The organism is Rathayibacter sp. AY1C5, assembly GCF_002931705.1.
In the GTDB taxonomy this organism is placed as follows: domain Bacteria; phylum Actinomycetota; class Actinomycetes; order Actinomycetales; family Microbacteriaceae; genus Rathayibacter.
This window is the reverse complement of sequence record NZ_PSWD01000009.1, coordinates 1-97957: the sequence shown is the minus strand read 5'-3', so window position 1 is coordinate 97957 and position 97957 is coordinate 1. Positions and strand designations below refer to the sequence as shown.

Genomic DNA, 97957 nt, shown 5'->3' with positions numbered 1-97957 from the left:
GTCTGGCCCGGTGCGGATGGCGGATCCGCCGGGGGGACGGGGTGGGGAAACACGGGCGTCACACGGGTGGGGTTCACTGGGGGGAGACGCCCGACGGGCGCGGGACGGAGGCGCGGCATGGACCTGAACACGATCCAGCGCGTCCGGGTGGTGCGCGAGCGCTCCGAGCTGGCGGGCCGCGGGCCGCGCTCAGCGGTCATCGGAGGCGGCTCCTGGGTGTTCTCCCTCCCCCACGACCACCTCGACGAGCTCCTCGACCTGCAGGGATTCGCGTGGGAGCCGATCGTGCGCACGGACGCCGGGCTCTCGATCGCGGCGACCTGCACGCTCAGCGAGCTCGCCGCGATGCCCGACGCGGGCGACACCGCCCATGCGCTCTTCTTCCAGTGCTGCACGGCACTGCTGGGCTCCTTCAAGATCTGGAACGTCGCCACTGTCGGCGGCAACATCGCCAACGCCCTGCCCGCAGGACCGATGATCAGCCTCGCCGCCGCGCTCGACGCCACCGCCCTCGTCTGGCGGGCCGACGGCTCGGACGTCGCCGTGCCGGTCGCCGAGCTCGTGACCGGCAACATGACCACTTCCCTGGCCCAGGACGACGTCATCCGCTCGATCGAGATCCCGCTCTCCTCCCTCCGGGCGCGCACCGCGTTCCGCAAGACGGCGCTCTCCCCTCTCGGACGCTCCGGCGCCGTCGTCATCGGCCGCCTCGACACCGACGGCGCGTTCGTGCTCACGATCACCGCGGCGACCGTCCGGCCGGAGCTGCTCCGCTTCGCCGCCGTTCCCTCCTCGGCCGAGCTCGCCGCGGCCGTCGACGGCGTCGCGACCTGGTTCACCGACCCGCACGGAGCCGCCGACTGGCGCCACGCCGTCGTCCGCGTGCTCGCCGAGGAGATCCGCACCGAGCTGGCCGGAGGCGCCCGATGAGGTTCACCGTCAACGGGGAGCCGGTCGACGCCTCCCCCCGCCCCGGCCAGGTGCTGCGCACCCTCCTCCGCGACCACGAGCACTTCGAGGTGAAGAAGGGGTGCGACGCCGGCGACTGCGGCGCCTGCTCCGTCCTCGTCGACGGGACGCCGTTCCACTCCTGCCTCTACCCCGCCCACCGCGTCGAGGGCCGCGAGGTGACGACCGCGGCCGGCCTCGGCACGCCCGAGGAGCCGAGCGCGGTGCAGGAGGCGTTCGTCGAGGCCGGCGCGTTCCAGTGCGGCTTCTGCACGGCCGGCATGGTGGTCACGGCCACGGCGCTCGACGGAGTCCGCGCCGAGGACGTGCCGCGGCTGATGAAGGGCAACCTCTGCCGGTGCACGGGCTACCGCCCCATCCGCGAGGCCGTGACGGGCGCCTGCGCGTCCGGGCACGGCGCGCACGCGGCCGAGCCGTCCGGAGCGGATCGCACGGAGGCCCCGGTCCGCGGACGGCACGCGGCCCCGCCGTCGGGTCTCACCCCCGTCCGCCGCACCGGTCGCCCGTCGGCCGAGGAGTCCCGGGTCGGCCGCTCGCTCGGCGCGCCCGCCGGCCGGCGGATCGTCCAGGGCCGCGAGCCGTTCACCCTCGACGTCGCCGTGCCCGGCCTGCTGCACGTGAAGGTCGTCCAGAGCCCGCACGCCCACGCGCGCATCCGCTCGATCGACACGACCGCCGCCCGCGCGATGCGGGGCGTCGTCGCGGTCCTCACCGCCGAGGACGTCCCGGACGTCCTCTACTCCACCGCCCGCCACGAGTCCCGGCTCGACGACCCGGACGACACCCGCATGCTCGACACGGTCGTCCGGTTCCGCGGGCAGCGCGTGGCCGTGGTGGTCGCGGAGTCGGTGGCCGAGGCGGAGGCGGCCTGCCGCGCCGTCGAGGTCGACTACGAGGTGCTGCCCGCCGTCTTCGACCCGGAGGAGGCGCGCTCGGCCGGCGCGCCGCTCCTGCACGCCGACAAGGATCCGATCGCCTCGCGCATCGCCCGGCCGGAGGCGAACGTCGTCGCGGAGCTCCACGGAGAGTACGGGGACGTGGCCGCCGGACTCGCGGAGGCCGACGTGGTCGTCGAGGGCCGGTACTCGACCTCCCGGGTCGCGCACACGGCGCTCGAGACCCACGGCACCATCGGCTGGCTCGAGGGCGGAGAGCTGGTGCTGCGGACCTCGACGCAGGTGCCCTTCCTCGTGCGCGACGAGATCGCGCGCCTGTTCGACCGCGATCCGTCGACCGTCCGCGTCTTCACGGCACGGGTGGGCGGCGGCTTCGGCGGCAAGCAGGAGATCCTGACGGAGGACGTCGTCGCCCTCGCCGTGCTCGCCACCGGCCGGCCCGTGCAGTTCGAGTTCACCCGGAGCGACGAGTTCACGATGGCCCCCTGCCGACACCCGATGCGGGTCGGCGTCACGCTCGGCGCCCGGCGCGACGGACGGCTGACCGCCCTCGCCGTGGACGTGCTCTCGGACACCGGCGCCTACGGCAACCACGGACCCGGCGTGATGTTCCACGGCACCTCGGAGTCGGTCGCCGTCTACAGCGCGCCCAGCAAGCGCGTCGACGCGCAGGCCGTCTACACGAACAACCTCCCCTCGGGGGCGTTCCGCGGCTACGGCCTCGGGCAGGTGATCTTCGGCATCGAGTCGGCGATGGACGATCTCGCCCGCGAGCTCGGGATCGACCCGTTCGAGCTGCGGCGGATCAACGCGGTGCGCCCGGGCGAGCCGCTGGTGGTCACGCACGTCGAGGGCGACGACATCGGCTTCGCCTCCTACGGGCTCGACCAGTGCCTCGACCTCACCGAGGCGGCACTGGCCGGCGGCGGCGGCTCCCCCGCCCCCGACGGACCGGGGTGGCGGACAGGGCAGGGCACGGCACTGGCGATGATCGCCACCATCCCACCGCGGGGCCACTTCTCGGAGGCGACCGTCACCGTCGACGCCGAGGGAGTGCTGACCATCGGCGTCGGCACGGCCGAGTTCGGCAACGGGACGACCACCGTGCACACGCAGCTGGTCGCGAGCGCCTTCCGCGCCTCGGCCGACCGGGTGCGGATCCGCCAGTCCGACACGGACGCGGCCCGCTACGACACCGGAGCGTTCGGCAGCGCCGGCACGGTGGTCGCGGGCAAGGCCGTCCACTCGGCCGCGACGCGCCTCCTCGCCGAGCTGCAGGCGCTCGCCAAGCGGCTGACCGGGCACGACGAGACCTTCGAGCCCGACGACGAGGGCCTGCTCGCTCCGGACGGCACCCGGGTCGCGTTCGCCGATCTGGTCCGTGCGGCCGGCGGACCGGTCACCGCGACCGGGAGCGAAGACGGCGCTCAGCGCTCGCTCGCGTTCAACGTCCAGGGCTTCCGCGTCGCGGTGCACGAGCCGACGGGCGAGGTGCGGATCCTGCTGTCGGTCCAGGCGGCCGACGCCGGCTTCGTGATCAACCCGGCGCAGTGCCGCGGGCAGGTCGAGGGCGGAGTGGCGCAGGCGATCGGCTCGGCGCTGTACGAGGAGGTGATCCTCGACGGCGAGGGCACCGTGACCACGGCGATCCTCCGGAACTACCACATCCCGCAGATGGCGGACGTGCCCGAGACCGAGGTGCTCTTCGCGGACACCGCCGACGAGCTCGGGCCGTTCGGCGCGAAGTCGATGAGCGAGGCGCCCTACAACCCGGTCGCCCCCGCACTCGCCAACGCCGTCCGCGACGCGATCGGCGTGCGGCCGACCGAGCTGCCGCTCTCCCGCGACCGGATCTGGCGGCTCCTGCACCCGGACGCCGCCCCGGTCGCGTCCGTCGAGGCGGAGGCGCCGCCCGGTTGAACGACGACGGGCTGAGCGCCGATCGGCTGCCGCAGCTCAGACGCGCGACGCCAGCTCCGTGCTCGCCCGGGCGACCTCGCGGGCGATCGCGTCCTCGTCCGCGTTCACCAGCCGTCCCTCCCGCACCGTCGGGCGACCCTGCACCAGGAGCAGGCTCAGCGGGGGCTGCGCTCCGAGCGCGAGGGCCGCGACCGGGTCCGCGATGCCCGCGTGCTCGATCCCGTCGATCCGCCAGAGCGCGAGGTCGGCGAGCTTGCCGACCTCGATCGAGCCGATCTCGTCCTGCCGGCCGAGCACCCGGGCCCCGCCGATGGTGGCGACCGAGAGCGCCTGCCGGGCGCTCATCCGGTCGGCGCCGGCGCGCAGGCGGTTCATCAGCACCGCGGCGCGGATCTCGGAGCCGAGCTGACCGGACTCGTTCGACGCCGCGCCGTCCACGCCGAGGCCGACCGGGGCTCCCGCAGCCAGCAGCTGCGGGATCGGCGCGATGCCCGCCGCGAGCCGGCCGTTCGAGGACGGGCAGTGCGCGACTCCGGTGCCCGTGGCCGCGAACTTCGCGATCGCGTCGGCGTCGAGGTGGACGCAGTGCGCCATCCAGACGTCGTCGCCGAGCCAGCCGAGCGACTCCAGGTGGTCGGTGGGCGAGAGGCCGAACGCCTCCCGCGTGTAGGCGTCCTCCTCCACGGTCTCGGAGCCGTGGGTGTGCAGCCGGACCCCGAGCTGACGGGCGAGGACGGCCGACTCGCGCAGCAGGTCGGTGGTCACCGAGAAGGGCGAGCACGGGGCGATCGCGACCCGCACCATCGCGTCGGCGGAGGCGTCGTGGTACCGCTGGACCGCCTCTCCGCTGGCCTGGAGCGCGGCCGCCGTGGTCTCGACGGCGAAGTCCGGCGGGAGGCCGCCCCGGGACTCGCCGAGGTCCATCGACCCGCGGGTCGCGTGCAGCCGGAGGCCGAGGGTGCCGGCCGCGTCGACGATGCCGCCGACGATGTCGCCGGAGCCCCGCGGGAAGACGTAGTGGTGGTCGGCGACCGTGCTGCAGCCGGACCGGGCGAGGACGCCCATCGCGCCGAGGGCGGCGGAGCGGGTCAGGTCGGCGTCGATGCGGGACCAGGCGGGGTAGAGCGCGACGAGCCAGTCGAAGAGGATCGAGTCCTGCGCCCAGCCGCGGGTGAGCCACTGGTAGAGATGGTGGTGCGTGTTGACGAGCCCGGGAGTGAGCAGGTGGCCGCGGCCGTCGACCCGCGTGAGCGCGATCGCCTCCTGCGCCGGCAGGCCCGTCGGGGACCGTCCGTCGAGGGCCCACGCCGGAGGGTCGCCGGCTCCGACGGCGACGATGCGGGAGTCGTCGACGACGACGTGGCCGACGGGGTGCTCGGTCCCGTGCGCGTCGACGGTGGCGACGTGGGCTCCGGTGAGGACGTGGCGCTGCATGCCCCGAGCATGGCAGCGCGGTGTTTCGCGGCCGTTTCCCGCCGGAGTGCGAGCAGGCCGGCGCGATCACGACGGCGCGCCGTCAAGGGAGGACGTGCGGCTCAGCGCGCCGCGTGGATCGGGCCCGAGCGCCCCGCGAGCGGCTCCCCGGACGTCCCCGTGCGCGCGGCGAGGACCTCCGCGAGGATCGACACGGCCGTCTCCTCCGGCGTCGACGCGCCGATGTCCAGGCCGATCGGCGAGTGCAGGCGGGCGAGCGTCTCCTCCGTCACTCCCGCCTCGCGCAGCAGCCGCAGCCGCCGCTCATGGGTGCGCCGCGACCCCATCGCGCCGACGTAGGCGACCGGGAGCGCGAGCGCGGTCTCGAGCAGCGGGATGTCGAACTTCTCGTCGTGCGTGAGCACCGCGATCACGGTGCGCGAGTCGACCTCGGCGCGGGCGAGGTGGTCGGACGGCCACTCGACGAGGACCTCGTCGGCGCCGGGGAAGCGCTCGGCGGTCGCGAACACCGGACGTGCGTCGCAGACGGTCACGCGGTAGCCGAGCAGGGCGCCGGCGGAGCAGAGCGCGGCGGAGAAGTCGACGGCGCCGTAGATCAGCAGGCGCGGCCGCTCGGCGTGCACGACGTAGGCGATCTCGAGCTCGGCACCTCGGCAGGCGGTCTCGACCGTGGCCGAGCGGCCGGAGGCCAGGCGCGCCTCGCGCTCGGCGAGGATGCGGCGGGCGGTGTCCTCGTCCAGGTGCGGGCCGACGACGTCCTGGAGGCGCGTCGCTCCGGTGAGCACGAGGCCGATCAGCTCCTCCGGGCCGCCGACGACGATCGCCAGCGCGGCCGAGCGGCCGGCGCGGGCGGCGCGCAGCTCGGCGAGGACCGCGGTGGAGCCGGAGTCGACGACCTGGCCGAACACGCGCAGCTGCCCCCCGCAGGACAGGCCGGCGGCGAAGGCCGCCTCGTCGTCGAAGCCGAAGTGCTCGGACGCGCTGCCCGAGGTGCCGAGCACCTCCTGGGCCAGCGCGTACGCCTGCGCCTCGACGCAGCCGCCGGAGATCGAGCCGATCGCCCGCCCCTCCGCGTCCACCGCCATCGAGGAGCCGAGAGCGCGGGGAGCCGAGCCGATGACGTGCGTGACCGTGACGACCGCGACGCTCCCGCCCCCCTCGACGCGCTCGAGCAGGGGGGCGGCGATGTCGAGCACGACGGCCTCCTCTTCTCGGACGGGAGGCGACGGCGCCGGGGCTGCGGGGAGGCCGGGCGGAGCCGCCGACGGGCGCTCACACGCAGGAAACATGCCGAGTATAGGGTCGATCCATGCCTGACGACGCTCCCTTCCTCGACCTCGTGATCCGCGCCTCCGACGTGCTGACCGAGAACGGCCGGCGTCCGGCCAGCATCGCGATCGCCGAGGGCCTGATCGTCGCGGTCGGCGAGCGGGACGCCCCCTGGCGGACCACGGAGGAGATCGTCCTCCCCGAGGGCCAGGTCCTGATCCCGGGGATCGTCGACACCCACGTGCACGTCAACGAGCCGGGCCGCACGGAGTGGGAGGGCTTCGCCTCCGCCACCCGCGCCGCCGCCGCCGGGGGCGTCACCACGATCATCGACATGCCGCTGAACTCGATCCCGCCGACCACCACGGTGGCGGGGCTCGAGGCCAAGCGCGCGGCCGCCGGGCCGCAGGCGCAGGTGGACGTCGGCTTCTGGGGCGGGGCGATCCCCTCGAACCTCGGCACGCTGCGCGAGCTCCACGACGCGGGCGTCTTCGGCTTCAAGTGCTTCCTCTCGCCGAGCGGCGTGGACGAGTTCCCGCACCTGAGCCGGGAGCAGCTCGTCGAGGCGATGCGCGAGATCGCCGCCTTCGACGGACTGCTGATCGTGCACGCCGAGGACCCGGCCGAGCTGGAGGCGAGCGCGCTGGAGCCCGGCGCCTCCTACGGCGCGTTCGTCGACTCCCGCCCGCCCGCCTCCGAGCGCAGCGCGATCCTGCACGTGATCGAGGCCGTCCGCGAGACCGGCTGCCGCGCGCACATCCTGCACCTCTCCTCCGCCGACGCGCTGCCGCTCCTGCGCGAGGCCAAGGCCGAGGGGCTGCCGATCACAGCCGAGACCTGCCCGCACTACCTCACCTTCGACGCCGGCTCGATCCCCGACGGCGGCACACAGTTCAAGTGCTGCCCGCCGATCCGCGACGAGCGCAACCGCGAGCTGCTCTGGAAGGGGCTGCTCGACGGGACGATCGACATCATCGCCTCGGACCACTCCCCCGCCACCGCCGAGCTGAAGCTCCCCGCCGGCGGCGACTTCGGCGTCGCCTGGGGCGGGATCTCGGGACTCGAGCTGAGCTTCCGCGCGGTCTGGACCGGGGCCCGCGAGCGGGGCATCCCGCTCGAGCAGGTCGTCGCCTGGATGTCCACGGCGACCGCCGCGTTCGCCGGGCTCGGCCAGAAGGGCCTGCTGCACGCGGGGTCCGACGCCGACCTGGTCGCGTTCGACCCGGAGGCGCAGTGGCGCGTGGACGTCGACGCCCTCTCGCACCGGAACCCCGTCTCGGCCTACGAGGGCCGCGTCCTCCGCGGCGCCGTCGCCGCCACCTGGGTGGGCGGCCGCCGCGTCACCGCCGCGACGGTCCCGCCCGCCGGGCGCCTCCTCACCCGCCCCTGACCTCGACCCGCCGATCCCCCGCCTCCCTGACGACACCTCGGGGAGCTCGACCGCTCACGCCGAGCGCCGCCGTGTCATCGGCAGGTTTCGAGCGTGTGAACGGAGGCGGGTCGGAGCCGCGGAGCGGGCGGATCGCACAAGACTCGGAGTCCCGGCGGCGGCTCCTCGGGATGCTCCGCCAGTGCGCGGAGCCACCGGCAGGCGCGAGGCTGGCAGACGGGCTCGCAGGAGCCGCGAGCAGGACGGTCACCACCGCGTGACCGGGCCCGGCCGCACGGAACGGACAGGAGCGGACATGTCGATCATCCTCGGGGACCACCAGTACGGGAAGGCCGAGAACCGCGTCGTGCGGATCTACCGCGAGACCCCGCGTCACGAGATCCACGACGTCAACGTCTCCACGGCCCTCCGCGGCGACTTCGAGGCCGCGCACCGAGAGGGCGACCAGTCGGCCGTCCTGCCCACGGACACGCAGAAGCAGACGGCGTACGCCTTCGCCAAGGAGAAGGGCCTGCGCTCGATCGAGCCCTACGGCCTCGAGCTGGCCCGCCACTTCGTCGACGGCTACGAGCCCGTCCACGGCGCCCGCATCGAGATCGAGGAGTTCGCCTGGGAGCGCGTGCTGGTGGACGGGCGCGAGCACGACCACACCTGGGTCCGGAAGGGCCAGGAGACGCGGATCGCGTCGGTCACGGTCGAGGGCTCGGGTGACGAGCGGCGGATCTGGATCACCGGCGGCTTCAAGGACCTCACGATCCTGAAGTCCACGGGGAGCGAGTTCCACAGCTTCCTCACCGACCCGTACACGGTCCTCCAGCCGACGCACGACCGGGTGATGGCGACCTCGCTGGTCGCGAAGTGGCGCTTCGCCCTGAGCGAGGACGAGATCGCGGCAATGGACTGGGAGGCGGTGTACGCGGGCGTCAAGGCGCTCATGACGAGCCGCTTCGCGACCGTGCACTCCCTCGCCCTCCAGCAGACGCTCTTCGAGATGGGGAAGGCGGTCCTGGAGGAGTACCCGCAGATCGTCGAGATCCGTCTCTCCGCGCCGAACAAGCACCACTTCGTCTACGACCTGTCGCCCTTCGGCGTCGAGAACGACAACGAGGTCTTCCACGCCGCCGACCGCCCCTACGGCCTGATCCAGGCGAGCGTCGCCCGCGACGATGCGCCGCCCGCGGGATCCGCCTGGACCGCCTACACGGGCCTGGTGTGACCGGCGCCGGGGGCGTCCACCGGGGGCACGTGCTGCACGTCGCCGGGGGTGCGACGCTCACGACCGCGCGGGAGTCGCTGGTGTCGATCCCGGACGGCGCTCTCGCCGTGGACGAGGACGGCACGATCGCCTGGGTCGGTCCGTACCGCGAGCTGCCGGACCGCTTCGCGCTCCTGCCGGTCTCCGGCGACGCCGCGTCGATCCTGCTGCCCGGCTTCGTCGACGCGCACGTGCACTTCCCCCAGACGTTCTCGACCGACGGCTTCGGCGGCGGCCAGCTGCTCGAGTGGCTCGACCGGACGGTGTTCCCGGCGGAGGCGCGTCTCGCCGACCCGGAGTTCGCCGACGTCGTCGCGCGCGCCTTCACCCGGCGACGGGTGGCCGCGGGCACGACCGCCGCGATGGTCTTCGGCTCCGCGTTCCCGGCCGCGCAGGACGCCCTCTTCGAGCGCAGCCGCGAGGCGGGGCTGCGGATCGTGTCGGGGCGCGGCATCCAGACCACGGGCCCGGCCTCGGCGGCTCCCCTGATCACCTCCGAGGAGGAGGCGCTGACGCTCGCGTCGGAGGAGATCGACCGCTGGCACGGGAGGGACCCGCTCCTGCAGGTCGCGCTCGTCCCGCGGTTCTCGCTGTCCGTCACTCCCCGGACCCTCGGAGCGCTCGGCGACCTCTACGACGACGTCCGCGGACGCGGCGTCTACGTGCACAGCCACCTCAACGAGAACGACCGGCCCGGCGACGGCGAGATCGCCGCCGTGCTCGGCTCGTACGGCACCCGCAGCTACCTCGACACCTACGACGGGCTCTTCCTGCCCGGCTCCGCGCGCGGCGGCTCCTCCCTCCTCGGGCCGCGCACGATCCTCGCCCACGCCGTGCACTGCCAGGACGCGGAGCTGCACCGGATGGAGGAGACCGGCACCTCGATCGCCCACTGCCCGACCTCGCAGCAGTTCCTCGGCTCCGGCACCATGCCCTGGCGCCGGACCGTCGCCTCGGGGGTCACCGTCGCCCTCGGCACGGACGTGGGCGCGGGCGACGAGTGGCTGCTGGCGCGAGTGGCGAACGACGCCTTCAAGGTGCACCTCTCGGAGCCCGGCGACGCGGCCGTCGCCCTGCATCCGGCCGAGCTCCTGTTCACGGCGACGCTCGCCGGCGCGCGGGCGCTCGACCAGGAGGACCGGTACGGCAGCCTCGACCCCGGGAAGGACGCGGACTTCCTCCGCATCGAGCCCGACCGGTGGGAGCCGCTCGCCGACGTCCTCGCCCACGGGATCCGCGCGGACGACGAGGAGGAGGCGACGGCCCAGCTGCTCTTCGCCCTGCTGATGACCCTGCGCGAGCCGGCGATCGCCGCGGTGCACGTCCGGGGCAGGCGGATCGCGCCTCCGGAGTGACGGGGCCGGCCGGGGCGGCGCGGTGCGGACCGCGCGCACCCGGCCGTCAGCGCAGGCGCAGCGCCAGGAACAGGTCGGCGCGGTCCGCGGTGTCCGACAGGTCGCGCTGAGTCAGCTCCTCCACCCTCGCGATGCGGTACCGCACCGTGTTCAGGTGCAGGTGCGTCTGCTCCGCCGTGCGCACCCACGAGCCGCCGCAGTCGAGGAACGCCGCGAGCGTGGCGACCAGCTGCGAGCCGTAGCGCGCGTCGTGCTCGACGAGCCGCCCGAGCACCAGCTCGACGAACACCGAGCGCAGGTGGTCGGGGACCGCGCTCAGCAGCTGCACGGCGGAGGTGACCTCCCCGGAGTCGCTGACCCGCACCGGAGCGTCGTCGCCCGGAGAGCCCGGCAGCAGCATCCCGTAGCGTGCCGAGCGGAGGGCGCCGCCGAGCGCGGGCAGCGGAGTCGCGGCGCTCGTCCCGACGCGCAGCACGGCGCCCGGCCACGCGGCTCCCGCTCGTCGCAGCGCCGAGGTGACGACGGCGAGCGGATCCGCGCCGGTGGGGATCGCATCGGTCGCCTCGGTGGGCAGCACCGCCACCGCGCAGCCCTGGGCGTCGCGTCCGACCACGGCGCGGCCCAGGTGCGCGGCGGCGTCGACCAGGACACGGCGCGCCAGGTCCGGGGGCGCGTCGCCCTCGAACTCGGCGGCGACCACGGCGCATCGCCCGGCGCCGCCGAGTCCGAGCTGCCGCAGGTACACCGCGGCCTCGGGCTGCTCGCTGTCCTCCTCCACGAGCTCGAGCAGGCGGTCGGCGAGAGCGGAGTCGGCCGAGAGCGCCGCCTCCCGCTGCAGCCGGTAGACCCCCACGACTCCGGCGAGCTCCGTCACGGCGTCGAGTACTGCGGCGGGCCAGTCGTTCCAGTCGCCCCCGACGACGACCAGCCAGGAGGTGGCGCGGTGCTCGCCCGCGCCGGTGACGGTGAGGACCGACAGGGCGCCGCCGCGGGCGTCCGCGACCACGACCGGGCTGCGCCGGGCCGTGAGCGCCGCGTGCACGACCCGCTCGATCTCCCCCAGCCCCAGGGGCGAGGCGGAGGCCGCGGTCCGACCGGTGGCGGTCAGCACCGACACGGGGAGTGCGAGCTCGCGCGAGGTGCGCGTGACGAGCTCGTCGAGCTGCTGCCCCCGGTAGACCTCCGTCAGCAGCTCCCGCTGGCGTGCGAGGGCGGCCGTCAGCCGGGCCACGCGGTCGCCGGCGAGGGCGTTCGACAGGTGCGCCGTGATCGCGCCGAACGACACATCGGCCGGCACGGCGATCAGCGGGACGTCGTGCTCGCGGCAGGCGACGACGAGGTCGTCCGGCACGAAGCCCAGCAGCCCCTCGCCGGCGAGCAGAGCGCTGGCACCCGAGTCCGCGACCGCGGCGACGAAGGCCGCGCTGTCCTGGGCGTCCCGACGCCAGACCAGACCGGTCAGCACCAGCTGGTCGCGCGAGATGTAGCGGCGCGGGTCGAGGAGATCGGTCGTGAAGATGCCGTCGACCGGCCGGGCGAGCGCTCCGTCGCCGGCGACCAGCACGCGCAGCCGCAGCTGCGGCGCGTCGAGGACGTCCTGCAGCTGCATCAGCTGCCCCGGTAGGTCGAGTAGGCGAAGGGGCTGAGCAGGAGCGGGATGTGGAAGTGCGCCTCCTCGTCGTCGAGGCGGAAGGCGACGACGACCTCGGGGTAGAACGACTCGGCGCCCGAGGCGGCGAACCAGGCGCCGGTGTCGAAGACGACCCGGTGCACCCCGGCGGCCAGGCGCTCCGGCCCGAAGGCCGCCACGCGGCCGTCGTCGTCGGTGCGGGCCTCGGCGAGGCGCTCCCAGCCGGAGCCGACACGGGCGTCGAGAGCCACCGGGACCCCGCGCGCGGGGCGGCCGCGGACGGCGTCGAGCACGTGGGTGGTGACGCGGCTGGCGTGCCCGCTCATCGTGCGGCCTCCGCCCGGACGAGGCGCCCGTCGTCGAGGCCGCGGACCCGCAGCACCGTGATCTCCCGCAGCTGCTCCGCGACGATGCGGGCCTCCGTCTCGTCGTCGAGCCCGAGTCTCCGCTCCAGCTCCGCGACGACCTCGGCCCGGTCGCGGCCGGCCGCGCGGAGGAGGAACACGCGCCCGAACCGCTCCTCGTAGGCGCGGTTGCCGGCCAGCAGCCGCCGGGTCAGCTCCTCGTCGCCCGTGCGGCTCGCCGCCTGCTCCGCGGCCGAGAACGCGGAGGAGCGCCCCGCGCCCGCGTGCCGCTCGCCGATCCGGGGGTGGTCGGCCAGCGCCGCCTCCACCTCCTCCTCGGTGAGCGTGCGCGCGGCCCGCTCGGCCGCGTCGGCGAGCGCGTCGGCCGACGGGTAGGGCGCGCCGGAGGCGACCTCGTCGGCCCAGCGGGGGACGGCGAGGCACGCGAGCAGCACGTCGCGGGCGGTCTCGGATCGGGTGTCGGTCATGCGGTCTCCTTCGTCCGGCGGAGCAGGGGCTCGGCCTGCGGCACGATGGTCGGATGGATCTGGTCGGGAGTCGGGACCTCGTCGGGCTGGTGCTCGCGGCGGGTGCGGGGCGCCGGGCGGGCGGCCCGAAGGCGCTGCGGTGCGACGCGGCGGGAGTTCCCTGGGTGGAGCGAGCCGTCGAGAGGCTCCGCGCGGTGGGCTGCGAGCGGGTGCTCGTGGTCCTGGGCGCGGAGGCCGGACGGGCGCGCCTCCTGGTGCCGCCGTCCGCGGACGTGGTCGTCGCGGCGGAGTGGGAGAGCGGCCTCTCGGCGTCGCTCCGCGCGGGTCTCGCCGCGGCCGAGGGCGTCGCCGCGCTGGTCGCCCTGGTCGACCTGCCCGAGGAGCCGCCGAGCGTGGGGGCCCGGCTGCTCGCGGAGGCGCCGGTCGCGCCGGACGTGCTCGCCCGCGCGGTCTTCCGCGGTCGGCCCGGTCATCCGGTGCTGCTGGGACGGGACCACTGGCCGGAGCTCCTCGAGGGTGTGCACGGCGACTCCGGCGCGCGCGACCTGCTCCGCGCGAGGGGCGCGCGCGGGGTGGAGTGCGGCGATCTGTGGTCGGGAGCCGACCGCGACGGGCCGGACTGAGCGGTTCACGCCAGGCCTGCGTCGTCGAGGGCGGCGGCCAGCGCCCGCCAGGCCAGCGTCGCGCAGACGGAGCGGACGGGGTTGCCCGCCACCGCGAGCAGCGCCTGCTCCTCGCCGGCGAGTGCACCCTCCCGGTGCGCCATCGCCGCGAGGAACGCGTCGATCCGCTCCCGCATGTCCGACGCCGGCAGCCCGTCGAGACCGTCCACGAGCAGCGACGCGGATCCCCGCGAGACCTCGCACCCCCGCCCGCTCCAGGCGAGGCGCACCTGCTCGACGCCGCCGTCGACGCGCAGCTCGATCCGGTCGCCGCAGGTGGGGGTGATCAGCTCGGCCCGGCCGAGGGCCGGGGCCGGGTCGGCCTGCCCGACGGGGTCCTTGGCGTGCGCGCGGATCAGCTCCGCCGCCTCGCTCACGGCCGGTCCTCCAGCTCGGCGAGCTCCGCGTAGGCCGTGCTGATCCCGGCGATCCGCTCGCGCGACTTTCTCGGCGACGCCCCGAGCACTCCGGAGGCCACGAGCGCGACCGCGCTCATCGCCGCCGCGTAGCTGTCCAGCGCTGTGCCGCTGTCGACCGGGCACTCCAGCCAGACCGCCGCGTGCTCCGCGTAGCGCCGGGCGGGCGGATCCGCGAGGAGCACCACGGGCACCTCGCGCGCGGCGAGCGTCCCGATCAGGGCCGCGAAGGAGGCGGGGCGGCGGCGGAAGCCGACCAGCACCACGACGTCCTCGGCTCCGAGCCCCTCGAGCTCCTCACCGAGCGACTGGCCGGGCTGCGGGGCGATCCGGACGCGTCCGCGCGCCTGCGCGAGCTGCTGGCGCAGGTGCAGCGCCACCGGGTAGCTGTTGCGCAGTCCGATCACGACGACCTCGCGCGCTCCCGCGATCAGCCGCACCGCCTCCTCCAGCCGCCCGTCGCCGAGCGCGGCGGCCAGCCGGGCCAGGTTCGCCCGCTCGCTCTCGAGGTGCGCGGCGAGCGGATCCCCCTGTCCCTGCGCGGGACCGACCGGCACACCGGAGGACCGCAGCGCCCGGGCGTGCTCGCGCACCTCCTGCGAGTTCGAGAACCCCAGGCGGCGGAACAGCCGCGAGACCGTGGCCTTGGACACTCCGCTGTGCTGGGCGAGCTCGGTCGCCGTGTAGACGGCCAGGTCGCCGAGGTGGTCGAGGATGAAGTCGGCCGCCCGCTGCTCCTGCCGCGACAGCGCGGCGTAGCCGGCATCGATGCGGTGACCGATGCTCGTCGAGGGGGCCGGGGCGGGGGTCACGCGGTCTGCGTCCCGTCGGCGAGCGCCAGCACGGCCGCCTCGAACGCGTCGAGCGCGGTCGCGACGTCGGCCTCGGTCACGTTCTCGTCCGGGTGGTGGCTGACGCCGCCCTCGCAGCGGAGGAAGAGCATCGCGTACTCGGCGAGGTCGGCGACCGCCATCGCGTCGTGGCCGGCCTTGGAGAACAGCACCATCGGCTCCGCGTCCCCGGTCGCGCGGATGCCCGCCCGCACGACGTCCTGCAGCCGAGAGGAGGCGACGACCGCGGGGGCCGAATGGGTCTCCTCCACCGTCAGTGCGAGCCGGCGGCGCGACGCCGACTCCGACATCGCGTGCTCGATGGCGTCCCACGCCGCGTCGCGCTGGGCGTCGGTCTCGGCGCGGAGGTCGAGGCTGAACTCGACCCGGCCGGGGATGACGTTGACCGCGCCCGGGAAGGTCTCGAGCCGGCCGACCGTGGCGATCACGCCCTGCTCCCGCGCGATGCGCTCCACCGCGAGCACGGCCTCGGCCGCTCCGGTGAGCGCGTCGCGGCGGCGGTCGAGCGGAACTCCGCCCGCGTGCCCGGCCTTGCCGGTGAGGGTGAGTGCGAAGCGGCGGGCGCCCGCGATCGAGGAGACCACGGCGAGGGCGCGGTCCGCCTCCTCCAGGTAGGGGCCCTGCTCGATGTGCGCCTCGAGGTAGGCGAGGACGTCCTGCGCGTCGCGCGCGGCGGTGCGGATGCGCGAGGGGTCCAGCCCGAACTCGTGGAACGCCTCGACGAGCGTCGTCCCGTCGGCGTCCTCGAGCTCCCACCAGTGCTCGTCCCAGGTGCCGGCGAGGGCGCGGGAGCCGAGGAGCGCTGTGCCGAAGCGGGTGCCCTCCTCGTCGCCGAACGCGACGACCTCGACGGCGAACGGCAGGCGCCGGCCCGCCCCGTGCAGGCGCGACACCACGGCGATCGCGAGCATCACGCCGAGGATCCCGTCGTAGCGGCCCGCGTCGGGCACCGTGTCGAGGTGCGAGCCGAGCAGGAGCGCCGGGAGTCCCGGAGTCGCGCCCTCGTAGCGGCCGCACTGGTTGCCGGCCGCGTCCTGCCAGGTGCGCATGCCGGCCTCGGTCATCCAGCGCGCGGCCATCGCGTTCACCCGGGCGTGCTCGGGCGAGAGGTAGACCCGCTCGATGCCGTCGCGGCTGGAGGAGACCGCGGCGAGCTCGTCGCAGCGGGCCATGATCGCGGCGGCGTCGAGGGCGGGGGCGGCGGTGGCGGCGGGGGGCGCGGTCGTGGTGGCGGGGTCCGTGGTGGCGGGGTCCGTGGTGGTGCCGGTCATGCGCGTGCCGCCCCGTAGACCTCGTAGGCCCCCGCGACTCCGCCGCCCACCGGCACGGAGGCGCCCGCGCGGCGCAGCACCGCCTCCAGCGCCGCCAGGGTGGTCAGCACCGCGTCCGTCCGGGCGTTGTAGCCCATCGTGCCGATGCGCCAGACCTTCCCGTGCAGCGGCCCGAAGGACGTGCCGATCTCGATGCCGAAGTCGGCGAGCATCTCCCCGCGCACCGCATCACCGTTCACGCCCTGCGGGATGCGCACCGCGACGACGTTCGTCATCTTGTGCCCGACGTCGCCGAACACCTCGAGATCGAGGCCGCGGACTCCGGCGAGCATCGCCGACCCGTGCAGCGCGTGGCGGGCGACCGTCTCGTCCAGGCCCTCCTCGACGACGATGCGGGCGCACTCGCGCGCGCCGTAGAGCATCGTGGTCGCCTCGGTGTGGTGGTTGAGTCGGCGCGGCCCCCAGTAGTCGAAGATCATGCCGAGGTCGAAGTAGTTGGAGCGGACGCGGCGGGCGCTGACAGTGTCGCCCTCGTCGCGGATCCCCGCCTCGATGCTCCTGCGCGACTCGATCACCGCGACGGCCTTCTCCGAGAAGGTGACGGGAGCCGATCCGGACGGGCCGCCCAGGCACTTCTGGAGCCCCGCGGTGACCGCGTCGAGCCCGAGCTCGTCGGTCGCGAAGGCGTTGCCCGCGAGGGAGGCGGTGACGTCGGTGTAGAAGAGGGCGCCGTGCTTCTCGCAGAGGGCGCCGAGCTCCTCCAGCGGCTGCGCCATGGTGGTCGACGTGTCGCCGTGGACCACGGCCAGCATCTTCGGCTTCACCCGGGCCAGGGCCTCGGCGATCGCCGAGACGGGGAAGACCTGCCCCCACTCGGCCTCGATCACGTGCACCTCCGCGCCGCAGCGCTCCGCGATCTCCCGGAGGAGGTGCCCGAACCGCCCGAAGACCGGCACGAGCACGCGGTCGCCCGGCTCCAGCATCGAGACCAGCGCCGCCTCGATGCCCGCACGGCTCGTGCCGTCGACGAGCATCGTCTTCTCGTTGCGGGTGCGGAACACCTGCCGGTACAGCTCCTGTGTCTCCGTCATCGTCGCCGTCATGAACGGGTCGTACTGCCCGACCAGCTGCGCCGACATCGCACGCAGGACGCGCGGATCCGCGTTGATCGGGCCCGGCCCCATCAGCAGGCGCGGCGGCGGATCGACGGGGAGGAACGGTGCGGGCGCGGTCATGGGCCACCTCTTCACGAGCGGGAGAGAAACAGTCGTTTCACCCGCAGAGCCTATGCGACGGACGTTTCGCCGGTGTTTCGCGGTGTGGCGGGGGTCGTCGGGGAGGGTCGCGAGACGCTGGTCGGCAGGAGGGCCGTGATGGAGGGAAGGGCCTCCGGACGGTGATCGAGGACCGGATCGTCGCCCTCACCTAGGCGTCGATCGCGATCATCTTCGGTGTGGTGTTCATCACTCAGAGCGAGCGGATCTCTGCGCGGGCCCGAGATCAGCTGCGGAAGCACGGGCAACGGGCCCGGCCTTCGGGGCAGTCGCCGTTCCTGACGGCCGCGGGCGGAGCTCTCCTCGTCGTCATCGGCGTCCTCGTGGTCCTGCTGACGGCGACGTCGGTCCTGTGCGGATCGTCCTGATCCGGTTGATCGGAGCCGGCTCGACGTCCGCTGGTGCGGCGAGCCTCCTCCACAGGGCCGTCCGGCGAGCGGGTTCTCCCGATCGGACGCACCTGCGGCCCGCGTGTCGGTGGTCACTGGTTCAATACGGGTATGGCGGATGGGATGCGGCAGGGACTCGAGGAGGTCCGCGCCCTCGGCGACCGCGCGGCGCTGCTCGCCCGCTCGGCGGCTCCGCTCCACCTCGCCTCCGCCGAGGCGCTGCACGAGGCGTACACGGCTGCTCTGCGTCGCCCGGAGGCGTTCGCGCGCGGCGGGTCTCCCGCCGAGTCGCGCAACCTCGTGGAGCGCTCCGTCCGTGCCGAGCTCGCCGTCGCGCTCGCCGTGTCCGAGCGTGTGGCCGCGCGCGAGCTCGAGCACGCCCGCCTGCTGGTCGACCACCTGCCCTGCACGCGCGCCGCGCTGGCCGAGGCGCGGTCGCGCTGGGAGGCGGGGCAGATCATCTGCATAGTCGCGGCCACCCTGCCGCCGGCCTCCCTCCCGGAGTTCGACGAGCGGGCCGCGGGACTGGCCGCCTCGATGACGCCGACCCAGCTGCGGCGACGCCTCGCCCGGCTGCGGGACGAGCTCCTCGAGAGTCCTCTGGCCGACCGGCACGCCCGCGCTCGGGAGGACCGGTCGGTCCGGGTCTCGCCCGAGCAGGACGGCATGGCCACGCTCTGCGCGACCCTCCCCGCTCCGGCAGCGTTCGGTGCGCTCGCGCGGCTCGACCGGATCGCCCGCGCCCTCCGCGACGGGAGCGGTGCAGCGGAGGAGCGCACGCTCGCGCAGCTGCGGGCCGACGCCCTGGTCGACCTGCTCTGCGACGGCGACGTGTCCGGCACGGCGCCGGGCGACGAGCGTCCGCGCACGTCCGCTCGCGGCATCCGGGCCGAGGTGCGTCTGACCCTCGCCGCGAGCACCGCGGCCGGGCAGGACGAGACCCCCGCGGAACTGGACGGCTACGGCCTCATCCCGGCCGGCGTCGCGCGCGAGCTCCTCGGAGCCGACTCGGCCGTCACCCCGGTGCTCACCCATCCGAGCACGGGCGCCGTGGTCTCCGTCGGACGCACGCACCGCCTCCCTCCCCCGCGGATGCGCCTCGCCCTCCAGCTGCGCGACCGGACATGCCGCTTCCCCGGCTGCACCCGGCCCGCGGCGACCGCCGAGGCCGACCACACGCTCGAGTGGCGTCACGGAGGCGCCACCGCCCTCGACAACCTGGCGTCGCTCTGCGTCGCCCACCACCACGTCCGCCACGGCGACCGCTGGACCTACACGCTCCACCCCGACGGATCGGCCGACTGGACCACCCCCACGGGCCGCCGCGTGGTCACCCGTCCACCCGATCCGCCCGCGCCGCCAGCCCCGCCGCAGCGCAGGCCGAGCTTCAGCGATGCGCCGCCCCCGTTCTGACGGCGGAAGGAGCCGCGCTCCTGCGGGCATGCTCCAGCGCGTGCTCCAGCGGGCGTGCTCGTGCACGCCCGCTCGCGCCGCGCGGGTCCGATCCACCGGCCTGTCTCAGCCGAGGGCCGAGCCGTGGAAGACGGTCGTCCGACGCGCCCGCCGACGAACCGGTCCACCGAGCCCGCACTCGCTGCACCCGGGCTCGTTCCACCCTCCGGGCTCGGCGCCCCTGCTCACCGCTGAGATCGCACTCGAGGACAGCGGTCAGCGCAGCGACTCGGCCACGACGGCGCAGCTTCCGCCTCGGATCCACGACGAGGGACGGAGCGACGGAGCGACGGAGGGACGGAGGGACGGAGGGACGGAGGGACGGAGGGACGGAGGGACGGAGGGAGAGAGAAAGAGAGAGGGAGAGGGAGAGGGAGAGGGAGAGGGAGAGGCGGCGAGCGGGAGAGCGGGTCACGGCTTCCGCCTCGATTCACGACGAGGGAGAGAACGAGCTCCGGGCGTGGCCCCCCTCAGAGCGTGCCGGCCAGCTCCAGCAGCGCGAGATCCGACCCCCGCGGTCCCACCAGGCAGAGCCCCACCGGAGCGCCGCCGACACTCAATCGCGGCACCGACAGCGCCGGATACCCGCCGATCCCGGCGACACAGGTCAGGCCGAGCGTCGCCGTCCGCGCCGCGTCGATCGCCTCGGCCGACGCATCGAGGGCCGGCGCCACCGACGACGTCGACGGCAGGAGGAGCACCCGCCCCTCGAGCGCACGGTCGAGCGCCTCCCGGAACCCCGCGACCCGCGCCCGTGCGGCCGCCTCCGTCTGCTCGTCGACGAGCGAGGCCGCGTCGAAGCGCGCCTGCACGTCCGCCGCCAGCACTCCCGGATGCGCCGCGACCCACGAGCCGCTCGACCGCCACGCCTCCGCCGCCTGCACGAGCCGGAACGCCTCGAGCATCTCCGCCACGGGGGGCAGCTCGACCTCCTCGGTGCTCATCCTCCCGACGGCCGATCCGAACGCCGCCCGGACGGCCGCGTCCACTCCGCCCAGCAGTGCCGGCGCCACCGCGAGACTCCGCACCGGCGGGCCGGACGGCAGGCAGACCTCGGCCACCCGCCTCAGCGTGCCGAGGTCCCGCGTCAGCCACCCGACGGTGTCGAAGCTCGGCGCCAGCGGCAGCAGCCCCTCGACGGGCACTGCACCGTGGGTCGTCCTCAGCCCCCACAGGCCCTGGTAGGAGGCGGGTACCCGGATCGATCCCGCGGTGTCGGTCGCCAGCCCGACGGCTGCCTGCCCGAGCGACACGGCGGTCGCCGGTCCGCTCGACGATCCGCCCGGGATCGCTCCGGGCACGGCCGGATTGGGCGGCGTCCCGTAGCCGGAGTTCCGGCCGGCGATGCTGTAGGCGAACTCATCGGTCTGAGCGATCCCGCGCACCGACGCTCCCGCTGCGAGCAGCTGCGCGACGGCCGGAGCGGTCGCCGCCTCGATCGGCGCGGAAGCGAGGCGGGCCGGCACTCCCGCGCCGATCCGCTGGCCCTCGATCGCGAAGAGGTCCTTGACCGCGACGTCCAGTCCGTCGAGGGTCCCGGAGCCGGCGGCCGGCACGAGCGGCGCGCCGACGGCCCGCCAGACACGGGGGTCCAGCGCGGGCGAGGGCGCCTGCACCTGCGCGGCGCGCACCCTCCAGGTCCCGCCCTCGCGCGACCACAGCTGCGTGACGAGCCCGCGCCCGCCACGGGCCGGAGCGTTCACGCTGACCACGAGCGCCGTGTCCGCATCGACCGCCCGCACGTGCAGCTCGACCAGCTCCCGCACCGGCGCCCCGCCGCGACGACCCCGGAAGCCGGTGATGACCGCGTGGCCGACGAGCAGTCCGGAGGCGTCGCCCCGGAGCGTCGTCGGCGCGTCCACGAACGCGTCGGCGAGCGCCGCGACGTCGTCAGCCCCGAGCGCCGCCTCGTACGCCAGAACCGCGTCCACCAGCCCGTCCGGCAGGTCACCCTCGAGCGTCGTCACCCGCGGGTCAGTCATCGAAGTCGGCCGTCCGGACGCGGGCGTGCACGCCCTTCACCAGGTCGACGACCTGCGAGATGTCGAAGTCGGTCGCCGCGCTGAGGTAGGCGTAGGCGTGAGCCGGGTCCATCCCGTAGCGGGCCGCCAGCAGCGCGATGGCCGCGCGGACGCACTTCTGCACGGCGACGTCCAGGTCCTCGTCCATCCCGGTGGGCACGAGGAACTCGCCGGTCTCCCCCATCGGCCCGAGCAGCTCCCCGAACGCCGCGATCGCCTCGGCACGCGGGACGACCTCCAGGCGCACCCGGACGCGCAGGCTCGCCTCCATCGCCGTCAGCGCCACCTCGCCGTCGCCCTGCGCGAAGTGGGGATCGCCGACGTACGCGAGCGCGCCCGGGACCTGCACGGGAAGGTAGAGGCTGGTTCCGGCGGTCAGCAGTGCGATGTCGATGTTGCCCCCGTGCGCACCGGGCGGCACGGAGTGCGGGCGCTCCTCCCCTGCGACGGCGACGCCCATGATCCCGAGGAACGGCCGGAGCGGGAACCGGGCGGCCCGCTCTCCTCCCGGCACCAGCGGGATCACGCCGCGGAGACCGCCCTGCGCGTCCTCGTCGACGCGCGCGAAGACGCTGAACGGCCCCTCCTGCAGCGGGTACTCGCCCGGCAGCGCCCCGCGGCCGTGCCGGTTCGAGACGACTCCGTACGGCACGCGCGGCTCGGCCTCGAGGAGGGTCATCCGGAGCAGGTCCCCCGGCAGCGCTCCCCGGACGGCGATCGGCCCCGTGACCACGTGCGGCCCGTCCGTCTCGCCGTCGCGGAACGGCCCGTCCGCGGCGAGCGCGACCGCGTCGCGCAGCACCCCCTCCGGAGCGACTCCGTGGCGGCCGAAGAAGGCGACCGGATCGCGGCCCTGATCCTCCAGCACGCCCTCGTGGCTGAGCGTGTCGATGACGACCTCGGCCCCCGAGTCGACGGTGAGCACGGGGGCGTCCGCCGCGCACGGCAGGCGCCCCCACAGCACCGAACCCGGCTCGGCCGGCAGGTAGTCCACCCCCGGCGGCACTCCCTCACCGGGCTGCACCGCCCACTCCGTCCACCGCATGCGCGTCCGCCTCCCGCGCGGCCCGTCCGCGCCGTCCGACCCTAACCGCGCCGTGTTTCGAGCATGTGCACGCGTGTGCCACGATTCTCCAGACCCGCCCCCGACGACAGGACTCCTGTGCTCCGACGCCTGCGCACCCGCTCCGAGGGCGCGACCCTCGGCCTGATGCTCGCCCTCACCTTCTCGACCGGCATCATCGACGCCGTCGGGTACCTCGGGCTCGACCGCGTCTTCGCCGGCAACATGACCGGCAACGTCGTCATCCTCGGCATGGCCCTCTCCGGCGCGGCCGACCTGCCCGTGGTCGGGCCCCTGATCGCGCTGGGCGCCTTCATGATCGGCGCCGTGATCGGCGGCCGGGTGCTCCGCCCGGTGAAGAAGGGCTGGACCTCGCGCTCGACCTGGCTCTTCGCGGTGGTCGGCATCCTGCTCGGCGTCCTGGCGATCGTGCTCGCGGTCGTGCCCGAGCACCCCGAGCCGCTCGCCTTCACCGTCACCGGCGTGCTGGGCGGGGCGATGGGCCTCCAGGCCGCGACCGCCCGCCACCTCGCCGTCAAGGACGTCACGACGGTCGTCGTCACCTCGACGATCACGGGCCTCGCTGCGGACTCCCGCCTGGCGGGTGGTTCCGGTCAGCCGTGGTTCCGCCGCGCGGCGGCGATCGTCCTGATCGCCGCGGGTGCCGGAGTCGGCGCGCTCGCCCTGCTGGTCGGGCTCTGGCTCGGCCTCGCGATCGCCGCCGTCATCACGCTCGTCGCGACGCTGCTGGGCGAGCTCGTCGTCCACTCCCGGTACGCTCCGGCGCCCGCCGACGCCGCCGCCTGAGGCGGCGCCTCCCGGCGCGTCAGCGCGGCAGCTGCTGGCAGTGCGGGCAGAGGTGCGAGGAGCGGTTCATGAACGGCACCCGCACGATCGCCGCGCCGCACCGGGCGCAGGGCTTCCCCGTCTGCCCGTAGGCGTGCAGGCTGTGCGAGAAGTAGCCGGAGGCGCCGTTCACGTTCACGTACTGCGCATCGAAGCTGGTGCCGCCCTCAGCCAGCGCCCGTTCGAGCACCGAGCGCACCTCGGCGAAGAGGCGGCGGATGCGCGCCTCGCCGAGCGACGAGCTCGGCCGCTCCGGGTGCAGCTCCGCCGCCCACAGCGACTCGTCCGCGTAGATGTTCCCGATGCCGCTCACGAGCGTCTGGTCGAGCAGCGCCCGCTTGATCCCGCTGCTCCTCCTCGCCAGCGATGCGACGACCGAGCCCAGGTCGAAGGAGGGGTCGAGCGGATCGCGGGCGATGTGCGCGACCTGCGAGGGCACGGCGCGCAGCCAGCCGCCTCCGCGGGCCTCCTCGCCCGCGTAGCCGCCCGGCGCTCCGTCCGGGGTCAGCACCAGAGCGTCGACCGCCATCGAGCCGAAGATCCGCTGGTCGACGAAGTGCAGGGCGAGCTCGCCGTGCTCGGGGTGCTCGATCCCGATCCGGATGCGCGCCAGCCGCGGCAGCGCCGCATCCGCCGTGCGCAGCAGCACCTGACCGCTCATGCCGAGGTGCACCAGCAGCGCTTCGTCGCGGCCCGCGGGCAGCCAGAGGAACTTCCCGCGCCGCACCGCCGCTTCGAGCCGGCGCCCGACGAGCAGGCGCTCGAAGGTCCCGTGCGGATGCACGTGCCGCTTCAGCGAGCGCTCGTCGACGATCTCGACGCCGGTCACCAGGGAGCCGGTGACCGCGGGAGCGAGACCCGCCCGCACCACCTCGACCTCGGGCAGCTCGGGCACGGTCAGTCCGAGACCGCTGGAGCGACGGGTGCGCCGGGGGCCGCCAGACGCGTCCACGCGTCGAGCGCGGCGGCCATCTCGGCCGCCTTCTTGCTCGTCCCCTCGCCGCGGGCGGTGACGAGTCCGCCGACGATCACGGTGGCGACGAACACCTTGTTGTGGTCGGGGCCGGTGGCGGCGATCTCGTAGCGCGGGGCCGGCGCACCGCGCTCGGCGGCCGCCTCCTGGAGGCTCGTCTTCGGGTCCATCGAGACGCCGAAGCGGAGCGGATCGGCCCGCAGAGGGGCGATCAGGCGCAGCACCAGGTCGCGGGCCGCGTCGGGCCCGGTACCCAGGTAGACGGCGCCGATGATGGCCTCGACGGTGTCGGCGAGGATCGACGCCTTGTCGCGGCCGCCGGTCAGCTCCTCGCCGCGTCCGAGGCGGAGGAACTCGCCCAGGCCGATGCCGCGGGCGATCTCGGCGAGCGCGACGGTCGAGACGAGGCTCGCCCGGCGTTTGGCCAGGTCGCCCTCGCTGAGGGCGGGGTACTGGGTGTAGAGCATGACGGTCACGGCCTGCCCGAGGATCGAGTCGCCGAGGAACTCGAGGCGCTCGTTGTGCGGGATGCCGCCGTGCTCGAAAGCGAACGACCGGTGCGTCAGGGCGAGCTCGAAGAGCTCACCGTCGAGGCTCACGCCGAGCGTGGCCTCCAGACGCGACCGGTCGTCGCTGGAGGGTCGTGCGGAGGTCTGGTTCACCATGGACCGCGGTCCGTTCGTCGAGGGGCGGTGCGCCCCGCGCCGTGCGGACCAGGAGCGGGATCAGACGTCGGCGACCTTGCGGCCCTTGTACTCGAGGAACAGCGCGGTGCCCGCGGAGTCCTCGACGACCTTGGCGCGGTGGGGAAGGCTGTAGACGACCTTGCCGTTCTCGATGGTCTTGACGAGGGTGGGGACCTCGGCCTTCCACTGCGAACGACGGGCGTGGGTGTTCGCGCGGGACTTCTTCCTCTTGGGAACAGCCATGATTCTCTCTTCTCTACCTCTAGTCGGATTCGGTGCGGGCGGTCGCGCCCTCACCGCTGTCTGCGGAAGCTCTGTCGGTGGAAGCTCCGGGCGCTGCGGCCCCGCCGTCCTCCTCGCTCAACCCTGCGAGCGCGGCCCACCGGGAGTCGCGCGGCGCCTCGGGTTCGGGCGTGGAGGAATCGGCCAGCCGCTCCCCCGTGACGGGGTCGAGGCCCGGACAGTCCGGCCGGCAGACCGGCTGGAACGGCAGCGACAGAACCACCGCATCCCTGACCAGAGGTTCAAGATCCACGTGGTCGTCGTGAACCTCATAGTCGAAAGCTTCGTCAGAAGAGTACGCGAAAAGTTCCTGGAACTCGACATCGACAGGCAGGGAGATGTCGGTCAGGCACCGGCTGCACTCGCCGTCGGCCCTCGCCGACACCTCGACACTGGCCAGAATCCCCTCGTGCACGGACTCGAGCCGGACGTCGAGATCGACGGCCGATCCCTTGCGGACCGCGACGATCCCCTCGCCGAACTGCTCCGGCGCCTCGAGCTCGAGGCGGTGCTCGCGCATCTCGCCCGGCCGCCTCACGAGGTCGCGCACGTTCACGGTGAACGGCGTCTTCTTGAAAGTAGTCACGAGGATCCAGCCTACCCCTCCCGGGCCCCTCCGGGGCGGGAGGGGCCGGGAGGAGCCGGGAGGGGCGGAGTCCGGGCTCAGGCGCCGCCGGCCTCCAGCGTCACGTCGATCGGCGCGTAGTCGGCACCGCTCGTGTCCACTCCCTCGTCGGCGAGCTCCGCGAGCGCCTCCTCGACGTACTCGTTCGAGTAGGCGGTGGCGGGCGGGTCCGCGCTGATGATCGTCGCCCCCGTCTCGTTCTCCGTCTCCTTCGCGATGTCGACCGTCTGCTGCCACGCGGCCTCGTCGATCATCCCGACGCCGCTCGTCGAGGGCCAGATCAGCTTGTTGACCTCGTTGGTCATCCAGAGCTGGTGGCTGGTGCCGAGGGTGGATCCGGCCGCGGTGACGATGTCGGCCGCCGCCTGCGGATCGTCCTTCGCGAAGATCCAGCCCTTGATCGAGGCCTTGATGAAGGCGACCGTCTGCTCGGCGTACGCGTCGTCGTCGGCGAGCCTGCCCGCGTCCGCCCAGATCGCGTCCTGGAGCATCGCGGTGCCCACGTCGTTCCAGCTGATGACGTTCAGATCGTCCGGCTGGTACAGCTCGCCTGTGGCGGGATTCACGGTCTCCAGGACCTGGGCGTACTCGTTGTAGGTCATCGCCTGGGCCGCGTCGATGTCGCCCGCGAGGAAGCCGTTCATGTCGAACTGCTGCTGCACCAGCGAGATGTCGTCGAGGGAGACGCCGTCCTTCTGCATGCCGGCGAACAGCTCCCACTCGTTGCCGTAGCCCCAGCTGCCCACGCTCTTCCCGGCGAGGTCGGCGGGCAAGGTGATCCCCTTGTCCTTGAAGGAGATCTGCGTGGTGGCGCTGCGCTCGAAGATCTGCGCGACGTCGGTGATCCCGGCCCCCTGCTCGATCGAGCCGAGGACCTTGGGCACCCAGGAGATGGCGTAGTCCGCGTCGCCCGAGGCGAGCACGTCCTGAGGGACGATGTCGCCGCCTCCCTCGGCGATCGTCACGTCGAGGCCTTCGTCCTCGTAGTAGCCCTGGTCGAGCGCGGCGTAGTACCCGGCGAACTGCGCCTGGGCCACCCACTGCAGCTGCAGGGTGACCGGCGTGAGGCCGCCGGAGCCGGAGTCCGACCCCGGGTCGGAGCCGCCGGAGGCGCTGCAGCCGGTGAGCGCGAGGCCCACGGCCGCGAAGGCGGCGGTCGTCGTCAGGGTGATGCGGGTGCGTCTGGTCACGGGTCCTCCTGGTGCGGTCTGCGGGGTCGCCGGTGCGGCGCGCCCCGTGGTGCGGCGGTGCAGGTGGTGCTGTGGTGCAGGTGGCGCTGATGATGCGGGCGGTGCGGATGGTGCGTCGGGTGGAGTCGGGAATCGGGAGTCGGGAATCGGGAATCGGGAGGATCGAGGAGGGTGCGGGGACGCGCGGCGCCGCGCTCAGCGCAGCCGGCTGCGGCGCAGCGCGAACGCCTCGAGCGCGGCCGTCACGCAGTAGAACGCGAGGCCGACGAGCACGGCGCCCAGGACGTAGGCGTAGGCGAGCGCGTAGTCGCTGCCCGAGGCCGCCGTGGTGATCGACTTGCCGAGCCCGCCCACGGGTCCGCCGAAGTACTCGGCGACCAGCGCCGAGATCACCGCGAGCGAAGAGGCGATGCGGAGCCCCGTGAAGACGTAGGGCACTGCTCCGGGCAGCGTGATCGTGCGGGCGGTCTGCCAGGGGGTCGCCGCGTAGGCCTTCAGCAGGTCGCGGTGCACCGGAGCGGCCTGCCGCAGCCCGCGCAGCGTCGTCACGTACACCGGCACGAACACGGCGAGCGCCGCGACGAGCTGCCTCGCGGTCTCGGCGTTCGCTCCGAACATCGTGTAGAGCACCGGAGCGAGGGCGACGATCGGCACGACGGCGGCCGCGGCCACGATCGGCGCGACCAGTCCGTCGAAGACCCGCGCGAGCGCCGAGAGCCCGGCGACCACGACCGCCAGCACCGCGCCGACCAGCAGGCCGACCAGCGCGTTGCGGCCGGTCACCGCGCTGCCCTCGGCGACGGAGCCGAGGTTCGCGGCGAACTCCTGTCCGATCGCCAGCGGCGACGGGAGCACGAACGGCTGGATCGCCAGAGCGGTGACCCCGGCCTGCCAGAGCAGGACCGCGGCGATCCCGAGCACGAGCGGCGCGAGCACGCTGCGCGCCAGCGCGGTCGTGCTCACCGGTTCTCCACTCCGCGCGGCACGGCGGCGGGATCGCCGTGCAGCAGCTCGCGCACGGCGCTCACGTCGCGGAAGAACGCCGTGTCCTCCCTGACCGCCGCGTCGCGCTCGGATGCTCCGGGGAGTCCGACCGGGAGGACGTCGCGGATCCTGCCCGGCCGCGGCGACATCACCACGACGCGGTCCGAGAGGAACACCGCCTCCGGGATCGAGTGGGTGACGAAGACGACGGCGGCGCCGGTCTCGCGCCGGATCCGCAGCAGCTCCGTCTGCATCCGTTCGCGGGTCATCTCGTCGAGCGCCCCGAACGGCTCGTCCATGAGGAGCAGGCGCGGGCTCTCGGCGAGCGCCCGCGCGATGGCGACGCGCTGCTGCATCCCACCGGAGAGCTGGTCAGGGTAGGAGTCGGCGAAGTCGCCGAGCCCGACCAGCGCCAGCAGCTCGTCGACGCGCGAGCGCCGGGCGGTCGCGGCGACGCCGTGCAGCTCCAGCGGCAGGGCGATGTTCGCCCGGATCGTGCGCCACGGCAGGAGGCCCGCCTGCTGGAACGCGATCCCGTAGTCCTGGTCGAGCCTCGCCTGCCGGGCCGTCTTGCCGAACACGGCGATCGAGCCGGAGTCCGGCTCGTCGAGGTCGGCGATCAGCCGCAGCAGCGTCGACTTGCCGCAGCCGGACGGGCCGATCAGCGAGACGAACTCCCCCGCGGCCACCTCGAGCGAGACGTCCTGGAGCGCCGTGACGCTCGCGGCGCGAGCGGTGGTGAAGGTCCTCGTGACGGAGTCGACGACGACCGCGGATCCTGCAGGGCTCATGCGGGCTGCTCCCCTCGGCGGTACGGACGGAGGAGGGTGCCGAGCAGAGCGACGGCGCCGGCGGCCGCGAGGCCCACCAGCACCGCCCCGAGGATCGGCGCCCAGGGCTTGGCGGGGTCGCCTCCGGCAGCGGAGGCGAACTCGATGATCATGCGGCCGATCCCGCCGCGCAGGCCGATCGAGACCTCGGCGACGATCGTGCCGACGACGGCGCTGACCGCTCCGAGCCGGAGGGCCGGCAGCAGGTAGGGCACGCTCGCCGGCAGCCTCAGGCGCACCAGCGTCTTCCACCAGCCGACGCCGTAGACGTGCATCAGCTCGACCTGGTGGGCCGTCGGCGAGCCGAGCCCGCGGAGCGCCCCGATCGAGACGGGGAAGAACGCGAGGTAGGAGGCGATCAGGGCCACCGACATCCAGTTCTCCCAGGTCACCGGTCCGAGCTCGAGCTGCGACCCCCAGCGCCGCACCAGTGGGGCGATCGCGATCAGGGGCACCGTCTGGCTCAGCACGATCCAGGGCAGCACCGCCGACTCCGCCGTGCGGAACCGCTGCATCAGGAGAGCCAGGAGCAGCCCCACGACCGTGCCGACGACCCAGCCGACCGCGGCGATCCCGAGCGAGAAGGCGCTCGCCCCCAGGACGGCCGACCAGAGCGCCGGGGCGTTCCGCGCTCCGGTGACCGGCTCGCCGAGCCGGGCCGCGATCTCCCAGAGGTGGGGCATCGCGATGGCGCTCGTGCGCGGGAGCACCGTGACTCCTCCGACGACCACCCCGGCCTCGGGCCCGAGCGCCTTCCAGCCCTCCCACACGAGCGCGAGCAGGAGGAGCCCGCCGGCGCCGAGCACGAGCCCGCGCGCGAGGGCCGGTCTCATGCGCGGGCCACGATGTGCTCGCGCAGCTCCGGAATGACCCGCTCGCCGTACACGCGCAGCGTCTCCTCCTTGTTGTCGTGCTGGAGGTATCCCGCGAACTGCGTCACGCCGATGTCGGCGAGCGCCCGGAGCTTCTCGATGTGCTCGTCCGCCGTGCCCAGCACGCAGAAGCGCTCCACGATCTCGTCCGGCACGAAGGCGGTGTGGCTGTTGCCCGCGCGGCCGTGCTCGTTGTAGTCGTAGCCCTCGCGCCCGGCGATGTAGTCCGTCAGCGCCTGCGGCACCGCTCCGGAGGCGCCGTAGCGGCCCACGATGTCGGCCACGTGGTTGCCGACCATCCCGCCGAACCAGCGGCACTGGTCGCGCATGTGCTCCCGGTCGGTGCCGATGTACATCGGCGCCGCGACGCAGAACTGCAGCGACTCGGGATCCCGGCCGGCGTTCGCCGCCGCCTCCTTGACGGCGCCGATCATCCAGCGCGCGATGTCCACGTCGGCCAGCTGCAGGATGAAGCCGTCGCCGACCTCGCCCGCGAGCTTCAGGGCGAGCGGGCCGTAGGCGGCCACCCACATCTCCAGGGACGAGCCCCGGCTCCACGGGAACTGCAGCGTCTGGCCGTTGTACTCGACCGGACGGCTGTTGGCGAGCTCGCGGATGACGTGGATCGACTCCCGCAGCGTCTTGAGCGTCGTCGGAGCTCCTCCGGTCACCCTCACCGCCGAGTCGCCGCGTCCGATCCCGCACACCGTGCGGTTCCCGTACATCTCGTTGAGCGTCGCGTGCAGCGAGGCGATGACCGTCCAGTCGCGCGTGGCGGGGTTGGTGACCATCGGGCCGACCGTGATCCGGTGCGTCCTCTCGAGGATCTGCGAGTAGATCACGTAGGGCTCCTGCCAGAGCAGGTGCGAGTCGAAGGTCCACGCGTAGTCGAAGCCGTGCGTCTCCGCGAGGACGGCGAGCGCGACGGTGCGCGAGGCGGGCGGGTTGGTCTGGAGGACGACTCCGAAGTCCATGGGGTTCCTTCTGCTCGATCAGGTGCTGGCTCGGATCGGGTGCCGGCTCAGATCAGGTACTGGCTCAGACCGCGCGGGATGTACGCCCCGTCGCCCTTCGTGCCGACGTAGGAGCCGTCGTCGACGACGACCCTGCCGCGGGAGATCACCGTGTCGACGTGGCCGTCGATCTCGAAGCCCTCCCAGGCCGAGTAGTCCATGTTCATGTGGTGGCTTCGGCCCTCGCCGATCCCGATCGAGGTGTGCCCGCTCGGGTCGTAGACGACGACGTCGCCGTCGGCCCCGGGCTGGATGACGCCCTTCCTCCCGTACATCCCGAACATCCGCGCCGGGGTGGTCGAGGTGAGCTCGACCCAGCGCGGCAGGGAGATCTGCCCCGACACCACGCCCTGGTACATCAGGTCCATCCGGTGCTCCACCGAGCCGATGCCGTTGGGGATCTTCGAGAAGTCGCCGATCCCCATGTCCTTCTGGCCCTTCATGCAGAAGGGGCAGTGGTCGGTCGAGACCATCTGGATGTCGTTGGTGCGCAGCGACTGCCACATGTGGTGCTGATGCCCCTCCGCCTTCGAGCGCAGCGGCGTGGAGCACACCCACTTCGCGCCCTCGAAGCCCGGCGCGCCGAGCTGCTCCTCGAGCGAGAGGTAGAGGTACTGCGGGCAGGTCTCCCCGAAGACGTTCATGCCGCGGTCGCGGGCCTGGGCGATCTGCTCCACCGCCTGCTTCGCGGAGACGTGCACCACGTACAGCGGCGCGCCGGTGAGGTCGGCGATCATGATCGCCCGGTGCGTCGCCTCCTCCTCCGCCTGCCAGGGGCGAGAGGTGCCGTGGAAGTACGGCGCGGTGTTCCCGGCGGCGAGGGTCTGCTTCACCAGTTCGTCGATGAGGGCGCCGTTCTCGGCGTGCATCATCATCATCGCGCCGTTCTCCGCGCCCTTCTGGAACGCCCGGAGGATCTGCCCGTCGTCCGAGAGGAACACGCCCTTGTAGGCCATGAACAGCTTGAAGCTGGTCACCCCCTCGCGCATCAGCTCGTCCATCGCGACGAGCGAGGAGTCCTGCACGTCCGAGAGGATCTGGTGGAAGCCGTAGTCGATCGCGCAGTTGCCGGCCGCCTTCTCCTGCCACGCCTGGAACCGGTCGACGACGCTCTCGCCCGGGTACTGCACCACGAAGTCGACGATCGACGTCGTGCCGCCCCAGGCCGCGGCGCGCGTGCCGGTCTCGAAGGTGTCCGAGGCGGAGGTGCCGCCGAACGGCATCTCCATGTGCGTGTGCGCGTCGATCCCGCCCGGGATGACGTACTTGCCGCGCGCGTCGATCACCCGGTCGACGTGGGCCGCCAGGTCGAAGCCCAGCAGCGTGGAGCCGGGGGCGAGGACGGCGGCGATGGTCTCGCCGTCGATCAGGACGTCTGCGGCTCCGGTGCCGGTCGCGTTGACGACCGTCCCGCCGGTGATGAGGGTCTTCATCGGTCTTCCCCGTCTCGGTCTGCGGTCACGGCTTCGGGATGCTGGTGTACGACTCCGGCCGGCGGTCCCGGTAGAACTGCCAGTCGTCGCGCATCTCCTGCACCATGTCCATCTCGAGGTCGCGGATCAGGATCTCCTCGGCCTCGCCCGAGCCCCGCTCGCCGACGAACTCCCCGCGCGGATCGATGATCTGGCTGGTGCCGTAGAAGTCGACCGCGAGGTCGCCGTACTCGTTGTCCTCCCGGCCGACGCGGTTGGGCTGCAGCACGAAGTAGCCGTTCGCCACCGCGGCCGCCGGGCCCTCGACCTCCCAGAGGCGGTTCGACAGGCCGGGCTTGGTGGCGTTGGGGTTGAAGACGAGGTGGGCGCCGTTCAGGCCCAGCTCCCGCCAGCCCTCCGGGAAGTGGCGGTCGTAGCAGATGTGGACGCCGACCTTGCCGACGGCGGTGTCGAAGACCGGGTAGCCGAGGTTCCCGGGCCGGAAGTAGAACTTCTCCCAGAAGCGGTCCAGGTGCGGGATGTGGTGCTTGCGGTACTTGCCGAGGATCGTCCCGTCGGCGTCGACCACGACCGCGGTGTTGTAGTAGACGCCGGTCTGCTCCTCCTCGTAGATCGGGAGGATCATCACCACGCCCAGCTCCTTCGCGAGGGCCGCGAAGCGCTGCACGATCGGCCCGTCGGCGGGCTCGGCGTAGCGGTAGTACTTCTTGTCCTGGGTGATGCCGAAGTACGGGCCGTAGAACAGCTCCTGGAAGCAGACGATCTGCGCGCCGTCGGCTGCGGCGTCCCGGGCCATCCGCTCGTGCTTGTCGAGCATCGACTCCTTGTCGCCGGTCCAGGTCGTCTGGGTGATCGCTGCGCGGACGATGGTCATCGGTACCTCCATGCTCGGGCGTCCCTGTACGGCTCCGGTGTGCTCCGCCGGGCGGTGCGGAGCCGGGGACGTGGACCCACTGTGGTCCCCGCCGGGCCCGAAGGCAATGACGGACCGTCCGGCTCCGGGGACAGGGCTTCATCGTCGGGGTTCGACGTTTCCCCGGTGTTTCCGGCGCGGATCCGCAGCATTAAGGCTCGCCGGGGGAGGAATCCGTCCGTGCCGCTAGCGTGGGCGGATGCGCATCACGATCCTGGCCGGAGGCGTCGGCGGCGCCCGCTTCACCTCGGCGGTCCGCGAGCACCTCCGCGATCTCGAGGCCGCCGGCGGCGAGGCGAGCGAGATCACCGTCGTCGTCAACACCGGCGACGACATGTGGCTCACCGGCCTCAAGGTCTGCCCCGACCTCGACTCGATCACCTACGCGCTCGGCGGAGTGAACGACACGGAGCGCGGCTGGGGGCGGGCCGGCGAGAGCGAGCGGGTCTCGGCCGAGCTCACTGCCTTCGGCGTCGGCTGGCCGTGGTTCACCCTGGGCGACCTCGACCTCGGCACCCACATCGCCCGCAGCTCGATGCTGCGCGACGGCCTCACCCTCTCGGAGGCGACCGCCCGGATCACCGCCCGCTGGCCGCTGGGGGTCCGCCTGCTGCCGATGTCGGACCAGGACGTCGAGACCCACGTCGAGGTCGAGCTCCCCGGCGAGGGCGTGCGGCTCCTCCACTTCGAGGAGTGGTGGGTGCGGCTGCGCGCGTCCGCGCCGGCCCGCCGGTTCGTCCAGCAGGGGGTGGAGAGCGCCCGCCCCACCCCGGGCGTGCTGGAGGCGATCGCCGACACCGACGCGGTGCTCGTCGCCCCCTCCAATCCCGTCGTCTCGATCGGCACGATCCTCGGCGTCCCCGGGATCGCGGACGCCCTCCGCCGGACCTCCGCACCCGTCGTGGGCGTCTCCCCCGTCATCGGAGGCGCGGTGGTGCGCGGCATGGCCGACGCCTGCCTCGCCGCGATCGGCGTCGAGACCTCCGCCGAGGCCGTCGGCCGGCACTACGGAGCCCGGAGCGGGGGCGGCCTCCTCGACGCCTGGCTTGTCGGCGAGGAGGACGCGGACGCGGTCCCGGCGCTCGAGTCGGCGGGGCTCCGCGCCCGCTCCGTGCCGCTCTGGCTGACCGGCCGGGACACCTCCGTGCGGCTCGCCGCCGACGCTCTCGCCGCCGCGAGGGGCTGAGCGGAGCCTCCTCCCGGGGCCGCGCACCGCGTGTCGCAGCGCGGATGCGGTCACGCCTCCCACGGGGCGCCCCGTTCCCTTGTACGGTCGGAGGCGGACGAACTCCCCGATTCACCCCCGCATCGGATCCGGAGCCCCTCGGTCGCGCGCCCGACCGCGTCCTCACCACGTCTCCGAGCCCTGCGGAACCGCGTGCCGTCCCGTCAGGAGGACACCATGGAGCCCAGCTCGAGGATCAGCACCGAGCGGATCGAGCCCGACATCGTGGTGATCCGCCCCGTCGGCCGGCTCGACCTGTCCACGGCGTGGGAGCTCGAAGCGGTCCTCCAGCGCGCGCTCGAGGCGGGAGAGGTCCGCGTGGTCGTCGACCTGGCGGCCGTCGAGTTCCTCGACTCGTCCGGGCTCGGCGTCCTCGTCGCCGGACTCAAGGAGGCGCGGAAGGCGGGCGGCGAGCTGCGCGTGGCCGCCGCCGGCGAGCAGCCCGCCATGGTGCTCGGCCTGTCCAACCTCGACCGCCTGCTCGGGAGCGCCGAGACCGTCGAGGAGGCCTACCGTGCCTGAGCGCTCCTTCGTCGTGCGCACGCCGCCCGAGGACGGCGTCACCGCCGTCCACGAGGCGCTCGAGGAGCTGTGGCTCGAGGAGCCGGGCGTCGCGCCGGTCGACCGGATGTCGTTCGAGACCGCGCTGGTCGAGCTGACCTCGAACATCGTCCAGCACGCCCGGTCGTACCGGCACATCATCTGCCTGGTCGAGATCCGCGTCGACGCGACCGAGCTGCGCGCCTCGCTCAACGACTCCGCCGAGGAGGCGCCCGCCGAGGTCGCCGACCCCCGCGACATGCCGGACGAGTGGGACGAGGCAGGCCGCGGGATCCCGTTCATCCACGCCCTCGTCACCGAGTTCTCCTACCGCCGTGTCGACGGGCAGAACCTCTGGGAACTCGCCCGGACCCGCACGTGAGCGAGCCGACCGAGCGCGCCCGCCTCGCCGCGATCGCCGAGCTCGGGATCGGCCTGAGCACCCCCCAGGAGCGCTTCGACAGGATCACCCGCATCGCCCGCCGGCTCCTGCGCGTCCCCCTCGCCGAGATCAACATCCTCGAGGAGTCGACGCAGTTCACGAAGTCGCCCCAGCGCTCGGCTCGGGCGAGCAGGATGCTGCGCGCCGACTCGATGTGCGACGTCACGGTCCAGCAGGGCGACATCCTCGTCGTCGAGGACGCCACCGCCGATCCGCGGTTCGCCGACCGCGGAGTCGTCACCGGATCCCCTCACGTGCGCTTCTACGCGGGCCGCCCGCTCGTCGTGGGGGACGGCCTCCGCGTCGGCACGATCTGCATCATCGACAGCGAGGTGCGCGGCTTCTCGGAGGAGGAGCGCGAGATCCTCGAGGACCTCGGCCGGTGGGCCGAGCGGGAGCTGCGCGAGATCGCCTTCTCCGGACGCGCGAGCGAGACGCAGGAGCGGCTCCGGCCCCAGCGCCTCGACCTCGGCGAGTGGAGCCTCGACTCGCTGACCACGCCGCTGCACGACGTCGCCGGCGACTACACGGCGTGGCGTCGCAGCGGGGACGACCTCTCCCTCGAGCTGGTCGACGTGATGGGCAAGGGGGTGTCGGCGGCGATCGTCGCCTCCGCGATCCGCTCCGCGTTCCAGGCGCGGCCGGAGCTCCCTCCCGCGGCAGCCGTCGAGGCCGTCAACCGCCAGCTCCTGCCCGATCTGACAGCGACCGGGATGTTCGCGACCGCGCTGATCGCCCGGGTCGACCTCGCGAGCGGCGCCGTCGCGTTCGTGGACAGCGGCCACGGCCTCACCCTCCTGCTGCGCGCCGACGGCACCACGGAGCGGCTCGCCTCCACCGGCGTCCCGCTCGGCATCGCCGCCGACGTCTCCTGGGAGGAGGAGCAGCGCGTGCTCGCCCCCGGCGACGCGCTCTTCTCCTGCAGCGACGGCCTGCTCGACGTCTTCGGCGGGCGCCTCGACGCGCTCGACCGTCTCGCCGAGCTGGTGCGGAGCAACGACGACCCCGCTCTCTTCGAGCGTCTGCATGCTCTCGCAGACGACGCGCACGACGATGTGACAGCGTTGGTGCTGCGGCGCGCCGCAGCGCCCGCCCCCTCCTGATCCTGATCGAAAGGACCTCCCCCATGCCTGGTGCACTCGTCCTCGCCGGCGGCGGCCTCGCCGGAATCGCCTGGGAGCTCGGCGTCCTCCGCGGCCTCGCAGACGCCTCCCCCGAGGCGGCCCGCCTCCTGCTCGATCCGTCGACGACCTTCATCGGCACCTCCGCGGGCTCCGCGGTCGCCGCGCAGCTGAGCACCGGCACCGGCCTCGACGAGTCGTACGAGGCCCAGCTCCAGGAGGAGTCCGCCGAGATCGGAGCGGACGTCGACGGTGAGCGCCTCCAGGCCCTCTTCGCCGCGGCCGTCGAGGGCGCGACCTCGCCCCAGGACGCGCGGCGCCGCATCGGCACCCTCGCGCTCGAGGCCGAGACGCTCCCCGAGGACACGCGCCGGGCCGTCATCTCGGCCCGCGTGGGCGACGCCGACTGGCCCGAGCAGCGTCTGCTCATCACCGCGGTCGACACGGCCACCGGTGAGCTGCGCGTGTTCGACCGCGAGAGCGGTGTCGGCCTCGTCGACGCGATCTCCGCCAGCTGCGCCGTCCCCGGGGTCTGGCCTCCCGTCAGCATCGACGGCGTCCGCTACATGGACGGCGGCGTGCGCTCCGGCAGCAACGCCGACCTCGCCGCGGGAGCCGACTGGGTCCTGATCGTCACGCCGCTGCCGGGAGTCGGCACGCCCGGCGCGGGCCTGATACCGACCGGCGAGCTCGACGCCCTCGCGGACTCGCGGGTCGAGGTGCTCTACGCCGACGAGGAGTCGGTGCGCGCCTTCGGCCCGAACTCGCTCGACCCGGCCGTCCGCGCCGCCTCCGCCCGCGCCGGACGTGCTCAGGGCGCCCGGCTCGCCTCGCGGATCGCCGCGCTGGTCGGCGCCGAGTAGCCGGTCTCAGCGCCGCACGCTGTAGCGCGTGAAGACCGTGCCGTCGGCGAAGCGGTGCTCCTCGCGCAGGTCGAGGCGCGCGTGGAACCCGCACGGGAGGAAGTGGGTCCCGCCGCCCACCGCCACCGGCACCGTGTAGACCTGCACGTCGTCGACGATCCCGGCGAGCAGCGCGTGCCGGGCGAGGGTCGGCCCGCCGATCGAGACGTCGTGGTCGGCGGCGCTGACCTGCGCGGCGACGACGACCGGGTCGAACCCGCCCTCGACGCGGGTGCGGCGGGTCTCGGCCGACTCCAGCGTCGTCGAGTACACGACCTTGTCGGCCGCCCGCCACATCTCCTGGAAGTCGCGGATGAACGCGAACTCCTCCGCCAGTGCCCAGGTCTGCTCCCACGCGCGCATGACCTCGTACATGCGCCGCCCGTACAGGTACGTGCGCACCCGCCCCTCGCGCTCCGTGATGAAGCGGTGCACGGCGGGTCGCGGCTCCGCCCAGGCGAATCCGCCGTCCGCGTCGTTCACGTAGCCGTCGAGCGACGCGATCGAGCTGTAGATGAGCGCGCCCACGTCGGCCTCTCTCCGTGGCCGGCTTCGGGACCGCCCACGGGCGCGACCGTAGGCCTCCCGCCTCCGTCCGGCAATGTCCGCCGGGTCCTCTGGCGCGGATCGACGGACCGATGCCGCTCCCGACGGCGCTCCCGGCGGTCGGCGCCCCCTTCCGGACCGCGTACCGTGGTCGTGCCGCAGGGAGCGGCCGTGAAGGGTTCAGGATGAAGATCAGCCAGCTGCGCCACTTCGTGGCGGTCGCCGAGGAGCTGCACTTCGTGCGCGCCGCCGAGCGCCTCGGCATCTCGCGGCAGAAGCTCGACTCCTCCGTCGCCGCCGTCGAGCTCGACCTCGGCAAGCCGCTCTTCGAGCCCGGTGCCGCCGCCACGACCCTCACCGCGGCCGGGCGGCAGCGCCTCGCCTCCGCCCGCGAGGAGCTCGCCGCGCTCGGCGACGAGCCGGAGGCGGCCCCGAAGTCGGGAGGCAAGGCCAAGGCCTCCAAGGGGACCGGGCGCGCCCCGATCGTCAAGGGCCAGCCGAAGCCCTACAAGCGCCGGCAGTCCCGCTGACGCGCAGTGTCCGATCGCCGGAGGTGGTGGGCCCTACCGGGCTCGAACCGATGACATCCACGGTGTAAACGTGGCGCTCTACCAACTGAGCTAAAGGCCCCCGTCGCGGGCGCACCCGCGGACGATCGACTCGATCCTACGGCAGGCGGAGCGGCCCCCTGCGGGCACTAGCCTCGGCACATGACCGCCGACAGCGACTCCCGGGCGAGGCGGCGCGCCGAGAGCCGCTGGCCCGCCTCCGCCGCGATCCTGGTGGCCGTCGCCCTGAACGTGGCCGGCCACAGCGCCGACACCTCGGTGGTCCGCCTCGTCGCCGCCGGCATCACGCTCGCGCTGCTCGTGCCGCTGTTCGTCGTCAACCCGCACCGGCTCGATAGCGAGACGCGCTGGTCGCGCGGGGTCTCCATCGCCCTGGCGGTCGTGCTCGCCGTGGCGAACCAGGTGAACGTGGTCGCCGTGGTGATCGACCTCGTCGACGGGACGGCCGACGGCCCGCCGCTGCTGCTCACCGCGCTCCAGGTCTGGGTCACCAACGTCGTCGCGTACGCGCTGCTGTTCTGGGAGCTCGACCGCGGCGGTCCGGTCGCCCGCGGAACGCTTCCCCGCACCGAGCTGCCGGCGGCCGACTTCGCCTTCCCGCAGGACACCTACCGCGACACCGCGCCCGAGGTCGCCGCGACCTCCTCCGAGCGCGCCGACTGGCGGCCCGGCTTCGTCGACTACCTCTCGGTCTCGACGACGAACACCATGGCGTTCAGCCCGACCGACACGATGCCGCTGTCGAGCCGGATGAAGCTCCTGATGATCGCCGAGGCGTTCACCGGATTCGTCCTGCTGGCTCTCGTGATCTCGCGGGCCGTCAACATCCTCAGCTGACGACCGGGGCGGTCCGCCTCCGGAGGGTCAGACGTGCGCGGGGGCGAGCGCGTCGATCGCGGCGCGGTAGGCGTCGATCGAGCGCGCCTCGCCCGGGGCGGTCATGAACGTGTCCCGGATGACGCCGGCCTTGTCGATGAGGAAGGTCGCGCGGGTCGCGTAGCCCTTCGCCTCGGTGAACACGCCGTACTGCTTGGCGACGTCGCCGTGCGGCCAGAAGTCGGAGAGGAGCGTGAAGTCGTAGCCCTGCTTCTCGCCCCAGGCGCGCAGCGTGTGCTTGGAGTCGACCGAGATGCCGATCAGCTCCACGTCGGCGTGCTCGAAGAGGGAGAGGTTCTCGCGCAGCGCGCAGAACTCGCCCGTGCAGGTGCCGGAGAAGGCGAGGGGGAAGAACACCAGGGCGACGTTGCGCCGCCCGTGGAAGTCGCCCAGCTGGATGCGCTCGCCGTACTGGTTCGCGAGTTCGAAGTCGGGAGCCAGGGTCAGCTTCTCGAGAGCCATCGGTCCGATGTCCTTCCGTGCGCACGAGAGTCGCGCGAGCACGAGGGGCAATGCTAGACCCGCTCCGCGCAGACTCCAAGGAACGGCCCGTCTCCCCCGATCACGGGCCGGTCGACGCGTCCCGTCTGGCGCTCTCCTACAGTCGTCGGCGCACATCCCTCGTGGATCACCACAGTGCGATTCCAGGTTCGGGGCACGGGAATCGCTAGGCTGACGGAGGTGCCCGCGCGCGGCTCGTCATCCGAGCCCCGGATCCGCGGATCCGCACCGCTTCATGAGAGTGATGTCTCGGGCACGATCTGCCCCCAGAGAGAGGTCGAGGGTGACTGTTAACGATCAGGACCCGTATTCCGTCGGTCACGTGGACTCGGACCCCGAGGAAACGTCGGAGTGGAACGAGTCGCTCGATGCGCTCGTCGAGGAGCGGGGCCGGGGTCGCGGGCGCGACGTCATGCTCAGCCTCCTCAAGCGCTCCAAGGAGCTCCACCTCGGCGTGCCGATGGTGCCCACCACGGACTACATCAACACCATCGCGCCCGAGAACGAGCCCGACTTCCCGGGCGACGAGGACGTCGAGCGCCGCTACCGCGCGTGGATCCGCTGGAACGCGGCCATCCTCGTGCACCGCGCGCAGCGTCCCGGCATCGGGGTCGGCGGCCACATCTCGACGTACGCGTCGAGCGCCTCGCTGTACGAGGTCGGCTTCAACCACTTCTTCCGCGGTCAGGACCACCCGGGCGGCGGCGACCAGGTCTTCATCCAGGGCCACGCCTCCCCCGGCCCGTACGCGCGCGCCTTCCTCGAGGGACGCCTGAGCGAGCACCAGCTCGACGGATTCCGCCAGGAGAAGTCGCACCGGGGCGGCGGGCTCTCCAGCTACCCGCACCCGCGGCTCATGCCGGAGTTCTGGCAGTTCCCGACCGTCTCGATGGGCCTCGGCCCGATCAACGCGATCTACCAGGCGCAGGCGAACAAGTACCTCACCAACCGCGGCATCAAGGACGCCTCCGACCAGCAGGTCTGGGCGTTCCTCGGCGACGGCGAGATGGACGAGGTCGAGTCGCGCGGTCAGCTCCAGGTCGCCGCGAACGACGGCCTCGACAACCTGAACTTCATCGTCAACTGCAACCTCCAGCGCCTCGACGGACCCGTCCGCGGCAACGGCAAGATCGTGCAGGAGCTCGAGTCGTACTTCCGCGGCGCGGGCTGGAACGTCATCAAGCTCATCTGGGGCCGCGAGTGGGACGACCTGCTCGCCCGCGACACCGAGGGCGCGCTGCTCGACCTGATGAACAAGACGCCCGACGGCGACTTCCAGACCTACAAGACGGAGGACGGCGCCTACGTCCGCGAGAACTTCTTCGGCCGCGACCCGCGCGCCAAGAAGCTCGTCGAGGGCTACTCCGACGAGCAGATCTGGGGCCTGCGCCGCGGCGGCCACGACTACCGCAAGATCTACGCGGCCATGAAGGCCGCGACGGAGCACAAGGGCCAGCCCACCGTCATCCTCGCCCACACCATCAAGGGCTACGGTCTCGGCCGCAGCTTCGAGGGCCGCAACGCGACCCACCAGATGAAGAAGATGACGCTGGACAACCTCAAGTCGTTCCGCGACACCATGCGCATCCCGATCACGGACGCGCAGCTCGAGGAGAACCCCTACCTGCCGCCGTACTACCACCCCGGTCAGAACGACGAGGCGATCGAGTACCTGCAGGAGCGCCGCCGCGCGCTCGGCGGCTACCTCCCCGAGCGCCGCTCGAAGTACACGCAGCTGAACCTTCCCGAGGACTCGGCCTACGCGGTCGGCAAGAAGGGCTCCGGGACGCAGGAGATCGCCACCACCATGGCGTTCGTCCGCATCCTGAAGGACATCCTCCGCTCGAAGGACTTCGGCAACCGCGTCGTCCCGATCATCCCGGACGAGGCGCGCACCTTCGGCATGGACGCGTTCTTCCCGAACGCGAAGATCTACAACCCGCGCGGCCAGCACTACACGTCGGTCGACCGCGAGCTCCTCCTGGCCTACAAGGAGAGCCCGCAGGGTCAGATCCTCCACGTCGGCATCAACGAGGCGGGCGCCCTCGCGGCGTTCACCGCGATCGGCACCTCGTACTCGACGCAGGGCGAGCCGCTCATCCCGGTCTACGTCTTCTACTCGATGTTCGGGTTCCAGCGCACGGGCGACGCGATCTGGGCGGCCGGCGACATGATGTCGCGCGGCTTCATGATCGGCGCCACCGCAGGACGCACCACGCTGACCGGCGAGGGCCTCCAGCACGCGGACGGGCACTCCCCGATCCTCGCGGCGACCAACCCCGCCGTCGTGAGCTACGACCCGGCCTACGGGTACGAGATCGCGCACATCGTGCAGTCCGGTCTCGAGCGCATGTACGGCGGGAAGCACACCGACCCGAACGTCATGTACTACATCACGGTCTACAACGAGCCGATCGTGCAGCCGAAGGAGCCGGAGGACGTCGACGTCGAGGGCATCGTCCGCGGCATCCACCGCATCTCCTGGGGCCAGTGGGACGGGCCGAAGGCCCAGCTCCTCGCCTCGGGCGTCGCGGTGCCGTGGGCGATCGAGGCGCAGAAGCTCCTCGCCGAGGACTGGGGCGTCTCGGCGGACGTCTGGTCGGTCACCTCGTGGAACGAGCTGCGCCGCGACGGCATCAAGGCCGAGCAGCACAACTTCCTCCACCCCGAGGACGCCGAGCAGGTGCCGTACGTGACGCAGAAGCTGGCCGACGCGAAGGGCCCCTTCGTCGCCGTCTCGGACTTCTCGCACCAGGTCCCCGACCAGCTGCGCCAGTTCATCCCGGGCGACTTCGCGACGCTCGGCGCGGACGACTTCGGCTTCTCGGACACCCGTGCGGCGGCGCGGCGCTACTTCCAGATCGACGGCCCCTCGGTCGTCGTGCGGACGCTGCAGCTGCTCGCCAAGCGCGGCGAGGTCGACCCCTCGCTCGCCGTCCAGGCGATCGAGAAGTACCGCCTCCTCGACGTCAACGCCGGCACCACCGGCAACGCGGGCGGCGAGAGCTGACGGACGAGTCCGTGCTCTCGCAGGAACCCGCACCGTCGAGTGCGCGGGGTCCTGCTCCTGCGGCGGAGCGTCCGGCCACCCGGCCGGGCGCTCCCCGCACGAAGGAGCAGACCCTCGCCTGGCTGCGCACCCTCGCCGGTGAGCTCTCGACGCAGACGATCAAGCGACTCGAGGACACGCTGCCCTGGTACGGCAGCATGCCCCCCGGTCGGCGCTCGGCGGTCGGCCTCGTCGCCCAGGCCGGCATCACCTCGTTCATCTCGTGGTTCGACGACCCGTCGGCCACGCCGTGGATCGCGGCGGACGTGTTCGGAGCCGCTCCCCGCGAGCTGCTGCGCTCCGTCTCGCTGACGCAGACGCTGCAGCTGATCAAGGTGACGGTCGAGGTCGTCGAGGACCGGATCAAGAACGGCGGGGAGGACCTCCGCGAGGCGATCCTCCTCTACTCGCGCGAGATCGCCTTCGCCGCGGCCGACGTCTACGCGCGCGCCGCCGAGGCCCGAGGTCTCTGGGACGCGCGCCTGGAAGCGCTGGTCGTCGACTCGATCCTCACGGGCGAGGCCGACGACGAGCTGCCCAGCCGGATCGCCGCCCTCGGCTGGCACGGCCACGGCGAGGTCGCCGTCCTGGTGGGCACCGCTCCCAAGATGCTCGACGTCGACCAGCTGCGCCGCACGGCCCGGCACATGGACGCCGACGTGCTGATCGGCGTGCAGGGCAGCCGGCTCGTCCTGGTCATCGGCCGCGCCGAGCCGAGCGAGAACGCCACGGAGGAGACCGGCCCGCCGGTCGCGTTCCTCGAGATCGCGGAGGCGCTCGAGCCCGGCTTCGGGACCGGCCACCTCGTCCTCGGCCACGAGGTGCCGACCCTGGTCGAGGCGTCCCGCAGCGCCCGCGCGGCCCTCGCAGGGTTCGCGGTCGCCCGCTCCTGGCGGAACGCGCCGCGACCGGTCAACGCCGACGACCTCCTTCCCGAGCGCGCCCTCGCCGGCGACCCGCTCGCCCGCCAGAGCCTCATCACGCAGATCTACCGGCCCCTGCAGAAGCACTCGACCGAGCTTCTGACCACGCTGTGGGCCTACCTCGACAACGGCCGCTCCCTCGAGGCGACCGCCCGCGAGCTGTTCGTGCACCCGAACACGGTGCGCTACCGCCTCAAGCGGGTCGCCGAGGTGATCGGCTGGGACGCGACGGGCGCCCGCGAGGCGCTCATCCTCCAGTCCGCCCTCATCCTCGGCTCCATGAGCGACCCGGACGGCGCCGTCCGCCGGAAGCCGTCCCGACGCTGAGGCCCTCGGCTCGCCGAACCCCTCCCGCCCCTGAACACTTGTAGACCCGCGACAAGCTCTTTGTGCTTTGTCAGTGGCTCCACGCGCCGCACGTGCGAGCGCAGATCGGAAGACTGAATACCGTGATCGTCGTCGTCGCCCCGGGTCAGGGCTCCCAGACCCCCGGATTCCTCGCCCCCTGGCTAGAGATCCCCTCCGTGGCCGAGCAGGTCGCCGCGCACTCGGAGGCGGTCGGCATCGACCTCGCCGCGCACGGCACCGTCTCGGACGCGGACACCATCCGCGACACCGCGGTCGCCCAGCCCCTGATCGTCTCCGCGGGACTCGTGAGCCTCGCCGCCCTCCTCGAGGGCGGACGGCGCGAGCGCATCGCGGGCATCGCCGGCCACTCCGTCGGCGAGATCACCGCGGCCGCCGGAGCCGGGGTCCTCACCGAGGCCGACGCGCTGGTGTTCGTCCGCGAGCGCGCCCGTGCCATGGCCGCTGCGGCCGCCGCCGAGCCGACCGCGATGAGCGCGGTCCTCGGCGGCGACGAGCAGGCCCTGATCGCCCGTCTCGACGAGCTCGGCCTCGAGCCGGCCAACTACAACGGCGGCGGGCAGATCGTCGTCGCCGGCGCGGTCGACGCGCTCGAGGCACTCAAGGCGGAGCCGCTCCGCGGGACCCGCGTGATCCCCCTGCAGGTGGCCGGCGCCTTCCACACCCGTTACATGGCGCCCGCCCGCGACTCCCTCGCCGGCGTCGCCGCCGGGCTGACCCCCTCCGACCCGACGCTCCGGCTCTGGACGAACCGCGACGGGTCGGTCGTCGACTCCGGTGCCGCGTTCCTCGAGCTGCTCGTCGGCCAGGTCGCCTCCCCCGTCCGCTGGGACCTCTGCATGGCGGCCTTCGCCGACGCGGGCGTCACCGGGATCATCGAGCTGGCACCCGCCGGCGCGCTGGTCGGCCTCGCCAAGCGCGGCCTCAAGGGCGTGCCGAGCATCGCCATCACGACCCCCGACGACGTGGACGCCGCCCGCGCCTTCCTCGACGAGCACGCCGCCTAGCAGGAGAGACCCCATGACGACCCCTTCCCTCACCCAGTCCAGCGGCAGCGCGTACACCCGGATCCTCGGCATCGGCGCGGCACGCGGCGACCTCGTCGTCCCGAACGACGACCTGATCGAGCCGATCAACTCCTCCGACGAGTGGATCCGCCAGCGCACCGGCATCATCGAGCGCCGCCGCGCCTCCGCCGACATCCACGCGGTCGACCTCGCGACCACCGCCTCCCTCGAGGCGATCGAGAAGGCGGGCATCCGCCCGGACCAGATCGGCGTCGTGCTCGTCTCCACGATCAGCAACACCGTGCAGACCCCGTCGCTGGCCGCGCTCCTCGCGGACCGCATCGGCGCGAACCCCGCCCCGGCGTACGACATCTCGGCCGCCTGCGCCGGCTACACCTACGGCATCGCCCAGGCCGACTCCTTCATCCGCTCCGGCCTGGCCGAGTACGTGCTCGTCGTCGGAGCCGAGAAGCTGTCCGAGCTGGTCAAGTCGACCGACCGCAGCATCTCCTTCCTCCTGGGCGACGGCGCGGGCGCCGCGGTCGTCGGCCCCAGCGACACCGCCGGCATCTCGAAGACCGTCTGGGGATCCGACGGCTCCAAGTGGGACACCGTCGGCATGGACAACCCGCTCGCGGCCTACCGCGACGGCACCGCCGAATGGCCCACCCTCCGCCAGGACGGCCCGTCGGTCTTCCGCTGGGCGGTCTGGGAGATGGCCAAGGTCGCCAAGCAGGCGCTCGCGGAGGCGGGCGTCCAGCCCGAGGACCTCGCCGCGTTCATCCCCCACCAGGCGAACATGCGCATCATCGACGAGCTCGCGAAGCAGCTGAAGCTGCCCGAGACCGTCGCTGTCGGCCGCGACATCGAGACCACCGGCAACACCTCCGCCGCGTCGATCCCGCTCGCCACCCACCGCCTGCTCGAGGAGCACCCGGAGCTGCACGGCGGACTCGCGCTGCAGATCGGCTTCGGCGCCGGACTGGTGTTCGGCGCGCAGGTCGTGGTGCTCCCGTGACCGGCGCGACCCCACCCCTAAACTGACCTACGGTCACTGACGAACACCCGAAGAACCCCCAAGGAGAGAACCATGGCACTGTCCAACGAAGAAGTCCTCGCCGGCCTGGCCGAGCTTGTCAACGACGAGACGGGCATCGCCACCGACTCCGTCGAGATGGACAAGTCGTTCACCGACGACCTCGACATCGACTCCATCTCGATGATGACCATCGTCGTCAACGCCGAGGAGAAGTTCGACGTGAAGATCCCCGACGACGAGGTCAAGAACCTCAAGACGGTCGGCGACGCGGTCCGCTTCATCGTCAAGGCGTCCGAGTAGTCGTCGCCCGCGCACCCCGTCCTCGTGGCGGACACCCCGGCCGGCGATCGTCGGCCGGGGTGAGCCCGGCACCCACCCACACGGAACAGAGAAGCTCGTCATGACCAAGAAGATCGTCGTCACCGGAATCGGTGCCAGCACTCCCCTCGGCGGGACCGCCCGGGAGTCCTGGAACGCACTCCTCGCCGGCGAATCAGGCGTCCGCTCCCTCGAGCAGGACTGGGTCGCCCAGTACGACATCCCGGTCACCTTCGCCGCCCAGGCCAAGGTCCGCCCGGAGGAGGTGCTCTCCCGCCCCGAGGCGAAGCGCCTCGACCCCTCCAGCCAGTTCGCGCTCATCTCGGCCCGCGAGGCCTGGGCCGACTCCGGCATCACCGACGTCGACCCGCTCCGCGTGGGCGTCGACTACTCGACCGGCATCGGCGGCCTCTGGACCCTCGTCGACGCGTGGGACACCCTCCGCGAGCGCGGACCCCGCCGGGTCCTCCCGATGACCATCCCGATGCTCATGCCCAACGCGGCCGCCGCCGCCATCAGCATGGCCATCCCCTCCCGCGCCTACGCCCGCACCGACGTGTCGGCCTGCGCCTCCAGCACCGAGGCCCTCGCGAACGCCTACGAGCACATGCAGCTCGGCCTCGCCGACGTGGTCGTCGCCGGCGGCACGGAGTCGGTCGTCCACCCGCTCCCGATCGCCGCCTTCGCGTCGATGCAGGCCCTCTCGCGCCGCAACGACGACCCGGCGACCGCCTCGCGCCCCTACGACGTCTCCCGCGACGGCTTCGTCCTCGGAGAAGGCGCCGCGACGCTCATCCTCGAGACCGAGGAGCACGCCCTCGCCCGCGGAGCCCGCATCTACGCGGAGCTCGCCGGCGGCGCCGTCACCAGCGACTCGTACCACATCACGGCGCCGGACCCCGAGGGCTCCGCCGCCGCCCGCGCCATGATCGGCGCCCTCGAGCAGGCCGGAGCCGCGCTCACCGACGTCACCCACGTCAACGCCCACGCGACGAGCACCCCGGTCGGCGACATCGCCGAGTACCGCGCCCTGCTGCGCGTCTTCGGCGACCACCTCCCGAACATCGCCGTCTCGGCGACCAAGGCGTCCACCGGCCACCTCCTCGGCGGCACCGGCGCGCTCGAGGCCATCTTCACCGTGCTCGCCCTCCACGAGCGCACCGCACCCCCCACCATCAACCTCTTCGAGCAGGACCCCCAGATCCCCCTCGACGTCGTCACCAGCCCCCGCGCCCTCGGCGACGGACCGCTGGTCGCCATCTCGAACTCGTTCGGGTTCGGGGGGCACAATGCTGTTGCCGCTTTCCGGACGGTGTAGCGGGGCGTAGCCCCGCTCCACCGTGCGGAAAGCGGGCTGCGCCGCTCCTTGCGCGGCGCAGGCGCGTCCGCTGGGGAGGGGGGCGGGGTTTCCGAGGGCCGGTGCGGTGCGGCGACGGTGATCCGCTGGAACGCGGATCCCCGGATACGCCTCGTGCCGCGAGGGATCTGCGCCGCCGTCTGGTGCGGGCTGGTGAGCACGCCGTGCTGGTGGGGAGCGCGGGCTTCGCCGCGGCTCGGGTCGGATGCTCGGATCAACGAAGCTGTCCGGGTGGGAGCGCGGGCTTCGCCGCGACTCGCGTCGGATACTCCGATCGCGGAAGCTGTCCGGGTGGGAGCGCGGGCTTCGCCGCGACTCGGGTCGAAAGCTTCGGTTCAAGCAGCTGTGCTCGAGGGGAGCGCGGGCTTCGCCGCGACTCGGGTCGGATGCTCGGATCAGGGCGGCTGCGCTCGTGGGGAGCGTGCGACTCGCCATTACTCGGGCCGTCGGCGTCGTGCGCGACAGAGGTGCGGGCGGGTCCACGAGTCTTCCGACGCCCTCCGCCGGAACGCGGTGCTCCGCCCACCGTCTGGTCGACGTGCCAGCGAGCGGCAACCGTGAGGCGACGACGCGCCTTCGAGGCGGACCTCTGCCGGAACGGGGGGTCCGCTGGCCGCCTGGTTCAGGGAGGCGGGAGCGAACGATTGCCGCGAGGCGTATCCGCCGATCCGCGTGCCAGCGGATCGGCGTCGCCGGACGCCGGCCGCTCCACGGAACCCGACCACCCGACCGAGCCGACTGCGCGACGCCGCGCGAGGAGCGGCGTCGAATGAACTCAGCCGACCCCGTGCATCCAGACGACGGGGGCGAAGTCGCCGCCGTAGCGGAAGGGCTCGAGCTCGTCCTCCCAGGCCTGGCCGAGGGCGAGGCGCAGCTCGCGGTGCAGCTCGATGGGGTCGGCGCCGGCGAGCTCCATGGCGGAGCGGATGCGGTCCTCGGGCACGACGGTGTTGCCCGCGCTGTCGGTCTGGGCGTAGAAGATGCCGAGCTCGGGCGTGTGCATCCAGCGGCCTCCGTCGACGCCGGGCGAGGGCTCCTCGGTGACCTCGTAGCGGACGTCGGCCCAGCCGCGGAGAGCGGAGGCGATGACGGCACCGGTTCCGACCGGGCCCTCCCAGGCGAATTCGGCGCGCAGTGTGCTGCGGAGCACGGGCTGCTCGATCCAGGCGAAGTTCACGGCACGACCAAGAGCGCGACCTGTCCCCCACTCGAGGTGGGGGCAGAGCGCGCGGGGGGCGGAGTGCACGAAGAGCACACCCCGAGTCTGCTGCGCCACCATGGTGTCCTCCGTTCGTCCCGGTGCGTCTTCCCCAACGACCCGGACCACGGAACACTCTGCGGTGCGCCTTCTTCGATTATGACGGTGGACGTGCCACCACGCCCGATCATGCAGGAGCGGCGGACCTCCGTCAAGGCGGCTCGCCGCGCCTGCTCGACCGGCCGTGGGCGGCTCCTGCCTATACTCGGGTCGTCCGCGCCGCCGGACGCCGCACACCGCCAGACGCCCGCCGGGAGGAGCACCGTGTCCGTCCGCGACGGCCTGCTCGCCCTGCTCACGCTCGGCCCCGCCTACGGCCTCCAGCTGCACGCCGAGCTCCTCGACCGTGCCGCGCACCGGCCCCGGGTCAACGTCGGCCAGATCTACTCGACGCTCGAGCGCCTGCGCGAGCGGGGCCTCGTCGTCTCGGCCGGGTCCACCGACGACGGCCTCCCCCTGCACGCGCTCACCGACGAGGGCCGCGCGGAGGCGGCCGCCTGGCTGACGGGTGACGGAGCGTCCCCGGAGGAGGACTGGGACGACGTCCTCGACCGGGTGCTGCTGGCCTCGAGCCTGTCCGGCGCCGACCTCGCCGCCGTCCTCGACGCGTACGAGAGCTCGCTGCCCGCCACCGCCGACGAGCAGGCGGAGGAGGAGGACGCGCACCCGCAGCGCCGCCTCGCCGCGATCGCCGCCCGCGTGCGGGAGGAGGCCCTGCGGCGCCTCCTCGAGGCGGCCCGCGACGAGCTCACGGGCGACGGGCCGGGACGGGGCGTCCGCGGATACGCTCTCGAGCGTCCCCGCCGGGGCCGTCGAGCCTCGAGCTAGGACGAGACAGGCGCGGGTGCCGTCGCCTAGGGTGGTTCGCATGTCCCGCACCCCCCTCGGTCTCCGCGTCCCCTCCCGGGCGCGCCGGCGCCTCGTCGCCGCCGGAGCGGGCACGGTCCTCGTCCTGTGCGCCGCCCTCGCCGCCCCGCTCTCCGCGTCCGCCGCCTACGACCCGTCCGACTACCCCTCGTGGTCCGATGTCGAGGCCGCGAAGTCGAGCGAGAGCGCCACCGCCGCCGAGGTCGACCGCATCACCGCCTTCCTCGCGGACCTGCGCGACCAGGCCGCCGCCCTCACCGACGCCGCCATCAGCCGGGCCGCCGAGGCGGACGCCGCGCAGAGCGCTCTCGACGAGGCGACCCAGCGCGTGAGCGCCCTGGAGGAGCGCGCCTCCGCCGCCCGGTCGGACGCCGACGCCGCGAAGGAGCAGGCCGGCCGTCTCGCCGCGCAGCTCTACCGCAACGGCGGGACCGATGCGACGCTCAACCTCCTCATTGGCGGCGACGAGTCGAGCGAGCTGCTCTACCGCCTCGGCACCATGACGCAGCTCACCCAGCAGACCAGCCGGCTCCAGACCGCGGCGCAGTCGACCGAGAACCAGGCCGTCTCCCTCGCGGCGCAGGCCGAGCAGGCCCGGGGCGAGCGCGTCTCCCTCGCCACCGCCGCGGCCGACGCGCTCTCAGCCGCCCGCTCCGCGCAGGCCGAGGCCGACGCCAAGGTCGCCGACCAGGAGAAGTACAGCCAGGAGCTCTACACCCAGCTCGCCTCGCTCAAGAACACCACCGCCGAGATCGAGCGGGAGTACGCCGACGGCCAGGACGCGAAGTCGGCCTTCGAGGAGCAGCAGCGCCTCTCCCGCCTCGCCGCCGAGGCCGAGGCCGCCCGCCAGCGCGCCGCGTCGGCTCCCGCCGCGGCCGCTGCTCCGGCAGCGCCCTCCAACAGCGGAGGTGGCGGAGGCGGCCCGGTCGAACTCGGCGACGACGACCCGACCGGCGCGCGCAACAGCTCCGCCAAGACCATCGCCGCCCTCGGCACCTACGCCGGACGCACGGACGGCCTCTCCCCCGCGCAGGCCCAGGCCTACGCCCGCACCGCTGTCGGCCGCTTCGGCTGGGGCGCCGACCAGGTCGACCGGTGCCTCATCCCGCTGTGGAACGGCGAGTCGGGGTGGCGCTGGAACGCGCTGAACCGCTCCTCCGGCGCCTACGGCATCCCGCAGGCCCTCCCGGCGAGCAAGATGGCCAACTCGGGAGCCGACTACCAGACGAACGCGGCGACGCAGGTCGACTGGGGGCTCTCGTACATCAAGAGCGCCTACGGCTCGCCCTGCAACGCGTGGTCGAGCTGGAACAACCGCTCGCCGCACTGGTACTGATCCCGCGTCTCACTTCGCCTGGTCGTAGGAGTCGAGGACGGCGACGGTGACCGGGAAGTCGACCTCGCCCACTCCGAAGAGCGAGCGTCCGGCGCGCACCGCCGCCTCGCGGACGATCGCGGCGACCCGCTCGCCGACGTCGGCGGGAGCGTGCACGATCACCTCGTCGTGCAGGAAGTAGACGAGGTGCGCCCGGCCGACCGCGCCGCCCTCGGCGCGCAGTCGCGCCCGCAGCTCGCCCATCCAGCAGAGCGCCCACTCGGCCGCGGTCCCCTGCACCACGAAGTTGCGGGTGAAGCGTCCCCACTCGCGCGCTCGCGCCGCATCGGCCGAGAGCCCCTCGGGGCCGGGAGGCGAGCTGCGCCCGAGCCACGTCGAGACGCTCTCGCCGCGCTCCCCCGCCCGAGCCGCCGCCTCGACGTGCGCGACCGAGCGCGGGTAGGCACGGGCGAGCCTCGGGAGCAGCCGTCCGGCCTCCCCGCTCGTCGCCCCGTACATCGCCCCCAGCATCGCGACCTTCGCCCGCGGCCGGTCGGGGACCACGCCGGCGTCGACGATGCCCTGGTAGAGGTCGCGGCCCCGCCCGGCGGCGGCCATGGCCGAGTCGCCCGAGAGCGCGGCGAGGATGCGCGGCTCGAGCTGCGCGGCATCCGCGACCACGAGGCTCCAGCCCGGATCCGCGGTGACCGCGGCGCGGATCTGCCGCGGCAGCTGCAGCGCCCCTCCGCCCGAGGTCGCCCAGCGGCCGGTGACGACGCCGCCCACCACGTACTCCGGCCGGAACCGTCCGTCGCGCACCCACGCGTCGAGCCAGGCCCAGCCGTTGGCGGTGAGCAGCCGGGAGAGCTTCTTGTACTCCAGGAGGGGCGGTACCGCGGGGTGCTCGAGGGACTGCAGCTCCCAGGAGCGCGTCGACTCGACCGGCAGCCCCGCGCGCCGCAGCGCCTTGAGGAGCTCGGCCGGCGAGTCGGGGTTGAGCTCGGGCGCGCCGAGCTCGTCGCGCAGGCGGTCGGCCAGCGCCTCCAACCGGGCCGGGCGGCCGCCGAAGAGCGGGCGGGGGCCGAGCATCCCGGTGAGCACCCGGTCGTGCACATCGGCGCGCCACGGCAGCCCCGCGTGGGCGATCTCGCGAGCGATCAGGGCGCCGACGGATTCGGCGGCGAGCAGCAGGCGGAGCCGGCCGGCCTCGGCGGCGCCGGAGAGCGCCTCCTCCTGCAGGGCCAGCTCGAGGACGGGGTCGAGCTCGTCGGAGCCGCCCGCCGCCTCCTCGAACCCGATCAGCGTGTCCTGCGCGGCGGGGGCCGCGGCTCCCGCGTCCCACGGGTCGAGGGGCGAGCGCGCGAGAGCCGATGAGGCGGCGGAGACCGAGCGGCGGAGGATCGCGCGGGCCAGCCGGAGGTCGTGGCACCGGGCGACGACCACCCCGGCCGACAGCAGTGCGGGGTACCAGCGCGCGGTGTCGTCCCAGACCCAGCGCGGGCGCTCCGGCTCCCGCTCCCGGACGAACGCCGCCAGCTCGGCCGGCCCCCTGCCGCTCCCGGCCTCGGCGCCGCCGACGGGGTCGACCGCCCGCCACGCCCCCGTGGGGCCGCCGACGAGTGCGAGGAGCATCGGGCCATTCTCCCCCGTGGCGGACACGGAGGCCGCCGTCGTGGGGACGGCAGGGCCCCCTCTCGCTGAAGGAGTCACGCCGACGGCCGCGAGGGCGGGTAGCCGGGGAAGGGCTTCTCCTGCGCCGTCGGCGGCTGATGGGCCCACAGGGCGGCCGCGATGGTGTCCATCGAGCGGGAGTAGCCCACGAGCGTCCGCCTCTCCGGCTCCGCCGCCCAGGTCACCGCTCGGAACCAGGTCTCGCGGTACGGGCCGGTCTCGATGCGGCGCACCAGGCCGATCCGGCCGGTGCGCAGGGCGTCGACCATCACCCACTCGTCCTGCCCGCTGCTGCGCAGCATCTGGAGCGGACTCCACTCGATCATCGCGCCTCCCACCGGTCGATCCGCGGCCGTGGCGAGCACGAGCGCCGCGGCGTACACTCGCAGACTATCGAACACATGTTCGAACGGCCAACCGGGTCCGGCGAGTGAACGGGAGCACGACGATGGCGGTGATCGACGAGACGGCGCTGGTCTCGACCGACGGCGAGGGAGTGCCGATCGCGCTCGAGTGGCGGGGCGGGAGCTACCGGGTGACCGACCGGCCGACGGTGTGGACCTGCACGAGCGAGTGGTGGGCGCCCCTCGAGGGGTTCCCGCCGACGTTCGGGCGCACCCCGGTGAGCATCGGCGGCTGGCGCTTCCAGGCGACGGACCTCGCGACCGGCGGAGCGTTCGTGCTCGACGTGGTCGCGTCGACGGAGCCGCAGTGGAGCGTGGTGCGGATCTACGAGTAGTGCCGGCGCGAGGCCGGCCGGGCGGCTACTTGTCGGCCGACCAGGGCGCCCGCGTCATGGCGATGAGGGCCGCGACTCCGGAGACGAGGCCGACACCGGCGATGGCGGACACGACGAGCCAGAGAACGAGTTCCATGCCGCCAGTCTACCGAGCCCCGGAGCGGATCCTCTCCGCCCCGCTTCCATCCCCCGGCTGTGGAATAGCCTGGGCAGAGTGACCGACGCCCCCACCCGCGCGAGTGTCGGACTGCGCTCGGAGCGCGGCCCGATCCTGCTGTCCCTGATGATCTCGACCGCTCTGGTCGCCCTCGACGCCACGATCCTCTCGACGGCCGTGCCGTCCATCGTCGCCGACCTGGGGGGCTTCGAGCAGTTCCCCTGGCTGTTCTCGATCTACCTGCTGGCCCAGGCCGTCTCGGTCCCCCTCTACGGCAAGCTCGCCGACGTGATCGGGCGCAAGCCCATCATGCTGATCGGCATCGCCCTGTTCCTGGTCGGCTCGCTCTTGTGCGGCCTCGCCTGGAGCATGCCCGCGCTGATCGCGTTCCGAGCCCTGCAGGGCCTGGGGGCCGGAGCGATCCAGCCGATGGGCATCACCATCGCCGGCGACATCTACACGGTCGCCGAGCGTGCGAAGACCCAGGGCTACCTCGCGAGCGTCTGGGGCATCTCCTCGGTCGTCGGGCCGACCCTCGGCGGCGTGCTCTCGGACCTGGGCGCCTGGCGCGGCATCTTCCTCGTCAACATCCCCCTGTGCCTCCTGGCGGCGTTCCTCCTGATCCGCAGCTTCCGCGAGAAGACGAGGGGCGAGAAGCAGCGGATCGACGTGGCGGGCGCCTCCGTGCTCGCCGTGGGCACCGCGCTGCTCATCCTCGGGCTGCTCGAGGGCGGCAGCGCCTGGCCGTGGCTCTCCCCCGCCGGAGTCGGCGTGTTCGTCGTCTCGGCCCTCGCGTTCGCCGGCTTCGTCGCGATCGAGCGGCGCGCGGCCGCCCCGGTGCTCCCCCTCTGGGTCCTCACGCGGCGCGTGCTGATCTCGACCAGCCTGGTCTCGGTGACCGTCGGCGCGATCACGCTTGGCGTCACCTCGTACTTCCCGACCTTCGCGCAGGGCGTGCTCGGCAGCTCCGCCCTCGGCGCGGGCTTCGCCGTAGCGGCGATGACGCTCGGCTGGCCGGTCGCGGCGAGCCTGTCGGGCCGGCTCTACCTGCGCATCGGCTTCCGCAACACGGGCTTCCTCGGAGCGGGGCTCGTCGTGATCGGCACGGCGCTGACCATCCTGCTCGGCGCCTCCTCGACGCTGTGGGAGATCGCCGGCTTCTGCGTGCTGATCGGCGCCGGCATGGGGCTCGTGGCGACTCCGACGCTGATCCGGGCGCAGTCGAGCGTCGACTGGAACGAGCGCGGAGTGGTCTCCTCGACCAACTTCTTCGCCCGGAACATCGGCAGCGCCGTCGCCGTGGCCGTGTTCGGCGCGATCGTGAACGCGAAGGCGGGCGGCGGCGTTCCCGCACCGGCGGACCTCGCCGAGGGCACCCGCTTCGTCTGCATCGCGCTCACGGTCCTCGCCGTGGGCATGCTCGCCGCGGTCTGGGCGATGCCGAAGGAGGGGCGCACCGCGCCCGGAGAGGATCGGGCGGCGGAGGCCGAGCCCGACGCGGCCCGGCCGGACGCGGCCCAGCCCTAGCCGTCAGGCGGCGCCGTCGGTTCTCGTCGTCAGCCGGAGCGGCGCGCCGCGGCCGTCGCTCGCAGTCGGTCGCGGTGGGTGCGGCGCACCCGGTGCGTCCAGCGCTGCAGGGACGACCCCATCCCGGGGTGCCGCGCCAGCGTGTGCAGAGCGCGGTCGAACCGGCGGAGCATGTCGGCGAAGGCGCCGAAGGGGCGGGCCGAGATGCCGACCTCGAGGTGGCGGTCGAGCACGATCCGGTGCCGGAGTCCCAGGTGCACGCTGATCTCGACGTCGTCGTGCACGTAGGCGTCGTGCCGGTGCATCTCCTCCGCGATCTCCTCCCACGCCGACCGGCGGACGGCGCAGTTGGAGCCGAAGAGCGGCCAGTTGGCCAGCGCCGACCCCATCAGCACGAAGTAGGCGTCCATGTAGGCGACCCGCGCGATCACCCGGGCGATCGGGCCGAGCTCGTCGAAGCGTCCGGGACCGGTCACCGCTCCGACCTCGGGATCGGCGAAATGGCCGGCCAGGCGCGCCAGCCAGTCGGGTCCCGGGCGGGAGTCGGCGTCGAGCCGTGCGAGGACGTCGCCGTGCGCCTCGTCGAAGCCGTGCGCCGTGCTCGCCGGGATCCCGGCTCCGTCGTGCCGCACCACCCGCGCGCCCGCCGCTCGCGCGACGGCGGCGCTGTCGTCGGTGCTCCCGTCGTCGACGACGACGATCTCGAACGGAGCGAGCGTCTGCTCGCGGAGGAGCTCGAGCAGCTGCTCGAGGTGGCGGGCGTCGTCCTTCACGGGGACGACGACCGAGATGCGCCGGTGATCCATCCGCCCAGTCAACGCGATCGGGGCGCTCAGCGGGGACACCGCCACGCGTCTCGCGCGAGCCCGGACCTGTCAACCGGCTCCCGAGCGCGCCGGATCCGCTGATGGGATCGACCCGTGTCCGCCGGATCGGCGGCCCGATCGAGACAGGAGACGACATGACACAGGGACCTCGAGACTTCCGGCCCACCCGTGCACTGGTGACCGCTTCTGACTCCGGCATCGGCCGGGCGACCGCGGTGGCACTGGCCGAGGCGGGCATGGACGTCGGCATCACCTGGCACAGCGACGAGGAGGGCGCGCAGGGCACGGCGGAGGAGGTGCGCTCCCTCGGCCGGCGCGCCGAGATCGCGCGCCTCGACACGACGGATCTGGAGGGCGCGGGCGACGTGATCGACGACCTCGCGGATCGACTGGGCGGGCTCGACGTCGCCGTCAGCAATGCGGGCGGAGGCGGAGGCGAGCCCTTCCTCGAGCAGAGCCTCGACAGCTGGCGCTCGACCGTCGCCCTGAACCTCGACGGAGCGTTCGTCTGCCTCCAGCGCGCCGCGCGGCGCATGGCGGCCCAGGGCACGGGCGGCAGGATCATCGCGGTCACCAGTGTCCACGAGCACCAGCCGCGGGTCGGCTCCGTCGCCTACACCGCTGCCAAGCACGGGCTGGGCGGCCTGCTGAAGGTGGCCGCACTCGAGCTCGGCTCCCTCGGCATCACCGTCAACGCCGTCGCCCCCGGGGAGATCGCGACGCCGATGAACGACGCCGAGGATGTGGACCCCGTCACGATCGACCGCCCCGGCATCCCCCTCGGCCGCCCCGGCGACGCCCGCGAGATCGCGGCGGTGGTCGCCTTCCTGGCCTCTCCCGCCGCCTCCTACATCACCGGATCCTCGTACGTCGTGGACGGCGGGATGCTGCAGATGGGGCCGCAGGCCGGCTCCCACCTCCGGCAGGACGACTGGCGCGAGGCCTGAGCCGCCGACCACGGCGCCCGCCCGCCGGGTACTCTCGAAGAGGTGCTCCGGCGGGCGGGGCGCCTGCTCCGGGATGTAGGTGACGCACGTGTGGTTCCGGCGTCGACGCAGGTTCAAGATGGAGCCGTACGACCCCGATGAGAACCCGTCGCGCGAGCCCGCCTCCGTCGAGGAGGCCGCCGAGGAGGGCCTGATGCTCGCGCAGTACGCGAGCCGGATGGCCGTGAAGAACCGTGTGCTGATGGACGGCCTCGGCGCCGACGTCCCCTTCGACTCGGGCCGCTACTCCGTCGTCGCCGCGGAGGAGCTCGAGAAGCTGGCGCGCGAGTCCGAGGCAGCCGCCGAGCGCCTGCGCGGCATCGCCGCCGACGTGACCTCGGTGGGCGGCCGCTCCGACCACGTGCACGACTACCGCTCGGCCGACGTCGACAACCTCGACCACCGCGAGCGGCTCTCGCTCCTGGTCGCCGACTCCCTCCACAGGCGGGCGCAGGACGAGGAGTACCTCGCGACGCTCGTCGACGACGCCCGTCAGGACGCGTGGCGCGAGCTCGCGCAGTCGATCGAGGAGACCCTCGACCGCACCTCGCGGATCGACCCGGACGACGAGGAGTACCGCCGCGACCGTTCGTTGCGGATGGCGCTCGTGGTCGTTGACGACCTGGTCAAGCTGGCGGAGGAGCGCGGCGTCAGCCTCGAGGACTGACGGGCTCGTCGTGGGACGCCGGGACGGGGCTCAGGCCCAGCCGGCGCGGAACGACTCGGTCGCCTCGGCGGAGCGCTCCCGGACCGACTCCAGCAGCTCCTCCATGGTGGAGCTGCGGAGGAACGCGAGGCGGTCGAGCTCGGTGACCGGTGCGACGCCGGCGAGCTGCCAAGCGTGCGCGGCCGGATCCTCGGCGAGCTCGACGACCGCGCCGTAGCGCTGCTCGACGAACTCGCTCGCGACCGCCAGTGCCGTGCGGACCGCCGACTCCGCCGCAGCCAGCGCGGGGGCGTGCTTCTCGTCCCACTCCAGATCGGGCAGCAGGCGGACCTCGGCGCGCGGGTACGGGTCGTCCTCGTACCAGCGGACGACCTCGAAGCGCTCCTCGCCCACGGAGTCGAGCGTGACGAACGACTCCGCCCCGTCGATGTTCAGGATGCGCGCGCGGGCGCCGACCGCGAACCGCTGGTCGCCGCCGCCCACCTCCTGGCCGCGCTCGATGAGCACGACGCCGAACGCGAGGGTCTCGTCCTCGAGGACGTCGCCGAGCATCCGCAGGTACCGCGGCTCGAACAGCCGGAGCGGGAGCGGCATGTGCGGCAGGAGCACGGAGCCGAGCGGGAACATCGGAAGATCAGGCACAGGATCAGGCAATCACGTCGAGCGGGGAGCGGCCAGTACGGGCGCGGCGCGTCGGGACGTGCTAGCGCATCGCGCCACCGTGTCGTCCGCTCGCGGATGCTCGCCACGCCCCGGACGATCTCCGACGGCCCGGACCCACCCGCGAGGCGCCCACTCGGACTGGGAGCATGGATCTCGCTGACCTCCGCGCCGTCGTCCGCGCGGACCTGGCCGCCAAGGGCCACGCCTCCGACCGGCTCACCGTCCTCGTCCTCCGACTCGGGCAGTACTCGAGCTCTCGGAGGACCCGGCTCCCCCTCCACCTCGTCTACCGCCTGGTCGATCTCGTCTGGACCCGCATGATCGTCGGAGCCGAGCTGCCGCCGGCCGCTCAGGTCGGGCCCGGCCTGCGGCTCCCCCACTGGGGCCGCGGCGTGATCCTGCACCCGCGCACGGTCATCGGGAGGAACGCGTTCACCTACCACGGCGTCACCATCGGCGAGTCGAAGGGTCGGACGCCCGTCATCGGCGACGACGTCTACATCGGCGCCCGCGCGACGATCGTCGGGGACGTGACCGTCGGCGACCGTGTGCGGGTCGGAGCCGGCGCCGTCGTTGTCCGCGGCGTCGCATCCGACTCGTCCGCGGTCGGCGTGCCGGCGAGGACCGCGTCGGCGCCGTCCTGAGGCACGGCCCGTCGGCCTGACGGGGCCGGACCGTCCGCTCCGACGAGAACGACATCAGGTGGAGGCCCGACCCGGCGCTGGAGAGGAGGAACCACCGCGGGTGGAGCGGAGTAGGGCGTACGGGACTTGAACCCGTGACCGACGGATTATGAGTGTGATCCGGAACAGATAGCGACGAGAAGCGGTGGAGAGCCGATTAGAGCGAACCGCTCTCGATCCCACTGCTGGCGCGGATCTCAGGCCGACTGGTCGACAACCAATCGCAGCGGACGGATGTCAGCCGTAGCGGCCTCGTGCCCCACGTCCGCCCCACGGCCCGGCTTCTTCTTCCGCTTCGTCGGCTCGGAGAGCGCGGCGAGCACGGCGTCCCGCGGGGTGTCCGCGAGGTGCGCGTACTTCCTCGTCGACATCGGCGAGACGTGCCCGAGGAGCCGGCCGACCTCCTCGATCGAGACGCCGTCCTGAATGAGCCAGGAGGCGTAGGTGTGCCGGAGGTCGTGGATCCGGGTTGCGCCGATGCCGGAGGCGTCGAGGGCGGGCAGCCAGACGCGGCGCCGCCAGTTCGAGTAGTCGAGGACGTGCCCGTTGACGTCGAAGACGTAGCCACTGCGGCGTCCGGCGACGAGCGGTCGGAGGCGCTTGACGACCCAGTCGGGCAGCGGGACGTCGCGGACCTTCCGTCCCTTCGGGTAGAGCTTGAGCGCGCGGGACTTGTCGTCCCAGACCTCGACGACGCGCAGCACGCCGCGGCCGAGGTCGACGCGGTTCACCTGCAGACCGGCCGCCTCGCCCCATCGGAGGCCGGCGCCGACGAGGAGGGACACGAGCGCGCGGTCGAGGCTCTTCTTCGGGAACTCGTCGAGCAGGTGCGCTGCCTTTTTCCGGGTGAGGTACCGCTCGGTCGCCTGCGCGCCGACGGGGAGCCGGAGGCGGTAGGCCGGGTTGTGCGTGATGATCTGCGCGTCGACGGCCGCGGTGAGCGACGCCGAGAGCAGGTGCACGCATCGCTGAACGGTGGTCGCCGCGAGGCCGTCCGCGGCCAGCTCGACCGCCCACGCCCGGATGTCGTGCCGGGTGATGTCGACGAGCGCCACGTCGCGCCAGCGAGGCATGAGCCGGCCGTCGCGGCGTGAGAGGTCGCGGGCGAGCGTGCCTGGCTCGACGCTGCGGGTCGGCCACCACTCCTCGGACCAGGCCGCCCAGGTGCGCTTCGCCGCGTCGGGGTCGCGCCAGCCGAGCTTCGCGGCGTCGACCTCGGCGGCCATCGCGGACTTGAGCGCCTGCTTCTCCTGGACGTAGGTGCCGGCCGATCGGCGCTTCCCGTCGGGGAGGCGGTAGACGCCGCGGAACCGGCCGGAGGGCAGCTGCTCGGTCCATGCCATGGGGGTGTGCTCCTATGCGGTGCGGTGGTCTCGGAGATAGAGCTCGAGGAGGTGGTCGGTGACGCCGAGCTCGAGGGCCCAGACGCCGGGGTCGGGGCTCATGCGGGCGACATCGGCGAGGTGGTCAGGGGCGATGAGCTTCCGGGCCGCCCACCGGTCGGCGAGGCGCTCGATACGGGGCGTGGTCTCGCAGTGGCCGAGGCACACGTGGCCGAGCTCGTGGGCGAGGGTCTGGCGCTCATGCCAGGCGCGGAGGCCGCGCTTGAGGATGATGACGCGCTCGTCGGGGAGCCAGAGGCCGTTGGCGGAGCGGATCCGTCCGTGGAGGACGGGAATGCCCAGCCGGTCCGCGTGCTCGTACGGGTCGTACGTGCCGGCTGGGCGGTGTGTCATGGGGTCCTGTCGTCGAGGTCCTGCTCGGGGTCGGATCGATCGGCGGCGAGGCGGTCGCCGTAGCGGGCTGCGATCGCGGCGCTCGCCAACACGAGGACCGCGACCGCGGGCTTCATCACCGACAACCTGGGAGTTACAGCCTGATGCCCACCGGATACCGGCAGACCCTGCCCGTCGCGTTCACCGACCTCACCCTTCCGAAGTTCGTCCCCAAGGTCGAGGTCGTCGACAGCTTCAACCGTCCCGACTCGACTACCACGCTCGGAGCGACCGAGCAGGGCGAGAAGACGTGGGAGACCATGATCGCCACCGGCACCGGACCGGTCACGTGGGGGATCAGCTCGAGCTCGGCGCTGTCCCGTTCCAGCAGCACCGGGAACGCGATGATCGACGCCGGCACCGCCTACGGTGTCGCCTCCGTCACGATCGCCGCGATCGCCGCGACCGGTGACGCGTACGGCGGACTCGTGGCACTGGCCTCGCCCACCACGCAGACCCAGTACGTGCTCCTCCTAGACAAGACCACGACCGGCACCGCCCCCGCAAACGTCTACAAGGTGAACCGGCGCGTCGATGGGGCGTACGTCAACCTGTGGACCTCAACCACGGCACCGACCGCGGGAGATGTCCTCTCGGTCGACAGCTCAGCGACCGCGCTCGTGTTCAAGATCAACGGCGTCACCGTGCACTCCGTCCCCAACCCGTCGGGCAGCACCAACACCCGCTTCGGATTCATCGGCCGCAGCGACCGCATCGTCCGCTTCGACAACTTCCGCTTCCTGCCCTAATGAGCGCAACGACGAAACGCCCCCTCGCCCTCCTACGGGAGCGGCGAGGGGGTCTTCTGTGCGTTCTCGGGCAGCGGGCTCGTGTGGCTGATCTTTTTCCTAGCTCGCTCGAGGGGCTTCTCGATCACGATGTGTACCGCCCACGCGAAGGCGACGGCTGCCACAACACCGACGGCGACGGCCGCGAGGTGAGGAAGGGGCAGGTAGCGCTCGGCGAGTTCAAGGGCCGGTCGGTGCGCGAGGTAGAGGGTGTACGAGAGCACCCCGAGGAACGCGACGGGCCGCCAGTTCAGGACCCGACCGGCGATCGAGTCCGGGGCGAGGATCACGGCGGCGAAGATGCCGAAGAGGGCGATGCTCTGCAATGTGTAACCGACCGTCATGCCGAAATCGTTGGGAGCGAGGCTGACGGCGTAGAACGCGACGAAGCTGCCGACGAGGATCAGCGGGAGGGCCCAGCGCTGCCGGGGCGCCCGGATCTCGCGGTACATCGGGTTAGCGCCGATCGCCATGATCGATCCCCACAGGATAGCGTCGGCGCGCGTGTCGGTGGAGAGGTAGAGCCGGTCCCAGCTGGCGCCGTGCGAGGACAGGTAGACGCGCCACAGCATGATCGTGAGGCAGACGGCGACGAGCACGATCACCTGATGGAGGGGGCGCGGCACGAGCCGGCGCAGTCCGATGTAGACGAGGGGGAAGAGGAGGTAGAAGTGCTCCTCGACGGCCAGGGACCACAGAGCGTTCATCGCGGCGGGGAGCCCGGTGCGCCCCTCGAAAACGATGTAGTAGTTCGCCCAGAACGTGCCGCCACTGAGCGCTCCTACAGGTGACATCTCGGAGGGGAGGACACCGGCGAGCGAGAGGATGATGGCGATTGCGAGGACGAGGTAGAGCGAGTCCGGCGGAGGTAGAAGTCTCGGAGCGAGATGCGTCCGCGCCGCTCGGCTTCCACACGCATCAGGTGCGTGATGAGGTAGCCGCTGAGAAAGAAGAACAGGGTGACGCCCGTCGAGCCCTTGATGGGCGTCGGCAAGCCTGCGTGCCCCCACACGACGACGGCGATAGCGACGGCGCGGAGTCCGTCGAGGGACGGGATGCGACCTGGCACGAGTGTTCCCCCTGATTGCATGGGCTGAGCCTACGACGTCCGGTGTCAGTGGTCGGCCGCACTCTTGGGTGATGGGAACGAAGTACGACCCGAACCATCCCCACCGGCCGACCGGCTACCTCGACACGGCGGTCGAGGCGTACCGCGACCATGGCGAGGAGGCGCCCTGGCTGCTCCTCTGGCGCGGCGGAGAGGTCGTCACCAACCCGACCACCGGGCGCTACATGTACGTCTGGGAGGGCGACACCGAGGGGCAGCTGCGAGGCCGCGACGGGCGGCGCCACTGATACTGCAGAGGGACACGCGGAGCAAATGCTGCGTGTCGACGGTCTACGCGTAGAAGGGCTGCGAGATGCCGGAGAATACCGGAAACTCAGAACCCGGATGCTTGCGAATTGTTCCTTGGATGTTGGCGAGCACGATCTGGTTATGGGAGTTACGGCCAAGCCACTGGCGGGCTGAATCAACCATTGTCCTGCAGAAGATTTCGAGATCGATTGACATACCGATAGACGATCCATCGGCCGCTACAAACCGCGGGCCGTGGATGCTCACCTGCTGCTCACCGGGATCCTGCCCGGGTTGAAAGAACATGAGACGAGGCACGTGAGGTTGATGGCCTGGATCCAAGCGGGACTGGTGCACTACCGCGTTGCGGTACTTGTACAGGTTCTTGACGATGTCCTGGTGTCGCCATAGGTCGTCGACCTGGTTCTCCTGAACCCAACGAATGTACTTGTTCTCATTGGTTTTGCCGGACGTATCACCGAGCGCAGCGCAGATGTCCGGCACAAGAAGAGCACCCGTGAGCGCCAGATACCAAAGACGCGCCTTGAGCGCCCCTTCAATCTCGTCGAGAATCGGAATCACGGACACCTCGCTGTCTCGTCATGTCGTACCACACTGCCCCACGTCAGCCCCACGCGAGGGCCATGAAGCCCACACGATTTGCGAGATGTATCGCCTGACCAGGGCTTATCGAGTAGGGCGTACGGGACTTGAACCCGTGACCGACGGATTATGAGTCCGCTGCTCTGACCGGCTGAGCTAACGCCCCGCGGCGGCCGTCCGAGCGGCCGTCAGGTGGCGGCGGGTGCGGACGCTGCGTCGGAGGCCGGATCGGCCACCGGCTCCCCACGATACAGGCTCTCGAAGGTGCTGATCGTGCGGTTGATGTCGTGCGCGGCGACGATTTGGAGGGAGGCGCGCTTCATCGCCTCGAGGTCCTCCTGGTCGGCCGTGAGCACGGCGGTGAGGCGGTCGGCGAGGGCCTCGGCGCTGCCCGGCGCGAAGAGGTAGCCGTTCTCGCCGTCGTGGACGAGGTGCGGGAGGGCCATCGCGTCGGCGGCGACGACGGGGAGGGCCGAGGCCATCGCCTCCATCGTCGCGATGCTCTGCAGCTCGGCGATGGACGGCATGGCGAACACGGTGGCGCGCGTGTACGCCTCCTTGAGCTCGGCGTCCGAGACGTAGCCGGTGAAGCGCACGCGGTCGGCGATGCCGAGGGTCGCGGCGAGCTGCTGGAGGTTGCGCATCTGGTCGCCGCCGCCGACGATCTCGAGCTTCGCGTCGAGCGCCGGATCGAGCAGGGCGACGGCGCGGAGCAGGACGTCGATGTGCTTCTCGCCGGTCACGCGGCCGACGAAGAGGATCGAGTCGCCGGCGCGGGCCGAGAAGTCGGGCGTGTAGTTGTCGGCGTCGATGCCGCAGGAGATGGCGTGGACGCCCCGGAGGCCCGTGTACTTCTCGAGGAACTGCGCGGCCTTGCGGGTCGGCGTGGTGACCGCCTCCGCCCGGCCGAAGGTGCGGCGCGCGGCCCGCCACGCCATTGCCACGGCCTTGGCCTGCACGGCCTTCGGCAGGAGGGTGAACTCGAGCATGTTCTCGGGCATGAAGTGGTTCGTGCCGACGATGCGGATGCCGCGCTTGGCCGCCTCGATCCCGAGGCCGCGGCCGACGATGATGTGCGACTGGAAGTGCACGACGTCGGGCTTCACCTCGTCGAGGATGCGCGCGCTGTTCTGCCGGATGCGCCACGGCATCGCGAAGCGCAGCCAGTCGTGCGGGTACCAGCGCCAGCTGTAGAGCCGGTGCACGATGATCCGTTGGCCCTCGTGCGTCTCGACCCGGGTGCCGCTCCAGCCGTCGGCCGAGGGGGCGACGACGTGGACCTCGTGGCCGCGCTGCGCGAGACCGGCGGCGAGGCGCTCGGCGAACTTCGCGGCTCCGTTCACGTCGGGAGCGAAGGTGTCGCAGCCGATCACGACCGTCAGCGGTCGGGAGTCGGGCGATCCCGGTCGGGACGCGTCGCGGGGATCTGACACGGGAGGTCCTATCGGTGTCGTGCCGCTCGGGGAGAGAAGGGAGCGATCGGCGGAGGTCGGTCGGTTTCGTGGCTCTCGGCGCGGACCCATTGTAGGCAGAGGAGTCCTCACCACTCGGGATCCCGCGCCGTCAGCGCGCCTGCGGGTGGTGCTTGGCGAGGAGGAAGACGCCGTAGATGGCGACGGCACCGGCCGCGATGAAGAGCGGGATCGCCCACGGGGCCGCGTACTGCGCCTCTCCGAGCACGACGATGCCGATCGCGACGGCGACCAGCGGGTCGATGACGGTGAGGCCCGCCACGACGAGGTCCGGCGGGCCGGAGGAGTAGGCGTTCTGAACGAAGTACCCGCCGAGCGCGGTCGCGGCCAGGAGCGCCACGATGCAGACCACCGTCAGCGGGTCGAACTCGCCGTACTTGATGCGGTTGAGCACGACCTTCGCGAGAGTCGCGACGAAGCCGTAGACCACTCCGGCGCCCACGATGTAGAAGATCGCCTTCGCTCCGCGGCGGAAGACGCGGAAGGCGACGACGAAGACCGTGAGCACCACGGCGAGGATCACGAGGATCGTGATGAGCTCGGGCGTCTGGATGGACTTGTCGACCGCGTTGAACGCCGCTACGAGGACGAACGTGCCGACGCCTCCGACGCAGAGCACGATCGCCCGGATCGACGCCGCGTTCAGGCGCACCCGGCTGACCCGCGCGTTGACGACCGCGGTGATCACGAGCGCCACCGCTCCGAGCGGCTGCACCACGATGAGCGGGGAGAAGCCGAGGCTCGTCAGCTGGAAGACGATCGCGAGACCCAGGAGCAGGGTGCCGATCACCCACGAGGGGCGCGAGAGCAGCGCGACCAGCTGGCCGCCGCTGAGCCCGGAGGAGCCGGAGCGCTTCGAGAACCGCTCCACCTTCGCCACTCCCCGGTGCTGGAACTGCGCGCCGAGGGAGAGGAACACCGCGCCCACGAGAGCGATCGGGATGCCGATGAACTTCGCCGGGTCGTTGAGGAGTTCGGCGAGATCGGCGGGCATGGGGTCGACCCTACCCAGAACGCCTCCGGGAGTCCTCCGACGCACGGGTGAGGGGCTGAGCCCAGCGGATGATCCTCGCGGACCCGGTCGGCGGCCCCGCGGTACCCTGTCCACCATGGCCGTCCTCCCCATCCGCATCGCCGGCGACCCCGTCCTGCACTCCCCCGCCGCCCCCGTCACCGAGTTCGACGATGCGCTGCGCACCCTCGTCGCCGACATGTTCGAGACGATGGACATAGCCCCCGGAGTCGGCCTCGCCGGCCCGCAGGTCGGCGTCCCGTTGCGCCTGTTCGTCTACGACTACGCCGACGACGACGGCACCCCCCGCCGCGGCGTCGCGATCAACCCCGAGCTGTTCGTCACGCCGACCCCGCTCGGCGAGGCGGACGAGGACACGGAGTCGGAGGGGTGCCTCTCCTTCCCCGGCGAGCGCTTCCCGCTCCGCCGCTCCGAGCGCGCGATCCTCCGCGCGGTCGACCTCGAGCAGGAGCCGTTCGAGATCGTCGCGGACGGCTGGTTCGCCCGCGTGTTCCAGCACGAGTTCGACCACCTCGACGGCGTGCTCTACATCGACCGCCTCGAGCACGACTACCACAAGCCGGTCGCGAAGATCACCCGGAAGCGCGGCTGGGGCGGCCCCGGCGTCTCGTGGCTGCCCGGCGTGGAGCACCTCGAGGACTGACTCAGGCCAGGTCGACCCCGTGCACACCGTTGTGGTGGCGGATCGCGGGGAACGAGGCGGTGACGCTCCGGCCGACGCCGGGCGTCCGCTTCTCGGTCACGTCGCCGCCGAAGAGGGCGGCCCGCTCGCGCAGCTCGGCGAGCGCGGGGCTGTCGATGCGCTCGGTGAGCGAGCGCAGATCCGCCTCGAGAGCGCTGGCGTCCTGCTCCGCCCCGCCGTGCTGCTCGCGGTCGTCGTCGACCTCCACCCGGAGGCCGGTGGTCGTCCATCGGGAGCTGATGCGGACCTCGGTCCCCGCGCCGCCGGTCTCCAGCGCCGAGTCGAAGGCGTACTCGAGCACCCGGAGCACGGCCACCTCGGCGCCGTCCTGCAGCGGGAACGGCTCGCCGAACGACTCCTCGCGGACGCTCAGGCCTCGCTCGCGGGCGCCCTCGATCAGGGGGACGGAGCCGCCGGTGCGCGGCAGCTCCCCCGGATCGACGGAGGCGACGGTCGCGATGCGGCGCAGCTGCGCCAGCGAGGCCTCGGCCGCCCGCACGGCCCGCTGCGCCGACCGCGCGGCTGCGGCGGGGTCGCGGTCGATCGTGAGCCGGACGCTCTCGGCCTCCTCGACGACGTGCGCGGCGCTGCGGACCGCGAGCTGCTCGAGCTCGCCGACGATGCGGAGCCTCGCCTCCTGCTCGCCGACCGCCAGCTCGAGGCGGACGACGCGCGCCGCCTCCTCCGCACGGCTCTCGGCGGCACGGCGCTCGGCGCCGACGGCGCGGCGCCACAGCACGACGACCGCGACCAGGGCGATCAGGGCGAGGACGAGGACGACTTCGAGCACGACGGCCTCCGGGGGGACGGGACGGGTTCGGCACAGGAGCGCCGGAGAGAGATCGTACCCGCGCCGCGGACAGCGGACCTGAGGCCGCGGAGGGGGTTGCGGAGCCGTACTCAGCCGTCGGAGCGCACGGAGCGGGTGACGGTGAAGCGGCGGTCGCGCGCCACCACCGTGGTCGGCCCGACCGCACGGCGCAGCTCGGCCGGATGCGCGAGGTGGGAGTTGAAGACCGTCCACAGCACGCCTCCGGGGCGCAGCACGCGGCCGGCCGCGCGCAGCATGCGCCGGGCGACGAGGTCGGTGACGGCTCCGTCGGAGTGGAACGGCGGATTGCAGAGCACGACGTCGACGGAGGACGCCTCCAGCGTCGAGGCGTTGTCGTCGCGGAGGACGCGGACGGCGAGCCCATTGGCCGCCGCGGTCGCCCGGGCGGACTCGACCGCGGCACGCGAGGTGTCCGTCGCGGTCACGGCGAGGTCGGGGCGGGCCCGGGCCACCACGGCGGCGAGCACGCCGGTTCCGCAGCCGAGGTCGAGTGCGGTGCCCGCGGGGAGGGAGTCGAGATCGAGGGCGGCGAGGAGGGCGCGGGTGCCGAGGTCCAGTCGTGCACCTGCGAAGGCTCCCGGCAGTGCGACGACCTCGAGGTCGAGCTCGTCCAGACGGCGCCGCTCGGGCCCTGGCGCGGGCGGCTGGTCGGGGAGCGCGCCGCTCGCGAGCAGGGCGCGCGACTTCTGCCGGGCGAGGGAGACGTCGATCCGCTCGTAGCGCACGGCGAGCACGTCGTTCATCGTGCGGGTCATGTGCTTGATGCGGCCGGCGCCGATCAGGGTCGCCGCCGGGTTCGCGAGTGCGGTCCCGGCCGCGACGGCGGCCAGCGCGTCGAGCGAGCGCGGCAGGCGCAGGAGCACCGCGTCGGCGTCGCGGACGGCCTCCGCGACGGAGTCGACGATCTCGATCGGCGCGAGATCGACGCCCGACCCCCGCACCGTCTCGAGGTTCTGCGCGAGAGCGCGCTCGGCGGTGATCGAGTCCTGCACGACGCGCACGGCACGGCCGTCGGCGGCGAGGCCGAGGCTCAGTGCCCCGTAGGCGTCCCCGATCACGGCGAGGCGGCCGCGATCGGCGGCGAGGTCGAGCAGCAGACGGTCACTGGCGTCGACGGCGACGAGATCCGGCGCCTCGACGTCGGGGCGGCGGCGCAGGAGAGCGAGCACGTCCTCGCGCATCGCCCCTCCGATCGTCGGTCCGAGCGGGTGGGCCCTCGAGGGCGACCGCTCGCGGGCACGAAAAAAGGGCCCGAGAGTGGAGTCCCGGACCCTTCGCTCCCCGACTTGGACTCGAACCAAGAACCTACCGGTTAACAGCCGATTGCTCTGCCAATTGAGCTATCGAGGATCATCCGACCGCCCGGAGGCGATCAGCGCGGTACTACTTTAGCAAACTCTCCGCGAACGCAAAATCGGGCGCGCACTCAGTAGCCGGAGCCCGGGTCGACGCGGCCGACGAACGGCCCGCCGGCGGCACAGGCGGCCACGTTGGCGCGCACGCGCTCGGCCAGGAGCGGCGCGGTGATCTCGGGGGTGTCCGCGCTGTGGGGCGTGATCAGGCACCGGGGCTCGCTCCAGAGCGGATGCCCGTCCGGCAGCGGCTCGGGGTCCGTCACGTCGAGCGCGGCGCCCGCGAGACGGCCTTCGGCGAGGGCCGCGACGAGCGCGTCCGTGTCGACGAGGCTCCCCCGGGCGACGTTGACGAGCACGGCGTGGGCGGGGAGCCGCGCGAGCAGACCCGCGTCGACCATCCGCTCCGTGCCCGCGGTGGCGGCGGCGGCCAGGACCAGCACGTCGGCGTCCGCCGCGGCCTCGGCGAGCCGCGACGCCGGCAGGGTGCGGGCGGCGCCCTCCACCGGCTCGTCTCCGCGGCGGACGATCGTCACCCGGCAGTCGAAGACGGCGAGCAGCCGCAGGAGCTCGCGAGCGATCCCTCCTGCTCCGACGATCACCACGGAGGCGCGGTGCAGCGTGACCGCCTTCTTCGGCCCCCACGACACGGCGCGCGCCCGCTCCGGCAGCGAGCGCAGGAGGGCGAGCACCAGCGCGAGCGCGTGCTCGGCCACCGGCTCCGCGTAGGCGCCCTTGGCGCTGGTCCAGACGACGTCCGCGCGGGACGCGGCGAGCACGGGCGCGAAGACGTCGACGCCGGCCCAGGGCAGCTGCACCCAGCGGATCGACGGGTGCTCCTCCAGCACAGCGGCCAGCTCGTCCGTGCGGCCGTAGGACAGCCAGAGCAGCGCGTCCGGACTCTCGTCGAGTCCGACGACCACTCCACCGCCCGACTCCACCGCCTCGGCGAACACCGGCTTCTGCCGCGGGAGCACCGCGACGCGCGGGACGGTCACTGGTCGGCCGCCTCGACGCGCTGCGCTCGGGAGGCGTCGAAGCGCTCGTACTCGGCGAAGGCCGCTCCGAGCTCGCGCACGTAGGGGTGCCGGGCCTCGATCAGAACCTCCAGCAGCGGCCCGTACGCGACGACCTCGCCGCCGACCAGCACTACGATCCGGTCGGTCGCCCGGCTCAGCACGTCGATGTCGTGGCTGACCACGACGGCCGCGAATCCCTCCCGGCGCCGCAGGTCGGCGAGGAGGTCGACGATCGACTCGCGCACCGTCGCGTCGATGCCCGAGGTCGGCTCGTCGGCGATCAGCACCTTCGGCCCGAGCACGAGCGAGCGGGCCACGGCCACGCGCTGGCGCTGGCCGCTGGAGAGCTCGTAGGGGTAGCGGTCGAGCAGGAACAGCGGCAGGTGCACGGAGTCGAGCAGCGTCGCCACCCGCACCGCCGCGGCCTTCGGGTCGTAGTGGCGGTCGCGGAGGAAGATCGGCTCGGCGATCAGCTCCGAGACGGTCAGCTCGGGGCGGAGGGCCGCTCCGGCGTCCTGCGCGAGATGCGCGACGTCGACGGTGAAGCGCTTGAGCTCGCGGGCGGGGAGCGAGCGGAGGCGGTGCCCCGCGACCGTCGCGTCCCCTCCGATGATCACCGGGCGCGTGCGGCCTCCGTCGTGCCCCAGGCCGTCGCCGCCGAGCACGCGCGCGAGCGTGGACTTGCCCGAGCCGCTGCCGCCGAGGATCCCGAGCACCTCCCCCGGCTCCACGCGGAGGCTCACTCCCCGCAGCGCCGTCCACCGGCGGCTGATGCCGCGCGGCGGGTACTCGACGCTGAGGTCGTCGACGACGATGGGGGCCGGATCCCCGGCGGTCCGGCTCACGCCCGGCGCTCCGCATCGACGATGCTGCGCAGGAGCTCGCGCCTCGAGGCCTGCTCGACCGGGTCGGGCACGGGCAGGGAGGCGAGCAGGCGCTGCGTGTAGGGGTGCTTCGGCGCAGCGAGCACCTCCGCCCCCGTCCCCTCCTCGACCAGCTCGCCGCGGTAGAGCACCGCGATGCGGTCGGCGAGCAGGTCGACCACGGCGAGGTCGTGGCTGATGAACAGGGAGGCGAAGCCGAACTCGCGCTGCAGCTCGGCGAACAGCTCGAGCACGCGGGCCTGCACCGACACGTCGAGCGCCGAGGTCGGCTCGTCGGCGATCAGCAGCTTCGGCTCGAGGGCGAGGGCCCGGGCGAGGCTGGCGCGCTGGCGCTGGCCGCCGGAGAGCTCGTGCGGGTAGCGGTCGCCGTAGGAGCGGGGCAGCTGCACCGCCTCCAGGAGCTCGTCGACGCGCGAGCGCGCCCCGGCGGCGTCGCCGGCCCGCCCGTGCACGATCAGCGGCTCGGCCACGCACTCCGCGATGGTGAGCAGCGGGTTGAAGCTCGACGCCGGGTCCTGGAACACGAAGCCGATGTCGCCGCGGACCGGCCGGAAGGCGCGCTCGCGGATGCCGCGCATCTCCTTGCCGAGGACCTTCAGCGACCCGCCGGTCACCGGCGTCAGGCCCGCGATGGCGCGCCCGATGGTGGTCTTGCCCGAGCCGCTCTCGCCGACGAGGCCGAGCACCTCGCCCGCGCGGATGCGCAGCGAGACGCCGTCGACCGCGACGAAGCCGGGACGGCCGAGCCGGCCGGGGTACTGGATCCGCAGGCCCTCGGCGGCGACGAGCGTCTCGGTCTCGGGGGCCTCGGCGCGCTCGACGGCGCGGACGCGGGCGCGCTCGACGCCCTGGCCCACGTGCGGGACGGCGGCGAGGAGCTTCCTCGTGTACTCGGCCTTCGGCGCCGAGAACAGCTCGGAGACCGTCGCCTCCTCGACCAGCTCGCCCTGGTACATCACGGCGACGCGGTCGGCCAGATCGGCGACGACGCCCATGTTGTGGGTGATCAGCACGATCGAGGTGCCGAACTCGTCGCGGCACCGGCGGAGCAGGTCGAGGATCTCGGCCTGCACGGTCACGTCGAGAGCCGTGGTCGGCTCGTCCGCGACGATCAGGCCGGGATCCAGGACGAGGGCCATCGCGATGACGACGCGCTGCTTCTGGCCGCCCGAGAACTGGTGCGGGTAGTAGTCGACCCGCTTCTCCGGCTCCGGGATGCCGACGGTGCGGAGGACGTCGATCGCGCGCTTGCGCGCCTCCTTCTTCGAGACGGAGCCGTGAGCGCGAAGTCCCTCCGCGATCTGCCAGCCCACCGTGAAGACCGGGTTGAGGGCGGTGCCCGGCTCCTGGAAGACCATGGCGACGTCGGTGCCGCGCAGCTCCCGGAGGCGGGCCTTCGGCACGGAGACGACATCGGTCGCCGCGCTGCCGTCCTTCTTCGAGAGCAGGACCACTCCGGAGGCGGTGGCCGTCTCGGGCAGGAGGCCGAGGATGGTCTTCGCGGTCACGGTCTTGCCGCTGCCGGACTCTCCGACGATCGCCAGGACCTCGCCGCGCTCGACGCGCAGGCTCACCCCGGCGACGGCGCGGACGGCGCCGCGGTCGCTCGCGAAGGCGACCTCGAGGTCGGTGATGTCCACGATCGGGCGCGCTGAGGCGTCCCGGACGATGCGCTGGTCGCTCATCGCGTCTCCTCCACTCCGGCGACGGGGTCGTGCCCCGGCGTCTCCAAGCCGTCGGCGGCGAGGACGCCGCCCGGCACGACGGACGTCGCGGCGACGTCGCCGGCACCGGCGGCCACCGCGCGCCGACCGCGCAGGCGCGGGTCGGCGAGGTCGTTCAGGCTCTCGCCCACGAGGGTGATGCCCAGCACCACGAGCACGATCGCCAGGCCCGGGAAGACCGAGGTCCACCAGATGCCGCTCGTGACGTCCGACAGCGCCTTGTTGAGGTCGTAGCCCCACTCCGCGGCCGACGTCGGCTCGATGCCGAAGCCGAGGAAGCCCAGGCCCGCGAGGGTCAGGATCGCCTCGGAGGAGTTCAGCGTGAAGATCAGCGGCAGCGTGCGCGTCGCGTTCCGCAGGACGTGGCGGAACATGATCCGCGGCGTCGACGCTCCGATGACCTTCGCCGACTCGACGAAGGCGTCGCCCTTGATCCGCACTGTCTCGGCCCGGATCACGCGGAAGTACTGCGGGATGTAGACCACGGTGATCGAGACCGCCGCGGCGAAGATGCCGGCCCAGAGGTTCGACTGCCCTCCGGAGATGACGATCGACATCACGATCGCCAGCAGCAGGGTCGGGAACGCGTAGATCGCGTCGCAGATCACGACGAGCACGCGGTCGAGCCAGCCGCCGAGGTAGCCGGAGACGAGGCCGAGGAAGACGCCGAGGAAGATGGACAGGACCACGGCGACGACGATCACGAGGAACGCGGTCTGCGCTCCCCAGATCACTCGCGAGAGGACGTCGTAGCCGCCCACGGTGGTGCCGAGCAGATGCTCCGCGCTCGGCGGCTCCTGCGCGCCGAACGACTCGCCGCCCGAGCGCAGCTGCGAGTATCCGTAGGGCGCGATGAGGGGCGCGAACAGGGCCACCAGCAGGAACGCGCCGGTGATGATCAGGCCGGTGACGAGCATCCCCCGCTGGAGGCCGACGCTCTGCCGGAGCTGGTGGACGACCGGCAGACGGTCGACGAGACGGCGGCGCGGACGCGCCGGGGAGGTGGTGCTCATGCTCAGTACCTCACTCGCGGGTCGATGAGCGCCGCGATGACGTCGACGATGAAGTTGGTCAGCGCCACGATGACGGCGAGCAGGGCGACGATGCCCTGCACGGCCACGAAGTCGCGGGCCTGGAGGTACTCGGCGAGCTGGAAGCCGAGGCCCTTCCACTCGAAGGTGGTCTCGGTGAGGACCGCGCCGCCGAGCAGCAGGGCGATCTGCAGGCCGATCACAGTGATGATCGGGATGAGCGCGGGCCGGTAGGCGTGGGTGCGGACGAGCCGGAACTCGCTGACGCCGCGCGAGCGCGCCGCGTCCACGTAATCGGTGCCGAGCGTGCCGATCACGTTGGTGCGCACCAGGCGCAGGAAGATGCCCGCGGTGAGCAGTCCCAGTGCGACGGCGGGGAGCACCGCGTGCGAGAGCACGTCCGAGATCGCGGCCGGGTCGCCGGTCTGGATCGCGTCGATCAGGTAGATGCCGGTCTTGTTCTCGAGGAACTGGAGCGAGAGCTCGGTGCTCGTCGAGGCGCGCCCGGCGACGGGGAACCACTTCAGCCAGACGGAGAACACCAGCTTCAGCAGCAGGCCCGCGAAGAACACCGGGGTCGCGTAGCAGAGGATCGCGAAGATGCGCAGCACCGCGTCGGGCGTGCGGTCGCGGTGGTAGGCGGCGAGCATCCCGAGCGGGATGCCGACCAGGAACGCCACGATCAGGGCGTAGAAGGCGAGCTCGACCGTCGCGGCGCCGTAGGTGAGGAGCACCTCGGTGACGGGGCGGTTGTCGCTCAGGGTGGTGCCGAAGTCGCCGGTCAGCAGCTTGCCGAGGTACTCGAGGTACTGCACGATCAGCGGCCGGTCGTAGCCGGCGGCGGTTACGCGCTCGGCGAGCTGGTCCGCGGTCAGGCGGCCGCCGAGGGCCGCCGTGATCGGGTCGCCCGTGCTGCGCATGAGGAGGAACACCAGCGTCACGAGGATGAAGACGGTGGGGATGATGAGCAGGAAGCGGACGAGCAGGTAGCGCCCGAGTCCGCCCCCGGAGCCGCGCGGTCGCCGGGTGGGCGCCGTCGCCGCAGCCGTCGTGGCTGTCGTCACGTGATGCCTTTCGTGGAGAACGGCCGGCGCCTCCTGTCGGGGAGGCGCCGGCCGCGAGGGGGTGGATCAGCCCTTGCTGAGTGCCGCGTAGCGGAACTTGAACGAGGCGTCGAGGGTGTCCTCGGCTCCGCTCACGGTGCTGCCGACGACCGCGACCTGCGAGCCCTGCAGGTAGGGGACGGTCGAGAGCTGCGCCGCGACCTTCTCCTGGATCTGCTCGATCAGCGCGGTGCGCGCGTCGGCGTCGGTGGTCGAGACCTGCTGTGCGATCAGGCTCTGCACCTCGGCGTCGTCGAAGTGGTTCGCGAGGAAGTTCTCCTTGATGAAGAACGGCGAGAGGTAGTTGTCGGCGTCGGAGTAGTCGGGGAACCAGCCGAGCTGGTAGGCCGGGTAGACGTCGCTCGAGCGGTCCTTCGAGTACTGCACCCACTCCGTGGTCTGCAGGTTCACGGTGAAGAGGCCGGTCGACTCCAGCTGGTCCTTGATCAGCGCGTACTCGTCGCCCGAGGACGGACCGTAGTGGTCGTTCGAGTACTGCAGGTTCAGGGTGACCGGAGCGGTGACGCCGGCGGCCTCGAGGGTCGCCTTCGCCTTGTCGGCGTCGGGCGCGCCGTTGCCGTCGCCGTAGAGCGACTTGAGCGGCTCGACCGCGCCGGTCAGGCCTGCGGGGACGTAGGAGTAGAGGGGGGTGTAGGTGCCCTTGTAGACCTGGTCGGCGATCTCGTCGCGGTCGATCAGGTCGGCGACGGCCTGGCGCACGGCGAGGGCCTTTGCGCTGTCGGCCTCACCGGTGGTCGCGCCGAAGGGCTGGGTGTCGAAGTTGAAGACGATGTAGCGGATCTCGCCGCCGGGGCCGTCCACGACCTTGACCGTGTCGTTGCCGCGGAGGTCGTCGATGTCCGTCGCCGAGAGGCTGCGGAACGCGACGTCGATGTTCCCCTCCTGGATGTCCAGCTTGAGGTTGGACGAGTCCGCGTAGTACTTGACGTTGACGGTGTCCGTCTTCGCCTCGCCGAGAACGCCCTGGTAGTCCGGGTACGCCTTGTACTGGATGAGGTTGTTCACGTCGTAGTTCGCGATCGTGTACTGGCCGGCGAAGGCGTCGCCCGAGACGATGTCGGCGTCCGCGGTCAGCTCGTCGGCCGAGAAGACCTCCTCGTCCACGATCGGGCCGGCGGGGCTCGAGAGGATCTGCGGGAAGGTCTGGTCGTTCTCGGACTTCAGCGTGAAGACCACGGTCGTGTCGTCCGGAGCCGCGACGCTGTCGAGGTTCGCCAGGAGCGAGGAGGGGCCGTTCTCGGCCGCGATGCCGACCTGGCGGTCGAAGGAGAACTTCACGTCGGAGGAGGTGAGGTCGTGGCCGTTGGCCCACTTCAGTCCCTCCTTCAGCTTCACGGTGTACTCCGTGGGAGCGGTGAACTCCGCCGACTCGGCGATGTCGGGCTCGACGTCCGGGCTGCCGTAGGGGGTGTTCATCAGGAACGGGAACACCTGGTTCATCACGGCGAACGAGCCGTTGTCGTAGGAGCCCGCGGGGTCGAGCGTCGTGATCTTGTCGGTGGTGCCGATGGTCAGGGCCCCTCCGGCGCTGCCGCCGGACGAGTCGTTCCCGCCGGCGGCGCAGCCCGTCAGCACGAGCGCGACCGCGGCGAAGCCTGCGGCGGCGGCCAGTGCACGGGTGCCGCGAGTGGATGCGGAATTCATCTCCGTCTGCCTCTTCCTGTCAAGGATGGGATGCGGGCGCGCTCCGGGCGCGCGGACTCTCGGCACACAGATCTCCTGTGGGCTGTGGCGTCACGACACTGGACGCCCGCATTGCTGTTCCTCATGGGTAACACAGTTGGAAGCGCTCTCCGAACCGGCACGGGCGTGCGGCCGATTTCTTCACACGACCGCAACACGCTCACTCCGTGCGCAGCGCCCGCTTCTCGCGCTCGAGCTCGACCAGTCGCACCTGCACCGCGCGCGCCATCACCGGATCGGCGGACGCGCGCTGGAGCGCCCCGCGCAGCTCGGCGATTTCGCGGAGCAGGTCGCGCTCGATGAGCGAGATCGCCACGTCGCGGGAGTAGCGGGCGAGCCCCTCCTCGTCGGCGGCCGGGATCGGCGCCACCGCGAGCTGGCGCACCAGCGAGGCGAAGGGGCCGGGGACGTCGTCGGCGACGTGCTCGACCCAGTCGCGGTCCTCCGCCCGCTCGAGGTTCGCGACCACGGCGTCGCGGACCACGCGGAGGGTCTCGTTGGTGACCGCCGCGTGCGCCGCCCGGGCCAGGAGCTCCGGACCCATCGCCTGCGGAAGCTGGAGCATCGCCATCAGCGCCTCGCGCTCGATGCGCGTGACGACGTCGACGGGGAGGTCGGCGATGCGCGCGCCGAGGGGCGCCTCGGCCGCGGACGATTCGCCGCCGCCCCGCCCGCCCTGCTGGTCGCGGCCCTCGGGTCCTGAGGAGCGGGGCCGGGATCCGGCGGAGCGCACGGCGGAGTTGACCTCGGCCATGTCCAGGCCGAGCATCCGGGCGAGCTCGCGGGAGTAGCCGGGCCGCAGCGCCGGGTCGCGGATCTCGGCGACGACCGGGGCGGCCGCGCGCAGGGCCGCGATCCGGCCCTCGACCGTCTCGAGGTCGTAGCGGTCCAGCAGCTGCCTGATAACGAACTCGAACATCGGCTTCTTGTCGTCGATGAGGCGGCGGACGGCGTCGTCTCCGCGGTTCAGGCGGAGGTCGCAGGGGTCCAGGCCCTCGGGCGCGACGGCGACGAAGGTCTGCGCGGCGAAGCGGTGCTCCTCCTGGAACGCGCGCATCGCCGCCTTCTGGCCCGCCGCGTCGGGGTCGAAGGTGAAGACGACCTCGCCGACGCCGCTGTCGTCGCCCAGCACCCGGCGCAGCACCTTGATATGGTCGACGCCGAAGGAGGTGCCGCAGGTGGCGACCGCGGTGGTGACGCCGGCGAGGTGGCAGGCCATGACGTCCGTGTAGCCCTCGACGACGACCACCCGGTGCCCGCGGGAGATGTCCCGCTTGGCGAGGTCGAGCCCGTAGAGCACCTGGGACTTGTGGTAGACGGGCGTCTCGGGGGTGTTGAGGTACTTGGGGCCCTTGTCCTCCTCGAGGAGGCGGCGGGCGCCGAAGCCGACGGTCTGGCCGGTCACGTCGCGGATCGGCCAGACGAGGCGGCCGCGGAAGCGGTCGTAGACGCCGCCGCGGTTGTTGCTGCTGACCAGGCCGGCCGTGGTCAGCTCCTCTTCCGAGAAGCCGCGGCGCTTGAGCGCGGTCGTGAGCCCGTCCCAGCCGTCGGGTGCGAAGCCGACGCCGAAGCGGTCGGCGGCGGCGCGGTCGAAGCCCCGCTCGCCGAGGAAGCGCCGACCGACGTCGGCGCCCGGGGTCGCGAGCTGCTCGCGGAAGTACTCCTCCGCGGCGTCGTTCGCGGCGAGGAGGCGCGCTCGCCCGCCGGTCTCGGGCGCGCGGCCGTCGCCGTCCTCGTACTGCAGCGGGAAGCCGATCCGCCCGGCGAGGCGCTCGACGGTCTCGCTGAACGAGCTGTGGTCCATCTTCATGACGAAGCTGTAGACGTCGCCCGACTCCTGGCAGCCGAAGCAGTGGTAGAAGCCGGCCTGCGGGCGGACGTGGAAGCTGGGGCTGCGCTCGTCGTGGAAGGGGCAGAGGCCCTTCAGCGAGCCGATGCCGGCCGACTTCAGCGTGACGTACTCGCCGATCACGTCGCCGATGTTCACCCGCGCCTTGACCTCCTCGACATCTGACTGTCGGATCCGAGGCATGGGGTCCATCGTATCGGCCGCCGGGGCCGCCGAGCCGGGGTGGGGAGAACTGCACCAGGGCGGCGCGGATCACCCCGGAGACCTGTGATTGGCCCCGCACCCCGAGATCAGGGTCATCCCTGATCCGCACCCGCCCGCCGTCTCCGAGAATCGACCCATGCCCCCTGCCGCCTCCCGCCCGCCTCTCCTGCGTGCTCTGCTCGTCGCCCTGCTCGGCGGTCTCGTCCTGGGCGGGCTCACCAGCCTGCTGCAGGGCTCCCTCCCGCCGTCGGTGAGCTCGTTCGCCAACTCCTCCGGGGGCTGGTCCATGCTCGTGTTCGCGCTCGTGCGCCTCGGCGGCGCCCGACCGGCAGCGGGGGCCGCGCTCGGCCTGCTGAGCTTCTGGGCGCTTCTCGAGGGCTACGACCTGGTGACCGCGGCGCGCGGCTTCGGCTACTCGCCTCCCTTCACGGACGTCTTCTGGCTGCTCGCCGTCCCCGCCGGGCCGATCCTGGGGGCCGCCGCCGCACTCACCCTCCACGGCTCGAGGACGTGGCGCGTCCTGGCCGTCGCGCCGCTCTCGGGCGTGCTGATCGGCGAGGGCGTCTGGGCGCTGGGCGCGGTCGCCGACACCACGAGTCCGGTGTACTGGTGGCTCCAGATCGTCCTGGGCGCGGGCTTCCTCGTCCTGGCCGTCGTGCAGAGGAGGCCGCGCGCACTCGTCTCGCTCGCGGCGCTCGGCGTCACCGCGGCGGCCGCCGTCGCCTTCTTCGTCGTCTACTCCGCGCTGTGAACCGTTCGAGAGGGTCGTCGCGGACCCTCCGCGCACTCGCGGGTTCCGCCCTCCTCCTGGCCCTCGCAGGGTGCACCACCACGGCGGACACCCCGGTCGCGCCGCCGTCGTCCGCCTCGGTGCCGTCGTCGGTGTCCTCCGCCACCCCTCCTCCGATCGACGTCTCCGCCGAGCTGGCCGCGCTCGAGAACGAGTTCGACGCCCGGATCGGCGTCAGCGCCGTCGACACCGGCTCGGGCCGCCGGGTCCATCACCGGGCCGACGAGCGCTTCGGCTTCGCCTCGAGCCTCAAAGCCCTCGCCGCAGCGGAGTTCCTGCGCACCGTCCCCGCCGCCGAGCGGGACGAGGTGGTCACCTGGACCGTCGCCGACGTCGAGGCGGCGGGCTACTCCCCCGTCACGGAGGAGAGCACCGCCACCGGCCTGCCGCTGTCGCAGCTCGCCGAGGCGGCCGTCCGCCGGAGCGACAACACAGCTCTAAACCTCGTGCTCCGGCGCCTCGGCGGACCCTCCGCCCTCGACCGAGGACTGGAGGCTCTCGGCGACACCACCACCGAGGTGGTGAACGAGGAGCCCGCGCTGAACACGATCGAGCCCGGCAGCACCGAGGACACCACCACCCCGGCCGCGTTCACGGCGGACCTCGCCGCGGTCGCCACAGGTGACGTGCTGTCCGCGGAGGACCGGGCGCTCCTGCTCGACTGGATGAGCGGCAACGCGACCGGCGACACTCTCGTCCGGGCGGGCGCTCCGGCCGGCTGGAGCGTCGCGGACAAGTCCGGGGGCGCCGGCGGGATCCGCAACGACGTCGCCGTGGTGACGCCTCCCAGGCGGGACGCGGTCGTGCTGTCGATCCTCTCGACGCGCAACGACCCCGAGGCGGACTACGACGACGCGCTGGTCGCCCGCGCCGCGGCCGTCGTGCTGGGAGCCCTGCGGTAGCGTCCGCCCGGCGTCAGCAGTGCCGGTTCACGTAGCCCGGTGCGCCACGGGGGACGACGTCGCGGTCGCGGAGGGTGACCGAGATGCTCCGGCCCTGCGCGGCGCAGGCCTCGGAGTAGGCGGACCGGCCGTTGTCGGTGTACTCGATCTCGTAGACCTGGCGCCCGTAGACGTCCGTGTACGCCGCGCACTCGTCGTAGACCTGGCACTCCTCGACGACGGCGAAGTCGAAGCCGACCGTCCTCTTCCCGGCAGCGGCGAGATCGGCTCCGTTCTTCTGGCCGATCGCCAGGCCGGAGCGGTGAGCGCGCGCCGTCAGGAGGGTGGCGAACGCCAGCGCCTGCGACTTCGTCAGCCTCCCGCCCGAGCGGGTGTAGCTGTCCAGATTGTCGGCCTCGACGGCGTCGAAGCCGTCCTCGGCGCATCCGTCGATCCAGGCGCCGACGATCGCGAGCAGAGCGGTCCGCTTCGCGGAGGTCGAGACGTCGAAGAGGTACTCGTCCGGCCAGCCCGGATCGGCGAGGGGCTTCCCGTCCGCTCGCCTCACCAGGAGCTCGGGGTGCCGCTTCGCGAAGGCGGCGCTCTCGCCGGGCTGGGTCTGGAAGGCGTTCACGTAGCAGATGCTGTAGCGGCCGGCGGCGGGCGCGTCCGTGCGGTCGCGGTCGACGATGGTGACGCTCGACGCCGGAGCGTAGGCGCCTCCCAGCTGGTAGTCGAGGACGCCGTTCGCGGGAGGGAGCAGCGGTGCCGCCGAGGCCGCGGCGGGCTGGACCAGCAGCAGCCCCGCGACGACCAGGGCGAGGAGGCCGAGACGCGGCCGACGCAGTCTCATCCGGGAGCTCCCGGCGTGCGCCCTGCGGCTCGCACGCCCGTGGCCGCCGGCAGCGCGCCGAGTGCGAGCTCGCCGATCACCGCGATGCGGTCCGCCGGTGCTCCGTCGCGGGCCTGCGTCGACATCCCGCTGAGCACGGCGACGACGAAGGCGGCGACGGATCCGGAGTCCGTCTCCGGCGGCACGTCGCCCTCCTCGATCCCGCGCTCGACCCGGGCAGCGACGAGCGCCTCCATCTCGCGGCGACGGGCCTCGAGCCGCGGCTCGCTCAGCACGAAGCAGCCGGCAGGAGTGCCGGGCGCGGAGTACCCCTCCGCACTAACTCGGACGACGGCGGCGACGGCCTCGCGCGCCGTCGGCCGGTGCGAGTACAGCATCGGCTTGCTCATCCCCGACCGTGCCGCGATGCGGTCGACCCGCGCTCCCGCCAGCCCGTGCGCCGCGAACTCCTCCGTCGCCGCCTCGAGGATCCGCTGCCGTGTCCGCTCCGCTCCCACGCCCCCACCGTACCCGCCGCCCCGCGCCCCTCCGCGCCTCGCGGTGCGGTGCCCTCCCCGCCCTCCGAGCCGACCGGCCGACCCGCACACCAGCACATCGCCTCAGACGACGCACCCGGCTCCCTGGAACCCACCACCCCGACAAGCCGACCGCGGTGACGCCTGGCGGTGACGGGCGTGCCCCCGGCACCGCCGAACGGCCGATCCGCGTGCCAGCGGATCGCCCTAGGCGGACGCACCCCGCATTACGAAACGCACCACCCCGACAAGCCGACCGCGGTGACGCCCGGCGGTGACCGGCGTGCCCCCGGCACCGCCGAACGGCCGATCCGCGTGCCAGCGGATCGCCCTAGGCGGACGCACCCCGCTCCCTGGAACGCACCACCCCGCGAAGCCGACCGCGCCACGCCGGGCAGGGACCGGCGTGGAATCGAGCACCGCCGACCGCGCCGAGCCGGGCAGAGACCGGCGTGCCACCGGCACCGCCGAACGGCCGATCCGCGTGCCAGCGGATCGCCCTAGGCGGACGCACCCCGCTCCACGAACCGCACCACCCCGAGAAGCCGACCGCGCCACGCCGGGCGAGGACCGGCGTGCAATCGAGCACCGCCGAACGGACGATCCGCGTAACAGCGGATCGCCTCAGGCGGACGCACCCCGCTCCCTGGAACGCACCACCTCGACAAGCCGACCGCGGTGACGCCGAGCAGGGACCGGCGGCACAGCTGAGCCGGGCGCCGCCCGGCTCAGCGCATCAGCACAGCCTCTCGAACCAGGCGAGGGCGCTCTGGTCGGTGAGGTTGGCGACCTGGTCGACGACGACGCGGCGGCGGGCGTCGTCGTCGGGGGCGGCGTGCCAGTCCTCGGCGAAGCCGGGCTCGAGGGTTCCCGGGCCGCGGTCGAGGAGGGTGTCGGCGAGGCGGGTGAGGACTTCGCGCTGCTGGGCGTAGATGGGCTGGCGGGTGTTCCGCGACATCACGAACGTCGCGACGATCCCCTTGAGCACGGCGATCTCGGCCTGCTGCTCGCGGGGGACGACGACGTGGCCGCCGAAGCGGACGAGGTCGGGGTGCTGGTACGCCTCGCGGGTGGCCTCGGTGGCGGCGGCGGCGAAGCGGCCGATGAGCTGGCTGGTGAGGTTCTTGAGCCGGGCCTGGTCGCGGCGGGAGCCGTCCCAGGAGGAGACCCACACGTCGAGCGAGTCGAGACGGTCGAAGGCGGCGACGAGCTCGTCGTGTCCGACCTCCCCGCCGACCCAGGAGTGCATCGACTGCACGAGGTCCTCGTGGTCGGCGCGGGAGCCGAGTGCTTCGACGTCGATGTAGCCGGAGACCACCGCGTCCTCGAAGTCGTGCACGGAGTACGCGATGTCGTCCGAGAGGTCCATCACCTCGGCCTCGATGCAGCGCACCCCGTCGGGGGCGCCCTCGCGCATCCAGGCGAACGCGGGAGCGTCGTCGGCGTAGAACCCGAACTTGGCGCGCCCCGACGGGTCCGCGACCGAGCGCGTGTCGGGCCAGGGGTACTTGCAGCTCGCGTCGATGCTGGCGCGGGTGAGGTTCAGCCCGTAGGGGCGGGCGTCGTCGCCGAACACCTTCGGCTCGAGCCGCGTGAGCAGCCGGAAGGTCTGCGCGTTGCCTTCGAAGCCGCCGATCCCCTCGGCCCAGGTGTTGAGCGCGCGCTCGCCGTTGTGCCCGAACGGCGGATGCCCGATGTCGTGCGCGAGGCAGGCCGTGTCGACGACGTCGGGGTCGAGGTCGAGGCTCGTGGCGAGCTCCCGGCCGATCTGCGCCACCTCGAGCGAGTGGGTCAGGCGGTTGCGCGCGAAGTCGACGCCCGCCGTGGGGCTGAGCACCTGGGTCTTCGCGGCCAGGCGGCGGAGCGCGCTGGAGTGGAAGAGCCGGGCGCGGTCGCGGGCGAAGTCGGAGCGGCGGGTCGAGTGGTCCTCCGGCAGGAATCGCTCGGTGTCGACGAGCGAGTACCCCCAGAGCGCGCGGTCATCCACCGCTGTTGTGGATCTCGGCGGCCGAGACCGCGTCGCGCTGCCCGGCGTCGAGCTCGCGGGACTCGAGCCAGCGGTCCGGGAGGGAGGGGACCTTGGGCGAGCCGGCGCGGCCCCGCTGCCCCTCGGCCGCCTCGCCCGGATAGGGCTGCGTCCAGTCGAGCGTCGCCAGGAGCTCGTCGAGCTGCGCGAGCGACTCGACGGTGGCCAGGCGAGCGCGCAGGTCGCCGCCGACGGCGTAGCCCTTGAAGTACCAGGCGACGTGCTTGCGGATGTCGCGGCAGCCGCGCTCCTCGCTCTCGAAGAAGTCGACGAGCAGCTCCGCGTGGCGGCGGAACGCCTCGGCGACCTGTCCGAGCGAAGGGCGGAACCGCTCGTCGGAGCCGGCGAACGCGGCGGCGAGGTCGCCGAAGAGCCAGGGGCGCCCGAGGCAGCCGCGACCGACGACGACTCCGTCGCAGCCCGTCTCGGCCATCATCCGCAGCGCGTCCTCGGCCGACCAGATGTCGCCGTTGCCCAGCACGGGCACGCTCGTGACCGTCTCCTTGAGCATGGCGATCGCCGACCAGTCGGCGTGCCCGCTGTAGAACTCGGAGGCGGTGCGCGCGTGCAGCGCGATCGACGCGACCCCGGCGCCCTCGGCGGCACGGGCGGCCTCGAGGTAGGTGAGGTGGTCCGGGTCGATGCCCTTGCGCATCTTGACGGTGAGCGGGACGTCGCCGGCGGCCTTCACAGCGCCCTCGACGATCTGCCGGAACAGCGGGAGCTTCCACGGCAGGGCCGCTCCCCCGCCCTTCCGGGTGACCTTGGGCACGGGGCAGCCGAAGTTGAGGTCGATGTGGTCGGCCCGGTCCTCGGCGACGAGCATGGTGACCGCTTCGGCGACGGTGACCGGGTCCACTCCGTAGAGCTGGATCGAGCGCACCGACTCGCTGGGGTGGTGGCGGATGAGGCGCATCGATTCCGGCGTGCGCTCGACGAGCGCGCGGGAGGTGATCATCTCGCTCACGTAGAGGCCGTTGCCGAACTCGCGGCAGAGGCGGCGGAACGCCGTGTTGGTGATGCCCGCCATGGGGGCGAGCACCACCGGCGCGTCGAGTTCGAGGGGGCCGATCCGGAGCGCCGGCGCGGTGCGCGCGGGCGGGGCGGCCGTGAGAGTGGAGGACATCGGTATCGATTCTCCCAGATCCTGTGTTGGGGAAGGCGGAGTGACGAGCGGAGAGGTGGAGAGATGAACGGGAGCACACCTGTGGAGGACGGTTCGCAGCGGCTGGAGGCGGACGCGTCCGCCCGCGGCCTTGCGGTCGAGATCGTGGAGAGGCCCGCTGCCGGCAGCCTGCACGAGGCGGCCGCGCTGCTCGGCATCGAGCCCGGCGACATCGTGAAGTCGCTCGTGGTGAAGCGCCACGACGGCGGCTACCTGTTCGCCCTGGTCCCCGGCGGGCGGCAGATCGCGTGGCCGAAGCTGCGCGCGGTGGTCGGAGTGAACAAGCTCCGCCTCCCGGACGAGACGGCCGCCCTCGAGGCGACCGGCTACCGGCGCGGCACCATCACCCCGATCGGGTCCACGACGGCCTGGCCGGTCTACGCCGACGAGCGGATCCTCGGCCGCCGCGTCGCGATGGGAGCCGGCGCCGACGGGCGCAGCGCCTTCGTCGACGCGGACGCCCTCGTGGCCGCCTACGGCGCGACCGTCGCCGACATCACCGTGGAGGAGCCTCCGCGGTGATCGGCGGCACCTCGGCCTGCGCTTCCGCGGCCTGCGGCACGGCGCAGACGCCGTCCTCGCACAGCGGCCCGCCGGAGTCGCCGAGCATCTCGAACGGCCCGCTCACGCGACGGCCGCCCGCTGCTCCAGCACGTGCTCGAGGACCTCGGTGAACGCCGCCGGCTCCTGGGCGCCGGAGACGCCGAAGCGCCCGTCGAGGACGAAGAACGGCACCCCCGAGATCCCGTACTCGCGGGCCTGGGCGATGTCGGACTGCACCCGCCCGAGGTAGCGCCGGTCCTCGAGAGCGCGGCGCGTCTCCGCCGGGTCGAGCCCGACCTCGCCGGCGAGCGAGGCGAGCACCTCCGGATCGGCCAGATCGCGGCCCTCGACGAAGTACGCGCTCAGGAGACGCTCGACGAGCTCGAGCTGCAGACCGTTCTCCTTGGCGTGGTGGAGCGCCTGGTGGGCGGTGACCGTCTTGACGTGGCGCACCGACTCGAAGTGGTAGTCGAGGCCGACGCCCGCCGCGATCGCCGTGACGGAGTCGAGCATCTGCTGCGCCTGCGCCTCCGGGATCCCCTTGTGCTCGGCGAGGAACGCCGCCTCTCCCCCGCGGTAGTCCTCCGGCGTGTCCGGCGAGAGCTCGAAGCTGCGGTACTCCACGACGACCTCCGGAGCCTCGGGGTGCGCGGCGCGGAAGGCCTCGAGACCGCGCTCGAACCGGCGCTTCCCGATGTAGCACCAGGGGCAGGCGATGTCGGACCAGACGTCGACGGACAGGGGGCTCGGCTCAGCACTCACCCCCAGGACAACGGAGGGGGCGCCCCGCTATTCCCGCAGCACGCGGACGAGCTCGTCCACGTCGGACTCGTCGTTCCAGAGGTGGAAGGCGATGCGGAGCCGGCCGCCGCGGCCCGAGACGCGCAGACCCGCGGCCTGCAGCAGCTCCAGGTCCGCTCCCCCCTCGTCCGGCCAGGACACGAGCGCCCGGTGCTGAGGCTCCCGGTCAAGCCGCTCGCACAGTAGGTCGCCGAGGCCGGAGGCGTGCGCCCAGACCGCGTCGAGGTCGAGCGAGCGGAACAGAGCGAGCGACGCCTCGGCGCCGGCGAACGCCTGCCAGGCCGGCGAGACGTCGAAGCGGCGGGCGTTCTCGGCCAGGTGCATGGCCGGTCCGTAGCAGGACGACCACACGTCCTCCCCCGAGTACCAGCCCGCCTGCACGGGGACGAGCTCGGCCGCGTAGGCGGGCGAGACGGTGAGGAACGCCACTCCGCGCGGCGAGCACAGCCATTTGTAGGCGTGGGTGAGGGTCGCGTCGAAGCGGGAGGCGTCGACCGGCAGGACGCCGGCCGCCTGCGTCAGGTCGCACGCGGTCCGCACTCGGTGGCGCGCGGCCGCCTCGAGGACGGAGTCGAGATCGGCGAGCGCTCCGCTGCTGGACTGCACGGCGGAGAAGACGACGAGGTCGTCCCCGTCCTCGACGGAGTCGGACAGCGCCTCGAGCGCGACGGAGCGCACGGTCACTCCGCGGTGCGCCTGGGCGAGGAAGGGGAACACGATGGAGGAGAAGTCGCCGTCCACGCAGAGCACGCGGGCCCCGTCGGGCAGCGAGGCGGCGAGCACGGCGGCCATGGCGGAGGTCTGCGAGCCGATCGCGACACGGTCGACCGGGACGCCGGCGATCGCGGCGAACGAGGCACGCGCGCGCTCGGCGACAGCGCCGTAGGCGGCGGCCGTGCTCTCCCCGGACGACCAGCCGTCGAGGTCCGCCCGCAGCGCCTCGACGGTCTGCCGCGGCGGCAGGCCGAGGGTGCAGGCGTTGTGGTAGCCGCGGGCACCGGCGAAGCGCGCGCGCAGGTCGGCGGAGTTCGGCAGTGCGGTGCTCACCTCTCGAGGATGACGCTCCGGAGCCGGATCGCCAAGACCGGGGAGCGACCGGGCGCGCCGGCGGCGGGCCCGGTCAGCGGGCGGCGAGGGCGTGCGCCTGCTCGAGCACGGCGACGACCTCGCGGGCCTCGCGGACGTCGACCGGCGAGGGAGCGCCGTCCTGGAGGGACAGCGCGACCTGCTCGAGGAACGCGGCGTATCGTCCCCGCTCACTCGGCACGGGGTGTGCGCCGGAGTCGTCGACGAGGACGCCCCATCCCTCCGGCGCGACCTCGCCGAAGCCGTCGTCGTCCGGTCGGGCGCCGCCGGTGCGGAGCGCGGTCTCCTGCGGATCGAGACCGTCGACGCTGAAGGCGGCGCGGGTGCCGAGCACGCGGAAGCGGGGGCCGGTCGCCCGGGCGACGCGGCTCATGGTGAGGTGGGAGCGGACGCCGCTGTGATGCAGGAGCGAGACGAACGCGTCGTCCTCGCTCGCGGAGCCCTCGTGGACGGTCCGGGTCTCGGCCGCCGTGACGACCGCCGGGCCGAACAGCAGCAGCGCCTGGTCGACCAGGTGGCTGCCGAGATCGAAGAGGATCCCGCCACCCTCGGCCGGACCCGTCTCGCTCTGCCACCGGCCCGTCTTCGGCGCGCTCCAGCGCTCGAAGGTCGACTCGAAGCGGAGGACCTCGCCGAGGACCCCTTTGCCCAGGAGGCGGCGGAGGGTGAGCAGATCGGCGTCCCAGCGCCGGTTCTGGAAGACGAAGACGGGCGCACCGCTCCGCTCGGAGGCGGCGATGATCGCGTCCGCGTCGGCCGCGCTCGGTGCGAAGGGCTTGTCGATCACGACGGCGACTCCGGCCTCGAGCACTCGGACGGCCTGCTCCCGGTGCGCCGACGGCGGCGAGGCGAGCACGACCAGCTCCGGCCGCTCGGCGAGCACCGCGTCGAGGTCGGGCACGATCCGGGCCTCGGGATGCGCGGCGGAGGCCGCGGCCCTCCGACCGGCGTCGCGGGTGGAGACGGCGACGACCTCGAAAGCGGGATCCGCCGCGAGGAACGGACCGTGGAAGACGCTGCCCGCGAGCCCGAAGCCGACGATTCCGACCCGGATCACGAGGAGGCCCCCGGCACGTCGACCGCGCCGCCGAAGCGGCGGGAGCGGCCGGAGTAGTGCTCGATCGCGTCCCAGAGGTCGGTCCGCGTGAAGTCCGGCCAGAGCCGGTCGAGGAACACCATCTCGGCGTAGGCGCTCTGCCAGAGCAGGAAGTTGCTGGTGCGCTGCTCGCCGGAGGAGCGCACGAAGAGGTCGACGTCCGGCATCTCGGGCACGTAGAGCGCCTTGGCGATCGTCTTCTCGGAGATGCCGGAGGGCTTGAGCCGCCCCGCCTGGACCTCGGCGGCGAGCCGCTGCACCGCGTCGGCGATCTCGGTGCGCCCGCCGTAGTTGACGCACATGGTGAGCGTCAGCACGTCGTTGTCCGCGGTCATCCGCTCGGCGAACTGCAGCTCGTTGATCACCGACGCCCACAGGCGCGGCTTCCGGCCGGCCCAGCGGATGCGCACGCCCCACTCGTTGAGCTGATCGCGGCGGCGGTGCAGCACATCGCGGTTGAAGCCCATCAGGAAGCGCACCTCCTCGGGCGAGCGCTTCCAGTTCTCGGTCGAGAACGCGTAGACGCTGAGGTGCTTCACGCCGATCTGGATCGCTCCGGCCACGACGTCCAGCAGCGCCGTCTCGCCGCGCTTGTGCCCCTCGATCCGAGTCAGGCCGCGGGAGTTCGCCCAGCGGCCGTTCCCGTCCATCACGATGGCGACGTGCCCCGGAACGGCCTTCCGCGGGATCGCGGGCGGGTGGATCCCGGTCCAGTCGAGGGGGCGGTACGGCTCGGCGTCCTTGTGGGTGAAGGGCTTCATCGGGTGACGTGCTCCAGGGATCTCAGACCGCGTTCGAGGTGGAACTGCGTGTAGGCGGCGACCACTCCGCTCGCCCGCGACCGCGTGGTCGGCTCGGTGGTCTCGGCGTGGGCCCAGTCTCCCGTGAGCAGTGCGCCCAGCAGGACCACGACCTCCGGAGCGACCCGCGGTGCGCCGGGCGGCGTGCAGTCGGCGCAGACGACGCCTCCGAGCTGCACCACGATCGCGCCGTGGGGCCCGGGAGCGCCGCAGCGCGCGCAGTCCTCGAAGCTGGGCGCCCAGCCCGCGATCGAGAGCGCCCGCAGGAGGTAGGAGTCGAGCGTCAGCACCGGCTCGTGCTCGTGCTTCGAGAGCGAGCGCAGGGCCCCGACGAGCAGCAGGTACTGCTGCAGGGATGCGTCCGCGTCAGTGAGGCGGTCCGCCGTCTCGACCATCGCGCTCGCCGCCGTGTAGCTGTCGTAGTCGGCGGCGATCAGCGCACCGTAGGCGCCGAGCGACTCGGCCTGCGTGACGATGTCGAGGCTCCGGCCCTCGTAGAGCTGGAGGTCGGCGACCATGAACGGCTCGAGCCGCGAGCCGAACTTGGAGCCGGTCTTGCGCACGCCCTTCGCCACCGCGCGGATCTTGCCGTGGCTGCGCGAGAGCAGCGTCACGATGCGGTCGGCCTCGCCCAGCTTGTGCGTGCGGAGCACCACGGCTTCGTCGCGATAGGTGGGCATCCTCCGATTATCCCCCCGACCTCCGACACCCGGCTGGCAGCCCGGCCGGAGCAGGGCCCGCGCCGTGGAACGATGTCCGGGTGGCAGCCTCCCTCTTCGAGATCCCGGCCTGGGCCGACCTGCTCGCGATCGCCATCGGCTGCCTCCAGGGCGCGATGTTCGCGGGCGAGTTCCGCGACCGCCGGATCGACCTGCTCGGCGTCACGATCATCGGCACGGCCACCGGCCTCGGCGGCGGCGTGCTCCGCGATCTGCTGCTCCAGACGCCCCTGGTGGCCCTGCACACCGACGCGTACCTGATCGTCGCGGTGACCGCCTCCCTGCTCGGGATGCTGCTCCAGCACCTGCTGAACCGGGTCGACGGGACGATCACCGCCCTCGACGCGCTGACCCTCGGGCTCTTCGGCGCGATCGGCACCACGAAGGCCCTGTCGCTCGGCGTGCCGGAGGTGCCGGCCGTGTTCGTCGGCACCGTCTCGGCCGTCGGCGGATCCGTCGTCCGCGACATCCTGCTGAACCGGCCGATCGCGCTGATGCACGTCGGCTCGCTCTACGCGGTCGCCGCCTCGGTGGGCACGGGCGTCCTGGTCCTCGCGCTGCGCTTCGGAGTGACGATCGACTTCGCCGCGCCGCTCGCGGTGGGCGTGACCACGGTCATCCGCCTGCTCGCGGTCCGCTACGGCTGGAGCCTGCCCGAGCAGCGCGCGCTCAGCGGGGTGCCGCGCCTGCGCTGGCGCCGCCGGACCTAGCGGCGGCCGACCCGGACGCAGGGAGCGGAGTCCCGCGCGGTCCGCGCACGGGAACGCCGGGGGAGGCGCGACGCGTCACGGCTCCCCCGGCGGGGATCGGGCCCGATCAGGCGGAGGCGCCGGCCAGCTCGCGGACCGGGACCTCCTCGCGCAGGGCGCGGTTGACGGCCGAGACGATGGCCTTGAGGGAGGCGGTCGAGATGTCGGCGTCCACGCCCACGCCCCACAGGGTGCGGCCGTTCACCGTGCACTCGACGTACGAGGCGGCCAGCGCGTCGCCGCCGGCGCTGAGCGCGTGCTCGACGTAGTCGAGGACCCGGACCTCGACGCCCTGCTGCTCCAGCACGGCCTCGAAGGCGTTGATCGGGCCGTTGCCCCGCGAGCTGGCCGAGACGCGCTCGTCGCCCACCCGGAGGACCGCGTCCAGCGCGATGCTGCCGCCCAGATCGCTCGACGTGTTCGTGCGCAGCAGCTCGAAGCGGCCCCACTTCTCGTCGGCGCGCTCGGCGGGCGCGGGCAGGTACTCATCCTGGAACACCGTCCAGATCTGCTCGCTCGTGACCTCGCCGCCCTCGGCGTCGGTCTTGGCCTGCACGACGCCCGAGAACTCGATCTGCAGTCGGCGCGGCAGGTCGAGCGCGTGGTCCGTCTTCAGCAGGTACGCGACTCCGCCCTTGCCGGACTGCGAGTTGACGCGGATGACCGCCTCGTAGGAGCGGCCCAGGTCCTTCGGGTCCACCGGCAGGTAGGGCACGGCCCAGGTGAGCTCGTCGACGCTGCGGCCGGTCCGCTCGGCCTCGGCCTGCATCGCCTCGAAGCCCTTCTTGATGGCGTCCTGGTGCGAGCCGCTGAAGGCGGTGAAGACCAGGTCGCCCGCCCAGGGGCTGCGCTCGGGCACGGGCAGCTGGTTGCAGTACTCGGCGGTGCGCTTGATGCCGTCCATGTCGCTGAAGTCGATCTGCGGGTCGATCCCCTGGGTGAATAGGTTCACGCCCAACGCGACCAGATCGACGTTGCCGGTGCGCTCGCCGTTGCCGAAGAGGCAGCCCTCGATCCGGTCGGCACCGGCCAGGTAGCCCAGCTCGGCCGCCGCCACGGCCGTGCCGCGGTCGTTGTGGGGGTGCAGCGACAGCACGATGTTCTCGCGCTGCGCGAGGTTGCGGCTCATCCACTCGATCGAGTCGGCGTAGACGTTCGGGGTGGCCATCTCGACGGTGGCGGGCAGATTCAGGATGACCTTGCGCTCGGGAGTCGGCTCGAAGACCTCGACGACCCGGTCGCAGATCTCGCGGGCGAAGTCGAGCTCGGTGCCGGTGTAGCTCTCGGGCGAGTACTCGTAGTAGACGGCCGTGCCGGGGACGGTCGACTCCATCTCGCGGCACTTGCGGGCGCCGGCCAGCGCGATGTCGATGATGCCCTGACGGTCCTTGCGGAACACGACCTCGCGCTGCAGCACGCTCGTGGAGTTGTAGAGGTGCACGATCGCCTGGCGCGCGCCGCGGATCGACTCGTAGGTGCGCTCGATCAGGTGGTCGCGGGCCTGGGTCAGCACCTGGATGGTGACGTCCTCGGGGATCGCGCCCTCCTCGATGAGGCTGCGCACGAAGTCGAAGTCGGTCTGGCTCGCGCTCGGGAATCCGACCTCGATCTCCTTGTAGCCCATCCGGACCAGCAGATCGAACATGATGCGCTTGCGCTCGGGGCTCATCGGGTCGATGAGCGCCTGGTTGCCGTCGCGGAGGTCCACGGCGCACCAGCGGGGCGCGGTCGTGATGCGCTTCGACGGCCAGGTGCGGTCGGGCAGGTCCACGGCGATCAGCTCGTGGAAGGGACGGTACTTGCCGATCGGCATGGGCGACGGCTTCTGGTTGTTCAGCATGAGGTGCTCTCCCGGCGCAGTGGTGCGCACGTGTCTGTTCTCGCTCGTGACCGATCCCGCTCGCGTGCGGCTCCGCTGGTGGGCGGTGCCGGTCGGGCGGTCTCCCGGGGATCCGGATGCGGATCGACCTCGCGGGCGAGGGATGGTTCAGCCGACGACGGACTCCGCGACGAGGATGGCCTGAGGATCAGATCTCGTCGCGGCGGAGAAGGAGGAGCTGTCCGAAGCGCACCCGGTCAGGGTAGCACCGCCCCCGCGGCGCGTCACCCCGGCGTCCCGCGCTAGGAGACCAGGCCGTTCTCGTAGGCGTAGACCACCAGCTGCACGCGGTCGCGCAGGCCGAGCTTGCCGAGGGTGCGGCTGATGTGCGTCTTCACCGTCGCCTCGCTCAGGAACTCGGCCCGCGCGATCTCGGTGTTGCTCATCCCCCGCGCGGCCAGGTGGAAGATCTCGCGCTCGCGGTCGGTGAGGGTCGCGAAGGCGGGCGGGGTCTCGCGTCCGCTGCCCGCCGCCCCGAAGTGCTCGAAGAGCTCGCGGGTCGCGGAGGCGGCGACCACGGCGGTCCCCGCGTGCACGGTGCGGACGGAGGCGAGGAGGAAGCCGGGCTCCGTGTCCTTCAGGAGGAAGCCGCTCGCGCCCGCCCGGATGGCGCGCGCGGCCGCCTCGTCGAGGTCGAAGGTCGTCAGCACGAGGATGCGCGGAGGCTGGACCCGCCGCTCCTGCGCGTCCGCGAGGATCCGCCGGGTCGACTCGATCCCGTCGACGCCCGGCATCCGGATGTCCATCAGCACGACGTCGGGGGCCAGCCGCGCGACCAGCTCCGCGCCCTCCGCCCCGTCCGAGGCCTCGCCGACCACCTCGAGATCGGGCTGCGAGCCGAGCAGCATGCGGATGCCGGCGCGGAAGAGGGCCTGGTCGTCGACGAGGACGAGGCGGATGGTGTCGGTCATGCGGGGCTGCCTCCGGAGGCGAGGGGTGGGGCGGTGCGGGCGAGGGACGGGGAGGAGGGCAGGCGCGCGTCGACGACGAAGTCGTCCCCGACCGGGCCGGCGGCGAGCACTCCCCCGACGAGCGCGGCGCGCTCGCGCATGCCGACCAGGCCGTGGCCCTCGCCCGGCAGGGAGTCGCGCTCGACGTCGGCGCACCGGGCGTTGCGCACGGTCAGGGCGAGCTCGCCGCCGTCCTGGCGCAGGGCGATGTCGAGCGGCGAGCCCGGGCGGCCGTGGCGGAGAGCGTTCGTGGTCGCCTCCTGGGCGATGCGGTACAGGGCCAGACCGACGGCGCGCGGCACCGCCTCCAGGTCGACGGCGAGGTCGGCGCGGACGGGGGCTCCGGCTCCGCCCACGCTGTCGAGGAGGGCCGGCAGGTCGCGGGCGCCGGGCTGCGGGCCGTCGCTCTGCGAGTGCCGCAGCTGGGCGAGGAGCACGCGCACGTCGCCGAGGGCGTCCCGGGCGACGGAGGAGATGGTCAGCAGCGCGGCGTCGGTCTGCTCGGGGCTGGTGGCGCCGAGGTAGCGCGCGCCGTCGGCCTGCGCGATCACGACGGCGAGGGAGTGGGCGACGACGTCGTGCATGTCGCGGGCGATCCGGTTGCGCTCCTCCACGGTGTCGAGCTCGCGCTGCGCCCGCGCGCGCTCCTGCTCGGCCTGCGCGCGCAGGGTCTGGCCCTCCCGCGCCCGGCGGACCGAGCGCGAGAGCAGTCCGATGGTCCAGGAGAGGCCGAGCGTCGCGAGGATCCCGCCGAAGGTGGCTCCGGCCGACAGCAGGCCGTCGTAGGCGCTCGCGACGAGGTCGAAGACGAGGACGAGGTAGACGACGGCGACCACGGCGCCGAGGACGGCCGACACCGCGCCCGCGATCCGCACCCGCCGCGACTCCGACGCGCCGGCGCCGAAGAGGACGGCCAGGATGGCCAGATCCGCGGGTCCGGGAGCGAGGCTCGCGCTCATCTGCAGGGCGGCGCCGGCCCAGGCGATCGAGAGGGCGAGGACCGGGGACCGCCGGTGCAGCACCAGCGCGACCGCGAGCACGCCCGCGACCAGCAGCTGCATCGCGCCGTCCACCCCGGCGAACGGGAGGCCGGCGACGAGGAGGAGCACCAGCGCCTGACCACCGGCGACCCCCACCGCGAAGGGGTCCTGCGGACCGGCGACCCGGTTCAGCAGCGCGTCGATCCGATCGCCCGCGAGGACCGGCGCCCGCAGCGCGTTGAGGTACACGAGGACCTTCGCCGCACCGAGCACGGAGGCGACCGCGAGGGCGACCAGGGCGAGGACCACGAACTCCACGCGCGCCGGGAGCCCGGACGGATCGAGCGGGCCGGAGAGGCCGAGCGCGACGGTGACGCCGCCGATCCCGGCGAGGATCAGGCCGCCCGCGAGCGCCAGGGCACGGGTCCAGGGGCCCACCCGGCGGGTCGTCTGCCAGAGGACGACCAGGCCGACGAGCACCCCGTCGACGGGGACGCCGCCGAGCAGGACGCCTCCGTCGGCGAGCGCGCCGACCGCGACGAGCGAGGGGGCGAGCGCGGGCAGGAATCCCGCGACCGCGAGGGCCAGCGCGAGCACGAGGCCGCCGGCGATCCGCTCGGTCGGAGTGACCCCGGTGAGCCCGAGCAGCAGGTGGAGGGCGGCGAGCAGCGCCCCGGCGATCGGCAGGGCCGCCGGTCGGTCGAGGAGGGCGCGCATGAGGATCACGCTACGGGTCCGCGCGCCCGGGGGCGTCGTCCTGGAGGGTGACCGCCGTCGTCCTCCGGCGTCAGAAGCCCAGGCGCCCGAGCAGCTTCGGGTCGCGTTGCCACTCCTTGGCGACCTTCACCCGGATGGAGAGGAACACGCGGCGGCCCAGCAGGCGCTCGATCTGCTCGCGGGAGACGGCTCCCACCTCGCGCAGGCGCTGGCCGCCCTTGCCGATGATGATGCCCTTCTGGCTGTCGCGCTCCACGAAGACGTTGGCGTAGATGTCGATCAGCGAGCCGTCCTCGCGCTCGACCATGTCGTCGAGCGTCACGGCGAGGGAGTGCGGCAGCTCGTCCGACACGCCCTCGAGGGCGGCCTCGCGGATGAACTCGGCGATCCGCGAGGACAGGTCCTCGTCGGTCACCGCTTCCTCCGGGTAGAGGGCGGGCGAGACGGGCATCAGGCGCAGGAGCTCGACGGCCAGGACGTCCAGCTGCTCCTCGGTCACGGCCGAGATCGGCACGATCGTGTCCCACTCGCGCAGCTCCGAGACGGCGAGCAGCTGCTTCGCCACGGACTTCTTCGAGGAGAGGTCCACCTTCGAGACGATCGCGACCTTCCGGGCGCGCGGGAAGGAGTCGAGCTGCTCGTTGATGAAGCGGTCTCCGGGGCCGATCGGCTCGTCCGCCGGGAACAGCATCCCGATGACGTCGACGTCGCCGAGGGTCGAGGTGACGAGCGAGTTCAGCCGCTCGCCGAGGAGCGTGCGCGGCCGGTGGATGCCGGGGGTGTCGACGACGATCAGCTGGCCGTCGGTGCGGTGCACCACTCCGCGGATAGCGCGCCGCGTGGTCTGGGGCTTCGAGCTCGTGATGGCGATCTTCTCGCCGACGAGGGCGTTCGTGAGCGTCGACTTGCCCACGTTCGGGCGGCCGACGAAGGACACGAAGCCCGCCCGGTAGGGAGCGGCGGCGGGAGTGGTGTCGGTCATCGTGCGTCCTCGTGCTGATCGCCCGTGGCTCCGCGGGTGGGAGCCGTGCTCGGGCTGGGGGTGGTGGTGCCGCCGTCCGCGATGATCGCGACGGGGCCGGTGCCGGGCTCGCCGGCGGTGTCCAGATCGGGATCGCGGCGGACGATCACCGTGGAGATGGTCCCACGGCGCGGGTCCGCCTGCTCGGCCTCGAGCAGCACTCCGCCGATCCGCGCCGTCGCGCCGCGCTCGGGGAGGCGCCCGTAGGCCTTGGTCAGCAGTCCGCCGACCGAGTCGACGTCGTCGTCCTCGAGGTCGAGCTCGAACAGCTCGCCGAGCTCGTCCACCGGCAGGCGCGCCGAGACGCGGTAGACCCCGGGCGCCGTCTCCTCGAAGAGGTCGACCTCGCGGTCGTACTCGTCGGAGATGTCGCCGACGAGCTCCTCGATCAGGTCCTCGAGCGTCACCAGGCCCGCGATGCCGCCGTACTCGTCGACCACCATCGCGAGGTGGTTGGACTCGAGCTGCATCTGGCGGAGCAGCTCGTCGGCCTTCTTCGACTCGGGCACGAACAGCGCCGGGCGCGCGAGATCGGCGACCGTGTCGTCGTCGTCCGGCCGCTCGTAGGTGTGCCGGGCCACGTCGCGCAGGTAGAGCACGCCGAGGACGTCGTCGACGCCGTCGCCGATGACGGGGAGCCGGGAGATGCCGCGGCTCAGCAGGAGCCCCATGCCGGCGCCGACGGAGGAGGTCGCCTCGATCGTCACCATGTCGGTGCGGGGCACCATCACCTCGCGGACGAAGGTGTCGTTGAATTCGAAGATCGAGTGGATCAGCTCGCGGTCGTCCTGCTCGAGCACGTCCTGCTCGGTCGCCTCGTCGACCATGCTGAGCAGCTGCTCCTCGGAGGAGAACCCCGCCGAGCGCCCGGTCCCCGGCGTCACCCGGTTGCCGAGGGCCACGAGCCCGTGCGCGACCGGGCCCAGCGCGAGCCGGAGCACGTGCACGAGCGAGGCGCTGGTGGACAGGACCGCGCGGGCGTTCGCGCGCCCGACGCTGCGGGGGCTGGAGCCGACCAGGACGAACGAGACCGCCGCCATGATCAGGACCGCCAGCAGGAGCGCGAGCCAGAGCTGCGGGACCTCGACGACCAGCACCGTGGTGACGAACACCGCGGCCGTCGTCTCGGCCGCGATCCGCGAGAAGTTGACGACGTTGACGTGGGCGCTCATGTCGCCCGCGATCGCGCGGAGAGCGCGGGCGCTGCGGGAGTGCTGGGCCATGTCGAGCAGGTCGCTGCGCGAGAGGACGCCGAGTGCGGCGTCGGTCGCGGCGAACCAGCCGCCGACGGCGACGAGCGCGAGGGCGGCGATGAGGAGCTGGAGAGTGGGCACGGCGCGCTCTAGCGGCGTCGCTCGCTGATGTGGAAGCCGACCAGGATGTCGCGCTGGATGCCGAACATCTCGCGCTCCTCCTCCGGCTCGGCGTGATCGAAGCCGAGCAGGTGAAGGAGCCCGTGGGCGGTCAGCAGCTGTAGCTCGTCGAGCACGGAGTGGCCGGCCGACTCGGCCTGGGACTGCGCGACCTGCGGGCAGAGCACGATGTCGCCGAGGAGCCCCGCGGGGGTCTGCTCGTCCTCGGTCCCGGGACGCAGCTCGTCCATCGGGAAGCTGAGCACGTCGGTCGGTCCCGGCTCGTCCATCCACTGCACGTGCAGCTGCTCCATCGCGCCCTCGTCGACCAGCACGATCGCGAGCTCGGCGTCGGGGTGCACGTGGAGCGAGTCGAGCGCGTAGCCGGCGAGGCGCAGCAGGGCGGCCTCGTCGACGGGGACGCTCGACTCGTTGTTGATCTCGATGCTCACGGGGGCGGGTCTTCCTTCGGTTCGGGAGGGGCG

At 72.8% G+C, this 97957-nt stretch carries 94 protein-coding genes, 3 tRNA genes and 1 pseudogene; 35 read left to right on the top strand and 63 right to left on the bottom strand.

Translation table 11 applies throughout. The features are described 5' to 3' along the window. Positions 1 to 117: 117 nt before the first annotated feature. Together C5C57_RS09290 and C5C57_RS09285 are read left to right on the top strand one after the other, a co-directional pair. On the top strand, positions 118 to 930 hold the full coding sequence (locus C5C57_RS09290; RefSeq protein ID WP_104248245.1) for an FAD binding domain-containing protein: 813 nt from the start codon (positions 118 to 120) through the stop codon (positions 928 to 930). Then, positions 927 to 3785: a molybdopterin cofactor-binding domain-containing protein gene (locus C5C57_RS09285; RefSeq protein WP_104248246.1), complete on the top strand. Its 2859-nt coding sequence runs from the start codon at positions 927 to 929 to the stop codon at positions 3783 to 3785. Before C5C57_RS09290 ends, C5C57_RS09285 begins: the two co-directional genes overlap by 4 nt. 36 nt (positions 3786 to 3821) lie before the next feature. Here C5C57_RS09285 and C5C57_RS09280 read toward each other — a convergent pair whose 3' ends face one another. Then, complete coding sequence (locus tag C5C57_RS09280; protein ID WP_104248247.1) at positions 3822 to 5219, bottom strand: 8-oxoguanine deaminase; 1398 nt, start codon at positions 5217 to 5219, stop codon at positions 3822 to 3824. A 101-nt stretch (positions 5220 to 5320) separates the two neighbouring features. Continuing rightward, positions 5321 to 6415, bottom strand: coding sequence for an XdhC family protein (locus C5C57_RS09275; RefSeq protein WP_219815111.1), 1095 nt, complete (start codon positions 6413 to 6415; stop codon positions 5321 to 5323). Between the two features lie 113 nt (positions 6416 to 6528). Between C5C57_RS09275 and allB the strand changes: the two genes are divergently transcribed. From allB to C5C57_RS09260, 3 genes are all read left to right on the top strand, one after another. After that, on the top strand, positions 6529 to 7878 hold the full coding sequence (gene allB / locus C5C57_RS09270) for an allantoinase AllB (RefSeq protein ID WP_104248249.1): 1350 nt from the start codon (positions 6529 to 6531) through the stop codon (positions 7876 to 7878). Positions 7879 to 8173: 295 nt separating this feature from the next. Beyond that, positions 8174 to 9094, top strand: coding sequence for a factor-independent urate hydroxylase (gene pucL / locus C5C57_RS09265; protein WP_104248250.1), 921 nt, complete (start codon positions 8174 to 8176; stop codon positions 9092 to 9094). Continuing rightward, positions 9091 to 10488 carry an amidohydrolase family protein gene (locus tag C5C57_RS09260; protein WP_104248251.1) on the top strand — a complete coding sequence of 466 codons (1398 nt, stop codon included), beginning with the start codon at positions 9091 to 9093 and terminating at the stop codon, positions 10486 to 10488. Before pucL ends, C5C57_RS09260 begins: the two co-directional genes overlap by 4 nt. Before the next feature lie 46 nt (positions 10489 to 10534). Here C5C57_RS09260 and C5C57_RS09255 read toward each other — a convergent pair whose 3' ends face one another. Genes C5C57_RS09255 through uraD form a run of 3 tightly spaced genes read right to left on the bottom strand, consistent with a single transcriptional unit; the run spans position 10535 to position 12950 of the window. Then, positions 10535 to 12097 (bottom strand): PucR family transcriptional regulator, encoded by a 1563-nt coding sequence (locus C5C57_RS09255; protein WP_104248252.1) that lies wholly within the window; start codon positions 12095 to 12097, stop codon positions 10535 to 10537. Beyond that, positions 12097 to 12444: a hydroxyisourate hydrolase gene (uraH, locus tag C5C57_RS09250; protein WP_104248253.1), complete on the bottom strand. Its 348-nt coding sequence runs from the start codon at positions 12442 to 12444 to the stop codon at positions 12097 to 12099. Before uraH ends, C5C57_RS09255 begins: the two co-directional genes overlap by 1 nt. Beyond that, a complete protein-coding gene (gene uraD / locus C5C57_RS09245; RefSeq protein ID WP_104234584.1) occupies positions 12441 to 12950 on the bottom strand; it encodes a 2-oxo-4-hydroxy-4-carboxy-5-ureidoimidazoline decarboxylase in 510 nt (169 codons plus the stop codon). Before uraD ends, uraH begins: the two co-directional genes overlap by 4 nt. Positions 12951 to 13003: 53 nt before the next feature. Here uraD and C5C57_RS09240 point away from each other — a divergent pair, with 53 nt between their 5' ends. Then, entirely contained in the window at positions 13004 to 13573 is a 570-nt protein-coding gene (locus tag C5C57_RS09240; protein WP_104234583.1) for an NTP transferase domain-containing protein, read from the top strand. A gap of 5 nt (positions 13574 to 13578) precedes the next feature. Here C5C57_RS09240 and C5C57_RS09235 read toward each other — a convergent pair whose 3' ends face one another. Genes C5C57_RS09235 through C5C57_RS09220 form a run of 4 tightly spaced genes read right to left on the bottom strand, consistent with a single transcriptional unit; the run spans position 13579 to position 17385 of the window. After that, positions 13579 to 13989 (bottom strand): iron-sulfur cluster assembly scaffold protein, encoded by a 411-nt coding sequence (locus tag C5C57_RS09235; protein WP_104248254.1) that lies wholly within the window; start codon positions 13987 to 13989, stop codon positions 13579 to 13581. Continuing rightward, on the bottom strand, positions 13986 to 14840 hold the full coding sequence (locus C5C57_RS09230) for a MurR/RpiR family transcriptional regulator (protein WP_258072466.1): 855 nt from the start codon (positions 14838 to 14840) through the stop codon (positions 13986 to 13988). The genes C5C57_RS09235 and C5C57_RS09230 overlap by 4 nt, the downstream gene beginning before the upstream one ends. Continuing rightward, positions 14837 to 16150: an allantoate amidohydrolase gene (locus C5C57_RS09225; protein ID WP_104297533.1), complete on the bottom strand. Its 1314-nt coding sequence runs from the start codon at positions 16148 to 16150 to the stop codon at positions 14837 to 14839. Before C5C57_RS09225 ends, C5C57_RS09230 begins: the two co-directional genes overlap by 4 nt. After that, a complete protein-coding gene (locus C5C57_RS09220; protein ID WP_244229434.1) occupies positions 16147 to 17385 on the bottom strand; it encodes an alanine--glyoxylate aminotransferase family protein in 1239 nt (412 codons plus the stop codon). Before C5C57_RS09220 ends, C5C57_RS09225 begins: the two co-directional genes overlap by 4 nt. A 551-nt stretch (positions 17386 to 17936) precedes the next feature. Here C5C57_RS09220 and C5C57_RS09210 point away from each other — a divergent pair. Then, positions 17937 to 19226: an HNH endonuclease signature motif containing protein gene (locus C5C57_RS09210; RefSeq protein WP_181069144.1), complete on the top strand. Its 1290-nt coding sequence runs from the start codon at positions 17937 to 17939 to the stop codon at positions 19224 to 19226. 509 nt (positions 19227 to 19735) lie between these two features. On the opposite strand, the gene C5C57_RS09205 is transcribed toward C5C57_RS09210, so the two are convergent. Next, positions 19736 to 21247 carry an AtzH-like domain-containing protein gene (locus tag C5C57_RS09205; protein WP_104247530.1) on the bottom strand — a complete coding sequence of 504 codons (1512 nt, stop codon included), beginning with the start codon at positions 21245 to 21247 and terminating at the stop codon, positions 19736 to 19738. After that, positions 21240 to 22331 (bottom strand): acetamidase/formamidase family protein, encoded by a 1092-nt coding sequence (locus C5C57_RS09200; protein WP_104247529.1) that lies wholly within the window; start codon positions 22329 to 22331, stop codon positions 21240 to 21242. Before C5C57_RS09200 ends, C5C57_RS09205 begins: the two co-directional genes overlap by 8 nt. Before the next feature lie 117 nt (positions 22332 to 22448). Here C5C57_RS09200 and C5C57_RS09195 point away from each other — a divergent pair, with 117 nt between their 5' ends. Beyond that, positions 22449 to 23156: a YoaK family protein gene (locus tag C5C57_RS09195; RefSeq protein WP_308470800.1), complete on the top strand. Its 708-nt coding sequence runs from the start codon at positions 22449 to 22451 to the stop codon at positions 23154 to 23156. 19 nt (positions 23157 to 23175) lie between these two features. Here the strand turns inward: C5C57_RS09195 and mutM are convergent, their stop codons facing one another. The 11 genes from mutM to C5C57_RS09140 all read right to left on the bottom strand — a co-directional run bounded on the left by mutM (position 23176) and on the right by C5C57_RS09140 (position 32957). Further along, a complete protein-coding gene (gene mutM / locus C5C57_RS09190) occupies positions 23176 to 24090 on the bottom strand; it encodes a bifunctional DNA-formamidopyrimidine glycosylase/DNA-(apurinic or apyrimidinic site) lyase (RefSeq protein ID WP_104247528.1) in 915 nt (304 codons plus the stop codon). A 2-nt stretch (positions 24091 to 24092) separates the two neighbouring features. Beyond that, complete coding sequence (gene rnc, locus C5C57_RS09185) at positions 24093 to 24833, bottom strand: ribonuclease III (RefSeq protein WP_104297531.1); 741 nt, start codon at positions 24831 to 24833, stop codon at positions 24093 to 24095. 60 nt (positions 24834 to 24893) lie between these two features. Then, positions 24894 to 25097, bottom strand: a complete 204-nt coding sequence (gene rpmF, locus C5C57_RS09180; protein ID WP_104223482.1) for a 50S ribosomal protein L32 — start codon at positions 25095 to 25097, stop codon at positions 24894 to 24896. Between the two features lie 19 nt (positions 25098 to 25116). Beyond that, positions 25117 to 25656, bottom strand: coding sequence for a DUF177 domain-containing protein (locus C5C57_RS09175; protein ID WP_104247536.1), 540 nt, complete (start codon positions 25654 to 25656; stop codon positions 25117 to 25119). Between the two features lie 143 nt (positions 25657 to 25799). Beyond that, positions 25800 to 26951 (bottom strand): ABC transporter substrate-binding protein, encoded by a 1152-nt coding sequence (locus C5C57_RS09170; RefSeq protein WP_258072739.1) that lies wholly within the window; start codon positions 26949 to 26951, stop codon positions 25800 to 25802. Between the two features lie 195 nt (positions 26952 to 27146). Next, complete coding sequence (locus C5C57_RS09165) at positions 27147 to 27914, bottom strand: ABC transporter permease (RefSeq protein WP_104226660.1); 768 nt, start codon at positions 27912 to 27914, stop codon at positions 27147 to 27149. Beyond that, positions 27911 to 28726, bottom strand: a complete 816-nt coding sequence (locus tag C5C57_RS09160) for an ABC transporter ATP-binding protein (RefSeq protein ID WP_104226661.1) — start codon at positions 28724 to 28726, stop codon at positions 27911 to 27913. The genes C5C57_RS09165 and C5C57_RS09160 overlap by 4 nt, the downstream gene beginning before the upstream one ends. Further along, positions 28723 to 29598 carry an ABC transporter permease gene (locus tag C5C57_RS09155; protein WP_104223479.1) on the bottom strand — a complete coding sequence of 292 codons (876 nt, stop codon included), beginning with the start codon at positions 29596 to 29598 and terminating at the stop codon, positions 28723 to 28725. Before C5C57_RS09155 ends, C5C57_RS09160 begins: the two co-directional genes overlap by 4 nt. Next, on the bottom strand, positions 29595 to 30611 hold the full coding sequence (locus tag C5C57_RS09150; protein ID WP_104238194.1) for a TIGR03842 family LLM class F420-dependent oxidoreductase: 1017 nt from the start codon (positions 30609 to 30611) through the stop codon (positions 29595 to 29597). Before C5C57_RS09150 ends, C5C57_RS09155 begins: the two co-directional genes overlap by 4 nt. Positions 30612 to 30658: 47 nt before the next feature. Beyond that, positions 30659 to 32083: a dihydropyrimidinase gene (gene hydA / locus C5C57_RS09145; protein WP_104223477.1), complete on the bottom strand. Its 1425-nt coding sequence runs from the start codon at positions 32081 to 32083 to the stop codon at positions 30659 to 30661. Positions 32084 to 32108: 25 nt separating this feature from the next. Next, positions 32109 to 32957 carry a nitrilase-related carbon-nitrogen hydrolase gene (locus tag C5C57_RS09140; RefSeq protein WP_104238196.1) on the bottom strand — a complete coding sequence of 283 codons (849 nt, stop codon included), beginning with the start codon at positions 32955 to 32957 and terminating at the stop codon, positions 32109 to 32111. Positions 32958 to 33195: 238 nt separating this feature from the next. Between C5C57_RS09140 and cofD the strand changes: the two genes are divergently transcribed. The 5 genes from cofD (at position 33196) to C5C57_RS09115 (ending at position 37187) form a co-directional block, all read left to right on the top strand. Further along, a complete protein-coding gene (cofD, locus tag C5C57_RS09135; RefSeq protein ID WP_104247526.1) occupies positions 33196 to 34182 on the top strand; it encodes a 2-phospho-L-lactate transferase in 987 nt (328 codons plus the stop codon). Positions 34183 to 34398: 216 nt separating this feature from the next. Next, on the top strand, positions 34399 to 34743 hold the full coding sequence (locus C5C57_RS09130; RefSeq protein WP_104223474.1) for an STAS domain-containing protein: 345 nt from the start codon (positions 34399 to 34401) through the stop codon (positions 34741 to 34743). Continuing rightward, positions 34736 to 35143, top strand: coding sequence for an ATP-binding protein (locus C5C57_RS09125; protein ID WP_104247525.1), 408 nt, complete (start codon positions 34736 to 34738; stop codon positions 35141 to 35143). The genes C5C57_RS09130 and C5C57_RS09125 overlap by 8 nt, the downstream gene beginning before the upstream one ends. Beyond that, positions 35140 to 36306 (top strand): PP2C family protein-serine/threonine phosphatase, encoded by a 1167-nt coding sequence (locus C5C57_RS09120; RefSeq protein ID WP_181027187.1) that lies wholly within the window; start codon positions 35140 to 35142, stop codon positions 36304 to 36306. Before C5C57_RS09125 ends, C5C57_RS09120 begins: the two co-directional genes overlap by 4 nt. 23 nt (positions 36307 to 36329) lie before the next feature. Continuing rightward, positions 36330 to 37187 carry a patatin-like phospholipase family protein gene (locus tag C5C57_RS09115; protein WP_104238200.1) on the top strand — a complete coding sequence of 286 codons (858 nt, stop codon included), beginning with the start codon at positions 36330 to 36332 and terminating at the stop codon, positions 37185 to 37187. A 6-nt stretch (positions 37188 to 37193) separates the two neighbouring features. Here the strand turns inward: C5C57_RS09115 and C5C57_RS09110 are convergent, their stop codons facing one another. Then, positions 37194 to 37754 (bottom strand): dihydrofolate reductase family protein, encoded by a 561-nt coding sequence (locus C5C57_RS09110; protein ID WP_104247523.1) that lies wholly within the window; start codon positions 37752 to 37754, stop codon positions 37194 to 37196. A gap of 203 nt (positions 37755 to 37957) precedes the next feature. On the opposite strand from C5C57_RS09110, the gene C5C57_RS09105 reads away from it, so the two are divergent. Further along, positions 37958 to 38302: a LysR family transcriptional regulator gene (locus C5C57_RS09105; protein ID WP_104223469.1), complete on the top strand. Its 345-nt coding sequence runs from the start codon at positions 37958 to 37960 to the stop codon at positions 38300 to 38302. A 24-nt stretch (positions 38303 to 38326) separates the two neighbouring features. Here the strand turns inward: C5C57_RS09105 and C5C57_RS09100 are convergent. Next, positions 38327 to 38402: transfer RNA gene (locus C5C57_RS09100), tRNA-Val, on the bottom strand. An 80-nt stretch (positions 38403 to 38482) separates the two neighbouring features. On the opposite strand from C5C57_RS09100, the gene C5C57_RS09095 reads away from it, so the two are divergent. Continuing rightward, entirely contained in the window at positions 38483 to 39178 is a 696-nt protein-coding gene (locus C5C57_RS09095; protein ID WP_104226669.1) for a hypothetical protein, read from the top strand. A gap of 27 nt (positions 39179 to 39205) precedes the next feature. On the opposite strand, the gene C5C57_RS09090 is transcribed toward C5C57_RS09095, so the two are convergent. After that, positions 39206 to 39679 carry a peroxiredoxin gene (locus C5C57_RS09090; RefSeq protein WP_104223507.1) on the bottom strand — a complete coding sequence of 158 codons (474 nt, stop codon included), beginning with the start codon at positions 39677 to 39679 and terminating at the stop codon, positions 39206 to 39208. 322 nt (positions 39680 to 40001) lie between these two features. Between C5C57_RS09090 and aceE the strand changes: the two genes are divergently transcribed. The 6 genes from aceE (at position 40002) to C5C57_RS09060 (ending at position 47738) form a co-directional block, all read left to right on the top strand. Next, the gene (aceE, locus tag C5C57_RS09085) at positions 40002 to 42728 is read left to right on the top strand and encodes a pyruvate dehydrogenase (acetyl-transferring), homodimeric type (protein WP_104247522.1); all 2727 of its coding nucleotides are present in this window, start codon (positions 40002 to 40004) and stop codon (positions 42726 to 42728) included. 122 nt (positions 42729 to 42850) lie between these two features. Then, the gene (locus C5C57_RS09080) at positions 42851 to 44017 is read left to right on the top strand and encodes a CdaR family transcriptional regulator (protein ID WP_181027189.1); all 1167 of its coding nucleotides are present in this window, start codon (positions 42851 to 42853) and stop codon (positions 44015 to 44017) included. A gap of 122 nt (positions 44018 to 44139) precedes the next feature. Continuing rightward, a complete protein-coding gene (locus tag C5C57_RS09075; protein ID WP_104226672.1) occupies positions 44140 to 45063 on the top strand; it encodes an ACP S-malonyltransferase in 924 nt (307 codons plus the stop codon). A gap of 13 nt (positions 45064 to 45076) precedes the next feature. Beyond that, the gene (locus tag C5C57_RS09070; RefSeq protein ID WP_104247521.1) at positions 45077 to 46081 is read left to right on the top strand and encodes a beta-ketoacyl-ACP synthase III; all 1005 of its coding nucleotides are present in this window, start codon (positions 45077 to 45079) and stop codon (positions 46079 to 46081) included. A 72-nt stretch (positions 46082 to 46153) separates the two neighbouring features. Beyond that, on the top strand, positions 46154 to 46402 hold the full coding sequence (locus C5C57_RS09065; RefSeq protein ID WP_104223463.1) for an acyl carrier protein: 249 nt from the start codon (positions 46154 to 46156) through the stop codon (positions 46400 to 46402). 100 nt (positions 46403 to 46502) lie between these two features. Further along, on the top strand, positions 46503 to 47738 hold the full coding sequence (locus C5C57_RS09060) for a beta-ketoacyl synthase (RefSeq protein WP_104226673.1): 1236 nt from the start codon (positions 46503 to 46505) through the stop codon (positions 47736 to 47738). Positions 47739 to 48552: 814 nt separating this feature from the next. Here C5C57_RS09060 and C5C57_RS09055 read toward each other — a convergent pair. Then, the gene (locus tag C5C57_RS09055) at positions 48553 to 49056 is read right to left on the bottom strand and encodes a DUF3145 domain-containing protein (RefSeq protein WP_104226674.1); all 504 of its coding nucleotides are present in this window, start codon (positions 49054 to 49056) and stop codon (positions 48553 to 48555) included. 243 nt (positions 49057 to 49299) lie between these two features. Between C5C57_RS09055 and C5C57_RS09050 the strand changes: the two genes are divergently transcribed. Both C5C57_RS09050 and C5C57_RS09045 read left to right on the top strand, forming a co-directional pair. Beyond that, positions 49300 to 49863 (top strand): PadR family transcriptional regulator, encoded by a 564-nt coding sequence (locus tag C5C57_RS09050; protein ID WP_181027186.1) that lies wholly within the window; start codon positions 49300 to 49302, stop codon positions 49861 to 49863. A gap of 40 nt (positions 49864 to 49903) precedes the next feature. Next, positions 49904 to 51238 carry a hypothetical protein gene (locus C5C57_RS09045; RefSeq protein WP_104267569.1) on the top strand — a complete coding sequence of 445 codons (1335 nt, stop codon included), beginning with the start codon at positions 49904 to 49906 and terminating at the stop codon, positions 51236 to 51238. Positions 51239 to 51247: 9 nt separating this feature from the next. Here the strand turns inward: C5C57_RS09045 and C5C57_RS09040 are convergent, their stop codons facing one another. Together C5C57_RS09040 and C5C57_RS09035 are read right to left on the bottom strand one after the other, a co-directional pair. Further along, positions 51248 to 52849, bottom strand: a complete 1602-nt coding sequence (locus C5C57_RS09040; protein ID WP_104247519.1) for a bifunctional 3'-5' exonuclease/DNA polymerase — start codon at positions 52847 to 52849, stop codon at positions 51248 to 51250. 74 nt (positions 52850 to 52923) lie between these two features. Beyond that, complete coding sequence (locus tag C5C57_RS09035; RefSeq protein ID WP_146082406.1) at positions 52924 to 53214, bottom strand: hypothetical protein; 291 nt, start codon at positions 53212 to 53214, stop codon at positions 52924 to 52926. A 104-nt stretch (positions 53215 to 53318) separates the two neighbouring features. On the opposite strand from C5C57_RS09035, the gene C5C57_RS09030 reads away from it, so the two are divergent. Then, positions 53319 to 53627, top strand: a complete 309-nt coding sequence (locus tag C5C57_RS09030; protein ID WP_104226677.1) for a hypothetical protein — start codon at positions 53319 to 53321, stop codon at positions 53625 to 53627. 283 nt (positions 53628 to 53910) lie between these two features. Next, positions 53911 to 55311 carry an MDR family MFS transporter gene (locus C5C57_RS09025; protein ID WP_104247534.1) on the top strand — a complete coding sequence of 467 codons (1401 nt, stop codon included), beginning with the start codon at positions 53911 to 53913 and terminating at the stop codon, positions 55309 to 55311. 29 nt (positions 55312 to 55340) lie between these two features. Here the strand turns inward: C5C57_RS09025 and C5C57_RS09020 are convergent, their stop codons facing one another. Next, positions 55341 to 56117, bottom strand: coding sequence for a glycosyltransferase family 2 protein (locus tag C5C57_RS09020; protein WP_104223456.1), 777 nt, complete (start codon positions 56115 to 56117; stop codon positions 55341 to 55343). A gap of 155 nt (positions 56118 to 56272) precedes the next feature. Between C5C57_RS09020 and C5C57_RS09015 the strand changes: the two genes are divergently transcribed. Then, positions 56273 to 57085 (top strand): SDR family oxidoreductase, encoded by an 813-nt coding sequence (locus C5C57_RS09015; RefSeq protein ID WP_104226704.1) that lies wholly within the window; start codon positions 56273 to 56275, stop codon positions 57083 to 57085. Positions 57086 to 57203: 118 nt separating this feature from the next. Then, positions 57204 to 57791, top strand: a complete 588-nt coding sequence (locus C5C57_RS09010; protein ID WP_104297530.1) for a hypothetical protein — start codon at positions 57204 to 57206, stop codon at positions 57789 to 57791. Between the two features lie 30 nt (positions 57792 to 57821). On the opposite strand, the gene C5C57_RS09005 is transcribed toward C5C57_RS09010, so the two are convergent. Next, positions 57822 to 58433: an LON peptidase substrate-binding domain-containing protein gene (locus C5C57_RS09005; protein ID WP_244229436.1), complete on the bottom strand. Its 612-nt coding sequence runs from the start codon at positions 58431 to 58433 to the stop codon at positions 57822 to 57824. A gap of 167 nt (positions 58434 to 58600) precedes the next feature. Between C5C57_RS09005 and C5C57_RS09000 the strand changes: the two genes are divergently transcribed. Then, a complete protein-coding gene (locus tag C5C57_RS09000; RefSeq protein WP_104297529.1) occupies positions 58601 to 59098 on the top strand; it encodes a DapH/DapD/GlmU-related protein in 498 nt (165 codons plus the stop codon). A 236-nt stretch (positions 59099 to 59334) separates the two neighbouring features. On the opposite strand, the gene C5C57_RS08995 is transcribed toward C5C57_RS09000, so the two are convergent. Then, positions 59335 to 60480: a site-specific integrase gene (locus tag C5C57_RS08995; RefSeq protein ID WP_104297528.1), complete on the bottom strand. Its 1146-nt coding sequence runs from the start codon at positions 60478 to 60480 to the stop codon at positions 59335 to 59337. 12 nt (positions 60481 to 60492) lie between these two features. Next, positions 60493 to 60873, bottom strand: coding sequence for an ImmA/IrrE family metallo-endopeptidase (locus C5C57_RS08990; RefSeq protein WP_104297527.1), 381 nt, complete (start codon positions 60871 to 60873; stop codon positions 60493 to 60495). 143 nt (positions 60874 to 61016) lie between these two features. On the opposite strand from C5C57_RS08990, the gene C5C57_RS08985 reads away from it, so the two are divergent. Further along, positions 61017 to 61661 (top strand): hypothetical protein, encoded by a 645-nt coding sequence (locus C5C57_RS08985; protein WP_104297526.1) that lies wholly within the window; start codon positions 61017 to 61019, stop codon positions 61659 to 61661. 32 nt (positions 61662 to 61693) lie between these two features. On the opposite strand, the pseudogene C5C57_RS08980 reads toward C5C57_RS08985, so the two are convergent. After that, positions 61694 to 62539, bottom strand: a pseudogene (locus tag C5C57_RS08980) (acyltransferase family protein); the annotation flags it as partial. After that, complete coding sequence (locus tag C5C57_RS18645; protein ID WP_104297535.1) at positions 62482 to 62790, bottom strand: acyltransferase; 309 nt, start codon at positions 62788 to 62790, stop codon at positions 62482 to 62484. The gene C5C57_RS18645 and the pseudogene C5C57_RS08980, both read right to left, overlap by 58 nt. A gap of 50 nt (positions 62791 to 62840) precedes the next feature. Between C5C57_RS18645 and C5C57_RS08970 the strand changes: the two genes are divergently transcribed. Further along, on the top strand, positions 62841 to 63056 hold the full coding sequence (locus C5C57_RS08970) for a hypothetical protein (protein ID WP_104297524.1): 216 nt from the start codon (positions 62841 to 62843) through the stop codon (positions 63054 to 63056). 43 nt (positions 63057 to 63099) lie between these two features. On the opposite strand, the gene C5C57_RS08965 is transcribed toward C5C57_RS08970, so the two are convergent. The 4 genes from C5C57_RS08965 to C5C57_RS08950 all read right to left on the bottom strand — a co-directional run bounded on the left by C5C57_RS08965 (position 63100) and on the right by C5C57_RS08950 (position 66126). Next, on the bottom strand, positions 63100 to 63639 hold the full coding sequence (locus C5C57_RS08965; RefSeq protein WP_146082405.1) for a hypothetical protein: 540 nt from the start codon (positions 63637 to 63639) through the stop codon (positions 63100 to 63102). A 113-nt stretch (positions 63640 to 63752) separates the two neighbouring features. Continuing rightward, positions 63753 to 63826 (bottom strand) — tRNA-Ile (locus C5C57_RS08960). Between the two features lie 22 nt (positions 63827 to 63848). After that, entirely contained in the window at positions 63849 to 65093 is a 1245-nt protein-coding gene (locus C5C57_RS08955; RefSeq protein WP_258063521.1) for a glycosyltransferase, read from the bottom strand. 130 nt (positions 65094 to 65223) lie between these two features. Next, positions 65224 to 66126, bottom strand: coding sequence for a DMT family transporter (locus C5C57_RS08950; protein ID WP_104234188.1), 903 nt, complete (start codon positions 66124 to 66126; stop codon positions 65224 to 65226). 115 nt (positions 66127 to 66241) lie between these two features. Between C5C57_RS08950 and def the strand changes: the two genes are divergently transcribed. Beyond that, entirely contained in the window at positions 66242 to 66808 is a 567-nt protein-coding gene (gene def, locus C5C57_RS08945; protein ID WP_104234187.1) for a peptide deformylase, read from the top strand. Between the two features lies 1 nt (position 66809). Here the strand turns inward: def and C5C57_RS08940 are convergent, their stop codons facing one another. From C5C57_RS08940 to dnaG, 10 genes are all read right to left on the bottom strand, one after another. Further along, positions 66810 to 67637, bottom strand: a complete 828-nt coding sequence (locus tag C5C57_RS08940; RefSeq protein ID WP_104297522.1) for a hypothetical protein — start codon at positions 67635 to 67637, stop codon at positions 66810 to 66812. Between the two features lie 110 nt (positions 67638 to 67747). After that, on the bottom strand, positions 67748 to 68860 hold the full coding sequence (locus C5C57_RS08935; protein WP_104297521.1) for a class I SAM-dependent methyltransferase: 1113 nt from the start codon (positions 68858 to 68860) through the stop codon (positions 67748 to 67750). A gap of 96 nt (positions 68861 to 68956) precedes the next feature. Beyond that, positions 68957 to 69029 (bottom strand) — tRNA-Asn (locus tag C5C57_RS08930). A gap of 76 nt (positions 69030 to 69105) precedes the next feature. Beyond that, positions 69106 to 70029 carry an NAD(P)-dependent oxidoreductase gene (locus tag C5C57_RS08925; protein ID WP_258063684.1) on the bottom strand — a complete coding sequence of 308 codons (924 nt, stop codon included), beginning with the start codon at positions 70027 to 70029 and terminating at the stop codon, positions 69106 to 69108. Continuing rightward, complete coding sequence (locus C5C57_RS08920) at positions 70026 to 70895, bottom strand: ATP-binding cassette domain-containing protein (protein ID WP_104297520.1); 870 nt, start codon at positions 70893 to 70895, stop codon at positions 70026 to 70028. Before C5C57_RS08920 ends, C5C57_RS08925 begins: the two co-directional genes overlap by 4 nt. Further along, positions 70892 to 72619 (bottom strand): ABC transporter ATP-binding protein, encoded by a 1728-nt coding sequence (locus tag C5C57_RS08915; RefSeq protein WP_104297519.1) that lies wholly within the window; start codon positions 72617 to 72619, stop codon positions 70892 to 70894. Before C5C57_RS08915 ends, C5C57_RS08920 begins: the two co-directional genes overlap by 4 nt. Continuing rightward, positions 72616 to 73671, bottom strand: a complete 1056-nt coding sequence (locus tag C5C57_RS08910) for an ABC transporter permease (protein ID WP_104226685.1) — start codon at positions 73669 to 73671, stop codon at positions 72616 to 72618. Before C5C57_RS08910 ends, C5C57_RS08915 begins: the two co-directional genes overlap by 4 nt. Positions 73672 to 73673: 2 nt before the next feature. Beyond that, positions 73674 to 74753, bottom strand: a complete 1080-nt coding sequence (locus C5C57_RS08905; protein WP_104297518.1) for an ABC transporter permease — start codon at positions 74751 to 74753, stop codon at positions 73674 to 73676. A gap of 66 nt (positions 74754 to 74819) precedes the next feature. After that, a complete protein-coding gene (locus C5C57_RS08900) occupies positions 74820 to 76457 on the bottom strand; it encodes an ABC transporter substrate-binding protein (protein WP_104223443.1) in 1638 nt (545 codons plus the stop codon). Between the two features lie 199 nt (positions 76458 to 76656). Then, positions 76657 to 78528 carry a DNA primase gene (gene dnaG, locus C5C57_RS08895; RefSeq protein ID WP_104269262.1) on the bottom strand — a complete coding sequence of 624 codons (1872 nt, stop codon included), beginning with the start codon at positions 78526 to 78528 and terminating at the stop codon, positions 76657 to 76659. A gap of 157 nt (positions 78529 to 78685) precedes the next feature. Between dnaG and C5C57_RS08890 the strand changes: the two genes are divergently transcribed. Then, positions 78686 to 79300, top strand: coding sequence for a DUF6518 family protein (locus C5C57_RS08890; protein WP_181069140.1), 615 nt, complete (start codon positions 78686 to 78688; stop codon positions 79298 to 79300). Continuing rightward, entirely contained in the window at positions 79297 to 80241 is a 945-nt protein-coding gene (gene bla / locus C5C57_RS08885) for a class A beta-lactamase (RefSeq protein ID WP_104297517.1), read from the top strand. The genes C5C57_RS08890 and bla overlap by 4 nt, the downstream gene beginning before the upstream one ends. A gap of 13 nt (positions 80242 to 80254) precedes the next feature. On the opposite strand, the gene C5C57_RS08880 is transcribed toward bla, so the two are convergent. The 4 genes from C5C57_RS08880 to dusB all read right to left on the bottom strand — a co-directional run bounded on the left by C5C57_RS08880 (position 80255) and on the right by dusB (position 84740). Beyond that, on the bottom strand, positions 80255 to 81073 hold the full coding sequence (locus C5C57_RS08880; protein WP_104247510.1) for an endo alpha-1,4 polygalactosaminidase: 819 nt from the start codon (positions 81071 to 81073) through the stop codon (positions 80255 to 80257). Continuing rightward, complete coding sequence (locus C5C57_RS18490) at positions 81070 to 81570, bottom strand: helix-turn-helix domain-containing protein (RefSeq protein ID WP_181069138.1); 501 nt, start codon at positions 81568 to 81570, stop codon at positions 81070 to 81072. The genes C5C57_RS08880 and C5C57_RS18490 overlap by 4 nt, the downstream gene beginning before the upstream one ends. Positions 81571 to 82324: 754 nt before the next feature. Then, a complete protein-coding gene (locus tag C5C57_RS08870) occupies positions 82325 to 83575 on the bottom strand; it encodes a deoxyguanosinetriphosphate triphosphohydrolase (RefSeq protein WP_104297515.1) in 1251 nt (416 codons plus the stop codon). Continuing rightward, positions 83568 to 84740 carry a tRNA dihydrouridine synthase DusB gene (gene dusB, locus C5C57_RS08865; protein ID WP_104247508.1) on the bottom strand — a complete coding sequence of 391 codons (1173 nt, stop codon included), beginning with the start codon at positions 84738 to 84740 and terminating at the stop codon, positions 83568 to 83570. The genes C5C57_RS08870 and dusB overlap by 8 nt, the downstream gene beginning before the upstream one ends. A 63-nt stretch (positions 84741 to 84803) precedes the next feature. On the opposite strand from dusB, the gene C5C57_RS08860 reads away from it, so the two are divergent. Beyond that, positions 84804 to 85301 carry an aminoacyl-tRNA deacylase gene (locus C5C57_RS08860; RefSeq protein WP_104223436.1) on the top strand — a complete coding sequence of 166 codons (498 nt, stop codon included), beginning with the start codon at positions 84804 to 84806 and terminating at the stop codon, positions 85299 to 85301. 102 nt (positions 85302 to 85403) lie between these two features. Here C5C57_RS08860 and C5C57_RS08855 read toward each other — a convergent pair whose 3' ends face one another. The 5 genes from C5C57_RS08855 to recO all read right to left on the bottom strand — a co-directional run bounded on the left by C5C57_RS08855 (position 85404) and on the right by recO (position 89785). Then, positions 85404 to 86084, bottom strand: coding sequence for a DsbA family protein (locus C5C57_RS08855; protein ID WP_104226692.1), 681 nt, complete (start codon positions 86082 to 86084; stop codon positions 85404 to 85406). 27 nt (positions 86085 to 86111) lie between these two features. Beyond that, positions 86112 to 87170: an aminotransferase class V-fold PLP-dependent enzyme gene (locus C5C57_RS08850; protein ID WP_104247507.1), complete on the bottom strand. Its 1059-nt coding sequence runs from the start codon at positions 87168 to 87170 to the stop codon at positions 86112 to 86114. Between the two features lie 73 nt (positions 87171 to 87243). Beyond that, positions 87244 to 88266 carry a Gfo/Idh/MocA family oxidoreductase gene (locus C5C57_RS08845; RefSeq protein WP_104297514.1) on the bottom strand — a complete coding sequence of 341 codons (1023 nt, stop codon included), beginning with the start codon at positions 88264 to 88266 and terminating at the stop codon, positions 87244 to 87246. Next, positions 88263 to 89066: an isoprenyl transferase gene (locus C5C57_RS08840; RefSeq protein ID WP_104234456.1), complete on the bottom strand. Its 804-nt coding sequence runs from the start codon at positions 89064 to 89066 to the stop codon at positions 88263 to 88265. Before C5C57_RS08840 ends, C5C57_RS08845 begins: the two co-directional genes overlap by 4 nt. Further along, positions 89063 to 89785 (bottom strand): DNA repair protein RecO, encoded by a 723-nt coding sequence (gene recO, locus C5C57_RS08835; RefSeq protein ID WP_104234457.1) that lies wholly within the window; start codon positions 89783 to 89785, stop codon positions 89063 to 89065. The genes C5C57_RS08840 and recO overlap by 4 nt, the downstream gene beginning before the upstream one ends. 80 nt (positions 89786 to 89865) lie before the next feature. Between recO and C5C57_RS08830 the strand changes: the two genes are divergently transcribed. Then, a complete protein-coding gene (locus C5C57_RS08830) occupies positions 89866 to 90534 on the top strand; it encodes a trimeric intracellular cation channel family protein (protein WP_104223430.1) in 669 nt (222 codons plus the stop codon). A gap of 106 nt (positions 90535 to 90640) precedes the next feature. Here C5C57_RS08830 and leuA read toward each other — a convergent pair whose 3' ends face one another. The 6 genes from leuA to ybeY all read right to left on the bottom strand — a co-directional run bounded on the left by leuA (position 90641) and on the right by ybeY (position 97924). Further along, the gene (leuA, locus tag C5C57_RS08825; RefSeq protein ID WP_104238221.1) at positions 90641 to 92413 is read right to left on the bottom strand and encodes a 2-isopropylmalate synthase; all 1773 of its coding nucleotides are present in this window, start codon (positions 92411 to 92413) and stop codon (positions 90641 to 90643) included. A gap of 281 nt (positions 92414 to 92694) precedes the next feature. After that, complete coding sequence (locus C5C57_RS08820; RefSeq protein ID WP_104226697.1) at positions 92695 to 93363, bottom strand: response regulator transcription factor; 669 nt, start codon at positions 93361 to 93363, stop codon at positions 92695 to 92697. After that, positions 93360 to 95099, bottom strand: coding sequence for a sensor histidine kinase (locus C5C57_RS08815; RefSeq protein WP_146082404.1), 1740 nt, complete (start codon positions 95097 to 95099; stop codon positions 93360 to 93362). Before C5C57_RS08815 ends, C5C57_RS08820 begins: the two co-directional genes overlap by 4 nt. Before the next feature lie 70 nt (positions 95100 to 95169). After that, the gene (gene era, locus C5C57_RS08810; protein WP_104223426.1) at positions 95170 to 96081 is read right to left on the bottom strand and encodes a GTPase Era; all 912 of its coding nucleotides are present in this window, start codon (positions 96079 to 96081) and stop codon (positions 95170 to 95172) included. Further along, positions 96078 to 97454: a hemolysin family protein gene (locus C5C57_RS08805; RefSeq protein ID WP_104223425.1), complete on the bottom strand. Its 1377-nt coding sequence runs from the start codon at positions 97452 to 97454 to the stop codon at positions 96078 to 96080. Before C5C57_RS08805 ends, era begins: the two co-directional genes overlap by 4 nt. An 8-nt stretch (positions 97455 to 97462) precedes the next feature. Continuing rightward, positions 97463 to 97924 (bottom strand): rRNA maturation RNase YbeY, encoded by a 462-nt coding sequence (gene ybeY, locus C5C57_RS08800; protein ID WP_104223424.1) that lies wholly within the window; start codon positions 97922 to 97924, stop codon positions 97463 to 97465. Between the last annotated feature and the right edge of the window lie 33 nt (positions 97925 to 97957).

Bases quoted from the DNA above. Each gene is read 5' to 3' on its own strand.
- C5C57_RS09105 (WP_104223469.1), top strand. From the start codon at position 37,958: ATGAAGATCAGCCAGCTGCGCCACTTCGTGGCGGTCGCCGAGGAGCTG.
- C5C57_RS08935 (WP_104297521.1), bottom strand. From the start codon at position 68,860: ATGCGCGAGGACGTGCTCGCTCTCCTGCGCCGCCGCCCCGACGTCGAG.
- C5C57_RS09010 (WP_104297530.1), top strand. From the start codon at position 57,204: ATGGAGCCGTACGACCCCGATGAGAACCCGTCGCGCGAGCCCGCCTCC.
- C5C57_RS09055 (WP_104226674.1), bottom strand. From the start codon at position 49,056: ATGGTGGCGCAGCAGACTCGGGGTGTGCTCTTCGTGCACTCCGCCCCC.
- C5C57_RS08970 (WP_104297524.1), top strand. From the start codon at position 62,841: ATGGGAACGAAGTACGACCCGAACCATCCCCACCGGCCGACCGGCTAC.
- leuA (WP_104238221.1), bottom strand. From the start codon at position 92,413: ATGCTGAACAACCAGAAGCCGTCGCCCATGCCGATCGGCAAGTACCGT.
- C5C57_RS08880 (WP_104247510.1), bottom strand. From the start codon at position 81,073: ATGAGACTGCGTCGGCCGCGTCTCGGCCTCCTCGCCCTGGTCGTCGCG.
- C5C57_RS08995 (WP_104297528.1), bottom strand. From the start codon at position 60,480: ATGGCATGGACCGAGCAGCTGCCCTCCGGCCGGTTCCGCGGCGTCTAC.
- C5C57_RS09280 (WP_104248247.1), bottom strand. From the start codon at position 5,219: ATGCAGCGCCACGTCCTCACCGGAGCCCACGTCGCCACCGTCGACGCG.
- C5C57_RS08900 (WP_104223443.1), bottom strand. From the start codon at position 76,457: ATGAATTCCGCATCCACTCGCGGCACCCGTGCACTGGCCGCCGCCGCA.
- C5C57_RS09020 (WP_104223456.1), bottom strand. From the start codon at position 56,117: ATGGATCACCGGCGCATCTCGGTCGTCGTCCCCGTGAAGGACGACGCC.
- hydA (WP_104223477.1), bottom strand. From the start codon at position 32,083: ATGAAGACCCTCATCACCGGCGGGACGGTCGTCAACGCGACCGGCACC.
- recO (WP_104234457.1), bottom strand. From the start codon at position 89,785: ATGCCCACCTATCGCGACGAAGCCGTGGTGCTCCGCACGCACAAGCTG.
- C5C57_RS09015 (WP_104226704.1), top strand. From the start codon at position 56,273: ATGACACAGGGACCTCGAGACTTCCGGCCCACCCGTGCACTGGTGACC.
- C5C57_RS08815 (WP_146082404.1), bottom strand. From the start codon at position 95,099: ATGCGCGCCCTCCTCGACCGACCGGCGGCCCTGCCGATCGCCGGGGCG.
- C5C57_RS08890 (WP_181069140.1), top strand. From the start codon at position 78,686: ATGCCCCCTGCCGCCTCCCGCCCGCCTCTCCTGCGTGCTCTGCTCGTC.
- C5C57_RS09150 (WP_104238194.1), bottom strand. From the start codon at position 30,611: ATGGACTTCGGAGTCGTCCTCCAGACCAACCCGCCCGCCTCGCGCACC.
- C5C57_RS09225 (WP_104297533.1), bottom strand. From the start codon at position 16,150: ATGACCGGCACCACCACGGACCCCGCCACCACGGACCCCGCCACCACG.
- C5C57_RS09160 (WP_104226661.1), bottom strand. From the start codon at position 28,726: ATGAGCCCTGCAGGATCCGCGGTCGTCGTCGACTCCGTCACGAGGACC.
- uraD (WP_104234584.1), bottom strand. From the start codon at position 12,950: ATGACCGACACCCGATCCGAGACCGCCCGCGACGTGCTGCTCGCGTGC.
- def (WP_104234187.1), top strand. From the start codon at position 66,242: ATGGCCGTCCTCCCCATCCGCATCGCCGGCGACCCCGTCCTGCACTCC.
- C5C57_RS09210 (WP_181069144.1), top strand. From the start codon at position 17,937: ATGCGGCAGGGACTCGAGGAGGTCCGCGCCCTCGGCGACCGCGCGGCG.
- C5C57_RS09240 (WP_104234583.1), top strand. From the start codon at position 13,004: ATGGATCTGGTCGGGAGTCGGGACCTCGTCGGGCTGGTGCTCGCGGCG.
- C5C57_RS09035 (WP_146082406.1), bottom strand. From the start codon at position 53,214: ATGATCGAGTGGAGTCCGCTCCAGATGCTGCGCAGCAGCGGGCAGGAC.
- C5C57_RS08910 (WP_104226685.1), bottom strand. From the start codon at position 73,671: ATGAGCACCACCTCCCCGGCGCGTCCGCGCCGCCGTCTCGTCGACCGT.
- rpmF (WP_104223482.1), bottom strand. From the start codon at position 25,097: ATGGCTGTTCCCAAGAGGAAGAAGTCCCGCGCGAACACCCACGCCCGT.
- C5C57_RS09025 (WP_104247534.1), top strand. From the start codon at position 53,911: ATGATCTCGACCGCTCTGGTCGCCCTCGACGCCACGATCCTCTCGACG.
- C5C57_RS09155 (WP_104223479.1), bottom strand. From the start codon at position 29,598: ATGAGACCGGCCCTCGCGCGCGGGCTCGTGCTCGGCGCCGGCGGGCTC.
- C5C57_RS08985 (WP_104297526.1), top strand. From the start codon at position 61,017: ATGCCCACCGGATACCGGCAGACCCTGCCCGTCGCGTTCACCGACCTC.
- C5C57_RS09220 (WP_244229434.1), bottom strand. From the start codon at position 17,385: ATGACCGCGCCCGCACCGTTCCTCCCCGTCGATCCGCCGCCGCGCCTG.
- C5C57_RS09290 (WP_104248245.1), top strand. From the start codon at position 118: ATGGACCTGAACACGATCCAGCGCGTCCGGGTGGTGCGCGAGCGCTCC.
- uraH (WP_104248253.1), bottom strand. From the start codon at position 12,444: ATGAGCGGGCACGCCAGCCGCGTCACCACCCACGTGCTCGACGCCGTC.
- C5C57_RS09095 (WP_104226669.1), top strand. From the start codon at position 38,483: ATGACCGCCGACAGCGACTCCCGGGCGAGGCGGCGCGCCGAGAGCCGC.
- C5C57_RS08840 (WP_104234456.1), bottom strand. From the start codon at position 89,066: ATGAAGCCCTTCACCCACAAGGACGCCGAGCCGTACCGCCCCCTCGAC.
- C5C57_RS09205 (WP_104247530.1), bottom strand. From the start codon at position 21,247: ATGACTGACCCGCGGGTGACGACGCTCGAGGGTGACCTGCCGGACGGG.
- era (WP_104223426.1), bottom strand. From the start codon at position 96,081: ATGACCGACACCACTCCCGCCGCCGCTCCCTACCGGGCGGGCTTCGTG.
- dusB (WP_104247508.1), bottom strand. From the start codon at position 84,740: ATGTCCTCCACTCTCACGGCCGCCCCGCCCGCGCGCACCGCGCCGGCG.
- C5C57_RS09070 (WP_104247521.1), top strand. From the start codon at position 45,077: ATGACGACCCCTTCCCTCACCCAGTCCAGCGGCAGCGCGTACACCCGG.
- C5C57_RS09200 (WP_104247529.1), bottom strand. From the start codon at position 22,331: ATGCGGTGGACGGAGTGGGCGGTGCAGCCCGGTGAGGGAGTGCCGCCG.
- C5C57_RS18645 (WP_104297535.1), bottom strand. From the start codon at position 62,790: ATGCAATCAGGGGGAACACTCGTGCCAGGTCGCATCCCGTCCCTCGAC.
- C5C57_RS08860 (WP_104223436.1), top strand. From the start codon at position 84,804: ATGAACGGGAGCACACCTGTGGAGGACGGTTCGCAGCGGCTGGAGGCG.
- allB (WP_104248249.1), top strand. From the start codon at position 6,529: ATGCCTGACGACGCTCCCTTCCTCGACCTCGTGATCCGCGCCTCCGAC.
- C5C57_RS08915 (WP_104297519.1), bottom strand. From the start codon at position 72,619: ATGAGCGACCAGCGCATCGTCCGGGACGCCTCAGCGCGCCCGATCGTG.
- C5C57_RS09255 (WP_104248252.1), bottom strand. From the start codon at position 12,097: ATGCAGCTGCAGGACGTCCTCGACGCGCCGCAGCTGCGGCTGCGCGTG.
- C5C57_RS09285 (WP_104248246.1), top strand. From the start codon at position 927: ATGAGGTTCACCGTCAACGGGGAGCCGGTCGACGCCTCCCCCCGCCCC.
- cofD (WP_104247526.1), top strand. From the start codon at position 33,196: ATGCGCATCACGATCCTGGCCGGAGGCGTCGGCGGCGCCCGCTTCACC.
- C5C57_RS08950 (WP_104234188.1), bottom strand. From the start codon at position 66,126: ATGCCCGCCGATCTCGCCGAACTCCTCAACGACCCGGCGAAGTTCATC.
- C5C57_RS09175 (WP_104247536.1), bottom strand. From the start codon at position 25,656: ATGCGCGAGCACCGCCTCGAGCTCGAGGCGCCGGAGCAGTTCGGCGAG.
- C5C57_RS09000 (WP_104297529.1), top strand. From the start codon at position 58,601: ATGGATCTCGCTGACCTCCGCGCCGTCGTCCGCGCGGACCTGGCCGCC.
- C5C57_RS09065 (WP_104223463.1), top strand. From the start codon at position 46,154: ATGGCACTGTCCAACGAAGAAGTCCTCGCCGGCCTGGCCGAGCTTGTC.
- C5C57_RS08990 (WP_104297527.1), bottom strand. From the start codon at position 60,873: ATGACACACCGCCCAGCCGGCACGTACGACCCGTACGAGCACGCGGAC.
- C5C57_RS09040 (WP_104247519.1), bottom strand. From the start codon at position 52,849: ATGCTCCTCGCACTCGTCGGCGGCCCCACGGGGGCGTGGCGGGCGGTC.
- C5C57_RS09045 (WP_104267569.1), top strand. From the start codon at position 49,904: ATGTCCCGCACCCCCCTCGGTCTCCGCGTCCCCTCCCGGGCGCGCCGG.
- rnc (WP_104297531.1), bottom strand. From the start codon at position 24,833: ATGGTGAACCAGACCTCCGCACGACCCTCCAGCGACGACCGGTCGCGT.
- dnaG (WP_104269262.1), bottom strand. From the start codon at position 78,528: ATGCCTCGGATCCGACAGTCAGATGTCGAGGAGGTCAAGGCGCGGGTG.
- C5C57_RS08820 (WP_104226697.1), bottom strand. From the start codon at position 93,363: ATGACCGACACCATCCGCCTCGTCCTCGTCGACGACCAGGCCCTCTTC.
- C5C57_RS09060 (WP_104226673.1), top strand. From the start codon at position 46,503: ATGACCAAGAAGATCGTCGTCACCGGAATCGGTGCCAGCACTCCCCTC.
- C5C57_RS09130 (WP_104223474.1), top strand. From the start codon at position 34,399: ATGGAGCCCAGCTCGAGGATCAGCACCGAGCGGATCGAGCCCGACATC.
- C5C57_RS09115 (WP_104238200.1), top strand. From the start codon at position 36,330: ATGCCTGGTGCACTCGTCCTCGCCGGCGGCGGCCTCGCCGGAATCGCC.
- C5C57_RS09140 (WP_104238196.1), bottom strand. From the start codon at position 32,957: ATGACCATCGTCCGCGCAGCGATCACCCAGACGACCTGGACCGGCGAC.
- pucL (WP_104248250.1), top strand. From the start codon at position 8,174: ATGTCGATCATCCTCGGGGACCACCAGTACGGGAAGGCCGAGAACCGC.
- C5C57_RS09090 (WP_104223507.1), bottom strand. From the start codon at position 39,679: ATGGCTCTCGAGAAGCTGACCCTGGCTCCCGACTTCGAACTCGCGAAC.